We start from the raw sequence: 103,155 nt of genomic DNA on the forward strand, positions 1-103,155 counted from the left end.
CCGACCCGCTCAGATCCGGCAACGCTGGCGACGACATCACGAGAGGCCGACGACGGCGCATACCTCGGCGCGTCGTGCAGGGGCCACCCCGCTCTGATCGGCGCTGACCCTTGGTCACTCCCGGGGCCTTCCACGATCAACTGATCCGCCCCCACTGAAGTGGTCCGCCCTGAGGTATGGCTTTTGAGCCAGATGAGGACGGACAGATGGGAACGAAGCGGCACAAGCCGGAAGACGTGGTCGCCAAGCTGCGGCAGGTGGATGTTCTGGTCTCGCAGGGCCAGAGCGTGGCGGAGGCGATCCGGGCCATCGGCGTGACGGAAGTGACCTACTACCGCTGGCGCAAGGAGTACGGCGGCCTGAAGAGCGATCAGGTTCGACGGATGAAGGACTTGGAGGTTGAGAACCAGCGGCTGCGCAAGGCGATTGCGGATCTCACCCTCGACAAGCTGATCCTGCAGGAGGCCGCTCGGGGAAACTGACCAGCCCCGCGCGCCGACGCGCCTGCATCGCGCATGTCATGAACGTCCTAGACGTCTCCGAGCGCCGCGCCTGTCGGGCGCTCGGGCAGCATCGCTCGACGCAGCGCAAGGTGCCGCGGGGAAGAGAGGATGAGGCCGCGCTGACAGCCGACCTCGTGGAACTGGCTCGCCAGTACGGGCGCTACGGCTACCGGAAGATCGGTGCATTGCTGAAGGCGGCGGGCTGGTTCGTCAACGACAAGCGGGTCGAACGGATCTGGCGGCGCGAGGGGCTGAAGGTCCCGTCTCGGCAGCCCAAGCGCGGCCGCATCTGGGACGGGGATGGTTCCTGCCTGCGATTGCGGGCGGAGCGTCGCGATCACGTCTGGTCCTACGACTTTGTCGAAGCCCGCACGCACGAGGGCCGCAAGTTCCGGATGCTGAACGTGGTCGATGAGTTCACGCGGGAGTGCCTGGCGATCCGCGTCGCACGCAAGCTGAAGGCGGCGGACGTGATCGACGTGCTGTCCGACCTGTTCATCCTGCGCGGCGTGCCCGGCCATATCCGCTCGGACAACGGTCCGGAGTTCATCGCCAAGTCCGTGCAGGCCTGGATCACCGGTGTCGGCGCCAGAACAGCCTACATCGCACCCGGCTCGCCATGGGAGAACGGTTACGTCGAGAGCTTCAACGCACGACTACGGGACGAGCTTTTGAACGGTGAGATCTTCTACACGCTCAAGGAGGCGCAGATCGTGATCGAGAGTTGGCGTCTACACTACAACAGCGTGCGCCCGCACGCCTCGCTCGGCTACCGACCACCGGCCCCGGAGGTGTTCGTGCCGGCCTTCACCGCTTGGCCGGCTGCGCTCACCCGGTCGGCTCCGCCGGCCAAGCGACCCGTGGAGCAAAGGCCGACCCTGCACTAACTTAGAACTTGGACCACCGCGTGGGGGCCGATCAGCGTGTCGGAGACGAAGTCGAGGCTCCAGCGCTGGTTCGGCTCCTGCGGCGCGGCGGCCGGTGCCCGCGTGCCAAGGGCACGTTTGCGCCCACCGCGCCTGCGCACCGAGAGCCGCTCTTCCCGATAGAGGCGGAACAGCTTCTTGTGGTTCAGCGTGAGGCCCTCCCGCCGCAGCAGGATGAGCAGGCGCCGGTAGCCGAACCGGCGGCGCTCGCCGGCCAGGCCGCGCAGGCGTACCCGCACGGCCGCATCGTCACCTCGCGTCGAGGCGTAGCGGTAGGTCTTCGGCTCCAGGCCGATCAGCCCGCAGGCGCGACGCTGCGAGTAGCCCTTCTCCTCGATGGCCCAGCTCACGGCCGTTCTCCGTGCGCCGGGCGTCAGAAGTTTTTTCTCAAACCCTCACGCAGCGTGGCCACGTCGAGCATCGCTTCGGCCAGGAGTTTCTTGAGCTTGCGGTTCTCCTCGTCGAGCGTCTTCAGGCGGCGCGCGTCCGAGACCTCCATGCCGCCGTAGCGAGAGCGCCACGTGTAGAACGTCGCGTCGCTGATGCCGTGGCGGCGGCAGATCTCAGCGACCGGCAGCCCGGCCTGCTGCTCCTTCAGGATGCCGATGATCTGCTCTTCGCTGAACCGGCTCTTCTTCATCGTCCGTCTCCTGATCGACGGACCTTAGCTTCAGAATGAGGGCAGGCCAGAGGGCAAGATCAACATGCTTCAGAGCGACCTGAGTGAGCAAGAGGGCGATGCCTTGCAGCCGCCTGTGGATGGCCAGAGGGCGCCCTTGGCAATGAGCGCAGGATCGTATCCACTGCGTGTGCGCAAGAAGGTAAAGCGCATGCAATTGCAATGATTTAGTAGATGTCTTTTGCTGAGGTCGTTCTGGGTGAGAATCCTGGCGCCCCAGCCAAAGGCTCGAGATTCTCAGCCGACCGTTGATTCTCCGGCTGTTTTCGGACCCGCCCGGGCCGACCGCTCCGTCCAGGTCCACTCGGGAGGTCCACTTGTCCGGACGGCAGGGATTCCTGCCTTGCCTCGCACCCGCCGCCGCCGACAAACGGTCTTTTTTCGCCGTATCATCCCCCACGACCTGCGCCAGCGGTTCGGCCAGCGCGAGATCCTGCGCTCGCTCGGGCGGGCCACGCCGGGCGAGGCCCGACGGATGGCGCAACGATCGTGGGATGGGACGGATCAGCTCTCAAGAACTGAATTGCTGAGGCGACCTTTTAATCAGGCTGCGATGATTGATAGATCTGCGCCTTCAGCAGACAAGGGCATTCCTTGAGTCGGCCGGCCGGCCGGTTTGTTGATGCCAATAGGTGTTTGGCCTGCTAACGCTGGCTCAGGGTACTGGTGCGCTCGACCAAATGAGGCCTGACCAGCGCCTCCGTGGCTTCGCCGGCTTGCGACGCGATCAGCGCCAACGCGGACTCGGTGACCGCCGCGAGCCCGATATCGACCGTGGTCAAGCGGTACGACGGCCAAGCCGCAGCCGCGATGTTGTCGTAGCCGGCGACGAGCACATCCTCGGGACAGCGTAGCCCGAACTCATGCCGAAGCCCGTCGATGGCGCCCATCGCGGTCAGGTCGTTGAAGCAGAACAGGCCGTCGGGCCCGGTGCCCGAAGCGTAGAGCGCTCGAACCGCCTCGTAGCCGCCGCCGTGCTTGTGGTCGCCCTGAGCGCGGGCGTAGCTGTCGATCCCGAGTTCCCGCAGCCCCTCCCGGAAGCCGGCCTCGCGACGCTCCTGGCCCATCGTTCCGGACCGGCCCGCGACGTAGCCGAAGCGTCGGGCACCCCGCTCGTGGAGCAGGCGCGCCATCTCGGCGCCCGCCCAGGCATCATCGGTCACGACGGTCCGCACCCAGTCCGTAGTCGCCGGGGAGTTCAGGGTGACGACCGGCACCCCGAAGCGCGAGAGCGCCTGCACGACCTCCGGCTCGGTAACCGGCAGCGAGCTCAGGATCGCGTCGACCTGATAGCCCGCGAGCAGCTCGACCGCAGAGCCCAGCGCCCACTCGTCCTCGACCTGCACCAGCATGACCTGGCGGCCGGTTCGCTGCAGGCCGGCCGTGAAGCTCTCCAGGGTCATGGCGTGAAACGGGTTGGACAGCGCGCCCACTGCTACGGCGACGATGTCCGAACGACCGGTCATCAGCGAGCGCGAGAGAAGGTTCGGCCGATAGCCAAGGCTCTCGGCCGCGGCGAGGACCTTGGCCCGCGTTGACGGCGAGGCGACGCTGCCGGGCGTGAACGTCCGTGACACCGCCGATTGCGAGACGCCGGCCAGACGCGCGACCTCGACCGACGAAGGTGGACGCTTCCGAGTCACCGGCCCGACCTCGCTCATAGGCACTGCCTCCGACGCAGCCCTTTTCCGTGCGCCGGGCTGCATAGGTATGCAACTGATGCTGCGATGCACTGTTGTCGAGGTACGCGCCGCCGATCGGCAGGCACTCCTCGCCCTTCTCCTCGCCCTTCTCGGCCCAAAGCCCGCCCCATGCCCAAGAACTGAAGCCGCCCGAAACCATCGCACGAGCACGGGACCCTAGCAGCACCATGAGCAAACGGACGAACGGCGGGCGAGACTTCGCCGGGGACTGCAATGGCGCCGGCTCGGACGGCGCCCGCTTGCCGGGCTCGGACTTCCCGATCCAAGACTACGCCGCATTGGGCGACGGGCGCTCCGTCGTCCTCGTGGCGCCGGATGGTGCCGTCGCGTGGTGGTGCGTGCCCGAGATGGACTCGCCCCCGCTCTTCGACAGCCTCCTCGACCCGCAAGCCGGCGGCTTCTTCCAGGTCGAGGCAGAGGGTGCCAAGGTCATCGAGCGGCGCTACCGCCGGGACAGCAACGTACTCGATACCGTGCTGGCCTCGGGCACGGGCCGGGCGCGTCTGACCGAGTCGCTCAACAGTTCCACCGCCGGCCGCCTGCCCTGGTGCGAGTTCGCCCGCCGCATCGAGGTCCTGTCGGGTACGATGACGTTCCGCGTCCGCGCAGTGTTCGGCACGCGCGGCGACACGGCCTCGCCCTGGCTTCAGCCGAACCCGAACGGCTGCGTCTTCCACGTCGGGCCGGTGCTCGGGCTGTTCCGGTGCAGCGACAACGTCCGGGTCACCGAGGAGGATGACCGCACCATCGCCGCCACCGTGACCCTCGCCGAGGGCGAGCGCGCGACCGTGGCGTTGCTCGCAGGTGAGGACGAGCCGCTCGGAGTGCCGACGATGGAGGAGATCGACCATCGCATCGACGTCAGCGACGAGGCTTGGCGGCGCTGGGCCGAAGGGCTGCGCTACGACGGCCCGCACCGCGACGAGGTCCGCCGCAGCGCGCTCGCGCTGAAGCTCCTCCTCTACTCGCCGAGCGGCGCCATCGCCGCGGCAGCCACGACGTCCCTGCCCGAGGGCATCGGCGGGGAGAAGAATTACGATTACCGCTACGCCTGGATCCGGGATGCAGGTTACTCGGTGAACGCCTTCCTGCGGGTCGGCGCGATGCCGGAGGCCAAGGCGGCTTTCTCCTGGCTGATGAAGCGCCTCGACCAGCACGGTCCTCGGGTGCTCTACACCCTGTGCGGCGAGGTCGGACCGGACGAGCGGGCCCTGGAGCTGCCGGGTTACCGCGCCTCGCGCCCGGTCCTGGTCGGCAACGCCGCGGCTCTACAGCACCAGCACGGCATCTACGGCGACATCTTCGAGACGGCGGCCCTGTTCGTGGCCGATGGCAACATCCTCGACCAAAGAAGCGCCACCGTGCTGTCGGCGCTCGCCGACCAAGCCGCCGACCGCTGGCGCCAGAAGGATGCCGGCATCTGGGAGCTGCGAGAGCCTCAGCACTACACGATGTCGAAGATCAGCGCCTGGCAGGGGCTCGCACGCGCCGTCGAGCTTGCCGAGGCCGGACACCTGCCCCCGACCTGCGTGCCGCGCTGGACGCGCGAGCGCGACCGCATCGCGGCCTGGATCGAGGAACATTGCTGGTCCGAAGCACGCAAGGCCTTCGTGCTCCATCCTGGCACCGAGCGGCTCGACGCGTCGCTGGCGCTGGCCGTCCGCTTCGGCTTCGACGGCCGGGACAGGCTGTCCTCGACGCTCGACGCGATCCGCGAGGAGCTCGGACGCGGGCCCTTCCTCTACCGTTACTCCGGGGCCGAGCGGGAGGAAGGCGCGTTCCTGGCCTGCTCGTTCTGGCTGGCGGAGGCGCTGGCAGAGCTCGGGCGGCAGGAGGAGGCAGAGCAGGTCTTCACCGGCACGATCCGTGCTCTGCCTGCAGGGGTCGGCATCCTGAGCGAGATGGTCGACCTGAAGACCGGTGACTTCCTCGGCAACACGCCGCAGGGTCTCAGTCACCTCGCCCTGATCCATGCCGCCTGCACGCTGCGCGGCGACCGGACCCGCCCTGTCAGAGCGGCCTGATGATCCTTGTTGATCTGCCTGGATCCGCTCCGCTCGACGCCGAGGCGGCGGAAGCGGTCGCGCCGGCCGTGGCCGTTCCGGGGGTCAACCCAGCCCCGGTCCTCGCCGCGCTGGCAATCGGCGGATTCAAGCCGTCTCCGGGGCCGGCCTCTGCTTGGCTCAACCGCTGCCGGAGACCGGCCAAGGAATGGGGTCAAGAAATGGGGCCAAGGAATGGGAATGCCGCAACGACGATTCGATGCACGGCCTGCTCAAGGACCGGCTTGGCTGGAACGTCTGCAAATTCCGAGGATGGATAGGCGGGCTTGGTCGAGCAGCATGAGGTCGTCGAATAGAAGGCGACGGTCGTGCTTCACCAAGCGGCCTCCGACCATGACGGTTGCAACATCCTCCGGTCGGGCCGAGTAGACGAGGAGCGCCGACGGATCGCCGCCCTTGAAACCCGCGAGGTTCCAGGTGTCGAGCCGAACGATCTGCAGGTCGGCCGCGCGGCCCGGCACGAGGGTGCCGATCTCCGCATCGAGGCCCATCGCCCGCGCCCCGCCAACCGTCGCCAGTTCCAGGAGCCGGCGGGGCGAGACGGCCGTCTCGTCACGCGCGGCGCCGGCCTGGGTGAGCGCGGCGAGGCGCATGAGGGCGAACATGTCGGTGGAGCCGGCCAGCGCACTTCCATCGATGCCGAAGCCGAGGCGCCGGATCCCGGCGAAGCGATCGATCCGGGTCAGGCCGTAGCCGACCCGGTGCTCGGTCAGAGGCGTGACCACGAGGCCGGCGCCGGCCTCCTCCAGCGCGGCGAGCTGGTCGTCCCGGGCGTCGGTCGCATGGATGACCTGCAGGCCCGGCCGAAGCATCCGCCGGGCGATCAGGGCGTCGAACATCGCCTCCGCCCGTCCCGGTACCGTGCCGCTGACATGGACCTGCACCGGCAGCCCGAGCCGGCGGGCCGCCTCCCATTCCCCCTGCTTGATCGCCCAGGCCCGCGCGTCGTCGAGATCCTGCGGCAGGCGCCAAGCGAGGCCGAGAGAGAGGCGACCGCCGGCCGAGCGGTCCGCCCAGCCCCGCTGCCATTCCTCGACATGGGCGAGATCGATCGGGGCCGCCGCGGTCTTGCTCGTCATCCCGTAGAGCAGCCGCGCCCGGATCTGCGCGTCCCGCAGCGCCCGGAGGCCGGCCTCCGCGTGTTCGCGGTCGCGCACGGCGTCGAAGAAGTCGGCCGTCGTGGTGATGCCGGAGGCCAGACTCTCCACGGCGCTCAGCAGCATGCCGATATAGGTGTCCTCCGGCCTGTAATGCGCCGACAGCCGGTTGGTGACGGGAAAGAACGCGGTCTCGGGCGTGTTGCCGTAGAGACCCCGCATCTGGCTGATCGCGCCATGGGTGTGGGCATCGACGAAGCCCGGCAGGACCACCGCGCCCGCCGCCTCGACGATGTCGGCGCCCTCCGGAGCCGGCAGGCCGCGTCCGATCTCGGCGATACGCCCGTCGCGAACGAGGATGTCGGCCCCGGGCAGGTCGCCCCGCACGGCATCCATCGTCATGACGTAGCCGCCGCGGATCAGGATCACGTTTCCGGGCGGGGGCCCTCCGGGCGTGGCCCGGGCCGCCGCATCGGACGAGGCGCCCGCCAGCACGGCGCCGTACATCGCTTTCCCGAGGTCGCGCCGACTCATCGCCATCGTCCTGACGAACCCTCCCCGGATCTCCGCCCGATGCGAGATAGGTCATCGATGACCGCTGCATCATCGCCGGGTTCGACAGGGTGTCTTTCCGTTTCGGACAGTTCGGCCGGTCGCCACGGCGCGTTAATGCGAGGCACCGCGCGACGGCGGCCATCGCCGACCATCGCCGACCGCGGCGGGCGGTTCTTCAAGCGAAGAGGGGAGACTTTTGAGTTCGGACGCACACGTCATCAACCGGGCTGCCAGCGTCGGCGCGAGCGACCGCTTCGTGCGCTGGCTCGGCTGGATCGCGACCGTCACCGGCGTCCTGATGTTCGTCTCCTATCTCGACCAGATCCAGCTGAACCTCGCCGGACAGAAGGGCTCGGTCATTCAGCCGCTCGCCACGGTGGTGAATTGCGGGCTGTGGACGACCTACGGCGCCCTGCGCCGGGATTGGCCGGTCTCCTTCGCCAACGCCCCCGGAATCGTCCTCGGAGCCGTCGCCCTGATCACCGCGCTCTGACGGGCCGGCCCGGCACTCGTCTTCAGCGCGCGCGTCAGGCGGGTTTCGCCTCGGCGAGTCCGGGCTCGGCGAGGCGAGGCTCGGCGAGTTTAGGCTCGGGACGGCGCCGCACGGCGTCGATGCGCGGCTGCAGCTTCGCCAGCGCCGCAGCCTCGAACAGGCCGAGATCCGCGCTCTCGGCCAGGGACGTCGTCATCTCGTCTTCCATGAAGGCGATGAAGGCGCGAACCCGCCGGGGCTGGTGCAGACGCGCCGGGTAGACGATGCGGACCCACCGATCCGTCCCACCCCACCAGTCCGGCAGGATGCGCACGAGGCGCCCGGTCCGCACGTCGTCGGCCACGTCCCAGGCCGCCTTCATCGCGATGCCGAGATCCGCCAACGCGCCGACATGGCAGATCTCGCCGTCATTGCCGCCGGCCACGGAGCGGATCGGGATCTCGACCGATTCCTCGCCGCGCCACAGCCGCCACTGGCTCGGCGCCGGATCGCCCACCGTCAGGCAGGCATGGCCGGCGAGGTCGAAGGGATCGCGCGGCGTACCGGCCTTCGCGAGATAGGCCGGGGAGGCGCACAGAACGCGCGCGTCCGGCACGAAGGCGCGGGCGATCAGGCGGCTGTCGGCGAGGGGCGCCTGCCGCATGGCCACGTCGATTCGGCGCTCCACGAGGTCGAGGACGTCGTCGCTGGTCAGGATCTGGACCGAGATGTCGGGGTGGCGGGCGAGGAAGCGGGGCAGGCGCGGCGCGATCTGCCGCTGCGCGAAGCCCGCCGTGGCCGTTACGCGGACGACGCCGCTGGCACCGTCGCCGCAGACCTCCTCCGCCGCCTGGATGGCGTCGAGCGCCATCCGGCAGCGCCCGAGGAATTCCTGGCCCTCCTCGGTCAGGCCGAGCTGGCGCGTCGTCCGCTGGAGCAGGCGGACGCCGAGCTGCGCCTCCAGGCGCTTGAGTCGCTTGGAAACCACGGTGAGCGAGACGTCGAGTTCCTGCGCGGCACCGGACAGGCTGCCCGCCCGCATGATGGCGTCGAAGACGCGAAGATCGTCGATGCTGTCGAGCCGCCCCATCCGGCGCATTAGAGCGCCGGTTCTCGCACTATCAAGAGATTGCGAGGACCCGTGCCTTAGATTCATATTTGATCGTCAGCGAAATCGCTCTGCTGCGGCCGGGAACGGTCGAATCCCGCCATTCTTGCCTATGGGCGCAATCAGCCTTGCCGGATCGAGGGGGAGCGGATCGCCACCCGGTCTGTTTTCGATTCATGCGCTGACGGAAGGCGTGGCCGCATCGCGGCCGCCCGGCATGTCCTGACCCTTCGTCAGCCCGTCCCGCCCACGGATAAAGTTCTTCATGACCGGCACGACCTTCCCCCGCCCCGTCCAGGGCAAGACCGTCCGCTACGCCTTCGTCGGCCTGGGCGACATCACCCAGGAGGCGATGCTGCCCGGGGTCCGCCACACCGGCAATTCGGAGGTCACCGCCCTCGTCACCGGCAATCCCGAGAAGGCGCGCCGGGTCGGTGAGCAATACGGCGTCACCGACACCTACGGCTACGATGAGTTCGGCACGCTGCTGGCCTCGGGGACCATCGACGCGATCTACCTCGCCACCCCGAACTGGCGCCACGCCGAGTTCGCGATTCCCGCCCTCAAGGCCGGCATCCACGTGCTGGTGGAGAAGCCGCTCGAGATCTCGAGCGAAAAATGCCGGGAGATCATGGCGGTGCAGGCCGCCTCGTCGGCCAAGCTGATGGTCGCCTACCGGCTGCATTTCGAGCCGGCGACGCTCGCCACCATCGGCCTGATCCGCTCCGGCGCGCTCGGTGAACTCCTCACCTTCACCTCGACCTTCACGCAGATGGTCTCGCCCGAGAACCATCGGGCGAAGAGCGGCGTCGAGGCCGGCCCGATCTTCGACATGGGCCCGTATACGATCAACGCCGCCCGCTACGTGTTCGGCGACGAGCCGACCGAGGTGGTCTCGGCCGTCGGCGTGCGCCACCCTGAGGCCGGGTTCGGCGACTTCGACGACACCGTCGCGGTCACCCTGCGCTTCCCCGGCAATCGCCTCGCGCAGTTCGTGCTGTCCTATTACGGCAGCGTGCTCGACACCTACGCGGTCGTCGGCACCAAGGGCAGCGTCGAGGTCAATCCGGCCTACATGTACGGCAAGCCGCTGGAGCGGACGGTGACCATCGGCGACGAGAAGCACCACGACAGCTTCAAGAACACCGACCATTTCGGCGGCGAGCTGAAGTACTTCTCGGATTGCATCCTGAACGGCACCGACCCCGAGCCCGATGCCGAGGAGGGCTACGCCGACCTGCGGGTGATCGAGGGGATCCTGAAGGCTCTGGAGAGCGGCGGCCCGGTGCGGCTCGAGCCGTTCGCGCGCACGAAGCGCATCAACCTCTCGGGACAGCTCCAGCAATTGCCGGCACAGGCTCCGCCCGATCTCGTTGACGCGTCCAACCCCGGCCGGGGCAAGGACAAGTCTCCGCTGAACTGAAGGCGCGGCGGGCCGAAGCCGTACCGAAAGAACCGAGGCCGGGCCGGGCCGGGCGTGACCGACGCCCGGTCCGGCCCGGCCGCTCCCGTTTCGTCACCCCCCGCTTGGCCCGGACCGGCGCCGCCGGTCGCGACGAGGCTTGGCGCTTGCAAGCGATCCACCATGACCCTGACCGAACCGACCGAGAACCGCCCCACGGATCCCGAGGCCGCCGAGGAGATACGTCCGGTGCGCGCCGCGCCGGGGCGCCACCCGACTCTCGTCCTGCTCGCGCTCGCGGTCGGGGGCTTCGCCATCGGCACCACGGAATTCGCCGCGATGAGCCTGCTGCCGGCCTTTGCTCCCGAACTCGGCATCGATGCGCCGACGGCCGGACACGTCATTAGCGCCTACGCTTTGGGCGTGGTGGTCGGCGCCCCCCTGATCGCCGTCCTGGCCGCGCGCTTCGCCCGCCGGACCCTGCTCGTCGGCCTCATGCTGCTGTTCGCCGTCGGCAACGCCCTCTCGGCGCTCGCGCCGGATTACGGCTGGATGCTGGCCTTCCGCTTCATTGCCGGGCTGCCGCACGGGGCCTATTTCGGCGTGGCCTCTCTGGTCGCCGCCTCGCTCGTGCCGCGGGAGCGCCGGACGCAGGCGGTCTCGCGGGTGATCCTCGGCCTGTCGGTGGCCACCATCGTCGGCGTGCCGCTCGCCAACGGCATCGGGCAGGTCGTCGGCTGGCGCTGGAGCTTCGCCCTCGTGGCGGCGCTCGCCACCCTCACGGCGATCCTGGTCCAGCTCTTCGCTCCCCTCGGCCGGCCCGTCCAGGGTGCCAGCGCCCTGCGCGAACTCGGTGCCCTGAAGCGGGGGCAGGTCTGGCTCACCCTGATGACCGGCGCCATCGGTTTCGGCGGCCTGTTCTCGGTCTACACCTATCTCGCCTCGACCCTGCTCGAGGTCACGCACGCCTCTCCCGTGGTGATCCCCGCGGTGCTCGCGGTGTTCGGCCTCGGCCTGACCGCCGGAACCTTCGTCTGCGCCTGGGCCGGCGACCGGGCCCTGATGCCGGCGATCGGCCTCACCCTGCTGTGGGGCGCCGGCGCGCTCGCCCTCTATCCCCTCGCGACCGGGAACGTCTGGACCATGGTGGCGGCGGTGTTCCTGATCGGCTCCGGCGGCGGCCTGTCGAGCCTGCTCCAGGCTCGGCTGATGGACGTGGCCGAGGATGCGCAGACGATGGCGGCGGCCCTGAACCATTCGGCCTTCAACACCGCCAACGCCCTCGGACCGTGGCTGGCCGGCCTCGCGCTGGCGGCCGGATACGGCCTGCCGACGACGGGCGTGGTCGGCATGGGCCTCGCCCTCTCGGGCTTCGCCATCTGGGCGGTGTCGTACCTGCTGGATCGCCGGGCCGTTGCGGTGCGGCGCTGACCGGAACCGGCCTTCTTCGGTTAAAGAGCGTTGCGCCCCGCGCCCGGCCTCGCCCACGAAACGTCGCGGACGAGATCCGACGAGATCGGGCAATCACCGTCCTCACCGCATCGTCGGCATGACGAAGTCGGCGCCGGCGCGGTCGGGCAACGGGAGGCGGTGCGGGCGGGGACCGGCATCGGCATCCTGCACGACTTCGCCGCCGCCGGGCTGCCCGACCGCGTGCGCATCCTGGAAGGTGCTAGAGCCGTACCCGACCTGATTGCATCAGGTCGGCGTCTCTCGCGCATCGTGCTGGATATCGGATCCAGCACGATGCGCTCGGCTTTTGTTTTTACATCATCTTTTTCCGAAAGCCGGAAACCACCTTTCGGGATGATGCTCTAGGCCTCTGATTTGATGCGCATTCTTTCGGCGAACCGGCTTCCACTTCGTCGAAATGCGCTCTATGCGAGCCCGGACAGGGCCAGCTCCGCGAGCGGGAACAGCGTCGCTGCGGGCGATTGCGATGGGGCGTTGCGGGGCGAAGGCGCTCCGACCGCTGCGCGGGCGAGCGACCCCGTCCATGTCGTCAGGCCCGCACCGATCGCCTCCCGACGCACGGTCTCCAGCCCGATCCGACCGTAGATGCGCGGATCGGCGATCTGGGGATCCTGCTCCGCCTCGACGATCAGCCAGCCGCGATACTTGATGTCGGCGAGTGCGCGGAGCACAGGGCCGAAGGCGAGGCTGCCGTCCCCCGGCACCGTGAACATCCCCGCCAGGACGCCGTCGAGGAAGCTGCCTCCCGCGGCCTCGACGGCGGCGAAGGCCGGTGGGCGCACATCCTTGCAGTGGACATGGGCGATCCGTTCCGGATGTTCGCGGATCAGCGCGACCGGATCGATCCCGCCCAACACCGCGTGGCCGGTATCGAGCACGAGGCCGACATGGCTCGGGGTGTGGGCGAGCATCGCGCTCAGGTCGGTCACGCTCTGGACCGCGGTGCCGAGATGGTGGTGGTAGGCCAGCCGGAAGCCCTCGCGGGCCAGGTACTCGGACAGGTGCGTCAGCTCCCGGCCGAAGCGGCGCCAGCCCGCCCAGTCCAGCACCGGCCGGTGGGCCAGGGGCACGCGGCGCAGGCCGTGGATGGAGGTGGAGCATTCGGCGGCGATGAAGACGTCGCATCCCATCGCCCTCAGCAGCCGAAGATGCGGCTGGAGCGCCTCGATCTCCGCCTCGGCATCGACGGTGAGCAGGCTGCTGGCGTACCAGCCCGCGGCCAGGGCCAGCCCGGACGGAGCCAGGAGGGCCGAGAGTGCCGCGGGCTCGCGGGGGAAGGCGCCGCCCAGTTCGATCCCGTCGTAGCCGATCGCGGCGGCCTCGTGGAACATCCGCTCCAGCGGTGTCCCGGCCCCGAGTTCGGGCAGGTCGTCGTTGATCCAGGCGATGGGGCTGACCCCGAAGCGGATACGCTCAGACACGGGCGCCTCCCGCGGACAGCTCCGCCTCGATCGATTCCAGGCTCCGATCCCGCGTCTCCGGCAGCCAGCGCGCCGTGAAGACCACCCCGAACAGGCAGCAGCCGCCGAACAGGAAGAAGGTCGCGAAGTCGAGGGTCTGCACGACGGGCAGGAAGGCGAGCGAGATCAGCGCGTTGGTGAGCCACAGAACCGCGACGCTCGCGCCGATCATCAGCCCGCGCACCCGCAGCGGGAAGATCTCCGACATCATGATCCAGCTCACGAGCTGGATGGTCCCCTGCACGATCGCGAGGAAGCCGAACATGCCGACGGTCAGGAGGTAGGGCCGGGCCGGGTTGTCGAGCGGCACGACGATGCCGATCACGCCGATGAAGACGTGCAGCGCCGTCGCGCAGCCGAAGCCGAGGATCAGCATCGAGCGGCGTCCGACGCGGTTGACCACCATCACGCCGACGAGCATCGCCACGATGCTGATCAGGCCGTTCAGCACGTTGAAGATCAGGGCCGTGTTCCGGGTGAAGCCGGCCTGCTCAAGGACTTGCGTCCCGTAATACATCACCGAGTTGATGCCGGTGAGCTGCGCGAGCGCGGCCAGCCCCATGCCGACGAAGAGCAGGCGCACCAGCCAGGGCTCCGCCACGAGGTCGCGCCAGCTGGTCGAGCGCTTGACCGCGTCGAGCCGCGCGAGGACGCGCACCTCTTCCATCTCGGCCTGGGCGCGGGCCTCGGAGCGGATCGTGCGCAGCACGTCCAGGGCTTCGGGGGAGCGGCCCTGCGCCATCAGCCAGCGCGGGCTCTCGGGCATCCGGCGCATCCCGAGGAACAGGACGACGGCGGGCAGGAGCGCGACGGCGAGCATGATGCGCCAGACGTGCTCGTTGCCGCCCAGCACGTTGCCGATGACGGCGTTGAACAGGAAGGCCAGGAACTGGCCGGACACGATCATGATGTCGTTGCGGCCGATCATGCTGCCGCGCTGCTCCGCCGGGGCGACCTCGGAGAGGTAGACCGGCACCGTGACCGACGCGCCGCCGACCGCGAGGCCGAGCACGACGCGGAAGACGATGAGGATGTCGTAGGTCGGCGCCAGGACGCAGCCGAGCGCGCCGACGAAGAACAGGGCGCCGAGGCCTGTGATGGTGACCCGCCGCCCGATCCGGTCCGAGATCCGCCCGCCGGCCAGGGCGCCGAGGGTCGCGCCGATCAGCAGGCTGAAGGTGACGAACCCCTCTTGGAGCGGCGACAGGCCGAAATAGTCGGCGATGTAGGACAACGCCCCGTTCAGCACGCCGGTGTCGTAGCCGAACAGCAACCCGCCGAAGGTGGCGATCACGCCGATCAGGCTGAGGCGGGCGGTGTGACGACCCTTGCCGAGTTCCGGCAGATCGAGGGCGACCGTGTCCGGCGCCATGGTTCCATGGGACATGTGCTCGTTCCTCCCCGGTGTGGTTTTTGTCGGCTTGTCGTCGCGGCCCGAGGTCGGCGGCCCGAGGTCGGCGGCCTCGGGCGGTGGCCGGAGGCCGCGTTCTCAGGCGGCGTCCTCAGGCAGCGTGGCGCCCGCCATCCACCGGGAGCGCGGCTCCGGTGATGAAGGCCGAGTCCGGGCTCGCCAGGAACAGCACCGCCAGGGCGCAGTCGCGGGCGGAGGCGAGCCGGTTCATCGGCTGGCGGGCCCGGAGCATCGCGTAGTGGGCGGCCGGATCGGGCTGCGCCTCGGCGTGCTCCCAGGTCATCGGCGTATCGATCACGCCGGGACAGACCGCGTTGACGCGGACGTTGAACGGGGCCAGCTCCACGGCCAGCGCCCGCGTGACCCCCGTCATGCCCGCCTTGGAGGCGGTGTAGGCGACGGCACCGCCCAACCCCTTCAGCGAGGTGATCGACGCCATGTTGACGATCGATCCCTGCCGCGCCTCGCACATGGCCGGCGCCAGGAGGCGGGTGAGCTGCACCGCCCCGTTCAGGTTGAGTTCCACCGTCGACATGAAGTTGTCGGGGGTGGTCTCCGCCAGGGAGCCGCGGATCGTGGCGCCGGCATTGTTGACGAGGACGCCGACGCGGCCCCCGCCGACGGCCTGCGCCTCCTCGGCGAGGCGCTCCAGGTAGGCGAGGTCGGTGACGTCCCCGGGCAGGACGGTGGTGCGGGGGCCGAGTTCGGCGGCGAGCGCTTCGAGGCGGCCGGCGGTGAGGCCGTTCAGGACGACGTGGGCACCCTCGGCGTGGAGGATGCGGGCCGTCTCCGCCCCGACGCCGCTGCCGGCGCCGGTGATCACGGCCGTCTCGCCCGCGAGCCGGTCCGACGGGCGGTGCGGCGGCGCGTAGCTCAGGCCCTCGCGCAGGCCGCTCGCAGGAGTGGGGCTCGCCATGGTCAGGCTCCCTTCCGGCTCGTGCGCGCCGACCATTCGGGGCGCTTGCGGACCTCTTCGGGGATCGTGACGCCGTGGCCGGGCCGGTCGGCCGCGGTGAGCCAGCCGTTCTCGATCAGCGGCAGGCCCTCGCTCACCTCGCGGTACCAGCCGTGATAGAAGGCGCGGACGAATTCCTGGAAGATCGCGGTCTCGGCGTGCAGGGCGACGTGCGCGCCGGCGGCGAGCCCGATCGGGCCGGTGCAGTCGTGGGGCGTGAACGCGCGCTGGTAGGTGGCCGCGAGGTCGGCGATGCGCCGCAGCTCGGTGACGCCGCCGGTCCAGCACGGGTCGGACATGATGATGCCGACCCCCGTGCGTTCGAGGATCTCGCGGTAGGGGTAGCGCGAGCCCTGGGTCTCGCCGACGAGGACCGGGATCGTCGTCGCGCGGCAGACCTCGTCGATGGCGCGCAGGTTGTCGAGCTTGACCGGGTCCTCGATCCACATCGGCTGGTACTGCTCGGCGGCCCGGGCGATCTTGCTCGCCACCGGCACGGTCCAGCGTGCGTGCATCTCGAGGGCGACCTCCATCTCGCCCTCGAAGGCCTTGTGGATGCGGGCGAGGGGCGCGAGCGCCGTGCGCAGCTCCGACGCGGAGATGTGCAGCCCCTGGTTCACCACCGAGATGTCGTCGAGCGGCCAGATCTTCATGTGGCGCACACCCTCGGCGAGCAGGCTCTCGGCGAGCCGCTCGGGCTCGTTCATGAAGCCCCAGAGGTCGTCGTAGGGGTCGCGCACGAAGTCGCCGGTATATTGCCGCCCGGCCACCGCCGCGGCCCGCACGTAGTTCGGGCCGCCGCAGGTGTTGTAGACGCGGATCCGCTCCCGCGAGCGGCCGCCGAGGAGCTGCCACAGCGGCAGGCCCGTGCGGTGGCCGAGCAGGTCCCACAGGGCGATGTCGATGGCGGCCGCACCCCGGGTCTCGGCGCCGATGCCGGAGCGGCCGCGCTGGCGGAACAGCGTCGTCCAGTGTCCGGCGATGTCGCCCGCATCCTTGCCGAGCAGGTAGTCGGCCGCGCCCTCGTGGATGTAGGATTCCACGGTCTCGGCCAGCGAGAAGGTCTCGCCGAGGCCGACGACGCCGTCGGCATCCTCGATCTCCACCCACAGCAGGTTCGGCTGCAGGGCGCTGCGCAGCGTCGAGACGCGCGTGATCGTCGTACCCTTCATGATCCCCTCCCTCAGACGAACCACCGGTGCTTCGCGGCGGCCGCCTCGAAGGCGGCGCGGGTCTCGCGCAGGCCCTCGGGCGCATCCGCCTGCGGAATGCCGAACTCCCACCACGCGCCGTTCTCGATCGGCAGCGGTGCGTCCTCGACATGCGCCGCGATCAGGAAGGGCCGGTCGGAGCGGCGTGCCTGCTCCAGGGCGTCCCGCAACTCGGCGCGGCTGTGCACGTCGAGGCCGTCGGCGCCCAGCGAGCGGGCGTTGGCGACGTAGTCGATCGCGAGCGTCTCGCCGGTCAGGTTGCGGGCGTCCCCCTCGCGGCGGCGGAACTGCGTGCCGAACTCCTCGCCGTAGGAGCCGAGCTGGTGGCCGCGGATGCACTGCCAGCCCCGGTTGACCACCACCACGATCGTGAAGGCGAGGCCCTCCTGGATCGCCGTGACGATCTCGGTGGTGTTGCCCATCAGGAAGGTGCCGTCGCCGATGAGCGCGAGGATGCGGCCCTTCACCGTGCCGGCCATCGCCGCGCCGAGGGCGGCCGGGATCTCGTAGCCCATGCAGCTGAAGCCGTATTCCATGTCGACCGGGGCATCGCTGCGGCTGTCCCAGATGGTGTGGGCCTGCCCGATCGCCGTCGAGGAGGAGAACACCACGCGGTCTTCGCGGCGGGCGGCGTCCTTGATCTCGGCGACCGCCTCGTAGCCGGTCATGCGGGGATTCTCGGTCCCGACGATCTCGCCGACCCGCGCGACATGGCGCAGGATCGCCCGGTCGGCGCGGTCGCGCCATTCGGCCGGGGCGGTATGGCCCTCCAGGGCCGCCGCGAGCCCGTCGAGCCCGGCCCTTGCATCGGCCCGCAGCGCCAGTGCGCCCATCTTGCGCAGGTCGCGCTCGGCGAGGTTCAGCGTCACGAAGTTCACATCGGGGTTCTGGAACAGCGTGTGCGAGCCGGTGAGCGTGTCCGACAGGCGGGTGCCGACGGCGAGCACGAGGTCGGCCTCGGTCGCGAGTTCGTTGGCGGCCGGCGATCCGATGAAGCCGACGCCGCCCGCGTTGAGGCGCGCCTCCCGGCCGGCGCCGCGGCCGGCGAAGCTCTCGACCACCGGGATGCCGCAGGCGTCGGACAGGGCGGCGAGGCTCGCCTCCGCCTCGGAATAGCGGACGCCGCCGCCCGCGATGATGAGGGGCTTGCGCGCGGCCCGCACCCGTTCGGCGGCGGCCGCCAGGGCGGTCTCGGAGGGCGCGAGCCGCTCGAGGTCGTGGACGCGCCGCTCGAACAACGCCAGGGGGAAGTCGAACGCCTCGCCCTCGACATCCTGGCAGACCGCCACGGTCACGGCGCCGGCCTGGCCGTGGTCGAGCAGCGCGGCGGTGGCGTGCGGCAGGGAATGGATGATCTGCTCGGGCCGCGTGATCCGGTCGAAGAAGCGGCTGACCGGGCGCAGGGTGTCGTTGACGGTCATGTCGTAGCTGCCCGCCATCTCCAGCCCCTGCAGGATCGGGCCCTGACGGCGGCTGGCGAAGACGTCGCCCGGCAGGAGCAGCACGGGCACGCGGTTGAGCGTGGCGGTGCCGGCGCCGGTGACGAGGTTGGTGGCGGCCGGCCCGATCGAGGCCGTCACCGCCAGGGTCGAGGCGAGGTTGTGGGCGCGGGCATAGCCGATCGCCGCATGGACCATCGCCTGCTCGCTCTTGCCCTGATGGTAGGTCAGCCCGCCCGCGCCGGTCGCGAGGGCGTGGCCGAAGCCGCTGGCGTTGCCGTGGCCGAAGATGCCGAACACGCCGCCGATGAGCGGCCGTTCGCGTCCGTCGCGCCGGGTGTGCTGGGCCGCGAAGTAGCGCAGGATCGCCTGGGCGGTCGTCAGCCGGATGGTCTTCTGTCGGGTCATGGGCGGATTGCCTTTCCTCTGGGTGGGGATCGGTTCGGATGGGGGATCAGGCCGGGAGGCGGATCGGGGCGTCGCGCGGCTGCGCGGCCAGCGGGACGGCGGCGTCGGCGCCGACGACGAAGCTCTTCTCGACCTGCACGGAGGTGCCGTCGGCGAAGTGCCCGCCGGCTTCGAGGTTCACCACCATGCCGGGGGCGAGCACGGCATCGACCGGGTAGGTGCCGAGGCCGTCGCTCAGCACGGCGTCGCTCGGCGGCCCGAGCAGCGGCCATTCGCGGATGCCGAGGCCGAGGCCGTGCCCCTGCGCGACGAGGCCCGGGATCCGCCGCGCCTCGTCCTGCATCGCCGCCCAGGCCGAGGAAGCGGGCCGGCCCGGCCGCAGGGCGCGCTCGGCCGCCGCCAGCGCGGCGAGCGCGCCGGCGTGACGCTCGCGGTCGGCGGCCGTGAAGCCGGCCCGCGTCAGCGTCGTGCCGGTATCCGAGTAGTAGCGGCCACAGCGGGCACCGGCATCGAAGAAGAGGGCCGTGACGGGTTCCGGCGGCCTCGCGGCGTCGCACACGCCGCCGCCGGGCGCTCCGAAGACCAGGTGGTCGAAGTCGCAGTCCCGCTCCGCCAGGGCGACGCGGAACACGGTCCGCAGCGCCCGCGGATCGGCGTCGGCGGTCCAGGCGGCGAAGACGGCTTCCATCGCCGCCTCGGTGGCGGTCGCGGCCTCCCGCATCGTCCGGAGCGCCGCTTCGGTCTTCACCGCGCGCAGGCTGCGCAGCCAGAGCGAGGCGTCCCGGGTCGCCACCGGCTCCAGGCTTCGGGCGAGGCCGCGGCCGGCCCCGTCCCATTCCACACCGATGGTGCGGCCGGCGAGGCCCATCTCGGCCAGCAACAGGGACAGCGCGGCGTCGGCGTCGGCGGCCGGGCAGGCCCGGCCGTACAGCACGAGGCTGTCCGGCGCCGCCGCCTCGGCCGCCATCCGGGTGACCGCACGCGCCGCCAGCCCGACGCGACCGTCCCGGGTGAGGACGGCGTATCCGGCCTGGAAGGCGGCGTCGCCCGCGGGGCCGCCCATCCAGCCGCGCATCCGCTCGCCCAGCCACGTGAGATGGCCCGAGAGCAGAAACACGCTCTCGGGCGTCGTCGCGACGACGGCCTCAACGTCCCGTTCGCACAGATGCTCCGGTGTCATGTCTCCTCCCGCACTCCGTTCGACGGAGTGACTGGCTGTTCATATTTGAACTAGCGTTTCTGAGTAAGACTGCTAAAACAACCGGATCAACAGTACAACCCCTGATTCGTTGGCGGATCGATATTGCATTCTCGATGTCAGGGTGCTTCATATCGAAAACACGCAGTTCAGATATGAATTAATGGAGACGCGGAAGATGGTGGGCACCAAGCCGATGCCGTTCGGGGAACTGGTCCGATCGGGCACGACCTACGGCACCTTCGTCGGCCTCGGTTCGACGGTCGCGGCGGAGGTCTGCGCGCTGGCGGGCTTCGACTGGCTGCTGTTCGACCTCGAACACGGGGCGGGCAACGAGCGCGACCTGATCGGCCAGATCGCCGTCGCCAAACGCCACGGCGTCGGCACGGCGGTGCGCGTCGAGACGCCGACGCGCATCCGCTGCGGCCGCGTGCTCGACCTCGGCGTCGAGGCGGTGATGGCGCCCCGGCTCGACAGCGCCGAGGAGGCGGCGGCATTCGTCAGCCACCTGCGCTACCCGCCGCAGGGCGACCGCGGCGTCGCGACCTACCACTCCGCCGCCGCCTTCGGCCTCGATCCCGACTATCTCGGCCGTGCCAACGACGCCGTGGTGGCGATCGTGCAGATCGAGACGCAGCCGGCCCTGTCGGACGTGGAGCGCATCGCCCGCACGCCCGGCGTCGATGTCCTCTTCGTCGGGCCGCGCGACCTCGCCGCAGCCCTCGGCACCACGCCCTCCCTCGACGCGCCCGACTTCGCCGCCGCCCTGCGCCGCGTGGTCTCCGCCTGCCGCAGTGCCGGCATCGGCGCCGGCGTGCTCGCGGGCGACGCGGCCAGCGCCGCGCGCTACGTCCAGATGGGCTTCGCCTTCGTCGGGATCGGCTCCGATTCCGCCTTCATCGCCCAGGGCGGGCGGCAGGCGATCCGGGCGGCCAAGGCGTTGACGTGAGGCGCCGTCTCGGCGAGGTCGATCCTCGACGACGGGGAGTTGCCGATGCAGTCCGACGAGAAGCTCAAGTATAGCGCCCCGGCCGCCGCCTGCGCCGCCGACCTCCTGCTCGCCCTCGCGCGGGCGGACGGCCCGATGACGCTGGCGGCGCTGATCGAGCGGACGACCTATTCGCGCTCGCTGCTCTACCGCACCCTCAAGACCCTCGGCACCCGCGGCTTCGTCGTCGAGGAGGCCGCGCCCGGGATTTCGGGGAGCCTGCACTACCGTCTCGGCTCGGCCGCGGCGGAGATCGGCGGCGCCTACCAGAGCAACGTCCCGTTCGAGGAGAGCGTCCGCTCCGCCCTGCGCGCCCTGGCGCAGCGGACCGGTGAGACCGCGAGCGTGGCGACGATCGAGGGCGAGGACGTGCTCTACGTGATGCGCGAGGAGGGGCGCTACTCCGTGCTCGCGGTCTCGCGGGTCGGTAAGCGGCTGCCCGCCCACGCCACCGCCATGGGCAAGGCCCTGCTCGCCCGGTTCGACGACGGGGAGATCCGCGCCCTCTACGGGCGGGGCGAACTCCGGCGCTTCACCGGGAACACGATCACCGATTCCGGCGCCCTCCTGCGCAACCTCGCCGAGGTCCGCCTGCGCGGCTACGCGGTCGAGCATTCCGAACTGGTCCAGGGCCGCTGCTGCATTGCCTTCACGCTCCAGGCCGGCCCCGGTCCGGGCGACCTCCTGGGGATCAGCCTCTCCACCACGGAGGCGCGGTTCGAGGTCGAGCATGACGCGCTGATCCTGGAGGTTCTCTCCACGCGCGACGCGCTGCTGGCGGACCTGAGCCGGCGCCGGGTGCCGGGAGACCGGAAGGTCGCGCGCGACCTCACCGCCTCCCTCGGTGCGATCTCGCGCCGGTCGGTGCCGGCGGCGGCCGGCACCTGAACCCGGATCAGCCGCGGGCCGGAAATCGGCGCTCCTGGGTCGCGCCGGCATCGTAGCGGAGCGGCGAGCGGAAGGTCATGAACTCGACCCAGGTGCCCCACGGCATCCGGCCGAACCACAGCTGGTTGCCCGCCCCGGTCTCGCTGAGACCGAGGTCATTGGGGCCTTCGAGCAGCGTCCCGCCCGCGGCCGCGAACCGCTCCGTCGCCAGGGCGATGTCGTCCACGAACATGCTGAAGTGGTTGAGCCCGATATCGTTGATCCCCGCCGCCTCGGTGCGGGCGATCCCCGTGAGCTGGAACAGCTCGATGTTGGCCCCGTCGCCGAGGCGCATCTGGCAGGCGCCGCGCATGGTCGCGGTCTCCGGCAGGCCGTTGATCCGGCCGACATCGGCGGCCGTGAGCGGCGCGTCCGTCAGCTTGAGGTGGCGGTAGAGCACCGTCGCGCCGAACGCCTCCTCGAGGAAGCGGATCGCCGCCTCCATGTCCGGCACCGTCATCGCGACGTGCTCGATGCCGTGGATGTTGGACAGGCCCCGCGGCGGCGAACGGCCGGTTACCGCGTCGCCGAGGCGGATGCCGGCCAGCTCCCGCGGTAGTTGCAGGGCGAGGACCTGCCAGGGCGCCCGCGTGCGGTCGTCGCCCCCGGTGCCGGAGGCGAGGTTCTCGAGCTGGGAGGCGGGGACCAGCAGGCGGCGCTGCCCGTCGATGCAGATGGCGTCGGGCGAGGCCAGCCGGTCGTCCTGCACCAGCGTCAGCATCCGCCCCTGCGGCGTCAGCACGGCGATCCGGCGGTTCTCGGCGTCGGACAGGTAGAGGTTGCCCAGCGTGTCCATCGCCGTGCCGCCGATGGTCGGGATCTCGGCGATGGTCTGGATCGCCGACGCGAGGTCGGCATCGGTCAGGCTCTCGTCGGTGAGCAGGGCCGTCGCGATCCGGCGGACCGGCCCGGTCGGCGTCGCCCAGTAGAGCCAGGCCCCGTCGGCATCGAGTTCGATCATGTCGCTGGCGACCGCGGGCCGGCGGCCGTCGGCATCGGCCAGGATGCGGCCGCCCTGCCCCTTCTGCGCCGCGCCCTCGGGCTTGCGCAGAAGCGGGTGGCCGGAGAGGCGGCGCAGGGTCCGGTTCGCCGCCAGATCGTGGACGATGATGCCGCCGAGCCCGGAATCGGTGACGTAGAGCATGTGGTCGTGCAGGCGCAGGTCGTTCATCGTCGCGCCGGCCGGCAGGATGTCGTCGCCGAAGCGGAGCACCGCGAGCACGGTCCCGGTGCGCGGATCGAGGCGGACGATCTTCTGCCCGCCCGGCACGGCACGCTCGCCCACGGCCCCCTGATCGACGACCCACAGCGTCCCGTCGTTGAAGACGTGGACGGCGTTCACCATGACGAAGGCCGATTGCCCGTCGCCGCCCTGGCTCCACGCGTTCCACGCGCCACCGGGGAACGGCGACAGCGCCCCGTCCTGTTCGACCCTGACGAGCGAGGGGGTCTCTCTGTGGTCGGGGAAGCGCGGCAGGCCGAGGAACAGGGTGCCGTCCGGGGCGGCGGCGACGCCGTTGCACAGCCAGCGGGACTGCGCCGCGAGCGTGAGGACAGGCGTCGGCGCGGAGGCGGCACGCGCCGCCTGTGCGGTGGTCATCGACATGGGGGGCAGAACTCCGCTGGCGGCAAGCACGGCAAGCGCGGATCGACGGGTGAAATGCGGCGGCAGCATAGGGAGGCAAACGGGAGGCACAATCGATAGTGGCTGGCCGCGGGGGCAAGGGACTCTTGCGTCCTCGGCGAGAGTCCGGATGAGGACGAGCGCGGCGGGCCGCTACGTATCCTGCGCTTCGAGCGGGACTTCGGCGAAGATGCCCGTATCCGGCTCGACGAACTCGATCGTGTTGCCCTCCGGATCGGCCACGAAGAGCGTGCCGATCCCGAAATCGAGCGGGTCGCCGGCATCGGTCACGGCGTGGGTCTCGTATTCGAGGCTTGCCATGTACGGCGTCACGCCCTGGCGCAGCAGCGCCGCCGCGGTCTCGCGCAGGCTCTCGACCTCCAGCGCGAAGTGCTGCTCGATCCGGCCCGAGGCGGGCGCGTCGGGCGACGGCATCAGGTGCACGACGAAGCCGTTCCCGGCCCGCAGCCAGTTGGTCTTTGTCGGATGCGCGTCGAGGCCGATCACCTCGGTATAGAAGCGTCGCATCGCGTCGAGGTCGTGGGCGGCGATCGCCGTGTGATGCAGGCGCGTGACGCGGATCATGGCTATCCTCTTCGCAGGCGCGGCACCCGAGGCCCGCAGGTGACCGGCCGCCGCGCTCAAGGGCCGCGCGCAAGGGCGCTTCGACCGTCAACGGCCCGGCGCCGCGCCGGTCTCTCGCCGACAGGGCCAGGCTGTCTTGCCGGGCGGGAGGGGGAAGCGATGCGCCGACCTCGGATTTCTGCCGGCGCGGAGAGACACCGTGTCCGTTTCGGAAAGAGACCGCCGCGCAAGCTTGATTTATAGATATGCTAATTCAACGAGAGATCAGCAATTCGAGCGCGGCGTGAGATTTCGATAGTCATCGAGCGTGCTGCCAATGCTGCACGCACGCATGTCCGCAAGAATTGTGTGGCGACCCGACTTGTCGCTCGCATGGGGCCGCACCGCGGTGCCGGCCGATAGGCAGTCGCGCGTCACGATCTCAAAACCAAGCGCATGTCGATCGAAGTGTCGGCGCCGGGGGGAATATGAACAGAAGGCAGATACTCGCCTCGATGGCGGCCCTTGCCGGCAACGCCTCCACCGCGCAGGCTGCGGAACTCAGCGGCGAGATGCCCTGGGAGCCCGGTCAGGCGAACGTTCCGCCGCTGCCCGATTCCGGGTCGGAGCGCTTCGTGTTCTTCACGCCTGCGGAAGCCGAGGCCGTGGGCGCCATGGCCGACCGGATCATCCCGGCGGACGACCTGAGCGTCGGCGGCCGGGAGGCGGGCTGCGTCCGCTTCATCGATCGTGAACTCGCCGGCCCCTACGGCCGGGCGGCGACGCAGTACCGCCTCGGCCGCTTCGTCAAGGGAACCGCCGAGCAGGGCATCCAATCCCCTCTCGCCCCGGCCGACCGCTACCGGCTCGGCCTCGCCGCCCTCGATCGCCACTGCCGCGCGGCCCACGGCAAGGGCTACGCGAGCCTGCCCCCGGACGAGCAGGACAAAGTCCTCTCGGCGATGGAGGCCGGAACGCTCGACCTCGGCGAGGTCGATGCGAAGGAGATGTTCGAGCAGATCCTGCAGAACGTCCGCGAAGGCTTCCTCGCCGACCCGCTCTACGGCGGCAACAAGGATCTCGTCAGCTGGCGGATGCTCGGATTTCCCGGAGCACAGTACGATTTCCGCGATGTCATCGACTTGAAGGGAAAGAAGCTCGACTTCGTTCCGGTCAGCATGATCGACAAGTCCCTTTGATTTCTGCCCCTTGATCGTTCCGAAAGCTGTCGTCCGATGACCAATGTTCGTCCAAAAGCCGATGCCGTGATCGTCGGTCTCGGCTGGTGCGGCTCGCTCATGGCCGAGGAGCTGACCCGGGCCGGCCTCAATGTCGTCGCCATCGAGCGCGGCCCCTGGGTCGAGACGGCCGTCGATTTCCCGCCCTCCGTCGATATGGACGAACTGCGCTGGGACACCCGGCGGGCGATGCTGCTGCCGCCGGCGATCGAGACCATCACCTTCCGCAACGACCCGACCCAGAAGGCGCTGCCCGCGCGGGACTGGAACTTCAACGAGTGGGGCTACAATGTCGGCGGGTCGGGCACCCACTGGGCCGGCATGGCGTGGCGCTTCCTGCCGTTCGACTTCCAGCCCTACAGCATGACCGTCGCGCGCTACGGCGCCGAGCAGCTCCTCGACGGCCTGATCGTGCAGGATTGGGGCGTCACCTACGACGACCTCGAACCATTCTACGACCGGTTCGAGAAGATCGCCGGCGTGTCCGGCAAGGCCGGCAACCTCAAGGGCGAGAAGATCCCCGGCGGCAACATCTTCGAGGGGGCGCGCTCGGACGAGTATCCGCTGCCCCCCCTCAAGACGACCCGCCTGACCGACCTGTTCACCGAGGCCTCGGCCAGCCTCGGCTACCATCCCTTCATGGTTCCGGCGGGCCAGACCTCGGGGGCCTACACCAACCCGCTCGGCGTCCGGATGGGGCCCTGCACCTATTGCGGCTACTGTCTGTATTACGGCTGCGGCAACTGGTCGAAATCGACGCCCAACAACTGCGTCGTCCCGGCGCTGATGCAGCGCAAGAACTTCAGCGTGCTGACCGAATCGACGGTGCTGCGCGCCAACCTCGCCCCGGACGGGACCACCGCCACCGGCGTGACCTACGTCGACAAGGACAACCGGACCTGGGAGCAGCCGGCGGACATCGTCGTCTTCTCCGCCTTCCAGATGCAGAACGTGCGGCTGATGCTGCTCTCGAAGATCGGCAAGCCCTACGATCACGCGACCGGCGAGGGCGTCGTCGGCCGGGCCTACAGCTTCCAGACCGTGTCCGGCGCCAACATCTTCTTCGAGAACGAGTACCTGAACCAGTTCATCGGCGCCGGCGCCCTCTCGGCCCAGGTCGATGACTTCAACGGCGACAACTTCGACCATACCGGGATGGGCTTCATCGGCGGCGCCGGCATCCTCGTCGTCTCCCGCGGCGCCCGCCCGATCGGCAATGCCGACTTCCTCCCGCCCGGAACGCCCCGGTGGGGCAGCGCGTGGAAGAAGGCCTACACCCACAGCTTCCAGAACGGGACGTTCCTGTTCGGCCAGGGCACGAGCTTCGCGCACAAGGACGCCTATCTCGACCTCGATCCCGAGTACAAGGACATCCACGGCCTCCCGCTCCTGCGGCTCACCTACGACTACAACGAGAACGACCGCCGCTCGGCGAAGCTGATCGAGGACAAGAGCGTCGAGATCGGCCGGAAGATGGGAGCGAAGGTCGTCGTCGGCACGAACGCGACCAACCAGCACGCCTCGCCCTACCAGCTCGCCAGCGACCACACCAATGGCGGCGCGGTGATGGGGCTCGACCCGAAGACCAGCGCGCTCAACCGTTTCCAGCAGAGCTGGGACGTTCACAACGTCTTCGTCCTCGGCGCGTCGTCCTTTCCCAACAACGCCGGCTACAACCCGACCGGAACGGTCGGCGCCCTGACCCTCTGGACTGCGAAAGCGATCATCGAGACTTATCTCGACAAGCGCGGTCCGCTGGTGGCGAATTGAGGTGACGACCGTGACCTTGCTCCTGCGCACCCTCCTCGCCACCGCAGCGCTCTCGCTCTGCCTTCCCCTCGGGAGCGTCGCCTCGGCCCAGTCCGAGCCGGCACCGATCCAGACGAAGGACGTCGACGCGCCCAAGGTGGTGGAGGCGCCGAAGACGGAGGCCGACCCCGCCATCGAGCGCGGGCGCTACATCGCGGTGGCCGCCGACTGCGTGGCCTGCCACACCAATCCGAAGAGCGGGAAGCCGTTCTCCGGCGGCTACGCCCTGGAGACCCCGTTCGGCACGCTGCTGTCGAGCAACATCACCTCCGACCCGGAGACCGGCATCGGCCGCTGGACCGAGGCGGAGTTCACCCGCGCCCTGCGCGAGGGGCTCGGGAAGGAGGGGCAGCACCTGTATCCGGCGATGCCGTACACGAGCTACACCAAGATGTCCGATCGCGACGTCCACGACCTGTGGCTCTACATGAAGACCGTGCCGCCGGTCCGCAACGCCGTCGTCACCAACCAGCTTCCGTTTCCCTTCAACATCCGCGCCCTGCTGATGGGGTGGAACCTGATGTTCTTCGAGCAGAAGCGGTTCCAGCCGAGGGCCGACCGGTCCGCCGCCTGGAACCGCGGCGCCTATCTCTCCGACGCGCTTGCCCATTGCGGCGCCTGCCACACGCCGAAGAACGTCCTCGGCGGCGACAAGACGAGCAAGGCCTATCACGGCGAGGTCCTGCAATCGTGGTACGCCCCCGACATCACCACGAGCAAGACCGGCGGCATCGGCGACTGGTCGAAGGACGACATCGTCCAGTATCTCAAGATCGGCAGCAACCGGATGGCGGTCGCCTCGGGGCCGATGGCCGAGGCGGTGACGAACTCGACCCAGCATCTGAGCGACGCCGATCTCGCCGCGGTCGCCGACTATCTCCAGTCGCTGCCGCCGAGCCCCGCGACCGAGGCGAGGCGCGTCGCCGCCCCCGATCCGGTCATGGCCCAGGGCAAGCGCGTCTTCGACGCTCAGTGCAAGGCATGCCACGCCTCCGACGGAACCGGAATCCGGCACATGACGCCGAGCTTCCCCGGCAACACCGCCGTGCAGTCGCACGAGGTCGCCGGCATCGTCCGGACCGTGCTGGCGGGCGCACGCGGCGCGATCACGGCTGAGAATCCGACGGGGGCGGCGATGCCGTCCTTCGCCTGGAACCTGTCGGACCAGCAGATCGCCGCGGCTCTGACCTACATCCGCAACAGCTGGGGCAACGCCGCGCCGCCGGTCACCACCGAGGCCGTCGCCGCCACCCGCAAGGCCCTCAACCTCAACGCCGTCGGGCGCGCGCCCCACCCGGTCCCGTGAGGGGCGGCGCCCGACGCATGGCCCCGCGCGAAAGGCCGGCTGCACCGCCGCGCTCACAGCGGATGAGGTCGGGAGCGGACGTTTCGCGAACCGCCCTGTACCTCCAGGGCGAGCCGTGCTCGCGCGCGGAGCCGGTAGAGAACGACACCCGCGGGATCGGCCGCACGAGCGGGAGAAGTTGAGGCCAGAGCCTCCGCTTCGTCTCGGCCGTCACCTGCGCCCTGCCCCGCGCCGCCTCGCTCCGAATCCTTCCGCCTGCGGGTTGATCGGCGCGAAGTAGACGGTCAATGCTTCGCAAATATAATTTATTGAGCGGAATAATTCCGTTTTCATCGCGCTATTACTGAGAATCCACCAATCAAACTGCGGGTGTTCAAGTCTATGTCGCCCCTAAAAAGACGGCTTCTCGCCACGCTGTCAATCGCCGCCGTGCCGCTGATGAGCGCCGCGCAGGCCGAGCCCGGGCATGGTTCCCGCGCACGATCCCGGCACGCCCCCGCGGCGGGAGGGGAGGCATCTCCGGGCGTCGTCCCGACCGCGTCGCGTCCCTCGACGGCGGATTCGTCCCGGCCGGCGCCGCCCGGCAGCCTCGACACGCAGGCCGCCGCGCCCACCTGGGGCGTGCTGGGCAACTTCGGAGGCCTGCGCGACGACCTCTTCCGCGCCGGCATCCGCACGGACGGCAGCTTCGATTACCAGACCTCGACCAACATCCAGGGCGGCCCCTACCAGTCCCTGCGCGGCGCCGGACAGCTCGCCCTGCGCGCCGCCGTGGACATGGACCGCTTTGCCGGCCTCGCGGGCGGCACCTTCAACCTCGCCCTGACCTACCGCTTCGGTCGCGGCCTCACCGCGGACCAGCACCTTAACGTGCTCCAGCAGACCGAGGAGATCTTCGGCCGCGGCCGCTTCCCGCGGCTAACCCAGCTCTCCTACACCCAGCGCTTCGGCGAGTTCGTCGATCTCAAGTTCGGCCGCCTGCCCGTCAGCGCCGACTTCGCCGGCTTTCCTTGTGAGTTCCAGAACCTGACGTTCTGCGGAAACCAGCCCGGCAACCTTGTCGGCAATTATTGGTACAACTGGCCCGTCTCGCAATATGCCGCCCGCCTGCGGCTCGGCAATCTCGACACCGGCTACCTCATGGCCGGCGTCTACCAAGTCAATCCGCGCGACCTCGAGAACGGCTTCAACTTCGACCCGACCGGTGCCGCCGGTGCGCTGGCCATCGTTGAGGCCGCCGCCTTCCCGACGCTCCCGCCCTTCACCTATCGCGGCAGCTACACGGTCGGCGCGTGGTACCAGACCGGCGGCGGCCCCGACCTCTTCCTCAACCGCGACGGCCTGCCCCTGGCGTCGGCCGGCGGGCTGCCACTCGCAAACCGCGACCGCAGCGGTCTCTACGGCGTGGCCGTGCAGGAACTCTACCGGCCCGATCCCGGCAACCCGCTGCGCAACCTCTCCGCCTTCGTCCGCGTCACGCTGGCCAACTCCTCGACGTCGCTCATCGACAGGCAGGAGACCATCGGCCTCGTCTACAAGGGCTTCTGGGCCGAGCGGCCCTTCGATTGGATCGGCGTCGGCATCGGCCAGTCACATGCCAGTCGGGCCCTGGCGCAGAGCGTCCAGATGGCCAACCTGCTCGATGGTGGCGTCCGCGCGCTCCCCGGATACGAGCGCGCGTTGGAGGTCTTCTACAGCCTCGCCCTCTCTCCCGACGTGGTGGTCCGGCCCAACATCCAGTTCATCAACCGTCCCGGCGGCGTCGGCGGGCGGGACGACATCCTGGTCTTCGGCGTCAAGAGCGGCGTCACGTTCTGACCCGGACAGGCATGGGGCCAGCGCAGCAATGCGGCCCGCGCCGACGCAAACGCCCCGCCCTTCCACGATCAAACTCCATTCGGACCCGTCCTCCTCAAAGGTTCGCCGCCATGCCGATCAGCAAGAGAATTCGCTCGATCAATCTACGATCCATCAAGTCGAAAATCATCGGTACGTTCGCGATCCTGGTTGTGTTGTCCGGCCTGACCGGCGGCTTCGCGATCCTCAAGGTCGATCAGGTCTCGGCGATCGGCGCGGCGCTGGCCCGTCAGGTCGAGGCCGTGACCTTGCTGGGCGACCTCGCCCGGCTCAGCCAGCAGCTCCGTGCGCTGACGGCGCTGCAGCACTACAGCCCGAACGAGACGCAGCGCAGCGCCTATGCGCGGGAAGCCGAGGAGGGCCGCGTCGCCTTCTCGAAGGCCTGGGGCGACTACGCGACCCTGATCGAGGGCGCGCGCGAGACCCAGCTCGCCGAAACCCTGCGTAACGCGTGGCAGCACTTCCTGGCGATCGAAGAGGAGATCCTCATCCTCGACCGGGCCGGCCTGAACGAGACCGGAACAGCTGTGCTGCAGGGTGACATGCTCTCGGAGGCCGCCAACTTCTACACCGCGGTGCGGGCCGTGCAGGCCTATCGTCAACAGGAGGTCGAGATCGCCACGGCCGCCGCCCAGGAGATCCGCGCCTCGGCCCGCTTCTGGATCGTCTCGGCCTTGGCCTGTCTGCTGACGCTCTGCACGCTGGCCGGCTGGCTTCTGACGATGACGATCTCCCACCCGATCGGGCGCATGACCGGCGTGATGGGCCGGCTCGCGGATGACGACATCGGCGTCGAGGTCCCCGATCAGCGCCGCTCCGACGAGATTGGCCTGATGGCAGCCGCGGTTCAAGTCTTCAAGGACAACATGATCCGCAACAAGGCTCTCGAGGCCGAAGTGGCCGCCCAGCGCGCCGGGGCGGAGGCGCAGCGCCGGACCGCCATGCGCGAGTTGGCGGACGCATTCGACCAGTCGGTCGGCGGGATCGTCACGGCCGTCTCCTCGGCGGCCGTTCAGATGCAGACGACCGCCCGCCACCTCTCGGTGTCGGCCGAGGCCACCTCGGTGCGCGCCGTGGCGGTCTCCGCGGCGGCCGAGGAAGCCTCCGTCAACATCCATTCGATCGCGGGCGCTGCCGAGGAACTCGATGCCTCGGTGACGGAGATCGGCGTCCAGGTCGAGCGCTCCTCGGCGATGTCGCAGGCCGCCGTTCGGGAGACCGAGGGAATGACTGCGCTGGTGCGCGAGCTGACGGGCGTGGCCGCCAGCATCGGCGACGTCGTCGACACCATCGCCGGCCTTGCGGGCCAGACCAACCTGCTGGCGCTCAACGCCACGATCGAAGCGGCGCGGGCCGGGGAAGCCGGCCGCGGCTTCGCGGTCGTGGCCACGGAGGTCAAGGAACTCGCCAACCAAACCTCCCGTTCGGCCAGCGAGATCACGGCCAAAATCGAGGCGATCCAGTCCTCGACGGGACGGACCGCCACGGCCATCGATGGCATCTCCGCCTCGATCCGCTCGATCAACGAGACGGCGACCGCCATCGCGTCGGCCATCGAGGAGCAGGGGGCGGCGACGCGCGAGATCGTTCAGGCCATTGCCCAGGCCTCGAGCGGCACCGGCGAGGTGACCGCCAACATCTCCGGCGTGGCGAGCAACGTCGAGGAAACCGGGACCGGCGCCGCGCAGGTTCTGAGTGCCTCGGGCGAACTCGCCCAGCAATCCGATCTGCTGCGCCGACAGGTGCAGTCGTTCCTCGACACCGTCCGTGCCGCCTGACGTCCGCGCTTCCACCGAGGCTTGCCATGAAGCAACTCACCAGATCCCTGCCCGCCGCCCTGCTGCTGATCGCTCTCGCCGCACCGGCCGCCGCCGAAACGAAATTCACCCTCTTGATGTCGGAGGTGGGCGATCCCTTGCTCGACAGCCTGCAGGCCTCCGTCCTCAACACGGCCACCTCCAAGTTCTCCGCCTCGGTCGATGTGGCGCAGGCGGCCGGTAACGGGGGAACCCAAGTGGTCCAGGGTCGGGCCGCCCTCGACGCGAAGCCGACAGCCCTGATCGTCAATCCCGTCGACGACGCCAGCGCCAGGACGATCACCGAGATGGCCGCGGCGGCCGGGATTCCGGTGGTGTTCGTGAACAAGCGCCCGAGCGGTCCGGTGGCCCATAGGATGGCGATCGTCAGCGCGAACCACCTCGTCGCAGGTCGGGTTCAGATGCGATTGCTCGCGCAGGGTCTCGGGGATCGCGGCAACGTGGCCATACTGCGCGGCAAGGACAGCGACAACGCCGCCCAGGAGCGCACCGCCGGCATGAAGGAGATCCTCGGGCAACGGCCGGGGCTGAAGCTCCTGGCGGAGGCGAGCGCCGATTGGAGCCGGCGGCGGGCGCAGGATCAGGTGACGGCATGGCTGCGCAGCGGCCTGAAGCCTGACGCCATCGCCGCCAACAACGACGAGATGGCGCTCGGTGCGGTGGCCGCCCTCAAAGCGGCCGGCCTGTCGGGCAAGGTCTTGGTCGGCGGCGTCGACGGAACCTCGGACGGGATTGCGGCCGTGAAGAGCGGCGAATTGTTGGTCAGCGTCCTTCAGGATGCGCCGATGCAGGGGGCCCAGGCGGTGAACGATGCCGTGAAGCTCGCCCGCGGAGAGTACGTGCAGCCCTACGACTGGGTGCCCCATCGATTGATCCTGCCGACGCGCGGCGACTTGGCAAACGGACGATGACGTGTGCAGTTCATAGAATCGAAACCAAGCCAAGGCGTTGCGTTATCTGAGGGTCTGTGACTCTTGACCCCGATTCGCCAGATTGGCCGCGCCGGGCGAAAGTTGTCGATGCGATCGCCTTCTACCGGGCGCAGGAATTCGAACGCTGTTGGCCGATCAACATCGCCGATCGGCTATCGGTCAGGTCGGATCACCTCCATCGCGGCTGAAGCGCGAACGATCTCCCGATCGCCCACGCAGGTCGCGATGCCAATCGTCGATTGAACCGCGCCGGGTTTCCCGGCAACTGTAATCACGCAACGGTGGCGGGATCGTAATCGGTGCCGGTGGCGAGCATGGCGTTGAGCGTGATGAGGAGCTTGCGCGCAGTCGCGATCAGGGCCGCCTTGGTCGGCTTGCCGGCCAAGGCCAGACGCTCGCGGAACGTGCGGAAGACGGCGGAGCGGCGCGAAGCCTGGAGCGCCGCGAGATAGAGGATCGTTCGCACGACCGGCCGCCCTCCGCCGATGTTACGCGGGCCGACGCGCTTGCCGCTGTCACGGGCGATCGGCGCCAAGCCGGCCAAGGCTGCGATGCGGCGTCGGTCGAGTTGCCCGAGTTCCGGCATCTCGGCAATCAGTGTCGCGGCGACGATAGGGCCGACGCCCGGCGCAGTCTGGAGCCGGCGGCCGATGGCCTGTGTCTCGGGATCGGCGTCGACCAAGGCGGCCATCAGCGCCTCGACCTTGGCGATGCGCCGGTCGAGAAGAGCGATCAGGCTGGTGATGTCGGCACGGGCCTGCTTGTCTGTAGTCTGCTGGAGCCGCGTGGCCTCCTGCTTGCGGATCTCGACAAGCTGACGGCGGCGCGTCGCCTGGGCCTGGAGCACGCGACGCGCCGCCGTTACCGGCTGCGTGGGTGCCGGTCGCAGCCGGGCACCCAGCTCGGCGAGCATGCGCGCGTCCACGCGGTCGGTCTTTCCGATTACCCCCATGGCCCGTGCGAAGTCGCGGGCTTGGCGCGGGTTCACGCGGCTGGCTCAAGCAGCATCGCCGCATCGCCACCCGCTACGAGAAACGGGCCGCCAACTACCTCGCCATGGTCACGCTTGGCATCACCATGCTCTGGCTCACATGGCTTTGCAGAGACCGCCAAGGATCGAATTGCGGCAACAAATTCGACAAGAAAAGGCTCCTTCAAACTATCCAGCGGCATGTCAGCGGTTTACTTTGCAACAAATGTCGCATTCGAGCTTGAGACAAGTGTCGCAAGTTAGAGTCCGTCCGATAAGTCATGATGCTCGCCCGAGCCTTCGGACGAGGATCATGACGGCGGCGGCGTAGAGGAAGGCCTGGGCCGAGGCGAGGGTCGCTTCCGGGTCCTTCCAGAGGCGTCGGTTGCGGCTGATCCATCCGAAGAAGCGTTCCACCACCCATCGGCGTGGATGCACGGCGAAGCCGACCTGATCCTTCGGTTTGCGCACGATGTCGATGGTGATGACGGTGGCGGTCGCGGGTCTGTCGCCGGCATAGCCTGCATCGGCGAAAGCTCTGACGATGAACGGGAAGGTCCGCCGCGACAGGCGCAGCACCGGTCCAGCCCCATCGCGATCCTGAATGTCGGCGGTCTGCGGATCGAGCACGAGGGCGCGCCCGTCCGTGTCGACCAGGGCCTGACGCTTGCGGCCCTTGACCTTCTTTCCAGCGTCGTAGCCGCGCGGGCCGCCGCTCTCGGTGGTCTTCACGCTCTGGCTGTCGAGCACGGCCGCCGTCGGCGAGGCCTCGCGACCGGCCCGCTCCCGGTCGGCCATGACCAGGGCGTGGTTGATCCGCCCGAACAATCCCTCGTCCCGCCAGCGGCTGAAGTAGCCGAACGTCGTGCTGCGCGGAGGGAGATCCTTTGGGATCAACCGCCATGCGATGCCGCCGCGCAGCACGTAGAAGATCGCGTTCAGGACCTCCCGCATCGTCCAGACAGGCGGACGACCACGCGAGGCGGGCTCTGGCATCATGGGCGCGATCACCGCCCATTCCGTATCCGTCAGGTCGGTTTCGTATCGAAGGCGCGCACGGTTATGCTGCCGGCGAGGGGTCGGGGTCCACATGGCACGTCCAGATGAGGCTTCAGCACCCTTCTGGAATCACCGCCATTCCGGCCACTCAACCCCTGCCGGACGTTATCGGACGGGCTCTAAGGCGCACGGTATTGCAGGCGAAAGCAGACGGGCCGTGCCAGCCGGCCCTGCCGGGGAGGATCGGCCGCCCCGGCCTCGGCGGAGGCCCCGCTTGCAATGGAGTAATGCCGATGTGGTTTCTGCCACTGAGCATTACGCTTGATATGAAAAGGACCCGGAGCAGTTGGACGCTGCGTCTCCGGGTCCGATTCATCATCTAAGCGAAACGGGGGGGCGGGGAAACCTGCCCTCCCACTCCAGGGGCGAATATAGCGCATCGCACAGACCTTCGCCAGATCAGGCGCCCGGCCCCTCACAGCGAGAGGAGGCCCCTTCGCCCGTGCAGGATCGCCGGCTTCCAGCGGATCCGCGACGAAGGAGCGAGCACCATGGGCGAGATCGTGATGACCACCGTGACCATTGGCGGCCCCCTACGGGGCCGGGATGCCGTCGCAGCGCTGGTCGAGGCGGCAGAGGCGTACTTCGCCGAGGCCGAAAGCCTCGTGCGCGACGCCATCGCCGACGGCACGAGCGTGACCTTCGAGGGCGAACAGAATTTCGGGCTGACCCCGAGCCTCGACGCGTTCTGTCGGGAGTACGGGCTGTCCTACCACCGAGCCTGGATCGCACGGCCCGGCGTGTTCGAGGCGGGCGTGAAGCACTGGAAGCCGGGCATGGCGAGCCCGGTGGAGGAAGCGGCCGACGAGGGCGGCGACCCGGTCATCACCCTGGCGGCGCTGAGAAACTGCAATGACGCCGGCGAGACCCTACCCGACATCCTGGCGCGGCTCGAGAAGGCTGAGGCTGCCGCCGTGCCGCCGCTGACCCTGGTCGAGGACGCCGACGCCTGGCAGGCCGCTGCCTGATCCTTTCCCGCTCCCGTCCCGAGGCCCCCTTCCGAGAGTCAGAGGGGGGCTTCGCCTTCGTGAGGGTTTTTAGGTCGGACAGAGAGCCGGCCGCCCGAGCCAGGGATGACGGACCATGACCAGCGCGAAGACCACCACGAAGGCCGCCGCCAAGATCACGCTGAGCGAGCCGACCGCGATCCCGTTCGACAAGCTCGTCTTGAGCCAGGCGAACGTGCGCCGGATCGCCAACGGGCAGAGCATCGAGGACCTGGCCGAGGACATCGCCCATCGCGGCCTGATGCAGAACCTGAACGTGCGCCCGATCCTCGACGAGGCCGGTCAGGAGACCGGCCGCTACGAGGTGCCCGCCGGCGGCCGGCGCTTCCGGGCGCTGGAGCACCTCGTGAAGACCCGCCGCATGGCCAAGGGCGTCAAGGTCCCGTGCCTGGTGCGCGCCCCCGACAGCGCGATCAGCGCCGAGGAGGACTCGCTGGCCGAGAACGCCCACCGCGAGGCCCTGCACCCGCTCGACCAGTTCCGAGCCTTCAAGACGCTCGCCGACGCCGGCATGCCGACCGCTGACATTGCGGCCCGGTTCTTCGTCTCGGAGAAGATCGTCGGCCAGCGGCTGCGGCTTGCCGCGATCAGCCCGGTGCTGCTCGACGCCTACGGTGCCGGCGAGATGACGCTGGAATGCCTGATGGCGTTCTCCGTCACCGAGGATGCCGAGCGGCAGGTTCGGGTCTGGGAGGCGTTGAGCAAGCGTGGCAGCTTGAGCAACTGGGGGATCCGGCAAGCCCTGACCGACCGCACGGTGAGCGTGGGCGATGCCCGCGCCCGCTACGTCGGCGAGGAGGCCTACGTGGCGGCGGGCGGCACGGTCCTGCGCGACCTGTTCGCGGAGCGCGGCGACGGGTGGTTCGAGGATGAGGCCCTGCTCAACCGGTTGGCCGAGGCGAAGCTGGCCGAGTTCAGCGCGCGCGTGGCCGCGGAGGGCTGGAAGTGGATCGAGGTGTCGCTGTCGCTGATGACGGGGCGCACCTACGGCCTGCGCAACCTGCCGACCCGCTCCGAGCTGAGCGAGGCCGAGCAGGAGGCGTTCGAGGCTGCGTTGGAGGAGCGCGAACAACTCGACAGCGACTACGGCTACAGCGACGAGGAGTGGCCCGCCGAGGCTGCGGATCGGATGGCGGCGCTGGAGGATGAGATCGCCGCGTTCGAGGCGCGCGCCGAGATCTACGACCCGGCCGACATCGCGATCGGCGGCGCCTTCGTCACGCTCGACTACCAGGGCCAGCCGACGGTGCGGCGTGGCTACGTCCGGCCGCAGGATGAGCCAGCGGAGGAACCGGGCGCCGACGAGACCGGGGTTGCTGGCGCGGCGGGTCCGGAGGCGGCCCGTGATCCGGCTGCGCCGTCCGTGGGCGGGGGCGAAGGTGTCGCGTCAGCCCCGGCGGTGATGCGGACGATCATCACCATCGGCGGCAGCTCGACCGCAGCCGGCCCGGTGGCAGAGCCGGAGGAAGCCGACCGCCCGCTCTCCGAGCAGCACCGGAGCGAGCTGACCAGCTATCGCACCATCGCCCTGCGCGAGGCGCTGGCCGACGATCCGGAGGCCGCCTTCATCGCCGTGGTCCACGCCATGGTGATCCGCGTCATCGTCAACGGCTACCGCACCGGCACCTGCCTCGAGGTGTCGACCACGTCGAGCCGGGTCGATCACACCGTCCAGGGCCTCGGCGCCTACCGGCCGGCGACCGCCCTCGATGCGAAGCGCGAGGCGTGGGCCAAGCGCCTGCCGGCCGACCACGGCGCGATCTGGGATTTCCTGGTCGGCCTGGATCCGGAGCAGCGCACCGAGCTGTTCGCGCTCTGCGCGGGCTTGAGCGTCAACGCGATGCACACGCCCCACGATCGGCGGCCCGAGGCATTGCCGCACGCCGACCGCCTGGCCCAGCTCGTCGGGCTCGACATGACCCGCGACTGGACGCCGACGGCGGCCAACTACTTCAGCCGCGTGACCAAGGGGAAGATCCTGGCGGCGGTGCGGGAGGCGAAGGGCGAGGACACCGCGCGCCTCCTCGACAGCCTGAGGAAGGGCGACATGGCGCGCGAGGCCGAGCGCCTGATGGCCGAGAGCGGCTGGCTGCCCGAGCTTCTGCGCACGCCCGGCCTCAATGCGGATGCGGTGGGCGAGGACCGACCCGCCCTGCCGGAGGCGGACGCCGCCGTCGGCGAGGAGATCGAGGCCGGGGCGGTCGATGCGCTCCCGGAGTTCCTGGCCGGAGACGACGGAATCGGCAGCGATCCGGAGGACCGGGCATACGCCATCGCCGCCGAGTGAGCGCTGGGCGTCAGACGGCGCTCGCGACCTGCGCCGGCGCCGCGCGCCGGTGCCATTCCCCCGAGCCGAAGGGCTCGGGGTTCTTCGTGTCGGGTTTGGCTGCGCTGCGGTCGTGGAGCGAGAGAGGACGCTCCGGCCGGGGCCGCTCGCCTCGGATGCGATCCGAGCTGGACGCCTTCGGCTTGGCCGGGGTCCCGTCGTGCTGCACCGTCGCCTTGGCTTTGGCTTTGAGGACGTAGGCCTTTCGCGGCTTGGCCGTGCTGCGATCGTACTTCCCGAGCTTCCTCTGCCGAGCGAGTTCGGCGCGATGCTTCATGTCGAATGCCGGCATCATCGGGTAGTCGTCCGGCAGGCCCCACTTCGCGCGGTAGGCATCCGGCGTCAGGCCGAAGAGACGCAGATGCCTGCTGAGCATGCGATAGGGCTTGTTGTCCTCGAAGCAGACCAGGAACGTCTCGTGGATCGAGTCCGCAATCTCCTTGCGCGTGAGGGCGCGCGCTGCGGCCTGCATGCGGGGGCGGTCCGACCCAACGAAAGCATCTTGCGGCAAGACATCTTGCGGCACGACCGGCTCGATCTCGTCGTCGGGCGCGGACCGGAGCGCCCTGGACACCGTCGTGATGAGTGCGGCAAGCGCCTCCGGCGGTAACCTGTTGCCGGCGACGTACCCCTTCACGATCTGAACCGTGCACCGCACGATCTCGTCGTTTTCGCTCGCTTGCGGCCGGCTCAACCGAATTATCCCTCGGCGACTTCTTTCGAGCGCATGCATGAGAAGATTTCTTCATCGAGTCAATCATCTGAAAGTTTCACTACCTTTCCTGAGGTGCGGGCATGGCCGATTAGGTCTTGAACACCCTCTGAAGTATATTTGAGCGGGGATTAAAAGGCAGAGGAAGGAAGCCGGAGATCGAGCCGGCGCGAGCGCGAGAGAGAGAGCCTTGCGGACCGGCGTGAGCCCTACAGGAGGCCGCCCCGTGAACGTCTCGATCAGCCGGAACCACTTCGCCAGCACTGCCCTCACCCCCATTCCAGCACCGGCCGCGATCCTTCAGGCCGGCACGCGCCTCGCCGAGATCCTGGCGCAGGGCCGGGCCATCGGAACGGACGTTCTGCGGGAGGCCATGGAGACGGCCTGCGGCGGCAGCGACTCCGAGGGCTTGTGGCTGTGGAAGGACGCCTACGAGGCCGGCGAGGTCGCCCAGGTGGTGTTCCTGCGCCGGTTCTGGCCGGCGATCCGCGCCAAGGCGGCGACCCCGGCCGCCCGCCTCGCGATGCTCGGCCGGATCGCCAGCCTGCTGCCGACCCACACGCGGCGGAGCGAGGAGAGCGAGGCCTTCCAGCAATTTTCGACCCCGCTGCCGCTCGGCTACGTGGCGGCGCTCGCCGCAGGCCTGTGCCCGGGCGAGGTACTGCTGGAGCCGTCGGCTGGCACCGGCCTGCTCGCGGTCCACGCCGAGCTTGCCGGCGCACGCGTCCATCTCAATGAGCTGGCCGCGACCCGGGCCGGCTTGCTCGGGGCGCTCTACCCGGCAGGCTCCGTCACCCAGCTCGACGCGGCGCAGATCCACGATCGCCTGCCCGAAGACGTGGCGCCGAGCGTGGTGCTGATGAACCCGCCGTTCTCCGTCGCGGCGCATGTCGAGGGCCGCTATCGCGATGCGACCGCCGACCACCTCCGCTCGGCCTTCTCCCGCCTCGCCAGGGGCGGACGCCTGGTCGCCATCACCGGGGAGAGCTTCCGGCCGGACCGGCCCGCGAGTGCGGGAGCGTTCACCGCGCTTGCCGCGCGGGGCGGGCGGCTGGTGTTCTCCGCCGGCCTGTCGGGCCGCGCCTATGCCAAGCACGGCACCACCGTCGACGTGCGCCTGTCCGTGTTCGACCGCCTGCCAACGGGCGAGGCCGGCCCGTGCGTGGCGCCCCTCGGCGTGTCCGAGGATCCGGCCGCCCTGCTGGAGGCCGTGCTGGCGAACGTGCCGCCCCGGCTCGCCCCGCCGCCTTCCCCTGATACCTCCCAGGCCGCCGCGCCGGTCCTGCGCAGCGCGATCCCCGGCCTGTCACGCAGGCCGGCCGCCGTTCGACCGTCCGCTCCGCGTCCGGCGCCCACCGCGACCGCGGTGGCGACCGAGACCGCCGACCCGATCGCCTACACGGTGATCGAGGAGCTGCCGGCGACGCTGGTGACCGACGCCGCCCTGTACGAGGCCTACGCGCTGGAGACCCTGCGGATCGAGGGAGCCCAGCCCCATCCGACTCCGCTCGTCCAATCCACCGCCATGGCCTCGGTGCGGCTGCCCCGGCCGAGCCACGCCCCGCGCCTGCCGGCCCCGGTCGTGAGCCAGGGCCTGCTCTCCGAGTGCCAGCTCGAGACCGTGATCTACGCCGGCGCCGCCCATGATCGCCACCTGCCGGGCCACTGGACCGTCGACGAGACCGGCACGATCCTGTCGGCCGCCGCAGCAGGCACCGAGAGCGCTGTGCGCTTCCGCCAGGGCTTCTTCCTCGGCGACGGCACCGGCGCGGGCAAGGGCCGCCAGGTCGCCGGGATCATCCTCGACAACTGGATGCAGGGCCGCCGCCGGGCGCTCTGGATCTCGAAGTCCGACACGCTCCTGGAGGACGCCCGGCGCGACTGGCGCCATCTCGGCCAGGAGCCGCTCCAGATCGTCCCACTCTCCCGCTTCACGCCCGGCAAGCCGGTCGCGCTCACCGAGGGCATCCTGTTCACGACCTTCGCCACCCTGCGCGGGGCCGGTCGCAACGGGTCCGGCTCGCGCCTCGATCAGATCCTCGCCTGGCTCGGACCGGATTTCGACGGCGTGATCGCGCTCGATGAGGCGCATCAGCTCGCCAACGCCGCCGCCGGCTCCGGCGACCGCGGCGTGGTCGAGGCCTCGCAGCAGGGAAGAGCCGGGCTCGCCCTGCAGTACCGTATTCCGGATGCCCGCGTGGTCTACGTCAGCGCCACCGGTGCCGTCACGGTCGAGAAGCTGGCCTACGCCCACCGGCTTGGGCTCTGGGGTGGCGGCTCCTTCCCGTTCCCGACCCGTTCCGACTTCGTCTCGGCCATGCAGCAGGGTGGCCTGGCGGCCATGGAGGTGCTGGCCCGCGATCTGAAGGCCCTCGGGATCTACACCGCCCGCTCGCTGTCCTACGCCGGCATCGAAGTCGAGTTCCTCGAGCACGAGCTCACGCCCGAGCAGACGGCGATCTACGACGCCTATGCCGACGCCTTCCAGGTCATCCACACCAACCTCGACGCGGCGCTCAAGGCGTCGGGCGTCACCGGCGCCTCCGGCACCCTGAACCAGGCGGCCAAGTCCGCGGCGCGCTCGGCCTTCGAGTCGAGCAAGCAGCGCTTCTTCAACCACCTGCTCACGGCGATGAAGTGCCCGAGCCTGATCGCCGATATCGAGGGAATGATCGTCGAGGGCCACGCCGCCGTCGTGCAGATCGTCTCGACCGGCGAGGCGCTGATGGAGCGGCGGTTGGCCGAGATCCCCTCATCCGAATGGGGCGACCTGCAGGTCGACGTCACGCCGCGCGAGTACGTGATCGACTACCTCGCCAGCGCCTTCCCGACCCGGCTCTACGAACCCTACACCGACGACGGTGGCATCGTCCTATCCCGGCCCGTGACCGACGAGGAGGGCCGGCCCGTCCAGTGCCGCGAGGCGGTGGAGCGCCGCGACGCCCTGATCGAACACCTGTGCGCCCTCGCCCCGGTGCAGTCGGCACTCGACCAGATCCTGCACCACTTCGGCACGCAGAGCGTCGCCGAGGTGACCGGCCGCTCGCGCCGGATCGTGCGCCAGACCGGGCGTGACGGCGTCGATCGCCTCGTGCTCCAAAACCGGCCCGGGGCCGTCAACCTCTCGGAGACGCAAGCCTTCCAGGACGACGAGAAGCGGGTTCTCGTGTTCTCGGACGCAGGCGGCACCGGGCGTAGCTACCACGCCGACCGGGGCGCGAAGAACCAGCGCCTGCGCGTGCACTACCTGCTCGAGGCCGGCTGGAAGGCCGATGCGGCGGTGCAGGGCTTGGGTCGCACCAACCGCACCAATCAGGCGCAGCCGCCACTGTTCCGGCCGGTCACCACCAACGTGAAGGGCGAGAAGCGCTTTCTCTCCACGATCGCCCGGCGCCTCGACACCCTTGGTGCGATCACGCGCGGCCAGCGCCAGACCGGCGGCCAGGGGCTGTTCCGGCCCGAGGACAATCTGGAGGGGCCCTACGCCGCCACGGCGCTGCGCCAACTCTACTGGGCGCTCGTGCGGGGCGAGATCGAGGGCTGCCCGCTCAAGCAGTTCGAGGCGATGACGGGCCTCGCCCTGACCAACGAGACCGGGGGCCTGCTCGACGAGTTGCCGCCGATCGGCCGCTTCCTCAACCGCGTGCTGGCACTCCGCATCAGCGTCCAGAACCTCCTGTTCGAGGCTTTCGAGGAGCGCCTGTCCCTGGTGATCGAGGGTGCGATCTCGGCCGGGGTGTACGACGTCGGGGTCGAGGTGCTGACGGCGGAATCCTTCACCGTCACGGACCGCGAGGTGGCCTACACCCATCCCCAGAGCGGCGCGCGCACCCATCTGTTGACCATTGCCGAGCGGCGCCGGCTCCGGCCGCTCGACCTCGACGCCGCACTCGACCTGATCGCCGACGGCTACACGCCGGTCGTCAACGCGAAGTCCGGCCGTCCGGCGCTGATGGGGAAGGCGGCCAGCGAAACCCGCGAGGACGGCTCGGTGGTGGCCCGGGTGCGCCTCGTGCGCCCGCTCCAGCGCCAGATCCTCGACCGCGAAGCCTATGCCCACTCGCGGTTCGAGGAGGTGACGGAGGAGGCGTTCCGGGCCGCGTGGAAGGCCGAGCTTGCGGCCCTGCCCGAGTTCGAGGAGCGGACCCTCTACGTGGTCACAGGCCTGCTACTGCCGATCTGGGACCGGTTGCCGGGCATCGACATGCGGGTGTTCCGCCTCGTGACGGATGCGGGCGAGCGCATCGTCGGCCGCGTGGTGGAGCCGCAAGACCTGCACGTCACCCGCGAGCGGCTCAACCTCGGCGCCGGCAGCACCTTGGCCCCGGCCGAGGCCTTCGCCGCCGTGCTCGGCGGACGGGCCAGCCTGCAACTCGCCGGTGGCCTCCAGGTCAGAAGAGCCCGAGTGATGAGCGAGAACCGGGTGGAGGTGATCGGGGCGAGCGAGGGTGCGCGGGCCGGGCTCAAGGCCATCGGGCTGTTTGCCGAGGTGATCGCCTGGCGAACCCGCCTGTTCATCCCGAGCGGCGAGCGTGGAGCGCAGATCCTGGCGGCGGTGTTCGAGCGCCATGCGCTCCTACGTTGCGTCGCCGCCGCCACTCACGCTTAATGCGCAGACCGGAGGAGGCCGACATGCCGACCCATCCCACCGCCGCTGATCTCTCCCGCCAGCTCGCCGACAACGTCGAGGCGTTCTGCCGGCGCTACCTCTCGAACGGCCACCGGAACGGCCGGTGGTGGTGTGTCGGCGACGTCCACAACACGCAAGGCGAGTCGCTCTACGTGCGGCTCACCGGCCCGAGCAGCGGCAAGGGCGCCCGCGGCAAGTGGACGGACGCGGCGACCGGCGAGCACGGCGACCTGCTCGACGTGCTCCGGATCCAGCACAGCGAGAGTTGGCGCGATGCCCTGGAGGAGGCGCGGGGGTTCCTGAGCCTGCCCCAGCCGCCGGTGTCGGAGCGGGCCCGCCCGCTCCCGGAGGCGCGCGACACCACCGATTCGGCCCGGCGGATGCTGCGCTACGGCCGCCCGATCGCCGGCACCGTGGCGGAGGCCTACCTGCGCTCGCGCGGGCTCGAGCACGCCGTCTCCCAGCCCGCGTTACGCTTCCACCCGCGCTGCCTGTACCGGCTCTCCCGCAAGGACCCGGCCGGCCCGGACACCTATCATCCGGCCCTGCTTGCCACGGTCACCGATCTCTCGGGCGCCGTCATGGCCGTCAGCCGGACGTGGCTCGCTGCGGACGGGCGTGACAAGGCCGCCTTGCGCAACCCGCGACGGGCCCTCGGCAACCAGCTCGGCCATGGCGTGCGCTTTCCCGGCACGGTGTCCGATCTGATGGTGGCCGGCGAAGGGGTCGAGACCGTGCAGTCGGTCCAGCGCGTCCTGCCGGGCGTTCCGCACGTCGCCGCCCTGTCGGGGGCGCACCTCGCCGCCCTGATCCTTCCTCCCGGCCTGCGCCACCTCTACATCGCCCGCGACGCCGATCCAGCCGGCGAGCGGGGAGCGGCGATCCTGCGCCGGCGCGCCGAGGCCGAGGGCATCCTGGTGAGCGACCTGGATCCTCGGGAGGACGACTTCAACACTGACCTGCGCCACCTCGGCCCGCAGGATCTCGCCCTGCATCTGGCGCCCCAGCTCGACCCGAACGACGCGGTGGCGCACCTCCGGTTCGAGGAGGCAGCGGAGTCGATCGCAGCCTGACCGGGGCCTTCGGGGAGGGTCGATCCGCAGGCTGTCCGGGCCCGTGAGAGGGCCTTTGCGTCCACGGCCTTCTTGAGAGGGCGACGGGTGCCGGGTCGGGGGCCTTAGGCGCAACGGCCCTGTCCGACGATTTTCCGCCGCCGCCTGACGGCGGCTTTGCATCGCGAGGCAAAATCGACGGCCAGGGCCGTCCTTCGCTTCGCTTTGGCCCGCGCGGCCGCATCGCCTGACGGTGCGATGCGGACCCTCGCGCGGGTGCGCCAGGCCCCCCGGCCCGGCCTTTGGTCGCCACGAAGGCCACGATGGACGCTGGCCTGCCGGACCCGAAGGACCACCGCGATGCTCGACCACCCGAGCCACGACCTCGACGAGGACCTGCCCGCCGATCCCACCCTGCTCGAGGAGCTGGCGCTGACCGGCTACCGCCCGTTCGAGGAGCACGACGACCCCCGGCCGCTACCGGCCAAGCGCGCGATGGATGGGGCCCTGAACGTGGCGATCACCGCCCTCGAGGGAGCCTTCGCCGGCACCCGCCTGGAGGACGACCTCGAGGACGTGCTGTGGGGGTTCGTGAACGTCTTCCACCGCCGGGTCGAGCAGATCGATCGCAAGCTCGACGAGAACGAGCAGGCGCAGCGCATGAGCCAGCGCGATCAGGACGGCAGCGAGGTGCTCTCGGTCGAGTTGGAGCGGCTCACCGCCCTCGGGCTCACCCTGTCGGAGCGCCGCAACAGCTTCGAGTACGCCCGCGACGCCGCCGCCCACCTCTTCACCCGAACCACCCGGTCGCTGTGGCGCCCGCGCTCCGGCTCGCAGGTCAACCGGGCCACGATGACCGCGGCGATGATCGACAGCCGCGACTTCGTCAACGCGCGGCGCCGGGCGGAGACCGAGATCCACCTGCCGCAGGGCACCCGGATCGCCTTCACGGGCGGCAAGGAATACCAGAACGTCACGGTGATCTGGGACACCCTGGACCGGGTGCGGGCCAAGCACGCCGACATGGTGCTGATGCACGGTGGCGGGGAAGGCGCCGAGTTGATCGCCGCGAAGTGGGCCGAGAACCGCCGAGTCCAGCAGGTGGTGTTCAAGCCCGACTGGAAGCGCCACAAGCGGGCCGCGCCCTTCCGGCGCAACGACCTTCTCCTCGAGCAGGATCCGATCGGGATCGTGCACTTCCCCGGCGGCGGGATCTCCGACAACCTCGCCGACAAGGCAATGGCGAAGGGCATCCCCGTCCGGCGGGGCGTGAAGGCCGGCGCATGAGCGCCGGCCCCTTGCGATTTCAGCTAAAGCAGCTAATTCAGCCATTGCATGGATATCGAGGAATGTACCGATGGCAAGCTTCACCCTGACGGACCTCGGCAACAAGTCGGGCGAGGTGGTCGAGGCAGCCTTCCGTGGCCCCGTGGACATCACCAAGCGCGGAAAGCGCAAGTTCGTTCTGATGACCGCCGAGCAGTTCGATCGTTTGACCGGCACAGGCTCGCAGCGCGCGTACCGTGCCGAAGACCTGACGGCTCCGGAGCGCGACGAAATCCTGGCCGGGCTCGATGCCGTCGCGCAGGACGAGGGACGCGATGACTGAGCCCCAGCACGGCGAGATCATCCTCTACTCCTACCTCTGGGCACGGGAACACGATCGCGGCGAAGAGACCGGCCGGAAGGCACGCCCGACCTGCGTCATGCTCATCGTCGTCGGCAAGGACGGTCGTTCCAAACCCCTGCTGTTCCCGATCACCAGCCAGCCGCCAGGGCCGTCCAATCACTTCGTAGAGGTTCCCGAGACCGAGGCACGCCGTGCGAAGCTCTACACGCCAGCCTGGGTCATCGTGGACGAGTTCAACACCGACGATCCCGCTACGTCGTGGGCGCTCGAGGACGCCAAGCCGCTCGGCCGGTTCTCGAAGAAATTCATGTCACGGATCGCCGCCGCAGCCGCCGGTGCCATCAGAGCCGGCAAGGCACGGAGCGTCCCGAGACGATAGCGGGCAGTGGGGTGGGAGCAGGCTTCGATAAGGTGCCTGCGAATGAACTGCTCCCAACTCGACGCGACCCGAGTGCCGGGCGGCCCGATCTCTTTGATAGGTCGCCGGAAGGGATCCACGGACGCCGGGGAGGATGTCCGAGAAGCCGGGTTTGCAAGGTAGCGGAGCCGACCGGAGGCAAGCTGGAGGGGGCACTCCTCAGTGAGAGGTGCCCTGCCGGTCAGCGTCGAGGCTGGAGGCGTCCGGAGCGGGCGCCATACCGGGACGCGGCGGTGCGTTGGGGGCGCCCTCCCGAGCCAATCCGGGGCAGCGGCGAGGGTGGGAGACGGCCACCTCGCCACATCCGGCAAGCCCGGAGTCCGGTCGATCCGCCCAAGCGGAAACGTCGGTGAAACGCGGCGCCGACGTTCGCCACAGCGACGGACCGTCCCAACACGATGGCGACAAGGGAACAGACGCCGTCACCGCCCGCAACCGTCCGGCCAGACGATTTTCCCCTGGCGCTGCGCGCCATTCCTCGCGGGACAAAATCGTCTGGCCTCCCGGTCCTCCGCTGCGCTCCGGCCCCTGCGGGGTGCGGGCGGCGCCGTCGCCTGTTTGAGGGGTCGCATCGCGCAGGGACGGTCCCGAGCGCCTCAGGAAACCCAGCCGATGCCGCGCCCCACCTCGAGCCTCCCCGCCCACGCCCGCTACGCCCTCGTGACCCACGTCGCCGAACTCCAGGCCGAGCTGGCCTCCATCTCCTGCCCGCGCGAGCGGCGCACCATCACGGCCGAGCTGAAGGCCGCCCAGGCGCGGGTCGCCCAGCTCTCCACGGAGGGCTGAACCCCCTCCTCCAGGGCCGCCCCACGGCGGCCTTCAATCCTTCGAACGGGGCGAGGCAGCACCCTGGTTCGTGCCGCGGGTTGCGACCGAGAATATCGGGTTTTCAGGGGGATCGATAAGCCATCGGCGGCCCCCGCAGGGAGGCCGCCGAACCGTCCCTTCGGACGGGTTTCGCCGCCGCTGACGCCGCGCCAAGCGGCCCGTCAGGCCGCCTCCCTGGCATCCTCCATTTCATCGCTTTCGGCATCAATCGCCTCCTGCGCTTCGCGGGTGTGGAAGCGGTTGGCGCCGACCAGCTTCTTCATGTCGGCACGGCGGAAGTAGATCGCCCGTCCGCACCGGATCGGCTCGACGCCGCCGACGAGCAGGATCTGCTCGTCGCGCCGCATGGTGATGATCTCGTCGGGCATGATGAGGGCGCGCTTCTGTAGGCTGGTCGAGGCCGACAGGCTGACCCCGCCCGAGCCCTTGCCGCCGGACCGGGCCTGCTGGCTGTAGGAGATGATCTCCTGCGTGTAGTACCCGCAGCGCTCCGACAGCCATTTGGCGGTATCGATGTCGGTGATCGCGGAGAAGCTCTGCCAGGCCGTCGACTCGAACCAGGCCGACACGGCATCCTTGTCGCCCCCCCAGTGCTGTCGCAATTGACCGAGCGATTGGTACACCATCACGAGCGTGATGCCGTACTTCCGGCCGGCGTCGCGTGCGACCTCGATCAGGCTCATGTTGCCGAGCCGCGCCGCCTCGTCGAGGAGGAAGGCGACCCGGTCCTTGATCTCGCCGTTGGCGTGATAGAGCGCGTTCATCAGCCCACCGATGATGACCCGTGCCAAGCCCGCAAAATTCTGCAACGTCTGGAGATCGATGGCGATGAAGACATCGATATCGTCGTCGATCAGGTCGAGGCTGGAGAACTCTCCATCCGACACGATCGCGGCGTATTCCTTGAACGACAGCCAGTTGGTCAGGTCGGCCGCCGTGGCGTAGACGCCCGAGAACGTCTGTGGCGTCATGCTCTTGAACGGCCCCAGCGCCAGCTTGGCGAACGAGCCGTTATCCTCCGCCCGAAGGATCTTGCTGAGCCGCTCGAGGAAGTCCGGTTCCGGCTCGGAGATCACCTCGCGCAGGGTGCGCAGGGTGCGCGGCTTTTCGTTGAACGAGCGGTTGAGGCAGATGTAGGCGAGGACCCCGCGCAGGAGCTGCAAGGCCGAGTTGCGGAAGAAGTCCTTCGGATCGTCGCGCTTGACCGGCCCCGTGGCGATCCAGCCGACCACGGCCGAGATATCGTTCTCTGCGGAGTTCTCACCCCGACCGATCCAGTCGAGCACGTTGAACCCGCTCATAGGGTTCTTCGGCGTGATGCAATGAACGCGTCGAGAGGCCCCCTTGCCGCGGAGGTTGCGGCGATAGTCGCATAGCATCGGATGCAACTCGGTCGATGGATCGAGCACGACCGCGTTTCCGGGCCACGACAGAAGCATCGGGATCACTGTGCCGGTGGTCTTGAAGCCGCCCGATCCGGAGAACACGAGACCGTGAGTCGAGCCGATATCGCAGTTGAAGCCCATCATCGGCATCCTGCCCCCCGAGCCCCACGTCTTGGGATCGTTCGGCTTGAACACGCGTGACGTGCTCTTCGAGTCGAGATCGGGACGATACCGCTCGCCGAGAACCAGGTCGCCGTCCTCGGGAAATAGCTCGCCCGCGAGCTTCATCGTTGCCCATTCGGCGTCACCGTAAGCGGCGGATTTCGAGCGGATCGGCTTGTTGTATCCGCGCGTCGTCTTCTTCACACGCACGAGAGATACGAGCGGTGTGATGAAGGCGACGAAGCCCGCGAACATCACGGCGCAGAACAGCGGAATGTCGGCCCGACGCATCAGGGCGCGGGCATCGGCACCGGGGTTCTGAGCGGTCAGCCGGGCGATCTCCTCGCGCACCGTCCAGGCGCAAAGGCCGATCAGGAACAGGGACGCGCACGCGGCGACGACGCGCCCACTATCCCCCGGCCGCGTGAGGCCGGCGGCGGCGAAGAGGACGAGTGCGGGCAACGCCACCGCGGCCACGCGCATGGCCTGGAGCATCATCGAATGCCCGGGCTCAACGACGTAGGCCGCACCGACGAGCGGCGTGAGAAACAGGCTGATGCCGAGATACAGCGCGAGCCCGATCGCGACGGTGATGCCGGCGTAGACCCACTTCATTTCTTGAACTCCTTGTCCCCTCGCTGAGCGAATTGCTCGACGACGTCAGGGTCGCGCGTGCGCTCACGACCCTCGATCAGGAGGCCGAGCAGGACGTTGCTCGGCAGGTCGGCAAGGCCGGCTTTGATGACGAGACCCCCGAGTTGGATCTTGCGATAGGCGTCGGCCTTCCGCTCGTCATGCCGCTTGGTCATCAGCTCCCGCTTCAGCTTGTCCCGCGCCTCGACGTCCCTTTGCCTTGGGCTCCGCCACCTCCGGGTTTGCCTCACGAAATCGGGCGACGATGGCTTGGAGTTCGCGCGTCAGCTCCTCATCCGAGATGCTGATCGATCCGATGCCGGCCTTGATCGCCAGTTGGCCGATCCGCTCGCGTTCGGCCTTGTCGTGGGCCGCGATCTTCGCTTCGACGACCTTGAGTTCCTTGACCAGCGCCTCGCGCGACTTGTTTCGAGCCATGGATGCAGTCTTCCCTCTCCGTTGGAGAGGCGATGGGTAGCATCGGCACGCAGGGCGGGAAACGCTGCGTGTAGTCCAGTCGGTATCAACCGAGGATTGAGCGTCACCCGTGATCCTGGCGTCACACTGCTGGGCACGCTTTTTCGAGGCCAAGGGGGGATACCAGGCGAGCCGAACGCCTGCTCTCGCCGTCCGCCCAACTCGCCCTTCCCGGCGCCAGCTCGACGCGAGTCACCGCTCCCCCGAAGCCGGTCGAGGCCATGGGGTGGGATCGCTCTCATGCTCTTCAGCCATGGATTTCTCTGACCCGGTATAGGGCGCGAAAACCCGGCGCGCTGACCGGCCTGCGCCGGACGGATTGACCGGCCCCGAAGGGGCCTCTTCGATGCGGAGTTACGGCGCGCAGCGCCTCCGCAAAGTCCCCTGAGTTCTACGAAGGGGCGCACTTATGGGGAAATTGCTATTTCCCGTTGTCTCGTGCTAATGGCCAAGCTCGGAACCCTCGCATGGCCATCTATCACCTCTCGGCTCAGGTCATCAGCAGCGGCGCCGGCAAGAGCGCCGTCGCCTCCGCCGCCTATCGGCGCGCAGCGACCATGACCCGTGAAAGCGATGGCAAGGTCATCTCTTACGAAGGCAAGCAGAACGTCGCTCACACCGAAATGAGCCTTCCGGCCGAGGTCCCGGCCTGGTTTCGCACCGCCATCGACGGGCGCAGCGAGAACGGCGCCTCGGCCTACCTCTGGAACGCCGTCGAGCGGAAGGAGGGCTTGAAAGGCACCGGCTTCGCGATGGAGATGAACATCGCACTGCCGATCGAACTGACGCTCGAGCAGAACGTCGCGCTCGCCCGCGACTGGGTCGAGTCGGAGGTCACGGCCCAGGGCCTCGTCGCCGATTGGGCCCTGCATGATGTGCCGGGCAACCCGCACATCCACGTCATGGTGCCGCTGAGAAAGCTGACCGAGGACGGGTTCTCGGCCAAGTTCGAATTCGCCCGAGACCGTGACGGAAACGTCCTCTACCGCGACGACGGCAAGCCCCGCTACGAGCGCTTGGCCGGGCCGATGAAGCACCTCGTCGAATGGCGCCGCTCGTGGGCCGAGACGACGAACCTCCACCTTGCGGCCGCAGGCCTCGACCGGCGCATCGATCACCGTTCGCACATCGAGGCGGGCATCCGCATCGAGCCCACCGAGCACATCGGCGTCCACGCCGTGAACATGGCTGCGCTCGGCAAGGTCTCCGACCGGGTCGAGGCGGAGAAGCAGAAGCGCGTCCGCAACGCTCAGGCGATCATCGACGATTCCGAGACCCTGCTGCCGATCCTGATGCGCGAGAAGACCGTGTTCGATGAGCGCGACATCGCTAAGGCGGTGTTCCGCTACATCGACGATCCGGCTGCGTTCGATGCGGTCCGTCTCAGGCTCGGCCAATCCCCCGAACTCGTCGCGGTCGCCGAAGAGGTGTTCGATCCCGAGAGCGGGCGAGTGGTGTCGCCGGCCCGCTGGACCACGCGGGCGCTCCTCGGTGCCGAGGTGGCGATGCAAGCCGCGACCGGCCGGCTGTACGCCGATCGGAGCCATGGCGTGCCCGAGCGAGCGTTGGATCGGGCTTTCGCCGCCCGGCCGGAACTGTCGGAGGAGCAGCGCGAGGCGGTTCGTCACGTCACGACACCGGACCGGATTGCGGCCGTGGTCGGCTTTGCCGGCGCCGGCAAATCGACCATGCTCGGCGTCGCTCGCGGCGCGTGGGTCGGCGCCGGGCATCGCGTCGTCGGTGGGGCTCTTGCCGGCAAGGCGGCCGAGGGCTTGGAGCGCAGCGCAGGGATCGCCGGCCGCACGCTGGCCTCGTGGGAGCTGGCCTGGAAGAACGACCGCGACCTGTTGAACAGGGGCGACGTCTTCGTGCTCGACGAGGCTGGGATGGTCGCCTCCGAGCAGCTCTCCCGGATCGTCCAGGAGGTGGAGCGTCGTGGCGCCAAGCTGGTGCTGGTCGGCGACGCCATGCAGCTCCAGCCGATCGAGGCCGGCGCCGGCTTTCGCGCGATCACGGAGACGATCGGCTACGCCGAGTTGTCCGAGATCTGGCGTCAGGCCGAACCCTGGATGCGGCAGGCGAGCGTGGCCTTTGCCCGCGGCGAGGCGGGGGTTGCCCTCAAGGCCTATCGCGAGGCCGGCATGGTCCGGTTCTCGCCCGATCGGGAGAGTGCGCGCGAGGCCCTGATCGCGGCCTGGAAGCCGGACTACCTCGGCCGCAAGCCCGACGGCCGGGTGATCGAAACGCTGATCCTGGCTCAGACCAACGTCGACGTACTCGCCCTCAACGCCATGGCCCGTTCGGCCCTCAAGTCCGACGGGTTGCTGGCGGACGAAGCCCGGTTCATGACGGCGCGCGGCGAGCGGATGTTCGCCCCCGGCGACCGGGTTCTGTTCCTTGAGAACGACCGGTCGCTCGGCGTGAAGAACGGTATGCTGGCCACCGTCGAGACGGCATCGAGCGGTCGGCTCGTGGTCAAGCTCGATCGGGACGGAGCCGGCGACGGCGAGCGGATCGAGGTGCGGGCCGAGGTCTACCGTAACCTCGACCACGGCTACGCTGCGACCGTCCATAAGAGCCAGGGCGCCACCCTCGATCGGGTGCATGTTCTGGCAACGCCCGGCATGGATCGACACCTCAGCTACGTCGCGATGACCCGCCATCGGCACGCGGTGGCGCTGCACGGCGCGCACGCCGACTTCGTGCCCGAATGGCGCCGGGCCAAGCTCGGCCCTGCGCCGTCGACGGATGTGCTCGACGCCGCCGCTCTCGACGGATTGGCGCGGCGGCTTTCGCGCGACGGCTCGAAGGCCTCGACCCTCGACTTCGCCGACGAGGCCGCGTTCCGTGAGGCGGCGGTGTCGCTCACCCAGCCGCCGGAGTCGATGGACGGCGAGGCCGTGCTGGATCGCGCGAGCGATCGTCCGCTGCTCGATGCCGGCCGGATGGCGGCCGGGTTCACGGCGCTGGCGAACCGGCTCGAAGCCGAGGCGCCGCCCAGTGTGACAGCGGGTTCCGCGGCCGAGCTTGATGCCGGGGCTGATACGCCCGCCATCGGCGCCTCCGTGTCGCCGGCCCTGGCCGCGATCGAGGCCGCCCTGACCCTGCTCGAACGCGCTGAAACCGAGATCGCCGACCGGGTGCGCCCGCAGGATCTGCGGGCGCTGGCCAGCGCGTTCGCCGAACGCCGCAGCCTCAACGGGCATGCCGTTCTCGCCCCTGCCCTGGTGCGGCGTGCGCGCTCCATGATCGCCAAGGTCGAGGGGCGCTGGCGCAGTCTGCACGGGCTCGTGGCCCGCCTCACCGTGGCCTGGAATGCTCTGGCTACCGCGCGTCCTGCCGTCGCCGTCAAGGCCGCGCCGGAGGCCGCCGTGACGCCGGGTCCGTCGGCACCGCTCACTCCGTTCCTCGCCGCAGTCCCTCTCGACGAGAAGAGCATCAAGCAAGCCCTCTACGACCGCGTCGATCCGAAGACGCATCTGAAGCTGATGCTCGATGCGCTGCGCTCCGATTTGCGCGTGGCGGTCAAGAGCCCCGGCCCTCTCTACAAGGCGATCTTCGCCGAGCTGCGCCAGCCATTGGAGGTCTATTCCGAACGGGTCGGGGCGCTGCTGTCCGACCCCGATCAGCATGGGGGGCTGCGGGGGCGCAAGGGCTGGTTCGTCCCCAAGGCCGAGAAGGAAGAACGGGTGAATGCTGAGGCTGCGTATGAGCGAGTCTCGAACGTGGCCAGCGGGCTCAAGGCGCAGTTCGAGGCTTCGGCCGAGAAGGGCCGCGCGGCGGAGATGCTGTACCGCAAGCGCCTGCTGATCGCGGTGCCGGGCGTGTCCCCGATCGCGGCGGCCGCGCTCGCCAAGGTCGGGCGCATGCCGGCTACGAAGGCCCTCGACGACGCGGTCGTGGAAGCTGTCTCGACGCCCGAATTGCGGGCCGAGGTGCTCGCCTTCGCCGAGGCCGTCGGGCGGCGTTTCGGCGCGAATGGCGCAATCGGGCATTCGCCGTCCGAGGGCCTCGGCCCGGATCAGTGGCTCACGTCCGAGGAGCGCCAGATCCTCAGCGGCGGCGGCTACGTCGCCTCCTACGTCGAGGACGGCACCCTGGACGAGGTCGTCCTTCGCGCGCAGCTCCAGCAGCAGACCCAGGACCTGCAGCGGACAGAGGACCTGCGCCGGGATCTCGACAGGGGACAGGATCTCGGCCCGTCGCTGTAATGCGGACGCCACGGTGATTGTATTGGCGCCGGCGCGACGATGGGTAAGGGTAGGGGAGAGAGTACATCCGAGAGTTGGGCCGTCTCAGGACGGATCGAGAGGCCTTGCCCGAAGCCGGTTGCGGCCGGGCGGTTCAGAGGAACGACATCATGCGCTTAGCCGACCTGCCGGCGCTCGTGACCCAGCGTGAGGAGGCAGTGACCCTGCTTCAAGCCATCGCCGAGGGCGTCGACGAGCGTGAGCTGGCCCCCTTCGTGTCCGCTCTGACCACCGCCGAGGACGAGCAGGCGGTCGCGATCATGCGCGGGTCGGGCAACGAGGTCAGCCTGCGGGTGCATCTCGGTGCCATGCTGACCGATGCCGGCCTCGTCACCCAGGACGAGGTGTTCGCGGCGCTCGACGCCCGCCGGGCCCTCGGCCGGGGAGAGACGGCATGAGTGCCGATCCCTATGTCTACGACGGCACCGACGTCCTGCGGAACACCGCCGACATCCGCGACCCGCAGGCCCTGGCCGAGCGCGAGATGTTCGTCTCACTCCGCGTCTTGAAGCAGTTGCAGAAGGAGCCGGTGCTCGGGACCTTCGACCTGGCGCACTACGCCGCGATCCATAAGCGGCTGTTCGGCGAGATCTACCCGTGGGCGGGCGAGACCCGCACGATCGAGATGTGGAAGCCGGAGATCGTCCTCAACGGCCGCAGCGTCGCCTACAGCCCGCCCGGCTCGATCGAGCAGCATATGAGGACCGCCCTCGGCAGCCTCCAGCGGCAGGAGCCGGGGAACCTCAAGGAGAGCCGGCCAGCGATCCGCTTCGCGCAGACCATGGCGGCGCTCTGGCAGGCTCACCCTTACCGGGAGGGCAACACCCGCACCCTGCTGGCGTTCATGGAGCAGTACGCCCGGCACCACAATCAGCCCCTCGACCAGGCCCTCATCAACCGCGTGCCGAGTGAGACCCGCGACGCGCTGGTGCTCGCCACCCGCGGCCAGATCCGGCCGTTCTCCGAGATGGTCCGCAATGCGCGGTATTCAGAGGAGCAGCGCGCCCACCCGCTGCTCGGGCGCCTGTCGGCCGAGGCGTTCGAGGCGACGCGCCTGATGGGCGCTCCGCGCATCGTCCTGCCCGAGCCCGGGACCCAGGTCCGGGGGCAGGTGGTCGCGACGAGCTACCACCACGCCCTCGTGCGCGAGTCACGCCAGATCTCGGCCGTGCCGCTGCACTCCTTCCACGCCATGCCGGAGAACAACCAGCGCGTCGACGTGCGCGTTCTGGCCGAGGGCGAGCGCCTGGATCGCACGGCGCCGCGCGAGGAAGCGGTTCGCACCCAGGTCACCGGGCGCGTCCTGATCCCGGCGACCTACCTGCTGCTCGCCGGTCAGGGACCGGAGGATGCCGTGCGCAACCGGATCGAGATCCCCGGCCCGAGCGAGGCCCTGGCCGAGGCCTTGCAGACCCGTGCGCCGAGGGAGATCGCCGCCGAGCCGGGGCTGGTCGCCGAGGTACGCCGGATCGACCAGAGCCTGATCGAGCGGTTCGGCCACCAGGGCTCCGCCCTGCTGGTCGAGGGCAGTGCCGGGGAAGCCAGGAACCTGCTGCCCCCCAACCAGGACCTGGAGGAGATCCGCGCCGTGCTCAAGCCGTTGTTCAAGGCCGTGGTCGCGGACGACCGGTTGCAGACGGCACTCGCCCAGCAGCATACGCTCGGCCGGGACGAGCCTCAGCTCGGACGCTCGGTATGACCGCGCTGCATCGCAATCAGGCGGCGACCGGGAGTGCCGGTAAGATCGTCGGCGTCGGCGTGCTCGCCATGGCCACGCTGGCCATGCTCGGCCTCGTCTGGTGGAGCCTTTCGCCGATCCTCGGGCAGATCTATGCCGGCATCCGGTTGGCCGAGACCCTCACCCTGTGGCGGTTCACGGGGTGGGGCCGCTACTTCACCACCATGCCGGCGGGGCAGCCGTTCGCGTTCGTGTCGATCTACAAGTCGTCGGTGGGCTTCGGACTCGTCGCGTCCCTGCTCATCGCACTCCTCGGCTACCTCGCTTGGCGCAAGCGCAGCCGGGAGCACATCGAGGTCATCATCAAGGCACCCCGCGATGGCTTCGGACACGAGGCGATCGGCAAGCAGTTCGTCCCGGCCGACCGCCTGGTGAAGCCCCCCGTCGCGGAAGACGAACCAGTCAACCCGGCCCTCGCGCCGGTGGCGAATCCTTTCGCGGCCTTGCGCGACCTGCGCGACGCTCGGGCGGTCGAGACGGTCGTCGATGACATCCCCTGGCATCTGGTGGCCGCGCTGTTCCTGACGGTCGATGCAGTAGCGCCGCTCAGGGACCGCAAGGCCCGTGACGCCGTCCTCAAGGCTGCCAGGACGGCCGCCGATCGCCACGCCGCAGGTCCGGAGGCCGAGATCCCGGCCAGCCTCGTGTCGGTGCTGCTCGGCCACCTGTTGGCCGCACTGACCGACCAGGCCGGACGGGATATGCAGGCGCTCGATCACGTTCACGGCGTGCTCGGCAGCACCGAGGACCTGGCCGACGCCATCGCGGCACTCGGCGCCATGGCGCTCGCGGCGAACCGTCTGTTCTTCCCGGACTATGCTTGGCTTCGCCACGTCGATCCCAGCTTGCAGTCACGGATTGCAAGCTATGGCTGAAACTAAATCACCGCACCTCTGGCTCGCGGCGCGTTCAATTTGGGTCCTAAAGTCACGAGCGGCGTCTTCGCCATGAAGCCGCCGCTCGGCGCCGGGTGTTCGGGTCAGGCATTACCGGTCATGTACGTGGTCACGACCCCGATGATGACGCCCAGGATAGTGATGGCCGAGCCGACGACGAGCCCGACCAGCGACCGGCCGGCATCCTCGCGAGCGTTGTCATCCTGCGACGACTTGTAGAGCTTCACGCCCGAGATCCCGGCGAGCGCGATGCCGACCACCGCGAACAGGATCGTGAACACGATGCCGGCGTTGTTGCCGCCCTGCGCGATGCTCGTCGCGTTGAGTTGCGAGCTCTGCGCCTTCTGCCGCGCCGTCTTCAGGATATCCAGCGGCGCCGAAGGATCGCCGGTGGACTGACCCAGAGCCGACATCGCGCTCATGGTCAGGATGGTGGCGCTCGCAAGCACCCGGTACTGGATATCCTTGTAGTTCATGAAAGCCTCCATCTTTAAGCAGCGGTTCTGGATCGCCCGATCGGGGGCTGAGCTTCGCTCATGAGTTCCCCCAGGACTTGATCGACGATCGTCTTGGCGATCCGGTCCTCACCGAACCGCGCCAACGCGGCCACCCGGCCCCACGTCTCGATGGCGGTGCCATCGGGAAAGCGGGCCGCCAGGATGCGCAGCGCCTCGTTGACCGCCATGCGGCGGTACAGCTCGTCTCGCACCAGGCGGTCCTCCGCCTTGGTGGTCAGGGCCCACAGCATCCGTGGCCCGAGCGAATTGTTGAGCACGATCCAGCGCTCCTCCTCGCGGAGCTTGAACCGCGCGAGCAGGTTAGCGCCCCGCCGGCCCTGTGGCCCGTGCACCTGGCGCTCGAGCGCGGCCTTCACCGCGTTGTCGAAGCCGAAGGTCTTGCGCGCCTGTTCGCGGATCTCGTTCGAGTCCGCGTTGAGCACGAGCACCGTCGAGGCCATGTCGGCGAGCGTGTCGAAGTCGGCGAGCAACTGGCTGACCAGGATCAGCTCCAGGCCCCACTTGCGGCCCTCGCGGGCATCGGACTTGACCTGCTTGGCGATCGTCTCGACGCCGCCGGTCAGGTGGTACTCGTCCATGCACAGGCGCTTGGGCGTCTCGGCCACCTGATGGTAGCGCGCCTCCCAGTACCGGACGTATTCCGCGCGGATCGCTTCGTCCGTCGGGAAATCCATCTTCGGGATTTCCTCGGCAAAGCCGGAGATCTTCGACAGGTAGACGTGCCGCGCGATCATGAACATCAGCGCGTTGTTGCGTTCGGCCTCCGGCGACTTGTGGCGCAGGGCCACGTCCTGAAGGTCGATCGACACCACCCGCGCCTCGCCGAGGTCGAGCCGGGTCGGGCGGGCGAAGATCGGGAACTTCTCGATCGCGCTCTCCAGCGCGCGCTGGACCTGGCGCACCAGCTCGGGCGTGAAGTCCTGCGCCATGATCGGCTCGCCCAGCACCCGGGCGAGATCCTCCAGCACCGGCATCGCGTGGCGCTGCGCGCGCTGCGCGTGGGTGTAGAGGCGCTTCTCCATCAGCGCGTCGACGAGGCGCCACCAGCGCGTCCGACCGCTCACCTCGATCCCGTAGTGCGCGATGATGCGGTCGAGCTCGGGATCGACGTTGGGCTGGTAGACCGACGGCGAGGATGAGAACTCGAGATCGCTCTTGAGCTGGTAGACCCGCGAGATCAAACGCGGGATCAGCAGCGCCACCTCGGAAGACGCCACGTTGAGGAGCGTCGTCAGGAAGTTCTCGATGAAGGTGCGCTCGCGCTCCAGCGGCATGCGCCGGCCGAGGCCGAGATCGAACGGGTTGACCGCGTATTCGGCGGTGTTGAGCAGGCGCACGTAATACGCCTCGTGCCGCCGCTCGGGCGGCAGGGCGTTGCGCACCAGCTCGATGAAGCCGCTGGAGCTGACGCCGACGTCGATCACGGCGAGGTAAGGCAGCGCGGCACCGGCGCTGAAGGCCGTGAACTCGACGTTGAGCCGGTTCATCAGCACGCTCTTGCCCGAGCCGGGCGTCGCGTAAATCAGGGTCAGCCAGAACAACTGCTCGGCCGACAGCGCCTCGTAGGGCACCGGCTTGCCGTCCGGCGTCAGCAGCATGCTCTGACCCTGCTTGAACACCCCCGCGGTGCGGTGGAACGGCAGCATCGCGGCGAGATCACCCAGCGGCGCGATCGAGCCCGGCGGCACCTCCGCCTGGACCGTCATGCCCGGAACGGTCTCGCAGAGCGCGCGCAGCGGGTTGTGGGGCGCGTCGGACATCACCGCCTCGCCCCAGGTCATCATCCCGCTCATCAGGTAGGAACGGCGCCGCTCCAGCAGCCCCGGATCCTCGCCCGGCTCGGTCCAGGTCGTGGCGATGACCCGGCCCTTGACGATGGCCTCGCCGTCCTTGTCGACGACGTCCTCCAACTCGCGCAGGGCCCGGAACAGGTTCTTGTTGGTCGGGCTCGCGAAGGCGAGAAGGCCCGCCATCACCTTCTTGAGCCGGAAGCCGATATCGGCGTCCCGGAGCCCCTCGATGTGGAAGCAGACCCGGAACGGCATGTCGGCCGTCTTCGACGCGCTCTCCAGCAGGGTCTCGAGCAGCCGGTTGAACGGCAGGATGCTCGCGGGGAACATCCGCATCACGGCGAGCGCGTAGCGGCGCCCGCCCATGTCGAGGGCGCGCATGTTGTTGGCGGCCTCGGCGTTCGACGTCATGATCTGCCGGGCGACCGTCGGCGTGAAGAACTCCGAGACGTCGTCGTCGTGCCGCTCCTTGGCGCCCGGATAGCGCCGGGTGCCCGGCCCGTAGGGCGTCCAGCCGTCCGGGGTCTCGTGGTAGAGCACCGCCGCCCGGATCTGCTCCAGGTCGCGCCGCCGCCCCTGGTCGTCGGGGGAAAGAACCCGGCCTTGCAGGCGAGCCTCGCTCAGGGCCTCCATGATCCGGCGCACGAAGGCGCCGTGCGGACCTGCGATCGAGCCGAGATGCAGGTACGGGTTCTGGGCGTCCCGTGCCGGGGGCAGCGCCTGCCAGGCCCGGCGGTTCTCCTTCTGCTCGCGGCGAACGTCGTCGGGCGTCCCGGCCGTCGGCCGGGTCCAGGCGGCGAGCAGGATCGTCTCGGCCCGGGCCCGGCCCTCGAGTACGGTGCGGCCTTCCTCGATCAGCGCCTCGACCGAGAGGCCCTTCTGACGGGAGCGCCGGCCCTGCTGCGCGACGAAGGGGTCGAGGATCCGCGCGGTGTTGAGCGAGGACTCGTAGGAGATCGTGATCTGATGGCCGGGCCGCTTCAGGATCTGCGCGATCCCGCCGGCGAAGCGCTCGACCACGTTGATGAGGTAGTCCTCGCCCGAGATGATCGAGCGCGTGCCGTCGATCTCGATCAGCGTGAGCTGCGAGCCGTCATGGGCGTAGACGACCGCCTCCTCGCGCTCCGGATCGAAGCCCGCGAGATCGCAGAACTTGTCGGCCGTCCTCATTGATGGAGCCCCAGGATCACGGCGAACTGGTAGACCGGCACCGAGAGGGCAAAGAGCCAGGCGCCGAGAAGACCGGGAATGACCGCCCGCATCAGCGGGGCCTGCCGGACGTGGAGCGCGCAGTAGAGCTGGAACCCGGCAAAGACGATCGCCGCGCACGACAGCATGATGCTGGCCGGATAGTAGACGTATATCAGCGGCTGCGACGTGATCGCCCCGTCGAGCCCCCTGAGCAGGCTGTCGTAGAACAGGCCGGTCAGGATGAGGCACCCGCCCGCACCCAACCCGCCGACATGCAGCACCCGGCGCAAGGAGGGATCGGAGCAGACGACCCGCGACCAGGCCGGCGCCACGAGGCAGACGTAGCAACCGGTCGCAAGGATGACGGCGACGGCGCACCGGCTCATCGACGGATGATCGTCGAGGAGCATCGCCGCGTTAATGGTCAGGTTGTCGAGGATGGGCCAGCTTCCGTCGTTCATCGCGCGATTTCCGAACTCGAGGCTGCGCAATCAGGCGGCGAAGTAGAGGGAGAACTGCGCGATCAGGAGCGTCACGCAGGTCATCGCGCTGCCGAGGATGGCGGCGATCAGCCAATTCCCCGCCGTGCCGTCGCCGGAGGCGTTGGCCTGGTAGACCCGCACCAGGGCGTAGCCGGCCAGGAAGATGCCGGCGACGGCGGCGAGCACGACCACGAGCCAGGCCAGGACCGGCATGAGCGCGATCAGGCCGCGCAGGACGTCGGCGATCCCCCTCGATCCGTTCATGGCCGCCTCGCGTAGGAGGCCGGCAGGGTCTCGGGCCGGTATCCGGCGCCGTAGGCCGGATCGGACCCGTAGCCGGTGCCGTAGGCCGGATCGGACCCGTAGCCGGTGCCGGCGCCGACCGTGACGCGGGCGGCGTCGAGCGGCACCACGACCGGCTGCAGGAAGACGATGCCGATCGGGAAATTGATCGGCGAGGACATCGTCGGCGGGCGGCTGAAGGAGCGCGATGCGGCCGAGGTCATCGCCTGTCCCACCGGCAGGGTTGCGCCCATGCCGGCGGTCAGCCAGTCGATGTTGCGGCCCGATTGCACGGCAAAGCCATTGCCGACCACCGTCTGGGTGTTGAGCTGCGTGAGCTGCTGGCCGATCTGGCCGACGCCCTGGAGCAGGCCGGCGACGACGAGGCCGCCGTAGCGCTCGAGCACGTGGTTGTCGACGTCCTCCGCCACCCCGGAGCGGGCCTGATCGACGGTGATCGCCAGCGCCTGCATCGGCCCCTGGCGGCCGTCCTGCAGGATCATGGTGGTGAATCGGATCGAGGCTTGCGTCTGCGAGTAGACGATCTGCCCCATCAGCCGGATGCCGTTGAGCGGACCGGGCTGCTGGCGTTCGTCGAGGTCGACGATGGTGGCAAAGACCGGCGCGCCCGGATCGTCCGAGTTGAAGCCGCGGTCGAGCACCGCGTAGGCGACGTCGCCGGCGCGCGCCACGGTCGCGTGCCGGATGCCCGGCCCGAACGGCCCGGTCACCACCGGTGCAGCAGCGGCCCGCGGCTCGGGGGGCTTGGGTCGCTCGCCCTTGGCGAACGAGCGCACCAGGAACCCGCCGGGGGTCGGCTTCAGCAGCGCCTGGAGCTGATCGTTGATCGCCGCGACCTGCGCCGGATCGGCCGTCGGCTGGACCGGCGCATCCTTGTAGACGGTGTGGAACACGTCGCGGTCGACGTAGACGATCTGAGGCGGTGGCGCGGCCGGGGGTGGCTCGGCCGGCTTCGGCTCCGAGTTCGCGTCGGGCATCTCGCCGAGCTGCGCGCCGCGGCTCTCGGCGATCACCGTCGGGGCGACGTAGGGCTTGCCGCCGCCGGCCTTCTCGTCGGCCGCCTGCCGGTTCACGCCGGCACGGCGGTCGGCCTCGGCCTTGCCCACCGGCTTCATCATGTCGTTCCCCGGGTTCGGGGTCTGGCCCCGGATCTCGGAGGTGCCGCCGGCCCCCCGGTCGATCCCCGGCGCGTCGGAGAGGATGAAGGCGGCCGAGCCGAGCGCCACCACCAGGACGACGCCACCGAGCGCGGCCGACGTTTTCATGTCGAGCATGGCCACCTCCTAGAAATCGACGCTGATGGCGGTCTCGGCACCGTCGCCGCGCTCGGCGACGAGGCGCGAGGCCGGGCGCAGGAACTCGTAGACGCGGAACCCCGCCGCGGCGTCGGCCGCTGCGACCGGCTGCGGGCTCACGAGCGTCCCCTGAACGCGCACGTACATCCGATCACGGTAGAGCCAGGCCTGCGCCCCGTTCGCGACGAGCGCTTGCGCCCCGGCCGGGGGCGTGCCGGCGCCGAACAGGTGCAGCAGCGCCGTCGTGCCGGGCGGGCCGGCGGCCGGACCCGCAGGCCGTCCCCCGCCCTTGCGGACCGGCCCCGAGGGGGCGGACGCCACCTTGACCGGCACGAGCGGCGAGGTGCCGGAAACCCGCACGGTGACCGGGATGTCCACCGTTTCGCTCGACCCGGAGAGGATCATCAGCGGGATCGGGTAGGAGACGTTCTCCAGCCGGATCAGGATGTTGCCCCAGGTGTCGAACCGGCAGGGCATGAGATTGATCGAGGTCGGCCGGTCGGCGCCCGCCGCGGCCGCGACCTGCGTCGCACCCATCGCCGTATCCTGACCGCAGCCGGTCCCGTCCTGCGCGAACAGGCGCGGATCGTAGGCGACCGAGGCGATCGGCCAGGGATTCCCCTTGGCGTCGACGAAGGTGATCGGGCTCACCACACCGTAGGCGAGGTGCAGCGTCTCCGGGGCGGCCCGGCTGATCTCCTGCGTTACCGTGAGAAGCCGGGGCTCGGGCCGCGGCATGCGCCCGTCGCGCCCCGGGAAGGTCCCAGCGCCTTGCGCCTCCTGCACCGTGCGGCGGATGTCCTGGATCTCGCCGGGCTTGAGGATCATGCCCTGCGTGGTTCCAAGCATGCGCTTGCGCAGCTCTTCGAGCTCGACCGCCGTCAGCGGACGAGGCGCGGGCGGGGGCGCCTGCGTGGCCACCGCTCCCGAGGGCGGCACGCCGGCCGGGCGCCGCACAGCGGCCCCTGCGGCCGGCTCGGCCGACTGACCCGCTCCCTGCGCGTGCGCGGCCGGGATCGCCCAGAATGCAGCCGCGACCAGGCAGCCCGAGGCCCACACGCGCTTCACGGGCTTCATGGCGCCACCTGGTTGGTCAACTGCTGCGTCGAGATTACCGAGTCGATCGCGATGCCGTTGGGGTTGATCGGCGAGGGATCGATCCGCACGATCGTCATTTCCAGTACGCGCCGCTCGACCTTGGTCTCGACGTTGGTGCGGTAGAAGATCTGCAAGGGCACTTCGACCCGCCAGTAGTACCGCCCGCCCGCCTTGCCTTCCTCGGCAATGTTGGCCGGATCCGTGGTCACGGCCGAGACGGTCTGGTAGCCGAGAACGACCTTCTGGATGATGCCGCTCTCTTGCAGCGCCGCCCGGTAACGATCGCGGCCCTGAGGTGTGAACGCTTGCGACAGGGCGTTGTTGATGAGCGCGCGCCAGTTGGCATAGTCGTAGGAGTTCAGCTCGACCGCCGCGGAGACCGCGAACTCCTTCAGCCGTGCCTGACTGATGTTGGGCTCGGTAAGCGGGATCGCCTCGCAGACGGCCTGCGCGTCCGACGTCCAGATGAACTGCTTGATTGGGTAGCGGTAGAACGCGTTGTAGAACAGCAGCAGATTGACGACGAGCGACAGGCACAGGAACATTGCCAGCAGCAGGATCCAGTACCACTGGTTCCGCAGCATCATCTGGCCAGCATCGACCTCGCGGGAAATACGCTCGGCCGACTTCATGGCTCTGGCTTTCCGGGTTGCTCCAGAGGGGCGGGACTCGGAGCGGCCACGGTCCTGACCTGGCAGCCGAATACCCCACCGTCGGCAACGTAGGGGATCACGTCGGCCCGCCAGACGCAGAGGTAGGCGAGCCACATCATGGCCATGAGCGACGTGAACACGGCGCCCGCGAGGAACGCCGAGGCGCGCGCGTAGCCGGAGAGCCGGTCGCTCAGCGCCGAGGGCGACAGGCATCCTTGTGCCGAGGGCAGGCTGAACGCCCCGATCGATGCGCGGCGGGCCATCGTCAGCTTCCGGTCAGGACGGCGAGCAGCTTGGCGTCGTCGCCTGCCTCGTACCCCACCATGATCGCGAGCCGACCGTCAGGACGCGGCACGAACATGGTCGGAACCCCGGGCCGCAGATGCGGGGCCGCGGCAAAGATGGCCGCGAAGGCCTCCTTGTTCTCGGCGAGCTTCGCGGTGTGCTCGGGGCTGGCCGCCGCGGCCGGTGTGGTCTTGGCGTCGAAGGCGCCCTTGAGCGCCGCGAGGCGATCCGGGCTGGAGAGGATCGCAGCCGCCATACGATTGCCGGCCTCGGGCTCGCCCAGCACGACGATCGGCACCCAGCGCGCCGCCACGCGACCGTGCAGGGCGGTGAAAGCGGCGTGGCAGTACGGGCAGCGTGGATCGAAGAAGATCGTCGCCACCTGGCCCACCGGCGTTCCGTCCGGGATGTCCGCGACGGCGTCGAGCTTGCCCAGCAACTCCATCACCTGTCGGGCGACCTTTGCGTCCTCGATCGTGGCGTAGGCCACGTTCGCGGCAGGCGGCATGGCAGGCTGCACAACCTGCGGAGAGGCGAGAGTCTGGCTGGGAGCCGCGCCTTGAGCCGCAGGCGCTGACACACCATTCGTCAAGTTTGCCGGCGCTGCCGCAGGGATAGTCGATGCAAGCCCTGCGGCAGGCTGATTAGGTGCATTCGCAACGATCTGTAGCTGGACCGGAATCCAGTTATGACTTGTGGCAAGATAGACACAGGCAACCAGTGATCCGGCCCAAGCCAAGTGTTTGGCGGCGGTCTCCATGCTGTATACGCCTCGCGAAAGTCGCTAAAATCCTCATTGCGGCTCTTATTGCGAACGCACGCTCGCTATGTCAATGAAGACCGAGCCTAGTGCATCTAGTGTCCTAAAAAGTGGAGTCATCATGGCCTATAAGCCACACAAAATAATGTGGTAATTCTATGAATGGTTTTTTATTGTCGCGTTTGTGCTTCATGTAGCCGACGCTATTCACCAATTAGGTCAGAGTAAGCGCCATGAAATGCGGTCCGCGCGGCCAATACGGGAGCATAGAAACCGGCCCGGACGGACGGGTTAATATCGGCTTAAAAAATGCAACCTGGGCGTTGTTACTTACAGTTGCATCCATTCTCGCAGTGCAACAAGCTGCGGCTGACCCAGGGGTCTCGGAGCAACAGAAGAAGAGTAGGTCTAATTTCGAGTACCACGATGGCAGAGCTGAGGAGCGACGGCTTTATCGGCGCCCGGATCTCGACGTCGATCCAACAAATCTGAAGCTCGAGGAGTTGAGGGAGCGCATCAACGCTCTGGAAGAAAGGCTGGAGCGGCTTGAATACCAGCAGAACGGTTTCAAACGGGGGCGGTGATGGCTATTCCAGATCTCGGCAGTCTGCTGGTCTCGTTGAGCGAGGTGTTCCCCCTCGTCGTCAACCTGATCTTCTTGTGCATTGCCGTTCTTGGTATCTGGTATGGCACGACCGGGCTCTACGCACTCTACAACGTCGCGGCCGGTGAATATAAATTCTCCAACCGGCCGGTGACGGTGGACGCGGCCGTTGGCAAGCTTGCCCTGGCAAGCGCGATGGTCGTCGCCCCGGTCCTGCTGTGGAGGTTCGCCAACAACTTCGTTCTGGGCGGCGACGTCACCTTCAGCATGTTCAATTACGGCGCCTCGCCGCGCGGTTCGAACTGCGAGCAGATCAAGCTCGCCATCACCTACTTCTTCATGGCGCTCGGCGCACTGGCCTGGCTCGTCGCCGGCCTGAAGCTCTACGGCGCCACGAACGGCCAGCAGGCCGGCTCGGGCTCGGCGTTCCTGTATCTCGTCGGCGGCACGCTGGCGTTCTTCGTCAACGACGTGGCGCAGCTCGTGAGCAACACGATCAAGATGGACGTGTCGTTCTCGAACGTCTGCACGATGATCGGGGGCTGAGGATGCGCCGGACCCCTCCCCTACTGACGCTCGCGCCGGACCAGTCCGCGGAGTTCTTCGGACAGGAAGGCGCCGAGCGGCGCCCGCGCCTCGAACATCCGGCCCTGCTCGAGCTGCCAGGCCCGGTAGCGCGACACCATCGCGGTGGCGCAGACCACGATGCACAGGAGCAGCGCCCCCCCACAGCGTGAACCAGGACCGGGTGTAGACCGCCCAGGCGGCGGCCAGCACGCCGATGACCTCGGCCGCCACGAACAGCGTGAAGGCCTGCCGACGCTCGTAGGCTGCCAGCTCGCGCACGTCGGCGCCCTCCAGGGCGAAGGTGCGGCCGAGCTCGGCCAGGGAGTATTCCGAGCCGCACTTCCCGTTGTCGCACTTGCGCAGGTCGAGGGCGTCGGGAACCGCGACGAGCTGGCCGCGCCGGCAGGCCGGGCAGGTGGCGTGGGTGCCGCCGAGCACCGTGCCGGTCATGCTGACGAAGCTTCGGTGCTCCGGCCCGACCCGGCGTGCGAGTCGGTCTTTCAAAAACGACCTGATCCCCATGACCCCCACTCGTCGAGGATGTTTCGGTATCCCGTCTTGTGGAACAGCATGGGTAGAAACGGCAAGTCCAATATAAATAAAATATTCTGGGGTATCAGCATGAACCGCAGCCGCCTCATATCCGTCATTAGACTTGGATTCGTGCTGATCGGCATGTCCGTTCTTCTTTCGGCCTGCGTAAGCACCGGCAGCAGCACTTCGGGCCACGTCGATGCCAAGCTGCGCGAGCACGGGGTCTGATGCCATGCGCCTGAAGGGATGGCTCCTCTCCACCGTCCTGTGCCTCGCCGGCCTTCCGGCCGCGGCCCAGGTCGCCAACACCTACTGCGCCCAGAACCCGGCCGCCTGCGCTCCGGTCGCGCCCGGCTACGGCGCGGGCTACGGCGGGGCCTATGGCGGTTACGCCGCGCCGGGCTACGGTGGCGGTTACGCGGCCGGCTACGGCGCTCCCGGCTATGGCGGGTACGGCGGCTATGGGGCGCCCGGCTACGGAGCACCCGGCTATGGCGGCTTCGCCGGGCCCGGCGGGTATCCGCCGCCGGGCTATTACGGCCCCGGCGGCCTCGCCCAGGCCAACGCCCTCAATCAGATCGCCAGGGGCCAGCGGCTTCCGGGCCAGGACGGCCCAGAGCCGTTCGCGACCAACGTCGGCGATAACCAGCCGCCGCCCGCGCCGCCGCACCCGGCGAATTCCGACTTCAGCCGCTACGCGGCCGGGGTCTTCGGCGACGCCAGCCGCCCGACCAAGGTGGTCCAGCGCACCGCCCGGAGCGCCGGGATCCAGGACGGCTACCGCGACGAGTCGAGTCGCATTGCCGCCTACCTCGACACCCCCGAGATCGCCGCCCGCCTCGACGCCCGCTACCCGTTCCCGGCGGTGATGGTCGGACCCGACATCGTCGCTCCGGTGGTGTCGGAGCTGCGCGACGTGCGCCAGACTCCGACCCGCACCCTGCTGGTCACCACGCTCGGAAGTTTCGAGATCCTGCGCGACGCGCGGGTCGCGGTGCAGCCGCCGAACTGGCGCGACTACCTCACCGTCACACCCGCCCCGGAAACGAAGGCCACCTGGACCCCGCCCAAGGGCGATGTGGAACAGGCCAATTGGGACGTCGGCTACAAGGGCGGCCTGGAAGTCGGGGTGGCGCAGGCCCGCGCGGCCTTCGACGACGGCCTGGCGCGCCTCGACCGGGATTTCTCCGGCATGCGCCGCTACCAGGACCTCGCCGCCCAGGGCGCGGTCAGCCTGCCGATCGTCAAGACCCGCGCCACCGCCCTCAAGGTCGGCAAGGACGGCCGCTCGGCCGCGGTCGATCAGCGCCTCCTCAAGATCGTCGTCGCCCCGAAATTCCAGCGCATCGCGACCGCAGCGGCGGCCCTGGCGGCGGAGTGAGCCATGCTCTGGACCGGCGCCACCCGCTACCCCGAGGAAGACATCATCGTGCACGGTCGCGATGATGTGTCCCGCCTCCTCGTCCATGCCGTCGCGATCGACGCCTCGGACGTGATCTTCCAGTCCGGCCGGCCGGTGCTGGCCTCGGTCCACGGCCACCTCTGCGCCCTGACCCGGGTCTGGCTCCAGCCGAGCACGCTGGCGCGGATCGCCACCGAGCTCACCGCGACCGACTCGATCATGTCGAAGCTCTACTCGGGCCAGGATTTCGACCGCGCCATCACCATCGAGGACCGGGCCGGGGCCGCCCGCGACGCCGAGCCGGTCCGGCACCGGTTCCGCATCAACGTGACGGCGGGCTACTACGAGGGCGACGTCGGCGTGCAGATCGTCTGCCGCCACATCCCGGCCGATCCGCCGACCGTGGTCGGGCTCGGGGTCGACGGCGACGTCGTCGCCGAGTCGACGCCCGCGCAGGGCGCCGTCATCGTCGCGGGCGAGACCGGCTCGGGCAAGACCACGACGCTGGCTGCCCTGATGCGCCGCGTCCTCGAGGAAGAGACGCCGATCCACGGCAACATCCTCACCTACGAGGCGCCGATCGAGTTCGTGTTCGAGGGGGTGCCTTCGGCGAGCTCCACCATCATGCAGCACGAGATCGGCCTGCATCTGCCGAGCTTTGCGGCCGGGGTGCGCAATAGCCTCCGGCGCAAGCCCTCCCTCATCATGGTGGGCGAGCTGCGCGACATGGACACGATCCTGGCGACCGTCGAAGCGGCCCAGACCGGCCACCCGATCTACACCACCACCCACGCCAACGACGTCGCCCACATCCTGCGCCGGTTGACCCTGAAGTTCCCGGCCGACCTGCAGGTCCAGGCCTTCCACGACGTACTGGCCAGCACCCACCTCCTCGTCTCGCAGCTCCTCGTGCCGCGGGTCGGCGGCGGCCGGGTCTGCCTGCGCGAATGCCAGGTCCTCACCGACCGGGTCCGCCGCGAGGTGGCGCGCGCCGGCATGGCCGACGCCGTTGACACCCTGCGCACCATCATCGGGCGCGGCGAGGATGGCCGCTCGATGCGGGTCACCGTCACGGCTGCCCTGGAGCAGGGCGCGATCGACGTGAAGACCGCCCGCCGTGTCCTCGATCGCTACGGATATCGTGATGCCCGTCTCGCGGCGTAGCCTCCTCACCGGCCTCGCGGCCACCGCCGCCCTGCCCGCCTGCGGGATCGACCGGACCTACGCCGGAGCGCTCGCGGGCGCCGTCGCGCTCCCGCCGCCCGTGCGGCTGTGGCTGCGGCGCGAGGGCACCGGCGAGGAAGTGAGCGCGATCGTCCGGGCCCCGGATGGCTACAATGCGCGCGACCTCCTGCTGCTCTCCTGGCTCCTGCGCGACGTCGGGGACGCTAGCTCGGCCGTATGGATCGATCCGCGCCTGTTCGACCTGCTTGCCGCCGTCCAGGACGCAATGAGCGCGGTCCACGGCGCTGCCGTGCCGCTGATCGTGACCTCGGGCTACCGGACGCCCCAGCACAATGCCGGCCTCGAGGGCGCGGCCAGAAGTTCGCTGCACCTCGCCGGTCGCGCCGTCGACCTGAAGGCGGCCGGCTACGCCCCGGACGCGGTCGCGGTGGCCGGTGCGCTCTGCGGCCGCGGCGGCGTCGGGATCTACCCATCGTTCTGCCACCTCGACATCGGCCACGCGCGGACTTGGGCCAGCGGCCGCAGGGCGCCACCCGCCGGGCAGCCGATGCCCGGCACGCCGATCACGAAGCCCGGGGAGCCCGCATGAGCGATCGTCATCTCCCCTGGCGCTGGTCCGCCGTACCGCTGCGATTCTTCGGCATCCACGGAAGCATCGCGGCGTTCTTCCCACTGCTGATCGTAACAGGTCTCAGTCGCTACACATTCATCGCCATGGCGCTGTACGCAGCGTTCCTGGCCTACTGCAATCATCGCAAGATGGGGCCGATGCGGTTCCTGAAATACATCTGGGCGAAGTTCATCGAGGGTGGCAAATGGCCCGCGTTCTAGACCCGACCCCGCCCCGGATCCGGATGCGGACCTCGCTGCGCCTCGCCGTCGTTGTCGGCGGGCTCGCGCTCGCCGGCGCAGCTCCGGCCCAGGCTCAATCGACCGGAAACAACTGCCTGGTGCGCCAAGCGGCCGACGCCGCCGTGCAGCGCCAGATCGCCCTGATCGACGCCGCCAAGGTCAATCCGTCGAGCTTCTTCAACGGCCCGAATAGCTGCATCGCCGGCGACCTCCTCAGGCGGTTCGACCTCTCGAACCTGATCCCGGACCTGTCCGGGTTCCTCACCTCCGGGGCGACGAGCTTGATCTCGTCGGTGATCGACGCTGCCAAGCGACAGGTCTGCCAGATCCTCGACGACCAGCTCAGGGACACCATCCGCAGCATCAACCGGCAGATGGGCGGCTATCAGAACTCGCTCTCCGGCGACCTGTTCCGGCAGCTCAACGGCTCGATCTCGCCGATCGCCATCCCGAACATCAACGGGATCGGCTCGTACAACCACATCCAGAACTCGGCATTCGGCTCTGCGCTCAACCTGAGTCAGCCCACGCAGAGCGCATCCCCCGTCGTCATTCAGCCGGAGGCAGCCCCAGCCGCAGCCCCGCCGATCTCAGCTCCTGCTCCCTCGGGCAGCAACTTCGGAGGCATGTTCCAATGATCCGTGCGGCTCTCCTTTCAGCGACGCTGTTCCTGGCTGCGATCGGCTCTGTGCAGGCCCAGAAGCTCACCCTGCCGGTTGGTGTGTGGGGACATGACGGTCCGAAAGGACCCGACTGCAAGAAGCCGTTCCTCAAAATTGAGGAGAAACGAATTCTCCACCGTTTCGATGAAGGCGAGGGTCGTTGCACGATCAAGACGGCTCGAAAAAAATCCAATATAATTTCTTTAAAAACGAAATGTGATTGGGACGCCAGTGTTCCGCCAGAGTTGCAGGAAGGCCCTGACGAAGCAGATGGTGACTCATTCTCCCTTAAAATTGTAAGTAATACAAAGATACTATTCAATAACACCGAATTTGGTTTCTGCTCGGCCGCCGAGGGGAGCGCTCAATGAGCCGCATCCGCTCGAACGGTCTGGCGTTCATAGCCTTGGTCCTCTTCTGTGAACCGACGAAAGCCGGAACCTGCCTTTCCGTCGACATCATGAGCCCCGGTGGGCAGCGGGTCTCATCCCCCTATGGCGTGGATAGATCTGGCCGGCCGGGCGCCTCGGCCGGATACCACCAGGGCATGGATATCGTGAACAGCCAGGGAGCCGGGACGCCGATCTATTCGGGCTCGTCTGGATCAATCACATACAGAAACTTCGGCAAGGGCGGGGTTATCGCAGACGTAACGTCCGGGGATACGCGGTTTTTCTACCTCCATATGAACGTCGCGACTTTCCAAAACAGGGAGAGTTCGACGATCTCGGCGGGTGAACAGGTCGGGACAATGGGGTGCAAAGGCATGGATCGCTGTGCCCCCCATCTCCACCTCGGCACCCTCCTCAAAGGCAGCTCACTTTCGACGACGGGCACGAACGGCCGCGTCTGGCGCGAGGGAACGAGGAAGAGTGTCAGTCCCCTGACCGCCGACGCGATCAAGGAGGCCGTCCCTTCAGCTTGGTACTACGTCAATCCCGAGCCGTTCCTGCCGCGCCAGATCCCGATCTCGAACAAGTACCCGGATATGGCGGGCGGGCCACGCGATACCACCCTGCCGAAGACCTGCTCGCCTGGGGCCAACGAGGGCGCGGCCAGCGAGACCGTGTCGCGCTCCGACAGCCAATCCCAGCAGGCTGCGATCGCCAGCGCTGCCGAGAAGGCCACCGGCTCCGAGGACCATGCGATCAAGGTGGCCAACCAGCCCACACGCAGCCTCTACATCGAGCTCGCCCGCATCAACGCGACCGAGCTGACCGCCAACACCTTCGACTACGACGCGCAGATGGATGCCGCGCTCGCCCAACTCGTCGCCTTCTACGCCCTGGATGCCCAGCCGGAGGCCAGGCCGTGACGCGGCTGCGCCTCCTCCTTCCAGCGAGCACCATCCTTGCGACCGCCCTGGCCCTCCCGGTCGAGGCTCAGGGGTTCTTCCCGCAATGGGAGATCTCCCTGCAACGGCTTATGTCCGGCATGAAGGTGTCCGGGGCGCAGTCGAGCACCACCGCGCTTCAGACCACCAACGGCCATAAGGCCGCCGCGGAGGCCGTCGCCTCGACCCTGGTGAGCCAGGACAACGCCCTGCGCCTCGCTCAGGCCCAACACCAGTACGGCTACGATACCGGCACGGGCTATGCCGCCTGCAACATCGCGCTCGGGATCTCGCAGGAGCGTGACAGCTACGCCTCCGCGACGAAGGTCCGCCAGGCCTTCCGCCAGGCCGACCAGCGCTGGTTGACGGGCGGGGGCAACGCCGCCGAGCGAATGGGCGCCACCCTCGACCAGCGCCGCACCTTCTACTGCTCGCCCTCCGAGCAGGACACGGGCTGGTGCACGGGCGCCAAGCCCGGCGGCTACGGCGCGGGCGACTCCGACGCAGCGCCATGGCTGTTCAACCGGGACTACGGCGCCGAGGAGGTGATGACCGCCGCCGACTATCTCGACGTCGTCGCCCCCCTGCCCACGGTGAAGCCCAACCCCGCCACCGCGGAGGAGGATGCCGCCCTCGTTCAGGCCCGCCGCCAGGGGGCGATCCTGAGCGGTGCCCGCGCCAGCCTCGTCGGCGTCCTCGTCGGCGGCATGGGCGGCGACAGCCGCCAGGGAGGCACGCCGTGAGCCGGGTTCGCCTGCCCGCAATCGGGGGCTTGAGCGCCGTTGTCGTGGCGATCGGCGTCGTCGCTCCGGCTCAGGCCCAGACCTGCTTCGGGGTCGAGCACCGTGTGAACCTGCAGACCTCCGCTCTGACCACGGCGATCACCGGCGCGATCACCACCACCGAGGCCGCCCTGGTCGCCCAGGAGATCGCCGAGCGGGCGCGGCTCCTGTCCGCCATCAAGGTCTTGACCGCGCAGTCCGCGGCCGGTTCGGACCAGGTCTCGAACGGCTTTCGCGCGTCCAGCGAGGCGCTGGTCACCACCGTCGTCACCCAGGAGCAGCGCCAGGCCGTGGCGCTCGCTGCCCACCGCTACGGCTCGGTCGGCTACGATCCGTGCGGCTCGAACACCAAGGCGCAAGGCCTCTACACGGCGATGACGGGCTCCGCCGCCGTCCGCCGGCAGATCGTCACGCCCGTTCGCGCTCAGCCCGGCCGCTACGCCGACCCGAAGGACTGGGTCGCCGACGTGAAGACCGGTGACGCTCCCGACGGGGCCGCGCTCTACAGCGGCGACACCGCGGCCGCCTCGAAGTTCATCAACACCGTCGTCGGTCCGCCCGATCCCCAGCCGCGCAACACGGCCGGCACCGCCACCAACGACCTCGACCGGCTCCAGAAGACCGGCCGCGACACTTACCGCTCGATGACGGCCAGCGTGCTCGCCGACATCGCCGCCGACTACCGGGCCGACGGCCCGATCGCGCAGGCGCGGGCCCTTTCGAGCCACTGGCAGGGCAACGACGGCGGCGCAGCGTGGGCGGCCGGGGTCGCGGGCCAGCACGACCGCGGCATCATCCAGGACGCCGTGCGGATGGAGGCGGCCAACCTCGCCCTCCTCGCCCACCAGATCAAGCGGGGCATGCGCACCGAGGCCACCGCCGCGGCGCTGCTCCTCGCCATGGTCAACGCCCGCATCTCCAACAGCGTGCCCAGGCCCGGTCGCGGGCTCTCCACTCCAGCGAGCTTCCGGACGCCATGAAGCAGCTTCTCCTCGCCGCGTCCGTCGCGGCCTACGTCTGCGCCCTCGCATCCCCCGCGGCGGCTCAGGTCTGCGGCGTCTTCGATCCGCTCTGGATCGCCGGCCACAACACCGCCAACGCCACCCTGACCGCCCGGGTGACCACCATGGGCACCAACATCGCCACGCAGCGCAGCTTGACGCTGGAGATGCTGCTCTCGGCGATGAAGGTCCAGACGGCGCAGACCTCGACCAACGGCGAGCGCGAGGTGAACCTCGTCAGCAATACCCAGCAGGCCGTCGCATCGACCCTGTCCCAGGTCGCCCAGCGCCGCGCCCTCGTCGACGCTCGCGAGCAATACGCGATCGACACCGGACAGGGCGTGAACGCCTGCGGCGCGATCGACCTGATGAACGCGACCAACCGCGCCATGGGCAACGTCACCATGAGCGGCCGGGAGACCTATCGCGGCCTCGACGTGGCGCCGGGCAAGAACGTTCCGCTCCAGCAGGCGACCCGCGACCGACTCCAGGATCCGACCAAGACGGATGCCGGAGTGCTCTTCGATCCCTCCGCCAGCGACGACGACCGCAAGGTAGTGATCCAGGCGATGGCCGGCCTGCCGATGCCCAAGCCCACGGCCGCGATGCCGGGCTCGGAAGCCGACTTGATGATGCTGCGTGCCCGCCGGGTCGAGGCCCTACGCTCCCCCGCTCTCGTCTCGCTCAGCGCCGTGCGGGCGATGTCGATCGCCGAGGGCCACGAGGTCGGCAGCGCCGCCCCGTCCCCGCTCGCGCAGCTCGAAGCACTCATCGGCCAGTACGGCGGCGGGTCCCAGTACGAGGCGTGGTCGGCCGGGCTCGCGGGCCAGTCCGAGCATGGCTTGCTCATCGAGCTCACCCGCATGCGCTCGATGTCGCTGGCCCTGCGCCAGCAGCTCATCGAGCAGCAGGCGCGCACCTCGGCCGTGTTCGGCACCATCCTGGCCACTCAGGCCGGCGGCAACCTCTAGGTGCTTCCCATGCTTCGCAGAATCGCCGCCGGTGCCGGCAGCCTTGGCCTCGTCGCCGCTGCGACCGCCGCCCAGGCCCAGACCACGGGGCGGGAGATCTTCACGCCGGTCCAGAACGACCTCGCGCTGGTCAACCTGCGCAAGCTCCTCGGCTGCGTCGTCGACGGCGTGTGGACCGCCGCCACATGCACCGACGACCGGCCGCTCACGGTCGCGCTCGGCTACTTCAACGGCGCCTGCCTGATCATCGCCACGATCCTCGCCTGCTATCTGCTCTACTCGATGGTCGCCGATACGGCGAACGACGGCCAGGCGTTCGGGCGCGGATCGAGCGCCAAGTACACCCTCCTGCGGGTCATCACCGGCGCGATCCTCAGCCTGCCGATCAAGTCCGGTCTGTCGCTGGTGCAGATCCTGGTGGTGCAACTCGCCGTCTGGGGATCCGGGTTCGGCGACACCCTCTGGACCCGCGTCGCCGGTACCCAGCTCAACGGCATGTACGGAACGCTTACCCAACCGACCCAGGCGCTCGGCGACTTCGCCTTGCGGGGTAAGCTCGCCAAGGTGCTGGAAGGGCGCCTCTACGGCCACGTCTGCGCTCAGTCGTTGCAGCAATACGCCAACAACGTCTCAGGACGCGATAATGCTGCTTCGATCGTCTCACGAACCGTTGTCGATAGGGGCAGCTTCGGATCATGGAGCCCGAAAACGACAACATATTACTTTGCCGACAGTAATGGGTATTTTCGCAGATCAAATAATCTCTGCGGTTCGGTGGTCTACGAGCATCAGAAAATCAACGCAAACATTGCCGACACGAAGGACGCCACTACGACATCGATCCTCATTGCCCTGGCCGAGCAGCAGAGCCAGCGCGCGTTTCAGGCGGCGATCAACAGCCTCGACGGAGCAGCCAGCGGGATTGCCACGACCATCATGTCCGGCAGCCGCGACGACGAGGACATCCAGACCCGCATCAAGGCAGCGGTCGACGCAGCCTATGACAGCGTCAGCCAGAGTCTGACCCAGAGCAACAACGCCCAGCTCGACAGGGCGCTTCGCGACTACCTCACGAACGCCACCGACAACGGCTGGCTCTCGGCCGCCATGTGGCAGCGCTCGATGAGCCTCGTCCAAGCCAAGCTCCTAGCCGCTTCGGCTGGGCCGAGCGCTTCGATCACGGCCGTTCCCCCGGCCGCAATCCACACTTACATGCCCTCTCTCGGCCACAGCGCCTTCTGGCCCCTTGCCCAGGAGGCGCAGCGCAACGTGACTTACGTGGGGACGTTCAGCGGCTTCGTTGCCGCCCAGGGCACGGGCAGCGTCGCGCGCATCGCCAGCGACGACCCGGCCGCGCAGGCAGACGCGCCCAGCCAATTCGCCAGGGCGCTCTCAGCCATCTACTCGGGCGTGCTCAACGTCATCAGTCGTCCGGAAACAGGGACGTGGAAGGACCCAATCCTCGAAGTGCAGGAGATCGGACAAAGTATTGCGAACTGGGGTATTGTGGCGACGGGGGCCGGTGTCAGCTCGGATTTCGTTGGCTGGGGATTGGGTTTTATTAAGCATCCGGCCGTGCAGCTCGGGCAACAACTCGCCGAAACGGCTTCCGGTTTCTTTTACTTCCTCGGCACCATTCTGTTTGCGGCTGCTTTCATGCTGGTTGGCCTCGTGCCGTTCGTGGTCATCGTCCACTTCCTGATGGGCACTTTCAATTGGTTCCTCGTCGTCGCCGAGGCGATGATAGCGGTGCCGATCTGGCTTCTCACCAAGTTCATGCCCGCCCGCTCCGATAGCTTCGTCGGCAACAGCGGTCAGGGCTATATGTTCTTCCTCGGCATCCTGCTCCGGCCGCCCCTGATCGTGATCGGCCTGCTCGTCTCTCTGCTGCTGATGCGGTTGGGCCTCGACATCACCCACATCTTCTTCCGCGGAGCCCTCGCGATGCTGTCGCCCGACGGCACCATCGCCTACGCGATGGTCGGGACCGCTGGGCTGTTCGTGTACGCGGTCATCCTGTTCTCGATCGTGATGATGTCCGCCGGGCAGATCAGCGCCCTGCCCGAAACCGTGCTCTCGTGGATCGGGGGGCAGATCGAGCGCCGCACCGGCAACACTGCAGCGGTCGGAGCAGCCGCGATCGTCATGCCGCGCTCGCCCACCCAGGTCCCGACCCAGTCGAGCGGCCGGATGGTCAAGGATGGCCGGAGCAACGCCCAGACCATGCTCTCGAAGATGCGCGGATGGGAGTAGGCGATGAACGACGCCACTCCCAAGGAAGTCGCGACGCATTTCGGGATCGCGGTCGCCTTCGCCTTCTCGGCGATCGCCGCACCGTTCGTCCCCGAAGCCATCCTGGCTTACGCGTGCTACCGCTACCTGCGCCACTTCACCTACGGCTGGCGCACTTGGCGGGCGCCGGCGCGTGTCCCGCTCCACCTCGGCCGGCGCGGCTACCGCGACGAGACCACCCGCCGGCGCGGCGACGCCACCTGGCCGGTCGGCCTTGCAGCAACCGGCCAGGTCTGGCTTCGCCGCGAGGATCTCGTGCAAGGCCTGTCTTTCAACGGCAATGATCCGCTTTGGCAGGAGCAGGCGATTTGCAGCCTCGTCCTCGGTTCCTGTATCAACCGTATGGGTGCCATCGTCGTACAGAGCGCCAAGCAGCCGATGCTGTCCGAGCGATTCGCTGAGGTGGCGAAGTCATACGGCCGGGACAACGAGATCTATTCCATCGATCTCGCGGCCGCGCCGCGGTCGCCGCTGCGGATCAGGTCTTCGACCCTGTCCGCCGCCATCGCAGATCTGGGGCTCGGGCCCGACGCTGGCGCCGTGAATCGGAAATTGATGCCGGTCATCGAGATGCTCGGCGCCCGCCACGGGAAGAACCCGCTGTCGCTCTACGAGGCGTTCACCGACGAAGCCGCGCTCGGCCGTTTGGTCAACGGGGAGTACGAGATCGACCGCGAGGAGGTCAGCGCTGCACGCCTCTCCTCCTCGGATGGCGCCGCCCTCAGGGCAGCGATCAAACCGCTCAGGGAACTTAAGGAAGAGACGCGGGAGAACGGGCGAAAGGCGCTCGCTGTTCATGCTCGGGAGATCGCCAGCCTGACTACCGTCTCACTTTCCGAGGGCTTCGATCTGCGCTCCGCCCTGTCCACGGCCGGACTGGTCTGCATCCGCCCGTCATCGGCACTCACCACCGCGCTCGTGATCGCGCGGTGCGTCGAGGTTCTCGCGGAGGGTGATGCCGGGCACGCTGCGAACGCCCTCGTCCACGTCGTCTACCCAGAGGAGCTGTCGGGAGGCTCAGCACGGCGCCTGCGCGCCGCTGCCATCGCGGGAGGAGCGGTCAGCAGCCTCTCCCTACCCGCAAGATCCGCGAATCACGTCTACAAGGCCACCCGGAACATCGGCGCCATCAGCATCCAGGAAAAGCCGATTGCCGCCCCTCTCGACGGCACACCTCTCGGCTGCAAGATCACGTCCGCGATCAAGGAGTGCCTATTCACGCTGGATATCCAGCTACCTAAAGCACCCAAGCTACAATCCGCGAATGTTCCAACAAATACAGATCAGCGTTAGAATACGATCGAATTACACCTGATAGGCGTTTCAGGTTGACAGCTTCCAGCTTGGTCACCGATGTGGCCTGTCACGACTCCCTTACGGAAGCCATCGCAATCCCTAGAGAAACCGCCGCCGCAGTCAGACCCTGAAAAGCCATCGGCCCCCACCTCCCGGCAAGGAGATGAGGGCCGACTGACCGTCATAGGATTCGCGAGGGCTAAAAGCGCTCCTCACAAGCCAAAGAATATCCCCGGGCCTCAAGCGAGAAGGCACACTTCTTGTGACCATTGAGGCCGTTCAGCATCCGGTAGCCTCCGTTATACGTGCGGTGATCGACGAAATCGCATGACCTGATCTGACCAAGTCGCTCCGGCCGCATGCGGAGACAGAAGCCATACGGCTCACCGTCTCAACAACTTCAGGGTTGACGCAATCAGCGCTCATCCTTCAGCACTCCTGTTTCGTCTCTGATCCGATCGTCAGCTTTTGCCATAGAAGCGGTGCCGGTCATCGTCAGCGCACGAGTTCAACCTTGACGCCGACTGCATCGTCAAGATCAGCCCAGGCTTGGTCAGCCGTGAGAGCGGTGAGGCGCTTCGACTTCGCCAGCGCCAAGCAGGCGCGGTCCCCGAATGAGAGACCGGCCTGCCGCGTGGCCTGACGAAGCGCACCGCCTTCGACGGCCTGCACGCGATCGAACTCGACCACCGTCAGGTGCAGGTGCTCGAGCGCGCGACCCACCGTCGCGACGGCCCCCCCACGCTCCACGAGCTTGGCCACGACCTCCGAGTAGTTGACCGCGGAGATGACCGATTCGGAGAGGGCTGCACGCACGCGGTCCTGTCCATCCTCCTGATTAAGCAGGCAGAGCAGGGCGGATGCGTCCAGAGCGTAATTGGCGGCCACGAAGTCACTCCTTGGCCGCTTCCGCACGCCGGTCAGAGATCAGCTCATCGACTATGCTGACCCCGTCGGTGACCAGACCGCGAACGAGCTTCTGGATCTCGGCAATGGCTGCATCGCGCGATCGGACCCGAAGCTCCCCATCGACCATCTCCATCACGACGGTATCACCGACCTGAAGCCCCATCTCGCGACGGAAGCTGGCAGGGATGACGAGTTTCCCTCCATCCACGATTTTGGTTGAGCGCGAATCCATGGTATTCCTGCCGCTTGGGTAGCACAGTGGTATCTATACCAAAAAAGCTGGGGTGGCCAGAAATGCCGGTTATCACATGAAGTGACGTTCATCCCCGAGTGTGATATTGCATCCGATAATAGGAGCTATCGCAGGAAATTTGTGGATCGTTAGGATTTGAACGGCTAAGCTCCCGCCATGGAGCTTGACGCCGCCGAATCCACCTCCGAACCGACGCCCCGCGTGTTTGCTGCACCGGTCCCGTTCGCCGACGCGCTGCCGCCCGGTTTCGACCTGCTGATCGAGCGGCTCGAGGAACACGCCCGTGCCGCACGCGGGGCGTTCGCCGACAACACGATGCGCGCCTTCGCCGCCGACAGCAGGATTTTTTCGGCGTGGTGTGGGCAAGCGGGGAGGGCGATGCTGCCGGCGACACCGGAGACGGTCGCCGCCTTCATCGACGCGCAAGCGGAGGCGAAGGCGCGTGCCACGATCGAGCGCTACCGCTCCTCGATCGCGGCCCTGCATCGTGCGGCCGGCTTGCCGAATCCTTGTAGCGAAGAAATCGTCCGGCTGGCGTTGAAGCGGATGAACCGGGCCAAGGGCCGGCGCCAGAAGCAGGCCGAGCCGCTCAATCGCACCAGTATCGAGCGCATGCTGGAGATAAAAGCGCCTGAACGGCTTCACCGGCGCGTCACGGAGGCCAAACGCGAGACCCCGCTGATCGCACTGCGCAACGCCGCGCTGGTCGCGGTCGCCTACGACACCCTGCTGCGCCGCTCCGAACTCGTCTCTTTATATATAGGGGATCTGCACAGGGGCGCCGACGGCTCTGGCACCGTGCTGGTGCGGCGTTCGAAGGCCGACCAGGAAGGGGAGGGGGCGATCAAGTACCTCGCCCCCGACACCATGGCGCATGTCGACGCCTGGCTCGCGGCCGCGCACCTCGAGGGCGGGCCGCTGTTCCGGCCGCTGACCAAGGGCGGGCAGGTCGGTGCTGACGCCCTTGGGGGAGGGGAGGTGGCGCGGGTGTTCCGCGATCTCGCCTCGGCCGCTGGGCTGAAGCTGGCGCGGCGGCCCTCCGGGCACTCCACCCGGGTCGGGGCGACGCAGGACATGTTCGCGGCCGGCTTCGAACTGCTCGAGGTGATGCAGGCCGGCTCGTGGAAGACGCCGGCGATGCCGGCCCGCTACGGGGAGCGTCTCCGCGCGCAGCGCGGGGCCGCCCGGAAGCTCGCCACGTTGCAGAACCGGGCGTAGGCGAGCTGAGAGCGCCTTTCCCTTCATAAGCACAATCTTTTTATCGTCTCCAATAATTTAGCGCAGCAGATTTTATGTGACTGCTGCGCATTCCTAGACAGACGGCACTAGATCTGCTTGGCTAGATACGGTGTATATTCAGGTGTTGCAGCAGGGATTGAAGGATCAAGAGACGGACCCTGTCAAACCGTAAGCGGCGGCAGCTCCCCAGAGCCCGATTTTCTCTGAGATAGCCAATCGCGATATTCTGCGCCACCGTCTTGCACAGGATAGTTGGCTTCAGCCAGCAGCAGCAGAGTTTCGACTGTCATCTGTTCCGCAAGACCGGGATCACTGTCTATTTTTCCGTCAAGATCAAAGAGTTCTTTTGTCGATTTTAGAAGCCCTAGGCCAAGCTCAATCTCAGTTGGCTCCGGTTGTGCCTGCTGGACTGGAAGCAGACCGTGGATATCACCCGGACTCCTGTGAGATGGCGATATCAGAAAACCGAGCGACAGCATGTCATATCTATTTTTTACAGAATAGTAGCAGCTCTCCAGCATGTGGACTGACTGGCGCGGTGTTCCGCTTTGGACATATGCTAAAAGCCATTTGCCAAAACTCACGCAGAATAGATCTTTAAACGTCTCCTGTGATAGATTTTCCGGATTTGATAGGGATTGGGATAATCCATCCCCTTCGGCCATAAGAAGCTCTGCCATTCCCTCCCGAAACGTATCGCTGGAAGAAATGTTGCTCTGCACGGCGCGGATAAAAGCGCTCATATTGCTGACGTGTACTTGGTTTGGGTCAAGCCGCGTCGTCAGAAAGAGAAGCCAGGGGTCGCGGGAAGACCGCGTTTGGATTTGGATGATCTCGCCAAGAGCCTCAACGTAAGTTTTGCCTTCGCCTCCGAAAGCCTTTGCTGCGAAATGACCGGTCAGATCCGCGTTGACGATATGATAAGGGCCTGACGCCCGTACGCTGTTCTGTGCTGGCGTTGGATGGCCAATCGCTTCGAAGCGGTCGACCACGATGTGGGAACTGGACCGGATGTTAGGCAGGCGCCTGATTGCCGTCTCAGAGAGGTTGAGCTGATCCCGGTCGGCCCGGCCGCCCGCAGCCACAAGCCCGGTGTAGTGAAGATCGATCCGGCGCTTTTCACAGAGTTCTCGCAGGAGCCGGATGTCGAACATGTCTTCACCGGGCAGACCAAGATAGCGGAGAATTTCCGCGCCGGTCGAGAACGTCACTGTTTCCAGAAGGCGCTCGACCTCGTCACGCCATTGAAATAGCCGCACCCATTGTTTCCGCGGCTCATGCCACGGGGCAAATGACCGCTGCTTGAGCGGTCTTGGACTTTTGGGTCCGGTCGGAATAACGAACTTGCTGAATTCGTCTTCGCCATCGTCATCGATCATGGGGGGCCGCAAAGATTGTCAGGATGTCGTCAATCAGCTGCTGCTGGGCGTCACGCGGAATTTGCTCAAGAAGGGAGTACGCTTCCAGAATTGTCACCAGGCCCCGAATCTTGTCTTCGGCAACTGCCGAAGCGCCAGTAGCCTGTGCAAGACTGAGGGTGCCGACCCGGTCGAGCACGACGCTGTCGGACTGTCCCTTAAGCGCCAGATCGACCGCCTGGCCCGGCCCGAGAAGGATTACGTCCGGCGGCTCTTCGGCGTCCTGACCACGGAGACGCGTCCACACACGTTCGGAATGCCTGGCGATTTCCGATTGGATGGTGGTGACAGTCTGCTGCTTGCGAAGGTCGGCGGCATCCTTGGTGATGCCTTTCAGGCGGTTCGTTGCCTGCTTGACCGCCGCGTGGACCCAGCGCTGAACCCATTGGTAGTGAGGGTGTGAATTATTGAAGGACTCCCGGTCTATGTTCAGCGCGGGATCAAGTCCAATCGAAATAAAAACTTCTGACGATATCTGTGCCAGGCGATTTAATTCAGAAACTTTGTAGTCCATGAATGTTTCATCGAACAGCACGCCGCTCGATCTATTGATTCGGATGAGAACTCCATTATTTTCCTTGGGAATTATGCGAGAATTCCAGTAAAGATAAGCATTGAATTCCAGTCCGCCGCCTCCAAGAGCAGCTGGATATTTGCCCAGGTTCGACTTGGCCTGGCCAAAAAACATGAGGGGCGAGGGAACTGATGATTTTGCCTGAAGCTGGCCTTCGAATGCGATAGGACGCAGCAGCTCTACGTCGTCAATGACAACCCGAAATGCGCCGCACGGATCTTTGACGGTGTCTTCCAGGCCAAGCCTGGCACCGATTGTTTCGCCGTCATTGAGGTAGATTGGCTCCGCCGCGCCGCGCGCCTTCTCTGACAGCTTGTAGAACGCGATGCCATCGTCTGACGTCAGTTGAAAGGGATGCTTACCGATGTAACTCACCGGTACCGCGAGACTGAGACGCCAGAGCGTAGCGAGATATTCGTCCAGGCTTTCCTCAACGGCGGGATTGCGCTTGTTGGTGGCCTGACCTTTGACGGCATCGAAAAGCTGGCGAAATTTTTCAGCTGGAGCGGCATCGGACTGCCAGGGCAGGGACGGTGGGCGGCGGTAGAGCTCCGGTTTCCATTCACCGTCCGGAGTTTCCTTTTCGTCAGTGCCGTTCTCCTGCTGCCACGCAACACTCGCGTCCTTGTCGATTTCACCGATGTGGTAGGCGGGGACCGGAAGGCGTGTTCCATCTTCCGCTGCTAGATCCGCAGCCCGCCATTTGTCGCTGCTCCGCAACTGCTCCCTGGCCTGAAGACGGAGGTCCATGATCACGATGTCCGTTCCATGGTCATCGGTTTCCGAGGTCGGGATGGTTGTGACAGCCACTTCGCCGGTTGTGAATTTTGCCTCGCCTCCGGTACCGGCGCTGAGATTTTCCTCCGAGTAGGTCCGCAGAACGATGTCGGCCGATGTTCGAAAATCATCGCCTGCGCGCTTCGTGATGATCTGAAAATGCTGGCTGAGCTGTGCGATGGAGAAAATGCCGATGCCAATCTTACCGATCAGGCGCCGTCCCTTCGGGCTCAGCTCGGGATTGGACGCATCCACGGTATTCAGTCTGCGGCCACCAGCCGTGCGCTTCGAGCTGCCGCCGATATGATGGATCAGATTGGCAAGCGCCTCCGGCGACATGCCCGCTCCATTGTCGGAAACAATGACCCGGTCGAACCTCGGAGCGTCCGTGCGGATCTCGACATATGTCGCGTCAGCATCGTAGGCATTGGAGATAAGTTCACGGAAAGCCGAGGACGGCCGCCGATAGATTCCGTCAGTAATTCGCGCCAGAACCCGCTGATCGACGCGCAGTGTGGAATAGGCGGCCTTCCCAGTTCCACGCTTCGTCCGGATTTCAGCCGCGAACGACTGCCCATCTTCAGCGCTTGCCGCGGCTTCGTCCAGTGTGTCGCTCATGCTGAGTCCCCAACTGGGATGCCTGGCCGCCTCATGGTCCCGGTAGAATGACCGGGACCGCAGTAGATCGCCCTTGGTGTTCTCACGCGGCCTCTGGGATATAAAGCGGCAGCTCCCCCTGCGGGCTACGAAAGACGCCCGTTTCCGTACTATCTGCCTGATCGCCCATCATCGAAGCGCCGATGGAGGTCGCGACGGCCCGCGCCAGGGGTGGAGGCACTGCGGCGCTGACCTGAAGGATCTGAGAAGATAGCGATCCGACGAGGACGTAGTCTGGGGGGAATCCCTGAAGCAGCAGCGCCTCGTAGACACTGAGACGTCTGCGACAGTCGGGGTGCACGTGCACCTCGCGGTTTCCATAGGCTACTGTCAGGCTGGGACGGTCCCAGCGGAGCGTCTTAAAGCTTCGGTGGCTGGCGCTTCCCGGCACCAGCATGCCGGGTGTGGAAAATCTGCGCGATTTCGGCCGCATAGCCCAATGGTTGGGATGATGCGGTATGGCATCTGGATCCATGCCCGGCTCCCATAGAACCGGCTCAGGGAGCCGGCCGATCGCAGACGCAACTGTCAGCGCACCACCTGCCAGCGTTTTTGGCAGCGGAGGTTTCCATCGGCACGCGGGGAAAAGCTCGCGGTTGAGCCCGACCAGAAAGAGCCGCCGTCTTTTTTGTGGCGTCTCGTGGTCGACCGAATTCAGGATCGCGCTGGAAACGGAAAATCCGGCGTGCTCCAGCCGCAATATGATCTCGTCAAGCCTATGCCTGTGCCGGACCTCATTCAGACCCGGAACATTCTCCATGACGAAGAATGGAAGGGGGTGTCTGGCATTCAGCGCTGTAAGGAGATCGGCATAAATGAGGGGCAGTTCATGCCGCGGATCGTCATCGGAGCGGACCTGGTTTGCCTGGCTGAAGCTCTGACAGGGAGGGCCGCCGATCAGACCCGTCGGGCGGCAGACTCCGCCCCACAGCTCATCCAGCCGCCGCAGGGTCAGGCTGCGAACATCCTCGACGCAAGCGCGCGCCTCGCCGGATCTGTTCCGGCGATAAGATGCAATGCTGTCAGGATTGCGGTCTGCCGCGAGGCCGACAGCATGACCCGCCTGCTCAAACCCCAGATCCAGCCCACCGGCACCGCAGAACAAGCTCAGCAACACTGCGAACCCTTTCTACGCGACGCGATGCCCGCACAGGATAATGAATCCCCGGTTCGGCGTATACCTGGCGGGCCCCTAGGCCAGAACGTTTCTTGTGGGATGTTGCCTGTACGCACCGCCGCGCGGACCCGGATCAAAGCCTCCCCAATGGGGGATAAGGCTCTGGACTGGAACCTGCGTTAACAAGAGGCTTTGGCGGGGTCACCGGACATCAGGGGCAGGAACACAATGGCTGATATGATGACGCCCGAGCAGCGCAGCCGGTGCATGGCCAACATCGGCTCGAAGAACACCAACCCGGAAATAAATGTGCGCCGTATCGCCCACGCCGCGGGATACCGGTTCCGGCTCCACCGGCGCGACCTTCCTGGAGCTCCAGATCTAGTTTTTCCAGCCCGCCGCAGAATCGTGTTTGTGCATGGATGCTTCTGGCACCGCCATCCCGGATGCCGCCTCGCTTCTGAACCCAAGACGAAGGCTGACTTCTGGCAGGCAAAATTTGAGCGCAATGTAAGCCGTGACGCAGCCAGTGAGGCGGCTCTGATTGCCGACGGATGGTCCGTCCTCACAATCTGGGAATGCGAGACAAGACAGCCGGACAGCGTTGCGGCTCGGCTGCGGGAGTTTCTCGGTCCGCCAGGCTCCACGGAAGCAGGCCGGCCACGACACATCCAGAAGGCCTGCTGCTCTGACTGCGCCGACCGGTCGGCTTGAGAGCGTCAAGCTTCCTCGCCTGGGATGGGCGGTGTCTCCATGCTGGGATAGACACCGCGTCCCGTACCGGAGGCGTGCAGGTTTAGGCGCAGCATTTCGGTCGCGGTCATGGTCTGCCGGCCGGGACAGATCGCCACCGGCTCTCTCGACGCAGTCAGAGCAGCAAGCCCAGTCGTCGATGCCGACCACGCGCGGCGGCGGCGGTACGGTCCCGCGACGACGGACAAACGTAGGACGGTGTCGCCGCTGACCGGCATGGCCATCCGCCGCGACAACCTTGCGCTGGACTCACCGCACAGCACCATGCTGATATCGGTCTAACGCCTCGGTCAACCAGTCGCTGCGTCGCCCCTTGCGCGCGCCCAGTCCCGGCACGGGCTCGGCAAAGACCCGCCCGGACAATGGACGCACTGGAAACGGCGCACCTGCACCCGCCACGTCATCGCCCGATCCTGCCAAGGCAGGTCCTTGAACGTCCGCCAATACCTGCTGTGCACCCGCGCCGAGGCACGCCCGCACACACGACAGAAGGCCTGGGCCGCCGTGGTCCGAGCGGTGGTCAGCAACCCCGTTCCATCCAGCGTCAGGTTATCGACCTGCAGGCCGTCCGGGACCGACGACATCGACGGGTTCGAGATCGGCATCGCGCTGCCCTCGGGCTACTACGCGAACCAATGCATGAATCACCCCGCAGCACCGAAAGTGTGGATCGGCGTTGAAACATGACCCTATGCGAAGCCCCGCCAAGTCTCTGATAAATCAACAAGATCCGAATATGGGTGGGGTCAGGATCGGCGCCTTTCCTGACCCCACCTCGCAGGCAAATTCGGTCGATTTGGCAATGGCCTAAGCAGAATTGTGGGAGGGGTCATCCTTCGACGCTGATCCACAGGGAGCCGCATAATCCGCTTCAGAAGCTTCGGAGAGAGGGGAGGGGACTACGGTTCACTGTGGCACCCTGCCCTACCGCTTCGCTGACGATACGAAGCTGAACGTGGTATGTTGGTAGAGCTTTTCCGTGTTCCGGGTTATACGAAGGCTTCGGATCGAAGCTAACGACTTTTGGTTCCATAACGTATATTATGCGAATACATGGTGTAGGCGCAAAATTGAGATGACACCCCCTGGCCAAACCCAAATGGCACCGCTTCTTTCATCGAGGTGGCGGAGGGCGTGCTCAAGTCATGAGGGCAAACTTGTCCCCTCCCCTCTCGCACATCAGACCGCCGCTGCTGATCCCGAGCGGACATTCGAGCTGCGGCGTTGAAGGTCCGTATTGGGTGGAGACTGTGTGAGAACGCGTTTTGGTCTATCGGTGCGGAGCGGAGATGGTGCGCGAGGTGCGGCGTGCTCTCACGCCCGGAGGGCGCTGAGGAGCGTTTCAACTCCGAGGATCGCCAGCACCCTCTTCAGATTATAGGCCAGGACTTGTAGGCTCATCTCGGTCGCCACGTTTTTCAACCGTCGCGTCCGGAAGTGGGTCGCCCCCATCCAGCCCTTGAGCGTCCCGAACACGTGTTCGACCGTTTGCCGCCGCGTGCGCATCGCGTGAGAATCCGCGTCGAGCCGGCGCTGCACGGCTTCCAATACCGCCTCGTGCTCCCAGCGCGTCACCCGCCGCTCCTTGGCTGGCGTGCAGCGCGCCTTGAGCGCGCAGCCGTGGCAGGCTGTCGTCCAGTAGCGCCGTAGCGTCAGCCCACCCTCAACATTCGTGTAGCGGTAGGGGAGCTGCTCACCGGCCGGACAGCGGTAGGTATCCGTCTCCGCCTCGTAGACGAAGTCCTGTTTGCCGAAGCGCCCTTCCGCCTTGGCACCCGAGGTCAGCGGTTTGGGCAGTGTCACCGCGATGCCGGCCTGATCGCAGGCTAGGATCTCCTCGCCCGAGAAGTAGCCGCGGTCAGCCAGCACGCTGAGCGCTTCATGCCCGGTTGCGACTTGGCCCTGGCGGCTCATGTGCGCCAGTTGGGTGCGGTCGTGCCCGACGTTGGTGACCTCGTGGGCGACGATCAGATGATGCTCGGTGTCGACGACCGCCTGCACGTTGTAGCCGACCATCCCCGTCCCCTTGCCGCGCGTGGCCATCGCCCGCGCGTCCGGATCGGTCAGCGAGATCTGCCGGTCGGGGGCGGCTTCGACGAGCGTCTCCATCGCCTGCAGTTCGCGCATCCGCGTCCGCAGGGCGTCCAGACGCTCCGCGATGCGCACCTTGCGCACGTGGGCGACCTCGTCCTCCTGGCGATCGGCGGTGTCGAGGGCGGCGAGATAGCGCGCGATGCTGGCCTCGATCTGCTCGATGCGGCGCCGGACCGCCGCCGGGGTAAAATTGCGATCACGCGTGTTCACCGCTTTGAAGCGGCTGCCGTCGAGAGCCACGATACCACCGGCCAGGAGGCCGAGTTGTCGGCACAGCACCACGAACTGGCGGCAGGCGGCCTGGATCGCAGGACCATTATCGCGCCGGAAGTCGGCGATGGTCTTGAAGTCGGGGGCGAGGCGGCCGGTCAGCCACATCAGCTCGACGTTGCGACCGGCCTCACGCTCCAGACGGCGGCTGGAAGTAACTTGGTTGACGTAGCCGTAGAGGTAGAGCTTCAGCAGCGTCGCGGGATGGTACCCGGGCCGTCCGGTCGCGGCCGGCATCATGCTCGCAAAGCCCAGGGCCGTGAGATCGAGCTCGTCTACGAACAGGTCGACGACGCGCACCGGATTGTCTTCGGACACATAGTCGTCCAACCGGTTCGGCAACAGCGTGACTTGGTGGCGATCCGCACCACAGATGAACCGCGCCATACACGCCTCCGCTGTCCCACAGAGACTATCAGAACCGCTACGTTTTCACACAGCCTCGGTGGGGAGCAGACCCTGGCTCTCTGCCAAGAAGCAGACGTCCCATATCTGAAATCGCCGCTTCGCTTGCAACCTTAGCTTGGTACAGCCGAATTCAGCAAAAAAAAGACCATAGCGATCTCAGAAACACGTCAAAGCAAATTTCGTGATCTGACACAACTTTGCCTCAGCAGCTAAACAAACGCTGACGATGATCAACGTTGCGCGCCCCCTTCCATCACAGAGTATCCTTCGCTTGGTCGAAGGCTTCGGGCTAACGGGGACGTGGTCGTGGACATTCGCCGCGAACGAGCATGTCTGGTCGCCGGGCCTGTTCCGGATCCTCGGGCTCGAGCCGAATTCGGCCCGACCGGAATACGGCCTTCTCCTCGCCCTCGTTCACCCAGAGGACCGGGACAACGTCACCTCGACGTCGGAATTGCTCCAAACCGGTCAGATGACGCAGCAATCCTTCCGGATCATCCGTCCGGACGGGACGATGCGCACCGTGATGAGCCGTGGCGAGGTGATTGTGGCGCCTGACGGGCGTCCGCTGCAGGCCATGGGCGTGCTGATCGATGTGAGCGACCGCGAGATGCTGGCGCGCGCACAGGCGGCGGAACGTCGGCGGAAGAGGACTCTTTTCGAGCAAACCGGCGCGTTCACCTCCGCAACTCCCGTCTATCCCTACACCGACTTCTCACCAGAATGGCTGGAGCTGGTCGGGCTGCCGCGGAAGGAATTGCTCGAGGAGCCGACGCTCCCTGTCTTGAAGGAGGAGCGCGCCCGCTGGCGCGACCATGGTCGCGAACTCTATCTGGCGCGACAGGTCGTCCACACACAGCCCCGTCTCATCCTGGCCAGCGGCGAGATCAGACCGTATCGGATGGTGATGGTGCCGATGCGGAACGCTGCCGGCGGCCCAGACGGCTGGGTGAACTACATCGCGCCCCTTCAACTCACCGGGATGACGCCCGGCGCGGTGCGGCAGAGCCTGGAACAGCTCGTCCGCGGGTTTCATCTACGCGCGGGTCGCGCCCTGCTCGGATGGTCGATGCAGCAACTCGCCGAAGCGGCTGGCCTTTCTTTTTCGACCGTTCGCCGGCTCGAAGACGAAGACGTGAGTGCCTCCCGGCGCGCCTGCCAAGCGACAATCCAGGCGCTCCGAAGCCACGGCATCGTCTTTTCATTCATGGAAGATGGGACTTTGGCGCTCGGCAAGCGGTGAATGTTCCTCAGCCACGGCACACGGGACGCAATGTGGTCGGTGGCGATGACTCAGCGGCTCGAAGCTCGCTTGCTGCAAGCTGGGCGCACCCCGGAAGTGCATCTGTTGGCGGGCCAGGATCACAGCCCGCATGGCGAGGATGAGAACGAGCACCACCTCAGGCTCATCACATTCCTGCGGCGGACGCTGGAGGCCGCTTAGAGCACCATCCGAGCGTGATGAAACGGCTAGCGAGGTGACGGGTTGGTCGGCGAAGGAGAGCGCCGATGTCCTCAGCCCTGTCCGTCGATCTGCGTCAGCGCGTGGTCGTTGCCGTCGCGGCCGGCGCCTCCCGGCACAAAGCTGCCGAACGCTTTGGGGTCAGCCTGGCGAGCGCCAGTCGGTGGTGTGATCGCTTCGCCCGTGAGGGCCACGTCGCGCCCAAGCCGATGGGCGGTGATCAGCGCTCGCACCAGATCGAGGCGCGGGCCGACCTGATCGTCTCCCTCTACGAGGCGCAGCCCGGCATCTACCTGCACGAACTCCGTGCGGCTCTCGCCGAGCACGGCATCTGCGTGGCCCAGAGTAGCCTCTCGCGCTTCTTCAAGCGCCACGGCATCTCGCGAAAAAAAGTACGGGGCACGCGGCCGAGCAGGACCGGGAGGACGTGAGAGCTGCGCGCGAGGCGTGGTTCGAGGGCCAACTCGACCTCGACCCAGATCGCCTCGTTTTCATCGACGAGACCGCAGCCAACACCGCCATGGCCCGGCGCTACGGGCGCGCTCCACGGGGCGAACGCTGCCGGATGAGCGTGCCACAGGGCCACTGGAAAACCACCACCGTCACGGCGGGTCTGCGCACCAGCGGCATCACCGCACCCTGGCTGCTGGACGGTGCCATGAACGGGCATGCCTTCCGCACCTACGTGGCCGACGTGCTCGCTCCAACGCTCCAGCCCGGCGACACGGTCGTCATGGACAACCTGCCAGCCCACAAGGTCAGCGGCGTCCGCGAGCAGATCGAGGTGGTGGGAGCCCGGCTGCTCTACCTCCCAGCCTACTCGCCCGACTTCAACCCGATCGAGATGGCCTTCGCGAAGCTGAAGGCGCTGCTGCGCTGCGCCGCGGCGCGAACCATCCCAGATCTCTGGGACGCCATACGGCGCAGCCTAACCCGCTTCGCGCCAGCTGAATGTCGAGCCTACCTCGCCGCTGCAGGCCGGGGCCGTGATCTCCGACCGGCTTCTGACCGATCTGATGAGCGTGCACGCCCTCGGCCTGCGCGACGCGCTCGCCCGCGATCCCGACGCCGCATTGCTCGCTCTGCTGCATGCTCTTACGCTCCGGACCTTCTAGCGGGGGAGCGGCGCGAGGGAGACATGCCTAGAGATCAAGGCGCGCCACATCGCCCTGGCGAGCGCCGTGCCGGGGCTTGCCGACAACCCGGCGGCGGCTGCGATCGCCGAGCGGCATGCCAGTTGGTCCCAGCAACTACCATCCCGGCCCCAGGATCTCTGGTCGGCATTGCGCGTCTCCGATCATGATAGCCGGCATGACCTCCTCGCGCATTGCACGTCACTCAGCCTCAATGCCGTGATCCTGCCGCACGCTCAGCTCGACCGCGCCGTGTCGCCCGCCGACCGGATCGCCCGGCAAGTCGGCCTCGACATGACCCGCAGCTTCACGCCGAACGTCGCGAATTATTTCGGGCGCACGACGAAGGCCGGCATCCTCGCCGCGGTGCGAGAGGCGAAGGGCGAGACGGCGGTTCAACTCATCGACCATCTGCGCAAGGCCGACATGGCCGCGGAAGCGGAACGATTCGTGGCCAGCACCGGATGGCTGCCGCAGCCGCTGCGCACGCCTGAGGAGGGCGACGAAGCCCCCTCCCCTGCCCCGGAATGGTGTCGACCACGGCGCGGCCGCGGAGACCGGCACCGTGCTTCCCGCCTTCCTGACCGACCCGGACGCGAGCGCCTTGCCGGAGGCAGAAGCCTGGCCGCAAGCGGCCGAGTAGCGCCAGGGCCTTCCTCCGCCTCGACCGACGCCGGCCCGCTGCGCAGCGGGCCGTGCGCTGGTCCGGTGGGAGCCGCCCGTTGCCCGTCCCGAGATGGGCTGCGCGTCGCTCTGCATGCCCGGGCTGCCGCGGCGATGCGGCGTTACCCACGGCGCAGGAGAGGCCGGGCACAGTCGGGAAGTTCGCGAAAGTCGCAGGCGCGCGCAAGAGCAGGCCCGCGACGCGGCCGTCATCTCAACGGAGCCTTCCATGATCTCGTCTGCTGCCATCCTGCCGTCCCGCGTCCCCTCCCCTCGCGTCGCGGCACCCCACGGCCGATGCGCTGATCGCCGCCGCCCATGGGGTGCCGCGGCGCGTCACCGATGCTGCGCGACGCCACTTCGACGCCGCCCTGGCCCGCCTCGCACCGGGCAGACGTCTGGTCGCGATCACCGGGCAAGCGCTCGCGCCAGATCGCCCGACCGGCGCCGAAGCTTTAGCTCGCTTGCGGCGCGATCGGACCGCGCACATCGTCTTCAGCGCCGCCCTCGACGTGCGCCTGTTCGCCCCGCACGGCACCCGGGTCGCCACACGGCTCACCGTGATCGACCGCGTGCCCGCTCCCGATCCCGACGCGGTGAAGGCCTGCAGCGGGCGGGCCGAGACTGCCGCAGCCCTGCTCGCCCTCGTCCGCCGTCACGTGCCGCCCCGTTGGGGACGCTCGCGTCTTGAGCCGATGCCAACCGGCGCGCTGGCAGGACTTGCGGCACCGATGGGGCCGGAGCGCTGCCCGCACGCTCCCTTGTTGCGGTCGCCGTTGGGCGCCCCGTCGAGAGGGAGAGGTCAAGTGCGCGGCGCGTGACGGGTTTAGAGGTCGGGAGAGAGGCTCCGCGGCCGCTCGTCGCGAAGGTCTGTCCGATGGCGCACTCCCCTCCCCGGCCCACGCCGGATCGTACCAACGTGTATCGCGAGGTTACCGACTGCATCATCGTCGACTTGGAGGGCGGCCGCCTGCCCTGGGTCCAGCCCTGGTCCTCCGGCCGCATCCGGGCACCGCTTGGATTGCCCGCCAACGCTGCCACCGGCCGCCGTTGCTCGGGCATCAGCATTCTAATCCTATGATGCGCCGTAGTGGAGCGCGGTTTCGCCGGTCATGCGGGACCGCGAGGTCCGGCAAGCTCTTGGTGAAGGTGCAGCGGGGGCAGGCAGGATTGCCGCAGCGCAGGCGGCGCAGGTGCAGGCGCAGACAGACGGAGCGGCACTGCCAGGGCAGATCGGCGAGGCAGCGTTTGTAGTGGCCGTGGGCGCGATCCGATCGCCTGCGGCAGGCTGGACAGCTCGGCGTAGTCGATCGTGGCACTGCCAGCACCGTCACCCGCTCGGGCTCGGGCGAGACCGCGATGACGCGCAGCGAGGCTGGAATGAAGGGGAGCAAACGTTTGGGCATGGGCGGATCCGGGCTACCTCTAATCCTCCGAATCTCCGCCCAGAGCGAAGGCTCCCGTTCTTATTCTCACCGCCCCACAAGGTGACAGAGAACCGATACTCCCTGATTGTGGGCATCGAAAATTCCCTGGTCGGTGCTATGGCCCGCAGAGAGGCGACGCCCCGCGCCCTCTCGGGCTTTTCCATCATCGGCCACCATGCCTGCCGACACGGATCGGCTGGGAGCTGCGGGCAGGCGGCCTGGCGGGAGGCGGGGCGCGCTGAAATGTGCGACCGCTCTACCGACCTGACCCGCCAAGCGGGGACACTGATGGATGCCGCCCGCGCGCTTGCCGAGGCCTGTCGGGCCCTCGGCGCTCAGGGTGCGTCCGCGGCGCCGGGCTGGCCCCTCATGGGTCTGCTGCGCCAGCCGCACCCTGCGCGGACAACGCCGCTGCGGCTTGGCCAACGCGGCCCGGACTGCAGCGTGCAGTCAGGCCTGCCTAAGAGCGCAGCGCCGCCGCCCTCCACCGTCCCACCATCGGTGCCGAGCGCCGCCCGCTCGCCGCGCTGGCGGCTGCGCACCCTACCGGCATGATGGAAGCGCAGTGGGCGGTCGCCGCTGGGCTGGAGCGCACGGGCGACACCTTCAAGATCTACGAGTTCCCGCCTGTGGGGTGCGTGCCGGATCGAACAGCGCGGCAGCCTGTTCTACGCAACGGACGAAGGATTCCTTGCGCTCGGCGAGATGAAGATCCCGGTCGTGCCCGAGCCGGGACCGGACCTCGCCGCGTTCTGGGCCGAGCGTATCCCGGGCGCGGGGTCGATGCTCTGGCAACTCGCCGAGACGTGGCCGGTAGCAACCGCGCGCGCTGCCCTTGCGGATACGCTTAGGCTCACGGCGTCTGGTGGTACCTTCAACACCTACCTCTTGCGCCTGCGATCCGCAGTGTTGATCGCGGAGCCGGAGCACGGACAGGTCCGCATCGTCGATGCGCTGGTCTGTCGAACCGAGCCCTGCATCAAGGCGTCCGGAACGCAGGTCCGACCCGCGGGTTCCTCCACACGCGAATCCGCGATCGAGCTTGTGCCGGGCTTGCGCGGGACTCGACTCCCGAAACCGAATCGGTCCTCTATGCTCGCTTGCGGTGCTAGGGTGATATTCGTCACCAAACCGCAAACGAGTCGGGAGCATGAATCAGCACGTTCCTCTCGGGCCCCTCGCGCCCGCGCCGAACACCACAGCCGGGAAGGACGCACGCCTTCTTGAGCGGAAGCTGCGCGAGATCGCGGCCGTCGTGTTCTCGCCCTCCGAGACGAAGACGCTCCGGCGCTTCACCTCGGGCGAGGTCGCACGCATCCTCGGCGTGACCGATAGCCGGATCCGGCAACTCTCGCCCGATCTGCTCGTCTCCGAGCCCGAGGTCGCGCCGGGCGGGCGCCGGCTCTACACGCTTGCCGACATCCACGCCTTCCGCGCGCATCTGCACGAGATCGACCGGGTCGGCCGGCGCTACCAGCCACATCGAAATGCCGAAGCAGGCGAGCACCTGCAAGTCATCGCCTGCGTGAACTTCAAGGGCGGGTCCGGCAAGACCACGACCGCGGCCCACCTCGCGCAGTCCCTCGTGCTGCGCGGCTACCGCGTGTTGGCGATCGATCTCGACCCACAGGCCTCGCTCTCTACGTTGCTCGGCGTCCGGCCGGAGAACGAGGCGACCCCCTACCCCACTATCTATGACGCGATCCGCTACGGGGCGGAGCGACGGGGCATGCAGGAGGTGATCCGGCAGACCTATTTCACCGGCCTGGATCTCGTGCCAGCCGACCTTGAGCTTGAGGTGTTCGAGTTCGAGGCACCGATGCACTTGGCACGGCGGCAGCCTGGCGACACCGAGCCCCCCTTCTTTGCTCGGATCAGCTTGGCGCTGAGCGAGGTGGCGGACGCCTACGACGCCGTGGTGATCGATTGCCCGCCCCGGCTCGGCTATCTCACGATCTCGGCGCTCGCCGCCGCGACGGCGCTCCTCATCACCATCCACCCGCAGATGCTCGATGTCTCGAGCATGCGGCAATTCCTGACCATGATGGACGAGCTGATGGAGCCGGTCCGCGCCCAGGGCGGCGCGCCGGCCCACGACTGGTTCCGCTACCTCGTCACTCGATTTGAGCCGAACGACACCCCACAGACGGAGGTTGTCGCGATGCTGCGTGGGCTGTTCGGCGAGCGCGTGCTGACGAAGGCCATGCTCGACTCGGCCGCAGTCGCGAACTCCGGACTACGCGGGCAGACCGTCTACGAGACCCCGCTACGCCGCGACGAAGTGACGGGATCGACCTACCGGCGCGCCCTTGACGCGCTCGACGCAGTGAACGGCGAGATCGAGAGCTTGATCGGCCGGGCGTGGGGCCGCGCATGAGCCAGAAGAAACGCCTTTCCGCGATAATGGGCTCGCCGATCCAGGCAGATGCCCCGCACCCCGCGGATGCTGAGAAATCAACGGCTTCACCCCCTGTAGCAGGTGCTACAGCCCCGCCCCCGCCTGAGAAGCGATCTGGGGCTGCGCGTTCCATGGCTTCCCTCTGGCTCGCGCAGACAGCCCCCGCTCTCGCGGAAGACGGGGTTGTCGAACTGGACCCCAACCTCTGCGACCCGTCCGCCATCGCCGACCGGGTGCCGGACGCCACCGATGCGGCCTTTACCGCCTTCGTGGACCAGGTCCGGGAGGAAGGCCAGCACACGCCGATCCTTGTGCGCAAGCATCCAGCGGCGCCGGGACGCTACGAGATCGCCTACGGGCGCCGCCGCACGCGCGCGGCCCGCGAGATCGGCAAGCCAGTCCGGGCTGTGGTGCGAGACCTGAGCGACGCCGAACTGGTCGTGGCGCAGGGTTCCGAGAACCTGGCCCGCGAGGATCTGAGTTACATCGAGCGGGCCCACTTCGCCCGGAACATGGAGCAGGCCGGCGTCGCGCGTGAGGTGATCCTGAAGGCCATGGGCGTTCATCGCCCGGACCTCGTGAACTACCTCGCGGTGGCGGAGGCGATCCCCGCACCCGTGCTCGCCGCGATCGGGCCAGCGCCGAAGATCGGCCGCCCGCGCTGGCTCACGCTCGCCGACCGGATTCAGGGCGCATCACCGGAGCAGGTCGATACCGCCCTCGCCTCCCCGGACCTTGCCGGTAAGCCGTCGGACGAGCGATTCGCCGTGGTGCTGACCGCGCTCACCGCGGCGCCGAAGCCGGCTCGCAAGCCGAAGGGTGAAACGATGAAAGACTCCAAGGGGATGAAATTCGCCCGTGTCGAGCGCAGCACGTCCGGCGTGCGCGTGACGACCGACGAGAAGATCGAGCCCGGATTCGGCGACTACCTTGCCGGCCGGCTTCACGAGATCCTTGCCGCCTACCGGGCGAGCAAGGGCTAACCCCGCCGATCCACCACCAACAGGAAGGAGACGAGGACACCGTCAAAAGAAAGGGCCCACCGAACCGAAGTGCGGCAGACCCCCTCTCTGTAGTCCTGGCAGACCCAGAGAATCACATCTCCCGGCACATCGCAAGGCTGAACACCGCCGACCGCGCGTGATTGCGTGACGGCGAACGCCCCATCTTGGCCCGGTACTCGATCCGAGCATGCTCCACATTACGACGCCCTTCGGGCGGCGATCGTTGACGGCTGCGCAAGTGCGAGCGCAGGCGAACGCAGACTGCTGCCTGCGCGAGACCACCGTCCAGAAGTGGACCGTGCTCCGCGACATCACCGAGGCGCGCGCGCAGCTCGGCCTCTCGTCGCCGAGCCTCGCCGTGCTCGACGCGCTGGCAAGCTTCCTGCCAGAGACCGCGCTGCAGATCGGGGAGGGGCCCGGGCTCGTCGTCTTCCCGTCGAACCGGGCGCTGGGCTCGCGCACGCGCGGTATGGCCGAGTCCACGATCCGGCGCCATCTCGCCGCCCTGGTAGAGGCCGGCATCGTCATCCGCCGGGATAGCCCGAATGGAAAGCGCTACTGCCGGCGCGGGGCAGGGGGCCAAGTCGCACAGGCCTACGGCTTCGACCTCGCCCCGCTTGTCGCCCGCGCGTCCGAGTTCGCTGATTTAGCCGAGACCGTGCGCGCCGCGGCGATGGCGCTGCGCGTGGTCCGCGAGCGCGTTACGCTGCTGCGCCGGGACTGCGTGAAGCTGATCCAGGCTCTGGAGGCGGCGGAGGGCGCGCCGGGCGCCGCGGAGCCGTTGAGAGCCCGCTACGGCGCGATCCTGGGCGCCCTGCCCCGCGTGGCTGCCCGCGCCAATTTGGACGCGACTGCAGAGGCCCTGGCTGGGCTGGCGGCCGACGTGGGCAAGCTGTTGCTTGCGCATCAAGAAGTCGCGAATTCGAGCGGCAATGCCGGTCAGGATGAGCGGCACTGTCAGAATTCAAACCCCGAACTTTTTAGTTATGAACCAGCCTCCAAGATGGGGGGGAAGGGATCGACATCGCCCGGTCCGGTAAACGGCGCGCCGGCCGCACGCGGTGAGGCAGGGCAGGGGGCGGCCACCGCTCACCTCCCGACCCGCACCACTTACCCACTCGGTCTCGTCCTAGACGCATGCCCCGACATTCGGAGCTACGCTCGGGGCGGCATCGGCTCCTGGCGGGATCTCATCGACACCGCAGGTCTCGTCCGGTCCATACTTGGGATCAGCCCTCATGCTTGGGGCGAAGCCCGTGAGGTGATGGGCGATGATGCGGCAGCGGTGACACTTGCAGCGATCCTGCAGCGGGCTGAGCACATCAAGGCGCCGGGGGGCTACCTGCGCGCGCTGGTCGACCGGCAGCGGCGAGGAGAGTTCAGCCTGGGGCCGGTGCTGCAGGCGCTCAGCCGCGGCCGACTCGCACGCCGTGCTGCTGGTGGTTAAGAGCGCCTAACAGAACCGGTAGATCTGGTTGAGTGTGATGAGGCTTGCCGCGAGGGTGGTGAAGGCCTCCTAGATGTCGGCGCGGCGCTCGTAGCGGATGGGCAGGCGGCGGAAGCGGTTGAACCACGCGTAGGTGCGCTCGACCACCCATCGGTGTCGGCTAAGCCTCTCGCTGCTCTCGATGCCCTTGCGGGCGATGCGCGGAACGATCCCGCGCGCCCGGCACTCCTGCCGGCGCGCCTTGGCATCGTAGGCCTTGTCGGCGTGCAGCTTGTCAGGGCGTCGGCGCGGTCGGCCGCGCCGGCCCGCGCTCAGTGGCGGGATGGCATCGAGGGTCGGTGCCATCTCCGGGCTGTCGTGTCGGTTGGCCCCCGTCAGCCTCACCCCCAGCGGCGTGCCGCCGGCGTCGATGACGAGGTGGCGCTTCGTGCCCGGCTTGCCCCGGTCCGTCGGGTTCGGGCCGGTGGCAGCCCCCCCTTTATGGATGGCCCGCCCCTCACCGGGCTGCCCTGCTAGCCTTGCAGGGTCGCTAAGTTGAAGGGACGGAGCGGGACGATGACGATCGCGGTGCTGGGGATCGATCTGGGCAAGAACAGCTGCAGCCTGGTCGGGCTGGACGGGACTGGGCGGGTCGTGCTGCGCCGCCGGATGCGGCGCGAGACGGTGATCGCCTTCAGCGCGAAGTTGCCGGGGTGCGTCGTGGCAATGGAGGCGTGCTGCGGTGCGCACCACACGGGCCGAGCCCTCGTGGAGCAGGGGCACACGGTCCGACTGATGTCGCCGGAATACGTGCGCCCGTACGTCAAGGCGCAGAAGAACGACGACCGCGACGCCGAAGCCATCGCCGAGGCGGCCACCCGCCCAACGATGCGGTTCGTGGCGCTCAAATCCGAGGCGCAGCTCGACGTGCAGACCCTGCACCGGGTCCGCGACCAGCTCGTGGGCGAGCGCACGGCGCTGATGAACCAGGTCCGCGCCATCCTTCTGGAGCGCGGCTATGTCGTAGCGCAGGGGCGGGCCAAGCTGGCTGCCTGTCTAACCGAGTTACTCGACACGGAGGCGGTCTCCTCCCTCACAGCGCGCATGCGCACCCTTGTGGCGGAGGTGCGCGAGCGCTGGCAGAGCCTCGACCGGCGCATCGCCGCGCTGGATGCCGAGTTCGCCGAGCAGGCGCGCACGGACGAGAACGCGCGGCGGCTGACGACCATCCCGGGCATCGGCGCGCTCAACGCGACCGCGCTGGTTGCGGCCATCGGCGACGTGGCCACCTTCGCGCGCGGGCGCGACCTGGCAGCCTGGCTCGGCCTCGTACCGCGGCAGGTCACGACCGGAGGGAAGCCCAAGCTCGTCGGCATCACCAAGCGCGGCAGCAAGTACCTGCGCAAGACGCTCATCCAGGGCGCCCGGGCCGCGATGCAGACGCTCCGGCAGGGTGACACGCGGCTCGGGCAGTGGCTGCGCGGGTTGCTGGCGCGAGCGCACACCAACACGGCGGTGGTGGCCTTGGCAGCCAAGATGGCGCGCATCGTCTGGGCGCTGCTGCGCCACGGGCGCGTCTTTCAAGCTCTCCGCCGCGGATCGCCTTCGGTTGGAGGCCCTGGTCGCGGATCGAAACACGCCACAGAAGCACGTCTGGCGGGCTCGCATGGTGTTGCTTAGCGCCGATGGGCTCGGGACGCACGCGATCATGCGTGAGGCGGGCGTCTCCAAGACGGCGGTCTGGCGCTGGCAGGACCGCTTCGCGCAGGAAGGCGTCGCAGGGCTCCTGCGGGATAAGACGCGGCCGGCGCGCATCCCGCCGCTGGGGCCGGAGGTGGCTCTGACGCAGGAAGAGCCGCCCGGCGAGACCACGCATTGGACGGCCGCCGCCATGAGCAAGGTCGCGGCCATCAGCGTCTCGTCAGTGCAACGGATCTGGCGTGGGCATGGGCTGCAGCCGCATCGGGTCCGGCAGTTCAAGCTCTCCACCGACCCGGCCTTCGCCGCTAAACTGCGCGATGTCGTTGGGCTCTACGTCGACCCAACCGCCCATGCCGTCGTGCTCTCGGTCGACGAGAAGAGCCAAATTCAGGCGCTCGTCAGCACGCAGGACCCGTTGCCGATGGAACCAGGCCACGCCCTTCTCGGGTCACAGGCATCGGCGAGGTAAAACCTCACCGCAGGGCGTTCCCGGGCGGCCGACAGGTCCGGGGGAAGACACGATCGGTCGATCAGAGTGCGGGGCAGACCGCCCGGGAACTGGCGCCAATCTTCTGACTGTCGCTATGGTGCACGAGCCCGCCGCCCTGGAGGGGACGACGTTCGTGCAGGGCCTGCTCCAGAGCGTCGAGCACGAAGGCGGCATGGAGCCCGGGAGACCCGCCAACCGACGATGCGCCGGGCATAGGCGTCGATCACGAAGGCCACGTATACAGAGCCGGTCCAGGTCGCGACGTAGGTGAAGTCGCCGACCCACAAGGCGTTGGGACGCGGGGCCTTGAACCGGCGGTTCACCCGGTCGAGCGGGCAGGCCGCGGCCGGGTCCGGGATGGTGGTGCGAACCTTCTTGCCCCGCACGATGCCCTGCAGCCCCATGACCCGCATCAGCCGGGCGACCGTGCAACGGTCCACCGCGATCCCTTCTCGACCGAGTTGCCGCCAGACCTTCCGCACTCCGTAGACGTGGAAGTTCTCCTCGAACACGCGCCGGATCTCGACCATGAGCGCCGCGTCCGAGCGAGCCCGAGCCGGCAGCTTGCCGGGATCGGCCCGCCGCGCGGCATGGGCGTGATAGGTTGACGGGGCGATCGGCAGCACGCGGCAGATCGGCCTCATCCTGAGGCTCTCGAAGGACGACCCCGTAGGCCTCCCGGTGATCGTCAATGACGGCGATCATGTCCGCGACCGGCGGTCGAGCTCCGCCATCGCGAAATGGGCCGACGCCTTCCTCAGGATCTCGTTGGCTTGGCGCAACTCGCGGTTCTCGCGCTCCAGTGCTTTGATCCGCTCGCGCTCGTCCGTCGTTGGTCCGGGCCACTGGCCCTGGTCCCGCTCGGCTTGACGGACCTTGTATAGCGACAGGGGCTCGCAATACCTCGCCGTACGCTACACGGAGCGGCTGGCGGAGGCGGGGGTCGAGCCCTCGGTCGGCAGCGTCGGGGACAGGCCGGGCGAAGAAGCGCGACAGGCTGCTCGTGCTCGCCTGGATGCCGTGAGCGAGCGGCGCGGCTGCGCCGCGCTCGGCGTCGGCCGGTCGAGCATCCGCTACCGCGCGACCAAGCCCGATCAGGCACCGCTGCGGATGCGCATCTGTGATCTGGCCAAGAGCCGGGTGCGCTACGGCTACTTCCGAATCTACATCCTGCTGCGCCGGGAGGGTTGGCGGGTGAATCACAAGAGGGTCCACCGTCTCTACCGGGACGAGGGGCTGAGCCTGCGGCTCAAGCGACCGCGCCGGCACGTCAGCGCGGCACACCGTGAGCGTCAGCCTGCTGCGCTCCAGCCGAACGAACGCTGGTCGATGGACTTCGTCTCCGACGCGCTGTTCGACGGCCGCCGGCTGCGGGCCCTGACGGTCGTCGATACGTTCACGCGCGAGGCTCTGGCGATCGAGGTCGACCAGGGCATCAAAGGCGAACAGGTCGTGGCTGTCGTCGGCCGCTTGGCGCTGCTGCGCGGAGCACCGTGCGCGATTCAAGTCGATAACGGGCCTGAGTTCGTCTCGAAAGCCCTCGACCGCTGGGCCTACGAGAACGGTGTCACGTTGGAATTCTCGCGCCCTGGCAAACCGACAGACAACGCGCTGGTCGAGTCCTTCAACGGCCGCCTGCGCGACGAGTGCCTGAAAGCGAACTGGTTCTTGTCGTTGGCCGACGCGCGGAGCAAGATCGAGACGTGGCGGCGGCACTACAACGAGAGCCGTCCTCACACCGCCCTGGGGTGGCGAACGCCCCAGGAGTTCGCCTTGGCGGCGGCCCTGCAGGCCGCCGAATGAGATCCGGAAGCTCACCTTTCGGCCG

General features: G+C 68.1%; 86 protein-coding genes, 9 pseudogenes and 1 other annotated feature. Of the genes and pseudogenes, 57 read left to right on the top strand and 38 right to left on the bottom strand.

What is annotated here, in order from left to right:
- The first annotated feature begins 206 nt into the window (after window positions 1-206).
- Window positions 207-1,390, top strand: a protein-coding gene (locus tag MKK50_RS08530) for an IS3-like element ISMex5 family transposase (RefSeq protein WP_085985476.1) whose coding sequence is annotated in 2 segments (ribosomal slippage) — window positions 207-471 and window positions 471-1,390 — 1,185 coding nt in all. Because the reading frame shifts where the segments join, the coding sequence is not laid out codon by codon here.
- A 32-nt stretch (window positions 1,391-1,422) separates the two neighbouring features.
- On the opposite strand, the pseudogene MKK50_RS08535 reads toward MKK50_RS08530, so the two are convergent.
- Window positions 1,423-2,069, bottom strand: a pseudogene (locus MKK50_RS08535) (transposase); the annotation flags it as partial.
- 238 nt (window positions 2,070-2,307) lie between these two features.
- Here MKK50_RS08535 and MKK50_RS08540 point away from each other — a divergent pair.
- A complete protein-coding gene (locus tag MKK50_RS08540) occupies window positions 2,308-2,706 on the top strand; it encodes a DUF6538 domain-containing protein (RefSeq protein ID WP_353612596.1) in 399 nt (132 codons plus the stop codon).
- A 46-nt stretch (window positions 2,707-2,752) separates the two neighbouring features.
- Here the strand turns inward: MKK50_RS08540 and MKK50_RS08545 are convergent, their stop codons facing one another.
- Window positions 2,753-3,769 carry a LacI family DNA-binding transcriptional regulator gene (locus MKK50_RS08545; RefSeq protein WP_060769323.1) on the bottom strand — a complete coding sequence of 339 codons (1,017 nt, stop codon included), beginning with the start codon at window positions 3,767-3,769 and terminating at the stop codon, window positions 2,753-2,755.
- Window positions 3,770-3,978: 209 nt separating this feature from the next.
- Here MKK50_RS08545 and MKK50_RS08550 point away from each other — a divergent pair, with 209 nt between their 5' ends.
- On the top strand, window positions 3,979-5,835 hold the full coding sequence (locus MKK50_RS08550; RefSeq protein ID WP_083530800.1) for a glycoside hydrolase family 15 protein: 1,857 nt from the start codon (window positions 3,979-3,981) through the stop codon (window positions 5,833-5,835).
- Window positions 5,836-6,086: 251 nt separating this feature from the next.
- Here the strand turns inward: MKK50_RS08550 and MKK50_RS08555 are convergent, their stop codons facing one another.
- On the bottom strand, window positions 6,087-7,505 hold the full coding sequence (locus tag MKK50_RS08555) for an amidohydrolase family protein (RefSeq protein WP_158509736.1): 1,419 nt from the start codon (window positions 7,503-7,505) through the stop codon (window positions 6,087-6,089).
- A 217-nt stretch (window positions 7,506-7,722) separates the two neighbouring features.
- On the opposite strand from MKK50_RS08555, the gene MKK50_RS08560 reads away from it, so the two are divergent.
- The gene (locus MKK50_RS08560; RefSeq protein ID WP_135300045.1) at window positions 7,723-8,019 is read left to right on the top strand and encodes a SemiSWEET family transporter; all 297 of its coding nucleotides are present in this window, start codon (window positions 7,723-7,725) and stop codon (window positions 8,017-8,019) included.
- 34 nt (window positions 8,020-8,053) lie between these two features.
- Here the strand turns inward: MKK50_RS08560 and MKK50_RS08565 are convergent, their stop codons facing one another.
- Window positions 8,054-9,097, bottom strand: coding sequence for a LysR family transcriptional regulator (locus tag MKK50_RS08565; protein ID WP_158509737.1), 1,044 nt, complete (start codon window positions 9,095-9,097; stop codon window positions 8,054-8,056).
- A 274-nt stretch (window positions 9,098-9,371) separates the two neighbouring features.
- On the opposite strand from MKK50_RS08565, the gene MKK50_RS08570 reads away from it, so the two are divergent.
- The 3 genes from MKK50_RS08570 (at window position 9,372) to MKK50_RS08580 (ending at window position 12,326) form a co-directional block, all read left to right on the top strand.
- Complete coding sequence (locus MKK50_RS08570; RefSeq protein ID WP_135300046.1) at window positions 9,372-10,529, top strand: Gfo/Idh/MocA family protein; 1,158 nt, start codon at window positions 9,372-9,374, stop codon at window positions 10,527-10,529.
- A 162-nt stretch (window positions 10,530-10,691) separates the two neighbouring features.
- Window positions 10,692-11,939 (top strand): MFS transporter, encoded by a 1,248-nt coding sequence (locus MKK50_RS08575; protein WP_083530803.1) that lies wholly within the window; start codon window positions 10,692-10,694, stop codon window positions 11,937-11,939.
- 30 nt (window positions 11,940-11,969) lie between these two features.
- Window positions 11,970-12,326: a hypothetical protein gene (locus tag MKK50_RS08580; protein WP_083530804.1), complete on the top strand. Its 357-nt coding sequence runs from the start codon at window positions 11,970-11,972 to the stop codon at window positions 12,324-12,326.
- A gap of 59 nt (window positions 12,327-12,385) precedes the next feature.
- Here the strand turns inward: MKK50_RS08580 and iolE are convergent, their stop codons facing one another.
- The 6 genes from iolE to MKK50_RS08610 all read right to left on the bottom strand — a co-directional run bounded on the left by iolE (window position 12,386) and on the right by MKK50_RS08610 (window position 20,045).
- Window positions 12,386-13,402 carry a myo-inosose-2 dehydratase gene (gene iolE, locus MKK50_RS08585; protein WP_060769327.1) on the bottom strand — a complete coding sequence of 339 codons (1,017 nt, stop codon included), beginning with the start codon at window positions 13,400-13,402 and terminating at the stop codon, window positions 12,386-12,388.
- A complete protein-coding gene (locus tag MKK50_RS08590; RefSeq protein ID WP_060769328.1) occupies window positions 13,395-14,828 on the bottom strand; it encodes a sugar porter family MFS transporter in 1,434 nt (477 codons plus the stop codon). Before MKK50_RS08590 ends, iolE begins: the two co-directional genes overlap by 8 nt.
- Before the next feature lie 115 nt (window positions 14,829-14,943).
- Window positions 14,944-15,768 carry an SDR family NAD(P)-dependent oxidoreductase gene (locus MKK50_RS08595; RefSeq protein ID WP_193763289.1) on the bottom strand — a complete coding sequence of 275 codons (825 nt, stop codon included), beginning with the start codon at window positions 15,766-15,768 and terminating at the stop codon, window positions 14,944-14,946.
- Window positions 15,769-15,770: 2 nt separating this feature from the next.
- Window positions 15,771-16,979, bottom strand: a complete 1,209-nt coding sequence (locus MKK50_RS08600) for a mandelate racemase/muconate lactonizing enzyme family protein (RefSeq protein WP_135300048.1) — start codon at window positions 16,977-16,979, stop codon at window positions 15,771-15,773.
- 11 nt (window positions 16,980-16,990) lie between these two features.
- Window positions 16,991-18,865 (bottom strand): thiamine pyrophosphate-dependent enzyme, encoded by a 1,875-nt coding sequence (locus tag MKK50_RS08605; RefSeq protein ID WP_060769331.1) that lies wholly within the window; start codon window positions 18,863-18,865, stop codon window positions 16,991-16,993.
- Between the two features lie 46 nt (window positions 18,866-18,911).
- Window positions 18,912-20,045 carry a M24 family metallopeptidase gene (locus tag MKK50_RS08610; protein WP_135300049.1) on the bottom strand — a complete coding sequence of 378 codons (1,134 nt, stop codon included), beginning with the start codon at window positions 20,043-20,045 and terminating at the stop codon, window positions 18,912-18,914.
- A 196-nt stretch (window positions 20,046-20,241) separates the two neighbouring features.
- Here MKK50_RS08610 and MKK50_RS08615 point away from each other — a divergent pair, with 196 nt between their 5' ends.
- Together MKK50_RS08615 and MKK50_RS08620 are read left to right on the top strand one after the other, a co-directional pair.
- Window positions 20,242-21,012: an HpcH/HpaI aldolase family protein gene (locus tag MKK50_RS08615; protein WP_253374251.1), complete on the top strand. Its 771-nt coding sequence runs from the start codon at window positions 20,242-20,244 to the stop codon at window positions 21,010-21,012.
- A 45-nt stretch (window positions 21,013-21,057) separates the two neighbouring features.
- The gene (locus MKK50_RS08620) at window positions 21,058-21,939 is read left to right on the top strand and encodes an IclR family transcriptional regulator (protein WP_135300050.1); all 882 of its coding nucleotides are present in this window, start codon (window positions 21,058-21,060) and stop codon (window positions 21,937-21,939) included.
- Between the two features lie 7 nt (window positions 21,940-21,946).
- Here MKK50_RS08620 and MKK50_RS08625 read toward each other — a convergent pair whose 3' ends face one another.
- Both MKK50_RS08625 and MKK50_RS08630 read right to left on the bottom strand, forming a co-directional pair.
- A complete protein-coding gene (locus MKK50_RS08625; protein ID WP_083530805.1) occupies window positions 21,947-23,584 on the bottom strand; it encodes an L-dopachrome tautomerase-related protein in 1,638 nt (545 codons plus the stop codon).
- Between the two features lie 171 nt (window positions 23,585-23,755).
- Window positions 23,756-24,187 (bottom strand): VOC family protein, encoded by a 432-nt coding sequence (locus tag MKK50_RS08630; protein ID WP_060769334.1) that lies wholly within the window; start codon window positions 24,185-24,187, stop codon window positions 23,756-23,758.
- 494 nt (window positions 24,188-24,681) lie between these two features.
- Here MKK50_RS08630 and MKK50_RS08635 point away from each other — a divergent pair, with 494 nt between their 5' ends.
- The 6 genes from MKK50_RS08635 to MKK50_RS08660 all read left to right on the top strand — a co-directional run bounded on the left by MKK50_RS08635 (window position 24,682) and on the right by MKK50_RS08660 (window position 33,104).
- Window positions 24,682-25,365 (top strand): gluconate 2-dehydrogenase subunit 3 family protein, encoded by a 684-nt coding sequence (locus MKK50_RS08635; RefSeq protein WP_245517680.1) that lies wholly within the window; start codon window positions 24,682-24,684, stop codon window positions 25,363-25,365.
- A 36-nt stretch (window positions 25,366-25,401) separates the two neighbouring features.
- The gene (locus MKK50_RS08640) at window positions 25,402-27,174 is read left to right on the top strand and encodes a GMC family oxidoreductase (protein WP_135300051.1); all 1,773 of its coding nucleotides are present in this window, start codon (window positions 25,402-25,404) and stop codon (window positions 27,172-27,174) included.
- A gap of 1 nt (window position 27,175) precedes the next feature.
- Window positions 27,176-28,519, top strand: a complete 1,344-nt coding sequence (locus tag MKK50_RS08645) for a c-type cytochrome (protein WP_253374252.1) — start codon at window positions 27,176-27,178, stop codon at window positions 28,517-28,519.
- 438 nt (window positions 28,520-28,957) lie between these two features.
- The gene (locus MKK50_RS08650; RefSeq protein ID WP_210172759.1) at window positions 28,958-30,337 is read left to right on the top strand and encodes a carbohydrate porin; all 1,380 of its coding nucleotides are present in this window, start codon (window positions 28,958-28,960) and stop codon (window positions 30,335-30,337) included.
- 110 nt (window positions 30,338-30,447) lie between these two features.
- A complete protein-coding gene (locus MKK50_RS08655; protein WP_060769338.1) occupies window positions 30,448-32,154 on the top strand; it encodes a methyl-accepting chemotaxis protein in 1,707 nt (568 codons plus the stop codon).
- A 26-nt stretch (window positions 32,155-32,180) separates the two neighbouring features.
- Complete coding sequence (locus MKK50_RS08660; RefSeq protein WP_060769339.1) at window positions 32,181-33,104, top strand: substrate-binding domain-containing protein; 924 nt, start codon at window positions 32,181-32,183, stop codon at window positions 33,102-33,104.
- Window positions 33,105-33,396: 292 nt separating this feature from the next.
- Here MKK50_RS08660 and MKK50_RS08665 read toward each other — a convergent pair whose 3' ends face one another.
- Window positions 33,397-34,113, bottom strand: a complete 717-nt coding sequence (locus tag MKK50_RS08665) for a transposase (RefSeq protein ID WP_144439945.1) — start codon at window positions 34,111-34,113, stop codon at window positions 33,397-33,399.
- Window positions 34,114-34,121: 8 nt separating this feature from the next.
- Here MKK50_RS08665 and MKK50_RS08670 point away from each other — a divergent pair.
- A pseudogene (locus MKK50_RS08670) lies at window positions 34,122-34,217 on the top strand (IS5-like element ISMra2 family transposase); the annotation flags it as partial.
- A gap of 157 nt (window positions 34,218-34,374) precedes the next feature.
- Here MKK50_RS08670 and MKK50_RS08675 read toward each other — a convergent pair.
- On the bottom strand, window positions 34,375-35,187 hold the full coding sequence (locus tag MKK50_RS08675) for an IS5 family transposase (protein ID WP_060771171.1): 813 nt from the start codon (window positions 35,185-35,187) through the stop codon (window positions 34,375-34,377).
- Window positions 35,188-35,645: 458 nt separating this feature from the next.
- Between MKK50_RS08675 and MKK50_RS08680 the strand changes: the two genes are divergently transcribed.
- Both MKK50_RS08680 and MKK50_RS08685 read left to right on the top strand, forming a co-directional pair.
- Entirely contained in the window at window positions 35,646-36,122 is a 477-nt protein-coding gene (locus MKK50_RS08680; RefSeq protein ID WP_253374253.1) for a hypothetical protein, read from the top strand.
- Between the two features lie 115 nt (window positions 36,123-36,237).
- Window positions 36,238-38,448, top strand: coding sequence for a ParB/RepB/Spo0J family partition protein (locus MKK50_RS08685; RefSeq protein ID WP_253374254.1), 2,211 nt, complete (start codon window positions 36,238-36,240; stop codon window positions 38,446-38,448).
- 10 nt (window positions 38,449-38,458) lie between these two features.
- On the opposite strand, the gene MKK50_RS08690 is transcribed toward MKK50_RS08685, so the two are convergent.
- Window positions 38,459-39,220: a MucR family transcriptional regulator gene (locus tag MKK50_RS08690; protein WP_253374255.1), complete on the bottom strand. Its 762-nt coding sequence runs from the start codon at window positions 39,218-39,220 to the stop codon at window positions 38,459-38,461.
- Window positions 39,221-39,425: 205 nt separating this feature from the next.
- Here MKK50_RS08690 and MKK50_RS08695 point away from each other — a divergent pair, with 205 nt between their 5' ends.
- The 6 genes from MKK50_RS08695 (at window position 39,426) to MKK50_RS08720 (ending at window position 47,715) form a co-directional block, all read left to right on the top strand.
- Window positions 39,426-43,808 carry a strawberry notch-like NTP hydrolase domain-containing protein gene (locus MKK50_RS08695; protein WP_253455161.1) on the top strand — a complete coding sequence of 1,461 codons (4,383 nt, stop codon included), beginning with the start codon at window positions 39,426-39,428 and terminating at the stop codon, window positions 43,806-43,808.
- A 23-nt stretch (window positions 43,809-43,831) separates the two neighbouring features.
- On the top strand, window positions 43,832-44,902 hold the full coding sequence (locus MKK50_RS08700) for a DUF7146 domain-containing protein (RefSeq protein ID WP_253374129.1): 1,071 nt from the start codon (window positions 43,832-43,834) through the stop codon (window positions 44,900-44,902).
- A 339-nt stretch (window positions 44,903-45,241) separates the two neighbouring features.
- Window positions 45,242-46,168, top strand: a complete 927-nt coding sequence (locus MKK50_RS08705) for a DUF2493 domain-containing protein (protein WP_253374130.1) — start codon at window positions 45,242-45,244, stop codon at window positions 46,166-46,168.
- 70 nt (window positions 46,169-46,238) lie between these two features.
- Window positions 46,239-46,490 carry a type II toxin-antitoxin system Phd/YefM family antitoxin gene (locus MKK50_RS08710; RefSeq protein WP_060768945.1) on the top strand — a complete coding sequence of 84 codons (252 nt, stop codon included), beginning with the start codon at window positions 46,239-46,241 and terminating at the stop codon, window positions 46,488-46,490.
- Window positions 46,483-46,890 carry a hypothetical protein gene (locus MKK50_RS08715; protein WP_135299911.1) on the top strand — a complete coding sequence of 136 codons (408 nt, stop codon included), beginning with the start codon at window positions 46,483-46,485 and terminating at the stop codon, window positions 46,888-46,890. The genes MKK50_RS08710 and MKK50_RS08715 overlap by 8 nt, the downstream gene beginning before the upstream one ends.
- A gap of 651 nt (window positions 46,891-47,541) precedes the next feature.
- On the top strand, window positions 47,542-47,715 hold the full coding sequence (locus MKK50_RS08720) for a hypothetical protein (RefSeq protein WP_253374131.1): 174 nt from the start codon (window positions 47,542-47,544) through the stop codon (window positions 47,713-47,715).
- 203 nt (window positions 47,716-47,918) lie between these two features.
- On the opposite strand, the gene MKK50_RS08725 is transcribed toward MKK50_RS08720, so the two are convergent.
- The 3 genes from MKK50_RS08725 to MKK50_RS08735 are packed head-to-tail and all read right to left on the bottom strand — an operon-like array spanning window position 47,919 to window position 50,375.
- Window positions 47,919-49,919: a type IV secretory system conjugative DNA transfer family protein gene (locus MKK50_RS08725; protein WP_499021748.1), complete on the bottom strand. Its 2,001-nt coding sequence runs from the start codon at window positions 49,917-49,919 to the stop codon at window positions 47,919-47,921.
- Window positions 49,916-50,113 carry a conjugal transfer protein TraD gene (locus MKK50_RS08730; protein ID WP_253374133.1) on the bottom strand — a complete coding sequence of 66 codons (198 nt, stop codon included), beginning with the start codon at window positions 50,111-50,113 and terminating at the stop codon, window positions 49,916-49,918. The genes MKK50_RS08725 and MKK50_RS08730 overlap by 4 nt, the downstream gene beginning before the upstream one ends.
- Window positions 50,097-50,375: a TraC family protein gene (locus MKK50_RS08735; RefSeq protein ID WP_253374134.1), complete on the bottom strand. Its 279-nt coding sequence runs from the start codon at window positions 50,373-50,375 to the stop codon at window positions 50,097-50,099. Before MKK50_RS08735 ends, MKK50_RS08730 begins: the two co-directional genes overlap by 17 nt.
- Before the next feature lie 506 nt (window positions 50,376-50,881).
- Here MKK50_RS08735 and traA point away from each other — a divergent pair.
- From traA to MKK50_RS08755, 4 genes are all read left to right on the top strand, one after another.
- The gene (traA, locus tag MKK50_RS08740) at window positions 50,882-54,625 is read left to right on the top strand and encodes a Ti-type conjugative transfer relaxase TraA (protein WP_253374135.1); all 3,744 of its coding nucleotides are present in this window, start codon (window positions 50,882-50,884) and stop codon (window positions 54,623-54,625) included.
- 149 nt (window positions 54,626-54,774) lie between these two features.
- Entirely contained in the window at window positions 54,775-55,062 is a 288-nt protein-coding gene (locus MKK50_RS08745; protein WP_253374136.1) for a hypothetical protein, read from the top strand.
- Window positions 55,059-56,363: a Fic/DOC family protein gene (locus tag MKK50_RS08750; protein ID WP_499021749.1), complete on the top strand. Its 1,305-nt coding sequence runs from the start codon at window positions 55,059-55,061 to the stop codon at window positions 56,361-56,363. Before MKK50_RS08745 ends, MKK50_RS08750 begins: the two co-directional genes overlap by 4 nt.
- Window positions 56,360-57,277: a hypothetical protein gene (locus tag MKK50_RS08755; protein WP_499021751.1), complete on the top strand. Its 918-nt coding sequence runs from the start codon at window positions 56,360-56,362 to the stop codon at window positions 57,275-57,277. Before MKK50_RS08750 ends, MKK50_RS08755 begins: the two co-directional genes overlap by 4 nt.
- Before the next feature lie 104 nt (window positions 57,278-57,381).
- Here MKK50_RS08755 and MKK50_RS08760 read toward each other — a convergent pair whose 3' ends face one another.
- Genes MKK50_RS08760 through MKK50_RS08800 form a run of 9 tightly spaced genes read right to left on the bottom strand, consistent with a single transcriptional unit; the run spans window position 57,382 to window position 65,421 of the window.
- The gene (locus tag MKK50_RS08760) at window positions 57,382-57,774 is read right to left on the bottom strand and encodes a hypothetical protein (protein ID WP_253374139.1); all 393 of its coding nucleotides are present in this window, start codon (window positions 57,772-57,774) and stop codon (window positions 57,382-57,384) included.
- Between the two features lie 14 nt (window positions 57,775-57,788).
- Complete coding sequence (locus MKK50_RS08765; protein ID WP_499021753.1) at window positions 57,789-60,776, bottom strand: putative type IV secretion/conjugal transfer ATPase; 2,988 nt, start codon at window positions 60,774-60,776, stop codon at window positions 57,789-57,791.
- The gene (locus MKK50_RS08770) at window positions 60,773-61,258 is read right to left on the bottom strand and encodes a hypothetical protein (RefSeq protein WP_253374141.1); all 486 of its coding nucleotides are present in this window, start codon (window positions 61,256-61,258) and stop codon (window positions 60,773-60,775) included. Before MKK50_RS08770 ends, MKK50_RS08765 begins: the two co-directional genes overlap by 4 nt.
- A gap of 30 nt (window positions 61,259-61,288) precedes the next feature.
- Window positions 61,289-61,543, bottom strand: a complete 255-nt coding sequence (locus MKK50_RS08775) for a hypothetical protein (RefSeq protein ID WP_253374142.1) — start codon at window positions 61,541-61,543, stop codon at window positions 61,289-61,291.
- On the bottom strand, window positions 61,540-62,856 hold the full coding sequence (locus MKK50_RS08780; RefSeq protein WP_253374143.1) for a DotG/IcmE/VirB10 family type IV secretion system protein: 1,317 nt from the start codon (window positions 62,854-62,856) through the stop codon (window positions 61,540-61,542). The genes MKK50_RS08775 and MKK50_RS08780 overlap by 4 nt, the downstream gene beginning before the upstream one ends.
- Before the next feature lie 9 nt (window positions 62,857-62,865).
- Window positions 62,866-63,954 carry a DotH/IcmK family type IV secretion protein gene (locus tag MKK50_RS08785; protein ID WP_253374144.1) on the bottom strand — a complete coding sequence of 363 codons (1,089 nt, stop codon included), beginning with the start codon at window positions 63,952-63,954 and terminating at the stop codon, window positions 62,866-62,868.
- Window positions 63,951-64,607, bottom strand: a complete 657-nt coding sequence (locus tag MKK50_RS08790) for a DotI/IcmL family type IV secretion protein (RefSeq protein ID WP_253374145.1) — start codon at window positions 64,605-64,607, stop codon at window positions 63,951-63,953. Before MKK50_RS08790 ends, MKK50_RS08785 begins: the two co-directional genes overlap by 4 nt.
- A complete protein-coding gene (locus tag MKK50_RS08795) occupies window positions 64,604-64,891 on the bottom strand; it encodes a hypothetical protein (protein WP_253374146.1) in 288 nt (95 codons plus the stop codon). The genes MKK50_RS08790 and MKK50_RS08795 overlap by 4 nt, the downstream gene beginning before the upstream one ends.
- A 2-nt stretch (window positions 64,892-64,893) precedes the next feature.
- Window positions 64,894-65,421 (bottom strand): thioredoxin domain-containing protein, encoded by a 528-nt coding sequence (locus tag MKK50_RS08800; protein ID WP_253374147.1) that lies wholly within the window; start codon window positions 65,419-65,421, stop codon window positions 64,894-64,896.
- A gap of 485 nt (window positions 65,422-65,906) precedes the next feature.
- On the opposite strand from MKK50_RS08800, the gene MKK50_RS08805 reads away from it, so the two are divergent.
- The 15 genes from MKK50_RS08805 to MKK50_RS08875 all read left to right on the top strand — a co-directional run bounded on the left by MKK50_RS08805 (window position 65,907) and on the right by MKK50_RS08875 (window position 79,151).
- Window positions 65,907-66,257, top strand: coding sequence for a hypothetical protein (locus MKK50_RS08805; protein WP_253374148.1), 351 nt, complete (start codon window positions 65,907-65,909; stop codon window positions 66,255-66,257).
- Entirely contained in the window at window positions 66,257-66,823 is a 567-nt protein-coding gene (locus tag MKK50_RS08810) for a hypothetical protein (protein WP_499021757.1), read from the top strand. Before MKK50_RS08805 ends, MKK50_RS08810 begins: the two co-directional genes overlap by 1 nt.
- 144 nt (window positions 66,824-66,967) lie before the next feature.
- A complete protein-coding gene (locus MKK50_RS08815; protein ID WP_499021758.1) occupies window positions 66,968-67,606 on the top strand; it encodes a hypothetical protein in 639 nt (212 codons plus the stop codon).
- A 4-nt stretch (window positions 67,607-67,610) separates the two neighbouring features.
- Window positions 67,611-68,759 carry a type IV secretory system conjugative DNA transfer family protein gene (locus MKK50_RS08820; protein WP_499021759.1) on the top strand — a complete coding sequence of 383 codons (1,149 nt, stop codon included), beginning with the start codon at window positions 67,611-67,613 and terminating at the stop codon, window positions 68,757-68,759.
- 3 nt (window positions 68,760-68,762) lie between these two features.
- Window positions 68,763-69,944, top strand: a complete 1,182-nt coding sequence (locus MKK50_RS08825; RefSeq protein WP_253374153.1) for a type IV pilus twitching motility protein PilT — start codon at window positions 68,763-68,765, stop codon at window positions 69,942-69,944.
- Entirely contained in the window at window positions 69,925-70,554 is a 630-nt protein-coding gene (locus MKK50_RS08830) for a YcbK family protein (protein WP_253374154.1), read from the top strand. The genes MKK50_RS08825 and MKK50_RS08830 overlap by 20 nt, the downstream gene beginning before the upstream one ends.
- A complete protein-coding gene (locus MKK50_RS08835) occupies window positions 70,551-70,796 on the top strand; it encodes a hypothetical protein (protein ID WP_499021762.1) in 246 nt (81 codons plus the stop codon). Before MKK50_RS08830 ends, MKK50_RS08835 begins: the two co-directional genes overlap by 4 nt.
- Entirely contained in the window at window positions 70,781-71,455 is a 675-nt protein-coding gene (locus tag MKK50_RS08840) for a hypothetical protein (protein WP_253374156.1), read from the top strand. Before MKK50_RS08835 ends, MKK50_RS08840 begins: the two co-directional genes overlap by 16 nt.
- Window positions 71,452-71,850, top strand: coding sequence for a hypothetical protein (locus MKK50_RS08845; protein ID WP_253374157.1), 399 nt, complete (start codon window positions 71,452-71,454; stop codon window positions 71,848-71,850). Before MKK50_RS08840 ends, MKK50_RS08845 begins: the two co-directional genes overlap by 4 nt.
- The gene (locus MKK50_RS08850; protein ID WP_499021764.1) at window positions 71,847-72,794 is read left to right on the top strand and encodes a M23 family metallopeptidase; all 948 of its coding nucleotides are present in this window, start codon (window positions 71,847-71,849) and stop codon (window positions 72,792-72,794) included. The genes MKK50_RS08845 and MKK50_RS08850 overlap by 4 nt, the downstream gene beginning before the upstream one ends.
- Window positions 72,791-73,555 (top strand): hypothetical protein, encoded by a 765-nt coding sequence (locus MKK50_RS08855; protein ID WP_253374159.1) that lies wholly within the window; start codon window positions 72,791-72,793, stop codon window positions 73,553-73,555. The genes MKK50_RS08850 and MKK50_RS08855 overlap by 4 nt, the downstream gene beginning before the upstream one ends.
- The gene (locus MKK50_RS08860; protein WP_253374160.1) at window positions 73,552-74,574 is read left to right on the top strand and encodes a hypothetical protein; all 1,023 of its coding nucleotides are present in this window, start codon (window positions 73,552-73,554) and stop codon (window positions 74,572-74,574) included. Before MKK50_RS08855 ends, MKK50_RS08860 begins: the two co-directional genes overlap by 4 nt.
- Complete coding sequence (locus MKK50_RS08865) at window positions 74,571-75,566, top strand: hypothetical protein (RefSeq protein ID WP_253374161.1); 996 nt, start codon at window positions 74,571-74,573, stop codon at window positions 75,564-75,566. Before MKK50_RS08860 ends, MKK50_RS08865 begins: the two co-directional genes overlap by 4 nt.
- Window positions 75,567-75,575: 9 nt before the next feature.
- Window positions 75,576-77,819, top strand: a complete 2,244-nt coding sequence (locus MKK50_RS08870; RefSeq protein ID WP_253374162.1) for a DotA/TraY family protein — start codon at window positions 75,576-75,578, stop codon at window positions 77,817-77,819.
- 3 nt (window positions 77,820-77,822) lie between these two features.
- Entirely contained in the window at window positions 77,823-79,151 is a 1,329-nt protein-coding gene (locus MKK50_RS08875; protein WP_253374163.1) for a hypothetical protein, read from the top strand.
- A gap of 498 nt (window positions 79,152-79,649) precedes the next feature.
- On the opposite strand, the gene MKK50_RS08880 is transcribed toward MKK50_RS08875, so the two are convergent.
- Together MKK50_RS08880 and MKK50_RS08885 are read right to left on the bottom strand one after the other, a co-directional pair.
- Complete coding sequence (locus MKK50_RS08880; RefSeq protein WP_253374164.1) at window positions 79,650-80,042, bottom strand: type II toxin-antitoxin system VapC family toxin; 393 nt, start codon at window positions 80,040-80,042, stop codon at window positions 79,650-79,652.
- Between the two features lie 4 nt (window positions 80,043-80,046).
- Window positions 80,047-80,295 (bottom strand): AbrB/MazE/SpoVT family DNA-binding domain-containing protein, encoded by a 249-nt coding sequence (locus MKK50_RS08885; RefSeq protein WP_253374165.1) that lies wholly within the window; start codon window positions 80,293-80,295, stop codon window positions 80,047-80,049.
- Window positions 80,296-80,472: 177 nt separating this feature from the next.
- Between MKK50_RS08885 and MKK50_RS08890 the strand changes: the two genes are divergently transcribed.
- Window positions 80,473-81,534: a tyrosine-type recombinase/integrase gene (locus MKK50_RS08890; RefSeq protein WP_499021767.1), complete on the top strand. Its 1,062-nt coding sequence runs from the start codon at window positions 80,473-80,475 to the stop codon at window positions 81,532-81,534.
- Between the two features lie 182 nt (window positions 81,535-81,716).
- Here MKK50_RS08890 and MKK50_RS08895 read toward each other — a convergent pair whose 3' ends face one another.
- The 3 genes from MKK50_RS08895 to MKK50_RS08905 all read right to left on the bottom strand — a co-directional run bounded on the left by MKK50_RS08895 (window position 81,717) and on the right by MKK50_RS08905 (window position 86,095).
- Window positions 81,717-82,934, bottom strand: a complete 1,218-nt coding sequence (locus MKK50_RS08895; protein ID WP_499021768.1) for a PP_RS20740 family protein — start codon at window positions 82,932-82,934, stop codon at window positions 81,717-81,719.
- Window positions 82,924-84,942, bottom strand: a complete 2,019-nt coding sequence (locus tag MKK50_RS08900; RefSeq protein WP_499021770.1) for an ATP-binding protein — start codon at window positions 84,940-84,942, stop codon at window positions 82,924-82,926. Before MKK50_RS08900 ends, MKK50_RS08895 begins: the two co-directional genes overlap by 11 nt.
- An 82-nt stretch (window positions 84,943-85,024) precedes the next feature.
- The gene (locus MKK50_RS08905; RefSeq protein ID WP_499021772.1) at window positions 85,025-86,095 is read right to left on the bottom strand and encodes a DNA cytosine methyltransferase; all 1,071 of its coding nucleotides are present in this window, start codon (window positions 86,093-86,095) and stop codon (window positions 85,025-85,027) included.
- A gap of 243 nt (window positions 86,096-86,338) precedes the next feature.
- Between MKK50_RS08905 and MKK50_RS08910 the strand changes: the two genes are divergently transcribed.
- Window positions 86,339-86,812 (top strand): very short patch repair endonuclease, encoded by a 474-nt coding sequence (locus tag MKK50_RS08910; protein WP_499021777.1) that lies wholly within the window; start codon window positions 86,339-86,341, stop codon window positions 86,810-86,812.
- A 165-nt stretch (window positions 86,813-86,977) separates the two neighbouring features.
- Here the strand turns inward: MKK50_RS08910 and MKK50_RS08915 are convergent.
- A pseudogene (locus tag MKK50_RS08915) lies at window positions 86,978-87,378 on the bottom strand (transposase family protein); the annotation flags it as partial.
- Here MKK50_RS08915 and MKK50_RS08920 point away from each other — a divergent pair.
- Entirely contained in the window at window positions 87,281-87,538 is a 258-nt protein-coding gene (locus MKK50_RS08920) for a hypothetical protein (protein WP_499021779.1), read from the top strand. The pseudogene MKK50_RS08915 and the gene MKK50_RS08920 sit on opposite strands and share 98 nt — an antisense overlap.
- A gap of 627 nt (window positions 87,539-88,165) precedes the next feature.
- Here the strand turns inward: MKK50_RS08920 and MKK50_RS08925 are convergent.
- Entirely contained in the window at window positions 88,166-89,602 is a 1,437-nt protein-coding gene (locus MKK50_RS08925) for an IS1182 family transposase (protein ID WP_499021775.1), read from the bottom strand.
- A gap of 292 nt (window positions 89,603-89,894) precedes the next feature.
- On the opposite strand from MKK50_RS08925, the gene MKK50_RS08930 reads away from it, so the two are divergent.
- The 3 genes and pseudogenes from MKK50_RS08930 to MKK50_RS08940 form a co-directional block, all read left to right on the top strand.
- A complete protein-coding gene (locus MKK50_RS08930; protein WP_253374183.1) occupies window positions 89,895-90,866 on the top strand; it encodes a PAS domain-containing protein in 972 nt (323 codons plus the stop codon).
- On the top strand, window positions 90,867-91,067 hold the full coding sequence (locus MKK50_RS08935; RefSeq protein ID WP_253386696.1) for an alpha/beta hydrolase family protein: 201 nt from the start codon (window positions 90,867-90,869) through the stop codon (window positions 91,065-91,067).
- Between the two features lie 65 nt (window positions 91,068-91,132).
- Window positions 91,133-92,064, top strand: a pseudogene (locus MKK50_RS08940) (IS630 family transposase); the annotation flags it as partial.
- A gap of 355 nt (window positions 92,065-92,419) precedes the next feature.
- Here the strand turns inward: MKK50_RS08940 and MKK50_RS08945 are convergent.
- On the bottom strand, window positions 92,420-92,977 hold the full coding sequence (locus MKK50_RS08945) for a hypothetical protein (protein WP_253374184.1): 558 nt from the start codon (window positions 92,975-92,977) through the stop codon (window positions 92,420-92,422).
- A gap of 368 nt (window positions 92,978-93,345) precedes the next feature.
- On the opposite strand from MKK50_RS08945, the gene MKK50_RS08950 reads away from it, so the two are divergent.
- Together MKK50_RS08950 and MKK50_RS08955 are read left to right on the top strand one after the other, a co-directional pair.
- Window positions 93,346-93,702 carry a hypothetical protein gene (locus MKK50_RS08950; RefSeq protein WP_253374185.1) on the top strand — a complete coding sequence of 119 codons (357 nt, stop codon included), beginning with the start codon at window positions 93,346-93,348 and terminating at the stop codon, window positions 93,700-93,702.
- Window positions 93,703-93,758: 56 nt separating this feature from the next.
- Window positions 93,759-93,962, top strand: coding sequence for an ArdC-like ssDNA-binding domain-containing protein (locus tag MKK50_RS08955; protein WP_253386695.1), 204 nt, complete (start codon window positions 93,759-93,761; stop codon window positions 93,960-93,962).
- Here the strand turns inward: MKK50_RS08955 and MKK50_RS08960 are convergent.
- Window positions 93,943-94,287, bottom strand: a complete 345-nt coding sequence (locus MKK50_RS08960) for a transposase family protein (protein WP_253374186.1) — start codon at window positions 94,285-94,287, stop codon at window positions 93,943-93,945. The genes MKK50_RS08955 and MKK50_RS08960 overlap by 20 nt on opposite strands.
- A 1,171-nt stretch (window positions 94,288-95,458) precedes the next feature.
- On the opposite strand from MKK50_RS08960, the gene repA reads away from it, so the two are divergent.
- From repA to repC, 3 genes are all read left to right on the top strand, one after another.
- Window positions 95,459-96,685 (top strand): plasmid partitioning protein RepA, encoded by a 1,227-nt coding sequence (gene repA, locus MKK50_RS08965; RefSeq protein WP_253374187.1) that lies wholly within the window; start codon window positions 95,459-95,461, stop codon window positions 96,683-96,685.
- A gap of 152 nt (window positions 96,686-96,837) precedes the next feature.
- Window positions 96,838-97,689: a plasmid partitioning protein RepB gene (gene repB / locus MKK50_RS08970; RefSeq protein WP_253374188.1), complete on the top strand. Its 852-nt coding sequence runs from the start codon at window positions 96,838-96,840 to the stop codon at window positions 97,687-97,689.
- Window positions 97,690-97,897: 208 nt separating this feature from the next.
- Window positions 97,898-99,157 carry a plasmid replication protein RepC gene (gene repC, locus MKK50_RS08975; RefSeq protein WP_268174245.1) on the top strand — a complete coding sequence of 420 codons (1,260 nt, stop codon included), beginning with the start codon at window positions 97,898-97,900 and terminating at the stop codon, window positions 99,155-99,157.
- A 6-nt stretch (window positions 99,158-99,163) separates the two neighbouring features.
- Here repC and MKK50_RS08980 read toward each other — a convergent pair.
- Window positions 99,164-99,637, bottom strand: a pseudogene (locus MKK50_RS08980) (IS5 family transposase); the annotation flags it as partial.
- A gap of 75 nt (window positions 99,638-99,712) precedes the next feature.
- Here MKK50_RS08980 and MKK50_RS08985 point away from each other — a divergent pair.
- Together MKK50_RS08985 and MKK50_RS08990 are read left to right on the top strand one after the other, a co-directional pair.
- Window positions 99,713-100,723: pseudogene (locus MKK50_RS08985) on the top strand (IS110-like element ISMmg1 family transposase); the annotation flags it as partial.
- Window positions 100,724-100,745: 22 nt separating this feature from the next.
- Window positions 100,746-101,276: pseudogene (locus MKK50_RS08990) on the top strand (IS630 family transposase); the annotation flags it as partial.
- Window positions 101,277-101,415: 139 nt separating this feature from the next.
- Here the strand turns inward: MKK50_RS08990 and MKK50_RS08995 are convergent.
- Window positions 101,416-102,202, bottom strand: a pseudogene (locus MKK50_RS08995) (IS3 family transposase); the annotation flags it as partial.
- Window positions 101,936-102,074 (bottom strand) — a sequence feature (AL1L pseudoknot). Its footprint overlaps the pseudogene before it by 139 nt.
- Before the next feature lie 130 nt (window positions 102,203-102,332).
- On the opposite strand from MKK50_RS08995, the pseudogene MKK50_RS09000 reads away from it, so the two are divergent.
- Window positions 102,333-103,130, top strand: a pseudogene (locus MKK50_RS09000) (IS3 family transposase); the annotation flags it as partial.
- Window positions 103,131-103,155: the final 25 nt, after the last annotated feature.

Origin of the sequence: Methylobacterium sp. J-043 (genome assembly GCF_022829505.1) — a bacterium.
In the GTDB taxonomy this organism is placed as follows: Bacteria; Pseudomonadota; Alphaproteobacteria; order Rhizobiales; family Beijerinckiaceae; genus Methylobacterium; species Methylobacterium extorquens_A.

Coding starts and splice junctions, on each gene's coding strand:
- MKK50_RS08545 (WP_060769323.1), bottom strand. CDS start 3,769: ATGAGCGAGGTCGGGCCGGTGACTCGGAAGCGTCCACCTTCGTCGGTC.
- MKK50_RS08550 (WP_083530800.1), top strand. CDS start 3,979: ATGAGCAAACGGACGAACGGCGGGCGAGACTTCGCCGGGGACTGCAAT.
- MKK50_RS08555 (WP_158509736.1), bottom strand. CDS start 7,505: ATGAGTCGGCGCGACCTCGGGAAAGCGATGTACGGCGCCGTGCTGGCG.
- MKK50_RS08565 (WP_158509737.1), bottom strand. CDS start 9,097: ATGCGCCGGATGGGGCGGCTCGACAGCATCGACGATCTTCGCGTCTTC.
- MKK50_RS08570 (WP_135300046.1), top strand. CDS start 9,372: ATGACCGGCACGACCTTCCCCCGCCCCGTCCAGGGCAAGACCGTCCGC.
- MKK50_RS08575 (WP_083530803.1), top strand. CDS start 10,692: ATGACCCTGACCGAACCGACCGAGAACCGCCCCACGGATCCCGAGGCC.
- MKK50_RS08590 (WP_060769328.1), bottom strand. CDS start 14,828: ATGTCCCATGGAACCATGGCGCCGGACACGGTCGCCCTCGATCTGCCG.
- MKK50_RS08595 (WP_193763289.1), bottom strand. CDS start 15,768: ATGGCGAGCCCCACTCCTGCGAGCGGCCTGCGCGAGGGCCTGAGCTAC.
- MKK50_RS08600 (WP_135300048.1), bottom strand. CDS start 16,979: ATGAAGGGTACGACGATCACGCGCGTCTCGACGCTGCGCAGCGCCCTG.
- MKK50_RS08605 (WP_060769331.1), bottom strand. CDS start 18,865: ATGACCCGACAGAAGACCATCCGGCTGACGACCGCCCAGGCGATCCTG.
- MKK50_RS08610 (WP_135300049.1), bottom strand. CDS start 20,045: ATGACACCGGAGCATCTGTGCGAACGGGACGTTGAGGCCGTCGTCGCG.
- MKK50_RS08615 (WP_253374251.1), top strand. CDS start 20,242: ATGGTGGGCACCAAGCCGATGCCGTTCGGGGAACTGGTCCGATCGGGC.
- MKK50_RS08620 (WP_135300050.1), top strand. CDS start 21,058: ATGCAGTCCGACGAGAAGCTCAAGTATAGCGCCCCGGCCGCCGCCTGC.
- MKK50_RS08625 (WP_083530805.1), bottom strand. CDS start 23,584: ATGTCGATGACCACCGCACAGGCGGCGCGTGCCGCCTCCGCGCCGACG.
- MKK50_RS08630 (WP_060769334.1), bottom strand. CDS start 24,187: ATGATCCGCGTCACGCGCCTGCATCACACGGCGATCGCCGCCCACGAC.
- MKK50_RS08635 (WP_245517680.1), top strand. CDS start 24,682: ATGGCGGCCCTTGCCGGCAACGCCTCCACCGCGCAGGCTGCGGAACTC.
- MKK50_RS08640 (WP_135300051.1), top strand. CDS start 25,402: ATGACCAATGTTCGTCCAAAAGCCGATGCCGTGATCGTCGGTCTCGGC.
- MKK50_RS08650 (WP_210172759.1), top strand. CDS start 28,958: ATGAGCGCCGCGCAGGCCGAGCCCGGGCATGGTTCCCGCGCACGATCC.
- MKK50_RS08655 (WP_060769338.1), top strand. CDS start 30,448: ATGCCGATCAGCAAGAGAATTCGCTCGATCAATCTACGATCCATCAAG.
- MKK50_RS08660 (WP_060769339.1), top strand. CDS start 32,181: ATGAAGCAACTCACCAGATCCCTGCCCGCCGCCCTGCTGCTGATCGCT.
- MKK50_RS08675 (WP_060771171.1), bottom strand. CDS start 35,187: ATGTGGACCCCGACCCCTCGCCGGCAGCATAACCGTGCGCGCCTTCGA.
- MKK50_RS08680 (WP_253374253.1), top strand. CDS start 35,646: ATGGGCGAGATCGTGATGACCACCGTGACCATTGGCGGCCCCCTACGG.
- MKK50_RS08685 (WP_253374254.1), top strand. CDS start 36,238: ATGACCAGCGCGAAGACCACCACGAAGGCCGCCGCCAAGATCACGCTG.
- MKK50_RS08690 (WP_253374255.1), bottom strand. CDS start 39,220: ATGCATGCGCTCGAAAGAAGTCGCCGAGGGATAATTCGGTTGAGCCGG.
- MKK50_RS08700 (WP_253374129.1), top strand. CDS start 43,832: ATGCCGACCCATCCCACCGCCGCTGATCTCTCCCGCCAGCTCGCCGAC.
- MKK50_RS08705 (WP_253374130.1), top strand. CDS start 45,242: ATGCTCGACCACCCGAGCCACGACCTCGACGAGGACCTGCCCGCCGAT.
- MKK50_RS08710 (WP_060768945.1), top strand. CDS start 46,239: ATGGCAAGCTTCACCCTGACGGACCTCGGCAACAAGTCGGGCGAGGTG.
- MKK50_RS08715 (WP_135299911.1), top strand. CDS start 46,483: ATGACTGAGCCCCAGCACGGCGAGATCATCCTCTACTCCTACCTCTGG.
- MKK50_RS08720 (WP_253374131.1), top strand. CDS start 47,542: ATGCCGCGCCCCACCTCGAGCCTCCCCGCCCACGCCCGCTACGCCCTC.
- MKK50_RS08725 (WP_499021748.1), bottom strand. CDS start 49,919: ATGAAGTGGGTCTACGCCGGCATCACCGTCGCGATCGGGCTCGCGCTG.
- MKK50_RS08730 (WP_253374133.1), bottom strand. CDS start 50,113: ATGACCAAGCGGCATGACGAGCGGAAGGCCGACGCCTATCGCAAGATC.
- MKK50_RS08735 (WP_253374134.1), bottom strand. CDS start 50,375: ATGGCTCGAAACAAGTCGCGCGAGGCGCTGGTCAAGGAACTCAAGGTC.
- traA (WP_253374135.1), top strand. CDS start 50,882: ATGGCCATCTATCACCTCTCGGCTCAGGTCATCAGCAGCGGCGCCGGC.
- MKK50_RS08745 (WP_253374136.1), top strand. CDS start 54,775: ATGCGCTTAGCCGACCTGCCGGCGCTCGTGACCCAGCGTGAGGAGGCA.
- MKK50_RS08750 (WP_499021749.1), top strand. CDS start 55,059: ATGAGTGCCGATCCCTATGTCTACGACGGCACCGACGTCCTGCGGAAC.
- MKK50_RS08755 (WP_499021751.1), top strand. CDS start 56,360: ATGACCGCGCTGCATCGCAATCAGGCGGCGACCGGGAGTGCCGGTAAG.
- MKK50_RS08760 (WP_253374139.1), bottom strand. CDS start 57,774: ATGAACTACAAGGATATCCAGTACCGGGTGCTTGCGAGCGCCACCATC.
- MKK50_RS08765 (WP_499021753.1), bottom strand. CDS start 60,776: ATGAGGACGGCCGACAAGTTCTGCGATCTCGCGGGCTTCGATCCGGAG.
- MKK50_RS08770 (WP_253374141.1), bottom strand. CDS start 61,258: ATGAACGACGGAAGCTGGCCCATCCTCGACAACCTGACCATTAACGCG.
- MKK50_RS08775 (WP_253374142.1), bottom strand. CDS start 61,543: ATGAACGGATCGAGGGGGATCGCCGACGTCCTGCGCGGCCTGATCGCG.
- MKK50_RS08780 (WP_253374143.1), bottom strand. CDS start 62,856: ATGCTCGACATGAAAACGTCGGCCGCGCTCGGTGGCGTCGTCCTGGTG.
- MKK50_RS08785 (WP_253374144.1), bottom strand. CDS start 63,954: ATGAAGCCCGTGAAGCGCGTGTGGGCCTCGGGCTGCCTGGTCGCGGCT.
- MKK50_RS08790 (WP_253374145.1), bottom strand. CDS start 64,607: ATGAAGTCGGCCGAGCGTATTTCCCGCGAGGTCGATGCTGGCCAGATG.
- MKK50_RS08795 (WP_253374146.1), bottom strand. CDS start 64,891: ATGGCCCGCCGCGCATCGATCGGGGCGTTCAGCCTGCCCTCGGCACAA.
- MKK50_RS08800 (WP_253374147.1), bottom strand. CDS start 65,421: ATGCCGCCTGCCGCGAACGTGGCCTACGCCACGATCGAGGACGCAAAG.
- MKK50_RS08805 (WP_253374148.1), top strand. CDS start 65,907: ATGAAATGCGGTCCGCGCGGCCAATACGGGAGCATAGAAACCGGCCCG.
- MKK50_RS08810 (WP_499021757.1), top strand. CDS start 66,257: ATGGCTATTCCAGATCTCGGCAGTCTGCTGGTCTCGTTGAGCGAGGTG.
- MKK50_RS08820 (WP_499021759.1), top strand. CDS start 67,611: ATGCGCCTGAAGGGATGGCTCCTCTCCACCGTCCTGTGCCTCGCCGGC.
- MKK50_RS08825 (WP_253374153.1), top strand. CDS start 68,763: ATGCTCTGGACCGGCGCCACCCGCTACCCCGAGGAAGACATCATCGTG.
- MKK50_RS08830 (WP_253374154.1), top strand. CDS start 69,925: ATGCCCGTCTCGCGGCGTAGCCTCCTCACCGGCCTCGCGGCCACCGCC.
- MKK50_RS08835 (WP_499021762.1), top strand. CDS start 70,551: ATGAGCGATCGTCATCTCCCCTGGCGCTGGTCCGCCGTACCGCTGCGA.
- MKK50_RS08840 (WP_253374156.1), top strand. CDS start 70,781: ATGGCCCGCGTTCTAGACCCGACCCCGCCCCGGATCCGGATGCGGACC.
- MKK50_RS08845 (WP_253374157.1), top strand. CDS start 71,452: ATGATCCGTGCGGCTCTCCTTTCAGCGACGCTGTTCCTGGCTGCGATC.
- MKK50_RS08850 (WP_499021764.1), top strand. CDS start 71,847: ATGAGCCGCATCCGCTCGAACGGTCTGGCGTTCATAGCCTTGGTCCTC.
- MKK50_RS08865 (WP_253374161.1), top strand. CDS start 74,571: ATGAAGCAGCTTCTCCTCGCCGCGTCCGTCGCGGCCTACGTCTGCGCC.
- MKK50_RS08870 (WP_253374162.1), top strand. CDS start 75,576: ATGCTTCGCAGAATCGCCGCCGGTGCCGGCAGCCTTGGCCTCGTCGCC.
- MKK50_RS08875 (WP_253374163.1), top strand. CDS start 77,823: ATGAACGACGCCACTCCCAAGGAAGTCGCGACGCATTTCGGGATCGCG.
- MKK50_RS08885 (WP_253374165.1), bottom strand. CDS start 80,295: ATGGATTCGCGCTCAACCAAAATCGTGGATGGAGGGAAACTCGTCATC.
- MKK50_RS08890 (WP_499021767.1), top strand. CDS start 80,473: ATGGAGCTTGACGCCGCCGAATCCACCTCCGAACCGACGCCCCGCGTG.
- MKK50_RS08895 (WP_499021768.1), bottom strand. CDS start 82,934: ATGATCGATGACGATGGCGAAGACGAATTCAGCAAGTTCGTTATTCCG.
- MKK50_RS08900 (WP_499021770.1), bottom strand. CDS start 84,942: ATGAGCGACACACTGGACGAAGCCGCGGCAAGCGCTGAAGATGGGCAG.
- MKK50_RS08910 (WP_499021777.1), top strand. CDS start 86,339: ATGACGCCCGAGCAGCGCAGCCGGTGCATGGCCAACATCGGCTCGAAG.
- MKK50_RS08925 (WP_499021775.1), bottom strand. CDS start 89,602: ATGGCGCGGTTCATCTGTGGTGCGGATCGCCACCAAGTCACGCTGTTG.
- MKK50_RS08935 (WP_253386696.1), top strand. CDS start 90,867: ATGTTCCTCAGCCACGGCACACGGGACGCAATGTGGTCGGTGGCGATG.
- MKK50_RS08945 (WP_253374184.1), bottom strand. CDS start 92,977: ATGCAGAGCGACGCGCAGCCCATCTCGGGACGGGCAACGGGCGGCTCC.
- MKK50_RS08955 (WP_253386695.1), top strand. CDS start 93,759: ATGGCGCACTCCCCTCCCCGGCCCACGCCGGATCGTACCAACGTGTAT.
- MKK50_RS08960 (WP_253374186.1), bottom strand. CDS start 94,287: ATGCCCAAACGTTTGCTCCCCTTCATTCCAGCCTCGCTGCGCGTCATC.
- repA (WP_253374187.1), top strand. CDS start 95,459: ATGAATCAGCACGTTCCTCTCGGGCCCCTCGCGCCCGCGCCGAACACC.
- repB (WP_253374188.1), top strand. CDS start 96,838: ATGGCTTCCCTCTGGCTCGCGCAGACAGCCCCCGCTCTCGCGGAAGAC.
- repC (WP_268174245.1), top strand. CDS start 97,898: ATGCTCCACATTACGACGCCCTTCGGGCGGCGATCGTTGACGGCTGCG.